General features: G+C 69.5%; 101 protein-coding genes and 1 tRNA gene (1 of these 102 running past the window's edge). 58 read left to right on the top strand and 44 right to left on the bottom strand.

Features of this window, described 5'->3' with window-relative positions; all coding sequences use genetic code 11:
- The 3 genes in view from ACQ7HM_RS08050 to ACQ7HM_RS08040 are tightly spaced (at most 7 nt apart) and all read right to left on the bottom strand, a layout consistent with a single transcriptional unit that may run on beyond the window.
- Positions 1–208 carry the beginning of a condensation domain-containing protein gene (locus ACQ7HM_RS08050; RefSeq protein ID WP_434215749.1) on the bottom strand. Its footprint begins 1,193 nt before the window's first position, so 208 of the gene's 1,401 nt are visible here — the first part of the coding sequence; it begins with the start codon at positions 206–208; its stop codon lies beyond the left edge, outside the window.
- On the bottom strand, positions 189–1,694 hold the full coding sequence (locus ACQ7HM_RS08045; protein WP_434215748.1) for a condensation domain-containing protein: 1,506 nt from the start codon (positions 1,692–1,694) through the stop codon (positions 189–191). The genes ACQ7HM_RS08050 and ACQ7HM_RS08045 overlap by 20 nt, the downstream gene beginning before the upstream one ends.
- A gap of 7 nt (positions 1,695–1,701) precedes the next feature.
- Positions 1,702–3,201: a condensation domain-containing protein gene (locus tag ACQ7HM_RS08040; RefSeq protein ID WP_434215747.1), complete on the bottom strand. Its 1,500-nt coding sequence runs from the start codon at positions 3,199–3,201 to the stop codon at positions 1,702–1,704.
- Positions 3,202–3,672: 471 nt separating this feature from the next.
- On the opposite strand from ACQ7HM_RS08040, the gene ACQ7HM_RS08035 reads away from it, so the two are divergent.
- On the top strand, positions 3,673–4,692 hold the full coding sequence (locus ACQ7HM_RS08035) for an ATP-binding cassette domain-containing protein (protein ID WP_434215746.1): 1,020 nt from the start codon (positions 3,673–3,675) through the stop codon (positions 4,690–4,692).
- On the top strand, positions 4,689–5,492 hold the full coding sequence (locus ACQ7HM_RS08030; RefSeq protein WP_434215745.1) for an ABC transporter permease: 804 nt from the start codon (positions 4,689–4,691) through the stop codon (positions 5,490–5,492). The genes ACQ7HM_RS08035 and ACQ7HM_RS08030 overlap by 4 nt, the downstream gene beginning before the upstream one ends.
- A 22-nt stretch (positions 5,493–5,514) precedes the next feature.
- Here the strand turns inward: ACQ7HM_RS08030 and ACQ7HM_RS08025 are convergent, their stop codons facing one another.
- The gene (locus ACQ7HM_RS08025; protein WP_434215744.1) at positions 5,515–6,378 is read right to left on the bottom strand and encodes a glycosyltransferase family 2 protein; all 864 of its coding nucleotides are present in this window, start codon (positions 6,376–6,378) and stop codon (positions 5,515–5,517) included.
- A gap of 138 nt (positions 6,379–6,516) precedes the next feature.
- On the bottom strand, positions 6,517–7,821 hold the full coding sequence (locus ACQ7HM_RS08020) for a glycosyltransferase (RefSeq protein ID WP_434215743.1): 1,305 nt from the start codon (positions 7,819–7,821) through the stop codon (positions 6,517–6,519).
- Between the two features lie 173 nt (positions 7,822–7,994).
- Here ACQ7HM_RS08020 and ACQ7HM_RS08015 point away from each other — a divergent pair, with 173 nt between their 5' ends.
- Complete coding sequence (locus ACQ7HM_RS08015) at positions 7,995–9,356, top strand: hypothetical protein (protein WP_434215742.1); 1,362 nt, start codon at positions 7,995–7,997, stop codon at positions 9,354–9,356.
- A gap of 43 nt (positions 9,357–9,399) precedes the next feature.
- The gene (locus tag ACQ7HM_RS08010; RefSeq protein WP_434215741.1) at positions 9,400–10,746 is read left to right on the top strand and encodes a hypothetical protein; all 1,347 of its coding nucleotides are present in this window, start codon (positions 9,400–9,402) and stop codon (positions 10,744–10,746) included.
- A 16-nt stretch (positions 10,747–10,762) separates the two neighbouring features.
- Here the strand turns inward: ACQ7HM_RS08010 and ACQ7HM_RS08005 are convergent, their stop codons facing one another.
- The 11 genes from ACQ7HM_RS08005 to ACQ7HM_RS07955 form a co-directional block, all read right to left on the bottom strand.
- Positions 10,763–12,118 (bottom strand): condensation domain-containing protein, encoded by a 1,356-nt coding sequence (locus tag ACQ7HM_RS08005; RefSeq protein ID WP_434215740.1) that lies wholly within the window; start codon positions 12,116–12,118, stop codon positions 10,763–10,765.
- Positions 12,115–13,545 (bottom strand): condensation domain-containing protein, encoded by a 1,431-nt coding sequence (locus ACQ7HM_RS08000; RefSeq protein WP_434215739.1) that lies wholly within the window; start codon positions 13,543–13,545, stop codon positions 12,115–12,117. Before ACQ7HM_RS08000 ends, ACQ7HM_RS08005 begins: the two co-directional genes overlap by 4 nt.
- Positions 13,542–15,050 carry a condensation domain-containing protein gene (locus tag ACQ7HM_RS07995; RefSeq protein WP_434215738.1) on the bottom strand — a complete coding sequence of 503 codons (1,509 nt, stop codon included), beginning with the start codon at positions 15,048–15,050 and terminating at the stop codon, positions 13,542–13,544. Before ACQ7HM_RS07995 ends, ACQ7HM_RS08000 begins: the two co-directional genes overlap by 4 nt.
- Positions 15,051–15,310: 260 nt before the next feature.
- Positions 15,311–16,288: an alpha/beta hydrolase gene (locus ACQ7HM_RS07990; RefSeq protein ID WP_434215737.1), complete on the bottom strand. Its 978-nt coding sequence runs from the start codon at positions 16,286–16,288 to the stop codon at positions 15,311–15,313.
- 161 nt (positions 16,289–16,449) lie between these two features.
- On the bottom strand, positions 16,450–17,748 hold the full coding sequence (locus tag ACQ7HM_RS07985; protein WP_434215736.1) for a glycosyltransferase: 1,299 nt from the start codon (positions 17,746–17,748) through the stop codon (positions 16,450–16,452).
- A complete protein-coding gene (locus ACQ7HM_RS07980) occupies positions 17,745–19,097 on the bottom strand; it encodes a hypothetical protein (protein WP_434215735.1) in 1,353 nt (450 codons plus the stop codon). Before ACQ7HM_RS07980 ends, ACQ7HM_RS07985 begins: the two co-directional genes overlap by 4 nt.
- Before the next feature lie 75 nt (positions 19,098–19,172).
- Positions 19,173–19,955, bottom strand: coding sequence for an ABC transporter permease (locus ACQ7HM_RS07975; protein WP_434216384.1), 783 nt, complete (start codon positions 19,953–19,955; stop codon positions 19,173–19,175).
- An 83-nt stretch (positions 19,956–20,038) separates the two neighbouring features.
- Positions 20,039–21,148: an ATP-binding cassette domain-containing protein gene (locus ACQ7HM_RS07970; RefSeq protein WP_434215734.1), complete on the bottom strand. Its 1,110-nt coding sequence runs from the start codon at positions 21,146–21,148 to the stop codon at positions 20,039–20,041.
- Positions 21,149–21,264: 116 nt separating this feature from the next.
- Positions 21,265–21,915, bottom strand: coding sequence for a nucleoside triphosphate pyrophosphatase (locus tag ACQ7HM_RS07965; protein WP_434216383.1), 651 nt, complete (start codon positions 21,913–21,915; stop codon positions 21,265–21,267).
- On the bottom strand, positions 21,912–22,196 hold the full coding sequence (locus ACQ7HM_RS07960; protein ID WP_434215733.1) for an acyl-CoA carboxylase subunit epsilon: 285 nt from the start codon (positions 22,194–22,196) through the stop codon (positions 21,912–21,914). The genes ACQ7HM_RS07965 and ACQ7HM_RS07960 overlap by 4 nt, the downstream gene beginning before the upstream one ends.
- On the bottom strand, positions 22,193–23,821 hold the full coding sequence (locus tag ACQ7HM_RS07955; protein WP_434215732.1) for an acyl-CoA carboxylase subunit beta: 1,629 nt from the start codon (positions 23,819–23,821) through the stop codon (positions 22,193–22,195). Before ACQ7HM_RS07955 ends, ACQ7HM_RS07960 begins: the two co-directional genes overlap by 4 nt.
- 111 nt (positions 23,822–23,932) lie before the next feature.
- Between ACQ7HM_RS07955 and ACQ7HM_RS07950 the strand changes: the two genes are divergently transcribed.
- Positions 23,933–24,766, top strand: coding sequence for a biotin--[acetyl-CoA-carboxylase] ligase (locus ACQ7HM_RS07950; protein ID WP_434215731.1), 834 nt, complete (start codon positions 23,933–23,935; stop codon positions 24,764–24,766).
- A 29-nt stretch (positions 24,767–24,795) separates the two neighbouring features.
- Here ACQ7HM_RS07950 and ACQ7HM_RS07945 read toward each other — a convergent pair whose 3' ends face one another.
- Entirely contained in the window at positions 24,796–25,464 is a 669-nt protein-coding gene (locus tag ACQ7HM_RS07945) for a DUF6069 family protein (RefSeq protein WP_434215730.1), read from the bottom strand.
- Positions 25,465–25,646: 182 nt separating this feature from the next.
- Here ACQ7HM_RS07945 and ACQ7HM_RS07940 point away from each other — a divergent pair, with 182 nt between their 5' ends.
- From ACQ7HM_RS07940 to ACQ7HM_RS07930, 3 genes are read left to right on the top strand one after another with little or no spacing between them, the layout of a single operon-like run.
- Positions 25,647–26,186 (top strand): PH domain-containing protein, encoded by a 540-nt coding sequence (locus ACQ7HM_RS07940; RefSeq protein ID WP_434215729.1) that lies wholly within the window; start codon positions 25,647–25,649, stop codon positions 26,184–26,186.
- A gap of 16 nt (positions 26,187–26,202) precedes the next feature.
- Complete coding sequence (locus ACQ7HM_RS07935) at positions 26,203–26,880, top strand: response regulator transcription factor (RefSeq protein ID WP_055791205.1); 678 nt, start codon at positions 26,203–26,205, stop codon at positions 26,878–26,880.
- A gap of 31 nt (positions 26,881–26,911) precedes the next feature.
- Positions 26,912–28,228: a sensor histidine kinase gene (locus ACQ7HM_RS07930; RefSeq protein ID WP_434215728.1), complete on the top strand. Its 1,317-nt coding sequence runs from the start codon at positions 26,912–26,914 to the stop codon at positions 28,226–28,228.
- 13 nt (positions 28,229–28,241) lie between these two features.
- On the opposite strand, the gene ACQ7HM_RS07925 is transcribed toward ACQ7HM_RS07930, so the two are convergent.
- Positions 28,242–28,808 carry a GtrA family protein gene (locus ACQ7HM_RS07925; RefSeq protein ID WP_434215727.1) on the bottom strand — a complete coding sequence of 189 codons (567 nt, stop codon included), beginning with the start codon at positions 28,806–28,808 and terminating at the stop codon, positions 28,242–28,244.
- A gap of 129 nt (positions 28,809–28,937) precedes the next feature.
- Between ACQ7HM_RS07925 and ACQ7HM_RS07920 the strand changes: the two genes are divergently transcribed.
- Together ACQ7HM_RS07920 and purE are read left to right on the top strand one after the other, a co-directional pair.
- The gene (locus tag ACQ7HM_RS07920) at positions 28,938–30,194 is read left to right on the top strand and encodes a 5-(carboxyamino)imidazole ribonucleotide synthase (protein WP_434215726.1); all 1,257 of its coding nucleotides are present in this window, start codon (positions 28,938–28,940) and stop codon (positions 30,192–30,194) included.
- Complete coding sequence (purE, locus tag ACQ7HM_RS07915) at positions 30,187–30,744, top strand: 5-(carboxyamino)imidazole ribonucleotide mutase (protein WP_434215725.1); 558 nt, start codon at positions 30,187–30,189, stop codon at positions 30,742–30,744. Before ACQ7HM_RS07920 ends, purE begins: the two co-directional genes overlap by 8 nt.
- A gap of 17 nt (positions 30,745–30,761) precedes the next feature.
- Here the strand turns inward: purE and ACQ7HM_RS07910 are convergent, their stop codons facing one another.
- On the bottom strand, positions 30,762–31,586 hold the full coding sequence (locus ACQ7HM_RS07910) for a dienelactone hydrolase family protein (protein WP_434215724.1): 825 nt from the start codon (positions 31,584–31,586) through the stop codon (positions 30,762–30,764).
- A gap of 145 nt (positions 31,587–31,731) precedes the next feature.
- Here ACQ7HM_RS07910 and ACQ7HM_RS07905 point away from each other — a divergent pair, with 145 nt between their 5' ends.
- The gene (locus ACQ7HM_RS07905; RefSeq protein WP_434215723.1) at positions 31,732–32,892 is read left to right on the top strand and encodes an acyl-CoA dehydrogenase; all 1,161 of its coding nucleotides are present in this window, start codon (positions 31,732–31,734) and stop codon (positions 32,890–32,892) included.
- Positions 32,893–32,943: 51 nt separating this feature from the next.
- Here ACQ7HM_RS07905 and ACQ7HM_RS07900 read toward each other — a convergent pair whose 3' ends face one another.
- Positions 32,944–33,675, bottom strand: coding sequence for a TIGR03089 family protein (locus tag ACQ7HM_RS07900; RefSeq protein ID WP_434215722.1), 732 nt, complete (start codon positions 33,673–33,675; stop codon positions 32,944–32,946).
- 44 nt (positions 33,676–33,719) lie between these two features.
- Positions 33,720–35,435, bottom strand: a complete 1,716-nt coding sequence (locus ACQ7HM_RS07895; RefSeq protein WP_434215721.1) for an LCP family protein — start codon at positions 35,433–35,435, stop codon at positions 33,720–33,722.
- A 229-nt stretch (positions 35,436–35,664) separates the two neighbouring features.
- Between ACQ7HM_RS07895 and rfbD the strand changes: the two genes are divergently transcribed.
- The 4 genes from rfbD to ACQ7HM_RS07875 are packed head-to-tail and all read left to right on the top strand — an operon-like array spanning position 35,665 to position 39,477.
- Complete coding sequence (gene rfbD / locus ACQ7HM_RS07890; RefSeq protein ID WP_434215720.1) at positions 35,665–36,588, top strand: dTDP-4-dehydrorhamnose reductase; 924 nt, start codon at positions 35,665–35,667, stop codon at positions 36,586–36,588.
- Positions 36,589–36,637: 49 nt separating this feature from the next.
- Positions 36,638–37,552 (top strand): glycosyltransferase family 2 protein, encoded by a 915-nt coding sequence (locus tag ACQ7HM_RS07885; RefSeq protein WP_434215719.1) that lies wholly within the window; start codon positions 36,638–36,640, stop codon positions 37,550–37,552.
- Positions 37,553–38,665, top strand: a complete 1,113-nt coding sequence (locus ACQ7HM_RS07880) for a sugar phosphate nucleotidyltransferase (RefSeq protein ID WP_434215718.1) — start codon at positions 37,553–37,555, stop codon at positions 38,663–38,665. It abuts the gene before it with no gap.
- The gene (locus ACQ7HM_RS07875; protein WP_434215717.1) at positions 38,665–39,477 is read left to right on the top strand and encodes an SGNH/GDSL hydrolase family protein; all 813 of its coding nucleotides are present in this window, start codon (positions 38,665–38,667) and stop codon (positions 39,475–39,477) included. Before ACQ7HM_RS07880 ends, ACQ7HM_RS07875 begins: the two co-directional genes overlap by 1 nt.
- Before the next feature lie 36 nt (positions 39,478–39,513).
- Here ACQ7HM_RS07875 and ACQ7HM_RS07870 read toward each other — a convergent pair whose 3' ends face one another.
- Positions 39,514–40,119: an O-methyltransferase gene (locus tag ACQ7HM_RS07870; protein ID WP_434216382.1), complete on the bottom strand. Its 606-nt coding sequence runs from the start codon at positions 40,117–40,119 to the stop codon at positions 39,514–39,516.
- 407 nt (positions 40,120–40,526) lie between these two features.
- On the opposite strand from ACQ7HM_RS07870, the gene sigE reads away from it, so the two are divergent.
- From sigE to tatB, 4 genes are all read left to right on the top strand, one after another.
- Positions 40,527–41,189 carry an RNA polymerase sigma factor SigE gene (gene sigE / locus ACQ7HM_RS07865; protein WP_434215716.1) on the top strand — a complete coding sequence of 221 codons (663 nt, stop codon included), beginning with the start codon at positions 40,527–40,529 and terminating at the stop codon, positions 41,187–41,189.
- A 177-nt stretch (positions 41,190–41,366) separates the two neighbouring features.
- On the top strand, positions 41,367–41,870 hold the full coding sequence (locus tag ACQ7HM_RS07860) for a hypothetical protein (RefSeq protein ID WP_434215715.1): 504 nt from the start codon (positions 41,367–41,369) through the stop codon (positions 41,868–41,870).
- A gap of 31 nt (positions 41,871–41,901) precedes the next feature.
- Complete coding sequence (locus tag ACQ7HM_RS07855) at positions 41,902–43,404, top strand: S1C family serine protease (RefSeq protein WP_434215714.1); 1,503 nt, start codon at positions 41,902–41,904, stop codon at positions 43,402–43,404.
- Between the two features lie 13 nt (positions 43,405–43,417).
- Positions 43,418–43,915, top strand: coding sequence for a Sec-independent protein translocase protein TatB (tatB, locus tag ACQ7HM_RS07850; RefSeq protein WP_434215713.1), 498 nt, complete (start codon positions 43,418–43,420; stop codon positions 43,913–43,915).
- Positions 43,916–43,937: 22 nt separating this feature from the next.
- Here tatB and ACQ7HM_RS07845 read toward each other — a convergent pair whose 3' ends face one another.
- The 4 genes from ACQ7HM_RS07845 to ACQ7HM_RS07830 all read right to left on the bottom strand — a co-directional run bounded on the left by ACQ7HM_RS07845 (position 43,938) and on the right by ACQ7HM_RS07830 (position 48,556).
- A complete protein-coding gene (locus tag ACQ7HM_RS07845; RefSeq protein WP_434215712.1) occupies positions 43,938–45,074 on the bottom strand; it encodes an Mrp/NBP35 family ATP-binding protein in 1,137 nt (378 codons plus the stop codon).
- 62 nt (positions 45,075–45,136) lie between these two features.
- The gene (locus ACQ7HM_RS07840; RefSeq protein WP_434215711.1) at positions 45,137–46,465 is read right to left on the bottom strand and encodes a lytic murein transglycosylase; all 1,329 of its coding nucleotides are present in this window, start codon (positions 46,463–46,465) and stop codon (positions 45,137–45,139) included.
- A gap of 232 nt (positions 46,466–46,697) precedes the next feature.
- Positions 46,698–47,240: a DUF1003 domain-containing protein gene (locus ACQ7HM_RS07835; protein ID WP_434215710.1), complete on the bottom strand. Its 543-nt coding sequence runs from the start codon at positions 47,238–47,240 to the stop codon at positions 46,698–46,700.
- Entirely contained in the window at positions 47,237–48,556 is a 1,320-nt protein-coding gene (locus ACQ7HM_RS07830) for a magnesium transporter MgtE N-terminal domain-containing protein (RefSeq protein WP_434215709.1), read from the bottom strand. The genes ACQ7HM_RS07835 and ACQ7HM_RS07830 overlap by 4 nt, the downstream gene beginning before the upstream one ends.
- A gap of 140 nt (positions 48,557–48,696) precedes the next feature.
- Between ACQ7HM_RS07830 and ACQ7HM_RS07825 the strand changes: the two genes are divergently transcribed.
- From ACQ7HM_RS07825 to ACQ7HM_RS07800, 6 genes are all read left to right on the top strand, one after another.
- Positions 48,697–49,707 carry an HpcH/HpaI aldolase/citrate lyase family protein gene (locus ACQ7HM_RS07825; protein ID WP_434215708.1) on the top strand — a complete coding sequence of 337 codons (1,011 nt, stop codon included), beginning with the start codon at positions 48,697–48,699 and terminating at the stop codon, positions 49,705–49,707.
- Positions 49,704–50,195, top strand: a complete 492-nt coding sequence (locus ACQ7HM_RS07820; RefSeq protein ID WP_434215707.1) for a general stress protein — start codon at positions 49,704–49,706, stop codon at positions 50,193–50,195. Before ACQ7HM_RS07825 ends, ACQ7HM_RS07820 begins: the two co-directional genes overlap by 4 nt.
- A gap of 188 nt (positions 50,196–50,383) precedes the next feature.
- Positions 50,384–51,844, top strand: a complete 1,461-nt coding sequence (locus ACQ7HM_RS07815; RefSeq protein WP_434216381.1) for an extracellular solute-binding protein — start codon at positions 50,384–50,386, stop codon at positions 51,842–51,844.
- Entirely contained in the window at positions 51,841–52,848 is a 1,008-nt protein-coding gene (locus tag ACQ7HM_RS07810) for a carbohydrate ABC transporter permease (RefSeq protein WP_434215706.1), read from the top strand. The genes ACQ7HM_RS07815 and ACQ7HM_RS07810 overlap by 4 nt, the downstream gene beginning before the upstream one ends.
- Positions 52,849–52,856: 8 nt before the next feature.
- On the top strand, positions 52,857–53,687 hold the full coding sequence (locus tag ACQ7HM_RS07805; RefSeq protein ID WP_434215705.1) for a carbohydrate ABC transporter permease: 831 nt from the start codon (positions 52,857–52,859) through the stop codon (positions 53,685–53,687).
- A gap of 2 nt (positions 53,688–53,689) precedes the next feature.
- Positions 53,690–54,865 (top strand): ABC transporter ATP-binding protein, encoded by a 1,176-nt coding sequence (locus tag ACQ7HM_RS07800; protein WP_434215704.1) that lies wholly within the window; start codon positions 53,690–53,692, stop codon positions 54,863–54,865.
- 73 nt (positions 54,866–54,938) lie between these two features.
- Here ACQ7HM_RS07800 and ACQ7HM_RS07795 read toward each other — a convergent pair whose 3' ends face one another.
- Together ACQ7HM_RS07795 and ACQ7HM_RS07790 are read right to left on the bottom strand one after the other, a co-directional pair.
- Positions 54,939–55,796 carry a chromosome partitioning protein ParB gene (locus tag ACQ7HM_RS07795; protein ID WP_434215703.1) on the bottom strand — a complete coding sequence of 286 codons (858 nt, stop codon included), beginning with the start codon at positions 55,794–55,796 and terminating at the stop codon, positions 54,939–54,941.
- Entirely contained in the window at positions 55,786–56,565 is a 780-nt protein-coding gene (locus tag ACQ7HM_RS07790; RefSeq protein ID WP_434215702.1) for a metallophosphoesterase family protein, read from the bottom strand. The genes ACQ7HM_RS07795 and ACQ7HM_RS07790 overlap by 11 nt, the downstream gene beginning before the upstream one ends.
- Positions 56,566–56,626: 61 nt before the next feature.
- On the opposite strand from ACQ7HM_RS07790, the gene ACQ7HM_RS07785 reads away from it, so the two are divergent.
- On the top strand, positions 56,627–57,226 hold the full coding sequence (locus tag ACQ7HM_RS07785; protein WP_434215701.1) for a suppressor of fused domain protein: 600 nt from the start codon (positions 56,627–56,629) through the stop codon (positions 57,224–57,226).
- 2 nt (positions 57,227–57,228) lie between these two features.
- Here ACQ7HM_RS07785 and ACQ7HM_RS07780 read toward each other — a convergent pair whose 3' ends face one another.
- Complete coding sequence (locus ACQ7HM_RS07780) at positions 57,229–58,296, bottom strand: magnesium and cobalt transport protein CorA (protein ID WP_434215700.1); 1,068 nt, start codon at positions 58,294–58,296, stop codon at positions 57,229–57,231.
- Between the two features lie 79 nt (positions 58,297–58,375).
- Between ACQ7HM_RS07780 and ACQ7HM_RS07775 the strand changes: the two genes are divergently transcribed.
- Entirely contained in the window at positions 58,376–59,347 is a 972-nt protein-coding gene (locus tag ACQ7HM_RS07775; protein ID WP_434215699.1) for a glycine betaine ABC transporter substrate-binding protein, read from the top strand.
- Between the two features lies 1 nt (position 59,348).
- Complete coding sequence (locus ACQ7HM_RS07770; protein ID WP_434215698.1) at positions 59,349–60,122, top strand: MBL fold metallo-hydrolase; 774 nt, start codon at positions 59,349–59,351, stop codon at positions 60,120–60,122.
- Here ACQ7HM_RS07770 and ACQ7HM_RS07765 read toward each other — a convergent pair.
- From ACQ7HM_RS07765 to ACQ7HM_RS07750, 4 genes are read right to left on the bottom strand one after another with little or no spacing between them, the layout of a single operon-like run.
- Positions 60,114–61,307 (bottom strand): hypothetical protein, encoded by a 1,194-nt coding sequence (locus tag ACQ7HM_RS07765; RefSeq protein WP_434215697.1) that lies wholly within the window; start codon positions 61,305–61,307, stop codon positions 60,114–60,116. The two genes, ACQ7HM_RS07770 and ACQ7HM_RS07765, sit on opposite strands and share 9 nt — an antisense overlap.
- Before the next feature lie 31 nt (positions 61,308–61,338).
- A complete protein-coding gene (locus ACQ7HM_RS07760; RefSeq protein ID WP_434215696.1) occupies positions 61,339–62,253 on the bottom strand; it encodes an alpha/beta hydrolase in 915 nt (304 codons plus the stop codon).
- Between the two features lie 5 nt (positions 62,254–62,258).
- Entirely contained in the window at positions 62,259–63,086 is an 828-nt protein-coding gene (locus ACQ7HM_RS07755; protein ID WP_434215695.1) for an SDR family NAD(P)-dependent oxidoreductase, read from the bottom strand.
- A 14-nt stretch (positions 63,087–63,100) separates the two neighbouring features.
- Positions 63,101–64,621, bottom strand: a complete 1,521-nt coding sequence (locus ACQ7HM_RS07750; RefSeq protein WP_434215694.1) for a flavin-containing monooxygenase — start codon at positions 64,619–64,621, stop codon at positions 63,101–63,103.
- Positions 64,622–64,691: 70 nt separating this feature from the next.
- On the opposite strand from ACQ7HM_RS07750, the gene ACQ7HM_RS07745 reads away from it, so the two are divergent.
- On the top strand, positions 64,692–65,291 hold the full coding sequence (locus ACQ7HM_RS07745; RefSeq protein WP_434215693.1) for a TetR/AcrR family transcriptional regulator: 600 nt from the start codon (positions 64,692–64,694) through the stop codon (positions 65,289–65,291).
- Between the two features lie 105 nt (positions 65,292–65,396).
- On the opposite strand, the gene ACQ7HM_RS07740 is transcribed toward ACQ7HM_RS07745, so the two are convergent.
- The 4 genes from ACQ7HM_RS07740 to ACQ7HM_RS07725 form a co-directional block, all read right to left on the bottom strand.
- Positions 65,397–69,263, bottom strand: a complete 3,867-nt coding sequence (locus ACQ7HM_RS07740; RefSeq protein WP_434216380.1) for a multifunctional oxoglutarate decarboxylase/oxoglutarate dehydrogenase thiamine pyrophosphate-binding subunit/dihydrolipoyllysine-residue succinyltransferase subunit — start codon at positions 69,261–69,263, stop codon at positions 65,397–65,399.
- Positions 69,264–69,553: 290 nt separating this feature from the next.
- Positions 69,554–73,426, bottom strand: a complete 3,873-nt coding sequence (locus ACQ7HM_RS07735) for an ABC transporter ATP-binding protein (RefSeq protein WP_434215692.1) — start codon at positions 73,424–73,426, stop codon at positions 69,554–69,556.
- A complete protein-coding gene (locus tag ACQ7HM_RS07730; protein ID WP_434215691.1) occupies positions 73,423–74,211 on the bottom strand; it encodes a hypothetical protein in 789 nt (262 codons plus the stop codon). Before ACQ7HM_RS07730 ends, ACQ7HM_RS07735 begins: the two co-directional genes overlap by 4 nt.
- Positions 74,208–75,281: a glutathione S-transferase family protein gene (locus ACQ7HM_RS07725; RefSeq protein ID WP_434215690.1), complete on the bottom strand. Its 1,074-nt coding sequence runs from the start codon at positions 75,279–75,281 to the stop codon at positions 74,208–74,210. Before ACQ7HM_RS07725 ends, ACQ7HM_RS07730 begins: the two co-directional genes overlap by 4 nt.
- A gap of 126 nt (positions 75,282–75,407) precedes the next feature.
- Here ACQ7HM_RS07725 and ACQ7HM_RS07720 point away from each other — a divergent pair, with 126 nt between their 5' ends.
- The 3 genes from ACQ7HM_RS07720 to ACQ7HM_RS07710 are packed head-to-tail and all read left to right on the top strand — an operon-like array spanning position 75,408 to position 78,388.
- Positions 75,408–76,106 carry a PadR family transcriptional regulator gene (locus ACQ7HM_RS07720; protein WP_434215689.1) on the top strand — a complete coding sequence of 233 codons (699 nt, stop codon included), beginning with the start codon at positions 75,408–75,410 and terminating at the stop codon, positions 76,104–76,106.
- Positions 76,103–77,656 (top strand): MFS transporter, encoded by a 1,554-nt coding sequence (locus ACQ7HM_RS07715; protein WP_434215688.1) that lies wholly within the window; start codon positions 76,103–76,105, stop codon positions 77,654–77,656. Before ACQ7HM_RS07720 ends, ACQ7HM_RS07715 begins: the two co-directional genes overlap by 4 nt.
- Positions 77,657–77,704: 48 nt before the next feature.
- Positions 77,705–78,388: a TetR/AcrR family transcriptional regulator gene (locus ACQ7HM_RS07710; protein ID WP_434215687.1), complete on the top strand. Its 684-nt coding sequence runs from the start codon at positions 77,705–77,707 to the stop codon at positions 78,386–78,388.
- On the opposite strand, the gene ACQ7HM_RS07705 is transcribed toward ACQ7HM_RS07710, so the two are convergent.
- Complete coding sequence (locus ACQ7HM_RS07705) at positions 78,375–79,991, bottom strand: molybdopterin-dependent oxidoreductase (RefSeq protein ID WP_434215686.1); 1,617 nt, start codon at positions 79,989–79,991, stop codon at positions 78,375–78,377. The two genes, ACQ7HM_RS07710 and ACQ7HM_RS07705, sit on opposite strands and share 14 nt — an antisense overlap.
- An 80-nt stretch (positions 79,992–80,071) precedes the next feature.
- Between ACQ7HM_RS07705 and ACQ7HM_RS07700 the strand changes: the two genes are divergently transcribed.
- The 4 genes from ACQ7HM_RS07700 (at position 80,072) to ACQ7HM_RS07685 (ending at position 85,732) form a co-directional block, all read left to right on the top strand.
- Entirely contained in the window at positions 80,072–81,259 is a 1,188-nt protein-coding gene (locus tag ACQ7HM_RS07700) for an exonuclease SbcCD subunit D (protein WP_434215685.1), read from the top strand.
- Positions 81,256–84,240: an AAA family ATPase gene (locus ACQ7HM_RS07695; RefSeq protein WP_434215684.1), complete on the top strand. Its 2,985-nt coding sequence runs from the start codon at positions 81,256–81,258 to the stop codon at positions 84,238–84,240. The genes ACQ7HM_RS07700 and ACQ7HM_RS07695 overlap by 4 nt, the downstream gene beginning before the upstream one ends.
- Positions 84,241–84,314: 74 nt before the next feature.
- A tRNA-Arg gene (locus tag ACQ7HM_RS07690) sits at positions 84,315–84,390 on the top strand.
- Positions 84,391–84,439: 49 nt separating this feature from the next.
- On the top strand, positions 84,440–85,732 hold the full coding sequence (locus tag ACQ7HM_RS07685; RefSeq protein ID WP_434215683.1) for a glycosyltransferase: 1,293 nt from the start codon (positions 84,440–84,442) through the stop codon (positions 85,730–85,732).
- A gap of 54 nt (positions 85,733–85,786) precedes the next feature.
- Here ACQ7HM_RS07685 and ACQ7HM_RS07680 read toward each other — a convergent pair whose 3' ends face one another.
- The 4 genes from ACQ7HM_RS07680 to ACQ7HM_RS07665 form a co-directional block, all read right to left on the bottom strand.
- Entirely contained in the window at positions 85,787–86,656 is an 870-nt protein-coding gene (locus ACQ7HM_RS07680; RefSeq protein ID WP_434215682.1) for a cyclopropane mycolic acid synthase family methyltransferase, read from the bottom strand.
- Between the two features lie 119 nt (positions 86,657–86,775).
- Positions 86,776–87,795 carry a fused (3R)-hydroxyacyl-ACP dehydratase subunits HadA/HadB gene (locus ACQ7HM_RS07675; protein WP_434215681.1) on the bottom strand — a complete coding sequence of 340 codons (1,020 nt, stop codon included), beginning with the start codon at positions 87,793–87,795 and terminating at the stop codon, positions 86,776–86,778.
- 118 nt (positions 87,796–87,913) lie between these two features.
- On the bottom strand, positions 87,914–88,681 hold the full coding sequence (locus ACQ7HM_RS07670; protein ID WP_434215680.1) for a DUF305 domain-containing protein: 768 nt from the start codon (positions 88,679–88,681) through the stop codon (positions 87,914–87,916).
- 4 nt (positions 88,682–88,685) lie between these two features.
- Positions 88,686–89,609 (bottom strand): DUF3105 domain-containing protein, encoded by a 924-nt coding sequence (locus ACQ7HM_RS07665; RefSeq protein WP_434215679.1) that lies wholly within the window; start codon positions 89,607–89,609, stop codon positions 88,686–88,688.
- A gap of 131 nt (positions 89,610–89,740) precedes the next feature.
- Here ACQ7HM_RS07665 and argS point away from each other — a divergent pair, with 131 nt between their 5' ends.
- The 6 genes from argS (at position 89,741) to rho (ending at position 98,624) form a co-directional block, all read left to right on the top strand.
- Positions 89,741–91,393 carry an arginine--tRNA ligase gene (gene argS, locus ACQ7HM_RS07660; protein WP_434215678.1) on the top strand — a complete coding sequence of 551 codons (1,653 nt, stop codon included), beginning with the start codon at positions 89,741–89,743 and terminating at the stop codon, positions 91,391–91,393.
- On the top strand, positions 91,390–92,811 hold the full coding sequence (gene lysA, locus ACQ7HM_RS07655) for a diaminopimelate decarboxylase (RefSeq protein ID WP_434215677.1): 1,422 nt from the start codon (positions 91,390–91,392) through the stop codon (positions 92,809–92,811). The genes argS and lysA overlap by 4 nt, the downstream gene beginning before the upstream one ends.
- Positions 92,808–94,118 carry a homoserine dehydrogenase gene (locus ACQ7HM_RS07650; protein ID WP_434215676.1) on the top strand — a complete coding sequence of 437 codons (1,311 nt, stop codon included), beginning with the start codon at positions 92,808–92,810 and terminating at the stop codon, positions 94,116–94,118. The genes lysA and ACQ7HM_RS07650 overlap by 4 nt, the downstream gene beginning before the upstream one ends.
- Positions 94,111–95,217, top strand: a complete 1,107-nt coding sequence (thrC, locus tag ACQ7HM_RS07645; RefSeq protein WP_434215675.1) for a threonine synthase — start codon at positions 94,111–94,113, stop codon at positions 95,215–95,217. Before ACQ7HM_RS07650 ends, thrC begins: the two co-directional genes overlap by 8 nt.
- Before the next feature lie 8 nt (positions 95,218–95,225).
- Positions 95,226–96,149 carry a homoserine kinase gene (gene thrB / locus ACQ7HM_RS07640; protein ID WP_434215674.1) on the top strand — a complete coding sequence of 308 codons (924 nt, stop codon included), beginning with the start codon at positions 95,226–95,228 and terminating at the stop codon, positions 96,147–96,149.
- 342 nt (positions 96,150–96,491) lie between these two features.
- Positions 96,492–98,624, top strand: a complete 2,133-nt coding sequence (gene rho / locus ACQ7HM_RS07635; RefSeq protein ID WP_434215673.1) for a transcription termination factor Rho — start codon at positions 96,492–96,494, stop codon at positions 98,622–98,624.
- 33 nt (positions 98,625–98,657) lie between these two features.
- On the opposite strand, the gene ACQ7HM_RS07630 is transcribed toward rho, so the two are convergent.
- Complete coding sequence (locus tag ACQ7HM_RS07630; protein WP_434215672.1) at positions 98,658–99,371, bottom strand: DUF3105 domain-containing protein; 714 nt, start codon at positions 99,369–99,371, stop codon at positions 98,658–98,660.
- Positions 99,372–99,645: 274 nt separating this feature from the next.
- Between ACQ7HM_RS07630 and rpmE the strand changes: the two genes are divergently transcribed.
- The 15 genes from rpmE to ACQ7HM_RS07555 all read left to right on the top strand — a co-directional run bounded on the left by rpmE (position 99,646) and on the right by ACQ7HM_RS07555 (position 112,995).
- Positions 99,646–99,894 (top strand): 50S ribosomal protein L31, encoded by a 249-nt coding sequence (rpmE, locus tag ACQ7HM_RS07625; protein ID WP_055791084.1) that lies wholly within the window; start codon positions 99,646–99,648, stop codon positions 99,892–99,894.
- A gap of 88 nt (positions 99,895–99,982) precedes the next feature.
- Positions 99,983–101,062: a peptide chain release factor 1 gene (prfA, locus tag ACQ7HM_RS07620; protein ID WP_434215671.1), complete on the top strand. Its 1,080-nt coding sequence runs from the start codon at positions 99,983–99,985 to the stop codon at positions 101,060–101,062.
- Positions 101,059–101,991, top strand: a complete 933-nt coding sequence (gene prmC, locus ACQ7HM_RS07615) for a peptide chain release factor N(5)-glutamine methyltransferase (RefSeq protein WP_434215670.1) — start codon at positions 101,059–101,061, stop codon at positions 101,989–101,991. Before prfA ends, prmC begins: the two co-directional genes overlap by 4 nt.
- A 4-nt stretch (positions 101,992–101,995) precedes the next feature.
- Complete coding sequence (locus ACQ7HM_RS07610; RefSeq protein ID WP_434215669.1) at positions 101,996–102,649, top strand: L-threonylcarbamoyladenylate synthase; 654 nt, start codon at positions 101,996–101,998, stop codon at positions 102,647–102,649.
- 134 nt (positions 102,650–102,783) lie between these two features.
- Positions 102,784–103,935: a glycosyltransferase family 4 protein gene (locus tag ACQ7HM_RS07605; RefSeq protein WP_434216379.1), complete on the top strand. Its 1,152-nt coding sequence runs from the start codon at positions 102,784–102,786 to the stop codon at positions 103,933–103,935.
- A 268-nt stretch (positions 103,936–104,203) separates the two neighbouring features.
- A complete protein-coding gene (locus tag ACQ7HM_RS07600; protein ID WP_434215668.1) occupies positions 104,204–104,620 on the top strand; it encodes an ATP synthase subunit I in 417 nt (138 codons plus the stop codon).
- The gene (gene atpB, locus ACQ7HM_RS07595) at positions 104,617–105,399 is read left to right on the top strand and encodes a F0F1 ATP synthase subunit A (protein WP_434215667.1); all 783 of its coding nucleotides are present in this window, start codon (positions 104,617–104,619) and stop codon (positions 105,397–105,399) included. The genes ACQ7HM_RS07600 and atpB overlap by 4 nt, the downstream gene beginning before the upstream one ends.
- 204 nt (positions 105,400–105,603) lie before the next feature.
- Positions 105,604–105,855 carry a F0F1 ATP synthase subunit C gene (locus ACQ7HM_RS07590; RefSeq protein WP_045822205.1) on the top strand — a complete coding sequence of 84 codons (252 nt, stop codon included), beginning with the start codon at positions 105,604–105,606 and terminating at the stop codon, positions 105,853–105,855.
- A 38-nt stretch (positions 105,856–105,893) separates the two neighbouring features.
- Positions 105,894–106,391, top strand: coding sequence for a F0F1 ATP synthase subunit B (locus ACQ7HM_RS07585; RefSeq protein WP_434215666.1), 498 nt, complete (start codon positions 105,894–105,896; stop codon positions 106,389–106,391).
- A 2-nt stretch (positions 106,392–106,393) separates the two neighbouring features.
- Positions 106,394–107,749 carry a F0F1 ATP synthase subunit B/delta gene (locus ACQ7HM_RS07580; protein WP_434215665.1) on the top strand — a complete coding sequence of 452 codons (1,356 nt, stop codon included), beginning with the start codon at positions 106,394–106,396 and terminating at the stop codon, positions 107,747–107,749.
- Positions 107,750–107,809: 60 nt separating this feature from the next.
- Positions 107,810–109,441, top strand: coding sequence for a F0F1 ATP synthase subunit alpha (gene atpA, locus ACQ7HM_RS07575; RefSeq protein WP_434215664.1), 1,632 nt, complete (start codon positions 107,810–107,812; stop codon positions 109,439–109,441).
- Between the two features lie 54 nt (positions 109,442–109,495).
- Positions 109,496–110,440 carry a F0F1 ATP synthase subunit gamma gene (locus ACQ7HM_RS07570; RefSeq protein ID WP_434215663.1) on the top strand — a complete coding sequence of 315 codons (945 nt, stop codon included), beginning with the start codon at positions 109,496–109,498 and terminating at the stop codon, positions 110,438–110,440.
- A gap of 88 nt (positions 110,441–110,528) precedes the next feature.
- Positions 110,529–111,980: a F0F1 ATP synthase subunit beta gene (gene atpD / locus ACQ7HM_RS07565; protein ID WP_434215662.1), complete on the top strand. Its 1,452-nt coding sequence runs from the start codon at positions 110,529–110,531 to the stop codon at positions 111,978–111,980.
- A gap of 9 nt (positions 111,981–111,989) precedes the next feature.
- Complete coding sequence (locus ACQ7HM_RS07560) at positions 111,990–112,376, top strand: F0F1 ATP synthase subunit epsilon (RefSeq protein WP_434215661.1); 387 nt, start codon at positions 111,990–111,992, stop codon at positions 112,374–112,376.
- Between the two features lie 187 nt (positions 112,377–112,563).
- Entirely contained in the window at positions 112,564–112,995 is a 432-nt protein-coding gene (locus tag ACQ7HM_RS07555) for a DUF2550 domain-containing protein (protein WP_434216378.1), read from the top strand.
- 4 nt (positions 112,996–112,999) lie between these two features.
- On the opposite strand, the gene ACQ7HM_RS07550 is transcribed toward ACQ7HM_RS07555, so the two are convergent.
- Complete coding sequence (locus ACQ7HM_RS07550; RefSeq protein ID WP_434215660.1) at positions 113,000–113,593, bottom strand: cob(I)yrinic acid a,c-diamide adenosyltransferase; 594 nt, start codon at positions 113,591–113,593, stop codon at positions 113,000–113,002.
- Positions 113,594–113,667: 74 nt separating this feature from the next.
- On the opposite strand from ACQ7HM_RS07550, the gene murA reads away from it, so the two are divergent.
- A complete protein-coding gene (gene murA / locus ACQ7HM_RS07545; RefSeq protein ID WP_434215659.1) occupies positions 113,668–114,927 on the top strand; it encodes a UDP-N-acetylglucosamine 1-carboxyvinyltransferase in 1,260 nt (419 codons plus the stop codon).
- Positions 114,928–115,343 lie beyond the last annotated feature (416 nt).

The raw sequence follows: 115,343 nt of genomic DNA, 5'->3' as shown, positions 1-115,343 counted from the left end.
TGAGGTCGACGGGTCCGTCGACGTCGAACGAGGCCGCGAGCCACGTGCTGTCCCCGGCCGGATCGGCTGCCGCCGCGGCGAGGTGGTGGGCCTGGTTGAACGACGGGGGGATCGCCGACGCCACGGCGGTGCTCGCGGTCGTGTCGAGTGACCACTGCACGAGGGTGCCCGGTGCCGGTGCGAACCGGTCAATCGTGGTGACGCGCAAGCGATGACCTCGTCGCGGGTGTGGGATCGTCGTCCGTGGCGGAGGCGATCACGTGGTCACCGGTCGCGACGATGTCGGCGAAGATCTCCCGGATCCGGCGGTGGTGGGCGCCGAGCACCGCTGCGGCGCGCGGTGTGTCGGGGATCTGCGTCCCCAGGTACAGGCTGCGATCGTCACGGTTGAACCACAGGGAGGCGTTCGCGGTCCGCCCTTCGCCGGTCGACTGCATCCCGCGGTCGTAGGCCGGCGTCCCGGCCATCGGGAAGCGGCGGAAGTCGATGTACGACAACAGCTGTGGCGTGACCAGGACCCGTTCGGGTGGAGCCCCGGCGGCGAGCAGCGCGCCGATCACCGTCGGTACCGGTACCTCGGAACACGCGGCGCCCCGTTCGCAGGCGGCCGCAGCGGTGCCGACGAGTTCGGTGAACGTGTGCGCGGTGTCGATCCCGAAGGCGACGGGCGCGAACCGGCAGAACCATCCCTGGGTCAGCGTCACGTCGGCGAGTGTGCGATCGGCGAGAGCGGTGATCGTGAAGTAGTCGGTGGCCCCGGCGAGTTCGCGATCGACCATGGCGAGCACCGCGGTGATGCCACCGATCATCCGTGCGCCGCGGGCGCGACAGATACGTTCGAACTCCGCCGCGCCGGCCGCGTCGAGGACATCGAACTTCACCGGTCGGACCGGCGCGCTCTGCCCGTCGGGCAGGCCCAGGTCGAGGGGGAACCTCGGCATGCCACCCCCGGTGGCGGCAGCGGCCGAGCACCATGCCTGCACCTCCGGTGACTCGGGCGTGAATCGCGCGGCACGCTCGCGTTCGGCGACGGCGTAGGCCAGGGCCGAACCGGTCGGGGCGGATGTGAACGGACCGACGTCGGTCCCGTCTCGTTCGGAGTAGTACAGATCGGCGACCTCCGCGAGCGCCATGGCCTGCGACACGCCGTCGCTCAGAGCGTGGTCACACCCGAGGAACAGCGTGAAACCGTGCGGGCGCACGACGACCCCCGCGGCGAATCCGGGCCACCGCAGGGCGCTCGCCTCGTTCGCGAATCGGGCGGTGACGTGATCGCGGAAGCGGTTCGCCTCCCCTGCGCCGGTCAGGTATCCGTAGTCGTCGACCTCGCCCACGCGTTCGATGCGGAAGCCGACGTCGACCGCGTCGACGAGGTGGCGGGTGACCATGCCGTCGGACACGTCGAACCAGCACCGCAACCCGTCGTGGCGGGTCGTGAAGCGCTGCACCGCGCGGACCAGCGCATCACCGTCGAAGTCTCCGTCGACCTCGGTGGTGGCCGTGAGGTACGCGGCATGCCGGTCCCCCCGATCGGCGGCGGCGCGTGTTCCGCGCAGATGGTTCTCCTGCAGGAACGACGCCGGCGCAGGGTGAGGCGGAGCGGCGGCCGCGGACGCGGCCGACTCCTCGGTGGCGCGCACCTCCATCAGCGTCCCGCGGCCGGGGTTCCAGTGACCCAGCATGTCGATCATCATCGGGTCGTCACCCCGCGGCCGAGACGTCGATGGCGCGCAGGGTGTCGCGGCGGGATCCCGCACCTGCGGGCAGCGCCAGCACGGCGTTGAGGCGGTGTAGGTAGGCGTGCACGCTGTCGGTCGCGACGCGGTTGCCGGGGAACCGTGCCGACACGGAGATGCCCTTGGGGGAGCGGACGATCCAGAGGTACACCTCGTCGTCGGAGTCGGCGGCGCCACGCAGCGTGCGGGCCCCCCAACGCGACCAGTGCGTCGACTCCGGGACGTACCGCGCGTCGATGTAGGACACGACGAACCGGGGGTCGGCGTCGATGCCGGCGATCTCGGCCACCCGGGGGAACGGGAACTGCGCCATCGACTTCCGGCCGGCGATGGCGGCCCCGGCCGCGGCGAGGCACTCCTCGAGTGTCTGCGCGCCGGCGAGGTCGATCTCGATCGGGACCACACCGACGAACCAGCCGATCGACGACGCGTACCGGGTGTCGGTGCGCGTGTGCATCGGCATCGCGAATCGGAGCGTCTCCTCACCCGACAGGGATCGTGCGGCGACGGCGAGCGCCGCCATCACCGCGGTCTGCATCGAGTGTCCGGACGCCCGCGCCCACCGGTTGATGTCGTCGGCCTGCTCGGCCGACAGCACCCACGACGACATCCCACTCTGGTTGGCGCGCCGGGACAGTGAGCGCGGCGACGCCGAGTCGTCGGCGACCGGCAGCGGGAACGCCGGGAACCGGCCGCCCTCCCGCGACAGGAACTCCTCCCACGTCCGCACGGCGTCGTGTCGACCGTGCAGGTCCGCGCCCCGTCGACGGTCCTGCTCGCTGAAGTCGACGTGACTGCCGACCTCGCCGGGCTGCGTCGGCGTCCCCGCCAGTTCGGCGGCGTAGAGCCGCTGGATCTCACCGATCGCCAGCAGCATCGAGTAGGCGTCCATCACCGAGTGGTCGGCACCGAAGACGAGAAGGAACTCCTCGCTGCCGATCTCGGGCGGATCGTCGAGAACGCCGGGGTCCGCGCGGGTGATCGTCGCGAGCACGCAGTGGGGCCAATGCAGCGGCGACAGTGTCTCGAACCGTTCCAGCAGGTGGTGGTGGACCGCGGTGCCGCTCGACAGGGTGCCGACGACATCGCCGACCACCTCGACGTCGAGGTCGGTCCCGCGCCGTTGCAGCAGTGTGCGGTCCGCGGCGTCACATCGATCCACCGTGGTGCGGAACACCTCGTGCGTGCGCATCCAGGTCGTCAGTGCCCGCCCGAGCGCGGTCCGGTCGTGACGGTGGGGGACCACGAACACCGCGCCGAGCCACGACCCGGGGTGGCTGTCGACGTCGCCGCGCGCGCTCCGGGCGACGCTGCCGCGGGTGCAGTACTCCTCGTGCAGATAGCTCAGCGGCCTCGGGTCGTCGCACCAGGTGACGCCGTCGACGTCATGGTCGACCAGTCGAGGGATCCACTCGGTCACCTCGCCTGCGGGGAGGGGATAATCGGCCAGCTCGGTGAATTCCACTGTCACCTTTCGCTATTCGTGATCGTGACTCAGCACGTATCGGATCCGACACATTCGCGCGTCGTCGGGCGAAGGGGCCCCGAACTGTCCGGCGATCGGACCCGGGGAGGTCGATGGGGCAAGTGTAGGGCGGTCCGATGGAGATTGTTCACTCGAGTAACCAGTGTGCTTGCTCACTGGTCGGTGCGGTGATGACGGGCGCCACGTCATGCCGCGTCGTCCGTACCAAAGGTGCAGCACCACAGCGGTATTTGCGATATCTGATCTGCGGTACGCACGTACCACATATGACCGTGATGTTACGTGGCCATGAAATCGATTCGATCACTCCGGTTTTGAGGTGCGACGAGGTCGACGCGGGCGGGTTCGCCGAGCTCTTCGGGAGCGTCGTCCTGGATAGACTCCAGCCCACACGCCACCGATCGTCGGACGAACACCCGGGCTCGTCGGCGACGACAGGGAGGAGGGGCCGTGCACGATCTCGATCTCGCAGCCATCGAAACGAGCGGACTGGGAAAGCGTTTCGGCGGCAAGACGGCCGTCGCCGGTGTCGATCTCACGGTGCCGCGCGGATCGGTGTACGCAGTGCTCGGTCCCAACGGTGCGGGCAAGACGACGCTGGTCCGGATGCTCGCCACGCTACTGCGCCCCGACATGGGCTCGGCACGGGTGTTCGGTCACGACGTGGTCGCCCACGCGACCGAGGTGCGCTCGTTGATCGGTCTCACCGGCCAATACGCCTCGGTGGACGAGGATCTCACCGCCATGGAGAACCTGATGATCTTCGGCCGACTCCTCGGTCGCAGCCGTGCCGATGCGAGGGCGCGGGCGTGTGCACTGCTCGAGGCGTTCGCGTTGACCGAATCCGCCTCGGCCACCGTCACGACCTTCTCCGGCGGCATGCGGCGTCGACTCGACCTCGCCGCCAGCCTGGTGTCGCAACCTCCGCTGATCTTCCTCGATGAACCGACCACCGGGCTCGATCCCCGCACCCGCGTCCAGATGTGGGAGACCGTCCGGGCGCTCGTCGACGACGGGGCCACCGTTCTGCTGACCACCCAGTACCTCGAGGAGGCCGATCAGCTGGCCGATCGGATCGCGGTCGTCGACCGCGGGATGATGGTCGCCGAGGGGACCGCCGACGAATTGAAATCCTCGGTCGGATCGGCGAGCCTCCTGCTGACCATCACCGACCCCGCCGACCACGCGGTGGCGGCCGGCGTCATCGGCAGGCACACGTCGACGATCGTGACGACGACCGCCGTCCCGGGTGGTCGGGGGGCGGGGAATCGGTCCACGTCACTGTCGGTTCCCATCGACGACACCGCTCTGGTCGGCACGATCCTCGTGGCGTTGAGCGCCGCGGGGGTCGAGGTCGCCGAGATGTCGGTTGCCCGGCCCAGTCTCGACGATGTGTTCTTCGCTCTCACCGCACGCCCGGGACACCCCGTCTCGTCGGGCTCGGTCGACACCGCGGAGGATGCGGCATGACCGTCGACACCACCTCCATGGCCGTCCCGGTCGCCGTGCGGGTGACCCTCGTCGACGCGGTGTCGCAGTCGTTGACGATGGCGGCGCGGGGGCTGCTGCGCATCAAACACAACCCACAGCTGCTGTTCGACGTCATCATCCTGCCGATCGTCTTCACCGTCATGTTCTCGTCGATCTTCGGTGGGGCCATCGCCGGCGACGTCGTCGGATACCTCCCGATCCTCATCCCGGGCGTGCTGGTGCAGGTCGTGCTCGCCGCGTCGGTGACCACCGGGGTGCAGCTCCGTGAGGACATGGACAAGGGTGTGTTCGACCGGTTCACCTCGCTGCCGATCGCGCGCATCGCACCGCTGGCGGGATCGTTGATCTCGGACATGGTGCGCTACGTGGTCGGGACGACCATCACGATCATCGTCGGACTCGTCATGGGCTACCGGCCCGCGAGCGTGGTGGGCACGCTCGGCGCGTGCCTGCTGGTCGTCATCGTGGCCTTCGCCCTGAGCTGGTTGTTCGCGCTCATGGGCGTGCTCATGGACAAGGCGTCGACCGTGCAGGGGGTGTCGATGCTGATCCTGATGCCGTTGACCTTCATGTCGAACGCCCTGGTGCCGGTGACGACCATGCCCGGGTGGATGCAGGCCTTCGCCCACGTCAACCCCGTCTCGCACCTGGTGTCCGCGGTGCGGCAGATGACCGACGGCCACTACGGCGCGGAGATCCTGTGGTCGCTGCTCGGTGCGGCTTCTGTGCTGGCGATCGTCGCCCCGCTCACCCTGCGCGTCTACATGCGACGCACCTGACGCCGGGACCCCCGGGCCCGGGTCAGGGAGCGACCCGGTCGGTCCTGCGCCGCAGCAGGTTCCGTGCCGAGAAGCCGCGTGTCTCCGGGTCCCAACTGCGGATGAGGAGAAGACGCGCGAGGTGCACGACGGTGACCCACGGGATGTAGAGGAGCCACGCTCCCACCCCGAGTGCGTACCGGCGGTGCAGGAACAGGGTGCGCGGCAGAAAGCTCATGTAGCGGACGAAGGAGACCGGTCCGGTCTCCATCCGTCGCGGCGACACCCCCACACCGAGGTGCGGCAGGAAGGCGTTGCGGCCGCCCATCTCACCGACACAGAGACCCGTGTCCACGTCCTCGAAGATGTCGCGACGCATGCTCACCGCGTCGCGGATCGCACGCCACGTCGAGCGGCGCAACACCATGTTGGAGCCGTAGAGCACCATGACCGGTCGGACGTCGGCTGCCGACGCGTCGGGTCGAGACGTGAAGGGCACGAACGACAGTCGCTTCTTCACACCCGCCATGGCGTCGCCGTAGGGGAGGCCGTAGGCCTCACCGCGCCCACACAGCGCGGCCCACTCGTGGTCGGTGTCGGCTCCGAGGAAGTCGAGGATGTCGCGCGCCCAGGTCGGCCCGACCATGGTGTCGGAGTCGATACGGGCGATCGCGTCGCCGGTGGCGGCGTCGAGTCCGGTGTTGCGGGCGAACACCAGGCCCTGCCGGGTCTCGGTGATCATCCGCACCTGCGGGAACCGGTCGACGTACGTGGCGACGATGTCGGCGGTCTTGTCGCGGGAGTTGTTGTCCACGACGATGATCTCGGCGATCCGGTCGATCTGGGCGACGAGACGGTCGAGGCAGTCGGCGATGACGTCCTCCTCGTCGAACGTCGGGATGACCACCGACAGAGCGAGCCCCGATGGATGCCTTGCCTCCGACACGTCGTGTCCCCCCATGGTCGACGAGAGATACTGTCGGATAACGACACTAGGGGATCGGACGAAGGACGGCCGGATGAGTGAGGGCCATCGTGTCGACCGTCACCGGTGCTGTGCGATCGTCGATTCCACCACGTCGGCCGCTCGGTCGGCGGCGGCATCGGGGGGAACGAGTCGACGCCGCAGCGCCTCCGCGGCGGAGCGCATCGGTGCGGTGTCCACACGGGCGATCGCCGCCGCGAGGGTGTCTGCGGTGACGTGCGCCTGCGCGAAGGCGGAACCCACCCCGAGGCGTGTCACCGCCCGTCCCCACAGCGGTTGATCGGCACCGAGCCAGCACACGACCGTCGGGCGCCCCGATCGCAGCGATGCCGCGGTCGACCCCGCACCCCCGTGATGGATGGCGACCGCGCACCGGGGGAGCACCGTCGAATGGTCGACCGTGCGCACCGTCCTGATCCGGTCGCCGGCGTCGACGAGACGGTGCCGCACAGCGGGATCGAGGGATTCCGGGCGCAGGAAATCGCTCCACCCGGTGGCCACGAGCACCCGCCGGCCGAGAGTGCCGTCGACGACGGCGGTGGCGAGACGGTGGGGATCGATCGCGCTCATGCTGCCGAACCCGATGTAGACCGGGGCGGGTCCGGCATCGAGCCAGTCGTCGAGGTCGCCGGTGTCGTGTGCGTCGCCGATCGCCGCGCGGGTGGCGGTGTCGAGATCGAGGAACCCGACCAGCGGTCGTCGTGCGCCCCATTCGCGTCCCAGGTCGGCGAACACCGCCGGATCATAGGCCTGGATCTCGGGGACCCCCTGCGCCGCGATACGTCGGGCGGTGGGGCCGTGGGCCATCGGCAACCCCCGTTCGGCGCGCAGACGGTTCTCCCCGCGCCGGCCCGCGAACCACAGCGCCTGCTCGATCATCCACCACGAGGCACGGGTGGATCGCGGGCCGAGTCGACGCCCCCACGGCGCCACGAGCGCCACCGATCGGTTCGGGCGCATGGGACACAGGTGGATCGGGACGTACGGCACATCGAGCGACTCCGCGACGGTCAGCACCCGCTCCTGCCCGACGCTGCCGCCGACGATCGCGTCCGCACCGGTGGCCAGCTCGACCAGGTCGGCCTGGGCGGCGAGCCCACCCTGGAGCGCGAGCTCGGCGAGCGCCCGGCCACGGTGCACGGGGTTGCGCGACCTGTTGTGCGACACCACGAGATCGGAGGCCAACAGCTCGCCGGTGTCGGGACCACACGCCCGCGCGTCGAGGCCCGACCGTGCGGCGAAGTCCACGAGGTTCGGTGGCACCGCGAGCACGACCGTGTGGCCGCGGTCGGCCAGTGTCCTCCCCAGCGCGATTCCCGGCTGCACGTCGCCTCGACTGCCGTGGAACGCGAGGGCAAGGCGCATGACCGACCTCCCGCCGACCCGGCTCTCGGATCCCCGTGTCCGACGGTAATCACAGAATCCGCGCGGGGCAGGGCGAGCGATGGGCCGTCCCGTCCCCTGCGGACGGGACCCGACGGCACTACCGTTCGCAGGCGACACGGGCCGCTCGGGGGAGTGGGCCGGAAAGGGTGGGCGTGAGACGTCTTCACGGGCAGGACTTCACGTACTGGTTCATGCACCGGGCGTTCGGGTGGTCGGTGGTGTTGCAGCTGGTCTGGACGTTCCCCCGGGCGATACCCCTCGATGACCTGAACGCCGTGAACGCGGCGTTGGGTGCCGGTCCGCTCAACCGGCGTGTGACCCGAGCCTCGGTGGTGACCGCCCGTCCGCGGTGGGGTCACGCACCTGCAGTACCCGACGTGATCTGTGACACCCACCCAGTCGCGACCGCCTCCGTGGAGGCCTGGGCCGCAGAGGAACTCGACACCGTCCCCCTCGATCCCGAGCACGGTGCAACCTATCGGCTGCGGGCCGTGCCCACCGAGGACGGCGGCTGTGTGGTGTCGCTGACCGCCCTGCATCTCGTCACCGACGGCAAAGGGCTCGTGACCGCGGCGGCCGAGGCTTTGGCCGGCCGCGCCACCCCCGACACCCTCGGCGTCGATCCGGGGAGGTCGGCGCGGACCCTGGTCGCCGACGCCGCTGACGCGGTCCACACGATCGTCTCCGCCGGGACCGGGATGCTCGCAGCAGCAGGCACACTCACACACAGAGCGATCGCAGGGCGATCCGGGGCGGGCGGATCCCCACCGGTTGCGGGATCGGAGGGTCGGCGCCGGCCGCGGACACCGATCCGGGACCGGTCACCGCGAGCGCACACGACCTGGGCGATCGTGTCGGTCTCGGCATCCGAGTTCGCGGCCGCCGCAGACCGCCACGGCGGAACGGTCAACTCGCTGTTCATCGCCGTGATCGCCGGTGCGCTCCGATCCGCCTCGCCCACCGCGCCCGGCGACCACCTCAAGGTGGGTGTCCCGGTCGACCAGCGAGGCGCCGACGACGACCGCGCGAACGCCACCGCCGGGGTGTCGGTGCTGGTGCCGGACTCCCTGCGTGCGGGAACCGATCTCGGACCTCTCCGACAGGACTGCAAACGCGCGTACTCCGCTCTGACCGCAGGCGAGCGGGCGATGATCGTGCACCTGCAGCCTGCTCTGCGTCTGCTGCCCCTGTCGCTGGTGGTGGCCGCGGTGACATCCGGCGACGGCATGCCCGACGTGATGACCTCGAACATCGGGTCGTATCCCGACGATGTCGCCACCCTCGCCGGAGTACGCGCCACGGGCATGGCGTTTCGCGGCGACGCGATCGGCGTCGACCCCGGCGAGCCCCACCGCTTCGGCGACGGGTTGCAGGCCTGGCTGCTGCAGACCGGGGACACGGTGACCGTCTCCGTGGCGGCCTTCGACGAGACGGCCTTCGCCGATGGCGACGCACTCCGGTCGGGGCTGGCCGCCGAACTCGACGGATGGGGTGTCGTACATCGCATCTGGTGAGCTCGCCCTGCAGTGGTACGCACGAGCAACTACCGTGATGCCGATGGATCGAGTCACCGGCAACGACGAGTCGTATCTGTTGGCAGAACAGCTCTTCGGGCTCTCGGCCCCCATCCAGTTCTGCTGGGTGCTCCCTCGTGACCCGGGGTCGCGGGCGTTGGCCGAACTGCACGCCGAGTTGTCCCGGGGGGCGTTGTCGCGCAGAGTGGTTCGAGCCCGCGTCCCGTTCGCCCGCGCACGATGGGTGCGCAGTGAACGACCGGCCGACGTGGTCGTGTCGGCCGATCCCGTCGCCGACGCCGACGTGGCCGGCTGGTTCGACGCACGTGTGCGATCCGTGCGCCTCGACCCGGTGGGCGGTCGCGGATGGGAGCTCGAGGCGGTCGCCCTGCGATCGGGACGCATGGCGGTCTCACTGCTGGTGTCGCACATGGTGTCCGACGGGCAGGGGGTGTACCGGGCTCTCGACGCTGCTGTCAGCGCCACGTCGCGCACCACGCTCGCATCCGAGTCGGCCGCCCGCGGCGTCGGTGGTCTGCGGGCCGACGCCGTCGACGCCGTGATCCAGATCGCCTCCGCGGCACGATCACTCGGGCTGCTACTCGCGTCGACGCCGCGCGCCGTGCTCGACTCACGGCGCTCGCCGGCACGGCCACGGACCCCGGCGCCGGTCGACGGCACCCCCGCGAGATCGGACACCGTGCCCGAGCCCACACTGGCCTTCTACGACCTCGATCGTACCGAATGGCGTGCCCGCGCAGCTGAACTGGGTGGTACGGCCAACAGCCTGTTCACCGGGATGATCAGTGGCCTGGCGCACCGCGCCGGTGTCGCCGCCGACACCGGCGACATGCGGGTGTGCATGGCGGTGAGCACGCGCGAGGGTGACGAGGACCTGCGTGCCAATGCCTCGGGCGGGGTGTGGATCACGATCCCGACACCGACGACCCCGGCCACCGGCCTGTCCTCGATCCGTGCGGCGAGTAAACAGGCGTTCGCCGACTACGCGGCCACGGGCGACCGGCAGGCCGCCGACAACCTGCAGCCCGTGGTCCGGCTGCTCCCACGACGACTCATCGCGGCGATGATGCGCTCGATTCCCGGACCCGACACCACCGTCTCCAACCTGGGTGCCGTGCCGGAATCGGCCCTGCGCATCGGCGACGTCACCGCCGAGTCGTTCTCGATCCGGGCGCTGATGCAGGGGCAGACACCGGAGATGCGTCGCGCGACCGGCCCGGCGCTCGCGGCGTGGGCGGTGGAGTACGGATCGACGGTCACCATCGCGTTCTTCGGGATCAGCCCCGACCATTTCGGCGACCCCGACGCACTCCACGACGACATCCGTGCCGAACTGGATTCGTGGGACCTCGCCTGGTCAGCGTGGTGACGCCGACGCCGTGGGATCAGCGCGCGGTCACCGGTACCCGTGTACCCACCGTGGCCAACCGATCGGTGACCACGGCGATCATGTCGTCGACGAGTCCCTTGACCACTGTTGCGGCGGTGCCGGTGTCGGGGTAGCGGGTACGCAGGTGCACGCCGTTCTCGTCGCGCCAGAACCACGCCTGCAGGGTGTCGGCGCGGCCGTCGCTGGAGACGTGGTGCACGTTGTGGTGCGCGAGGCGGTCGAACCGCCGGTAGTCCATGTACGACACCATGAACACGTCGTGGCGCGGTTTGATCATCCGGCTGCCGAACGTGCCGTAGACCGTCGTGAGATCGACCTCGGCGAGGGGAAGTGCCTCCGAGAGTGCCGCGGTGGCGGCGGTCATGGCGGCGTCGATGTCGCCGGTCGCGTCGAGGACCATCGGTGCGTTCGCCACGAACCACCCCACCGACCGCGACCAGAGGTCACTGCGCCGGGTGTGGACGGGGAGGACGAGGGGCACGCGATCCGGTCCGCCGAGGTCGCGGGTCGCCACGGCGAGCGCAGCGAGCAGCGCGGGATAGAAACGGATGGACTGTGACGCGCACAACGCCGAGAAGCGGTGGGCCTGCTCGGCGGTCAGCACCGTGTCCACGTGGATGCGTGCCGGCGCGAACTGTCCCGGCGCCACCCCGAGGTCGACGGGGAACTCCGGCACCGTCCACCCGGTGGAGGCGAGGAACTCGCCCCACTTGTCGACGAGCGTCCCGTCCCCCGTGCTCTGGCGGGCCGACTCGGCAGCGGCCTGATGGTCGAGGAAGCTCCCCGCCGATCGCAGCGCTTCCCCCTCGTAGCCGGACAGGACGTCCTCGGCGATCACCGCGAGGGAGTGCGCATCGACGTAGCAGTGGTCGAAGGCGCAGATCACCGTCGTGGTGGTGGGGCCCTCGACCGCGGCCAGCACATGCGAACCGGGGGTCAGCGCACTGCACCCGTCGACGATCGCCTCGCTCAGCGCCGCACGGTTGTCGCCGGCGTCGCCGTCGCGGACGGTCTCGACGTCGGAGACCGAGAGACTCCCCGCGGGATGCAGGAACCGACGGATGGAGTCCGATCCTGCGGTGTCGAACGCGAAGTGGGCGCGCAACACCTCGTGGTGGTTGACCACGGCCGCGAACGCCGAGCGGAGCCGTGCGAGATCCAGCGTCGCCGAATCGATGTCGAAGGTGATGGCGAGCCACCCGAGGCCGCCGTCGCGGACCGCGTCGAGGTGGAAGCGTTCGTTCTCCGACGGGCCCGTCGGGTGCGGGACCGGCGCGGAGTCCGTCGACACGGTCCAGCGGTGCAGGGCCCCGCCGGCGATGTCGAGGTTGTCGAACGTGGTGAGCCTCACCGATCACCCACCGCAGCGCTCACGGGGATGCCCGCTGCGGGTGCCGCCCCGGCCGCGTAGTCCACGAGGAACGCGATGGCGCGGTCGTGGAACGCCTCGACCGAGGCGACCGAGACGGGATTGTCCGGGATGTGGGTCAACAGGTGGATCCCCTCGTCGTTGCGATTGACCCAGAGGTTCGCGTTACGGGTGCGTCCCGAACCCGGCATCACCTTCCCGGCGGCGATCTCCGGGCAGTCGGCGTCGGCGAGCCGACGGAAATCGAGGTACGACACCATCTGCGGGCTCGTGGCGTCCGGCACGAAATCACCGGTGGCTGCGAGCACGCCGAGGACGGCGTGGGCGGGTACGGGGACCAGTGCGCGATTGGCGCGCAACGCATTCGACGCGGCGACCACGAGTGTGTCGGCGTCGGGTTCGGCTCCGTCGACGGCGACGGGGGCGAAGTTGCAGAGCCACCCCTGCGTACCGGGGTAGGCCGGATCGCGGGTCGACAGGACGGTGGAGGTGAAGAAGTCCGATTCGCCGGTCACCTCGTACTCGCCCCGCGCCAGGGCCGCGAACATCGACCCGGCCAGCGAACCGCCGGCGGCGCGGGCCCGTCGTTCGCAGGCCTCGGTCTGCTCGGCGGTGAGCATCGCGCGGGTCACCTCGGTCGACGGCGCCGAATCGGGACCGGTGAGTCCGAGATCGAGCCTGCACCGCGGGACCGTGCGGCCGTGATCGCGCAGCACCGTGCGCCACAGGTCGACCGCGGGATCCTCGGGCGTCACCTGCGACGCCCGGCGGTACTCGTCGACGATCTCGGTGAGGTGGCTTCCCGCCGCCGGCAGGTCGGGAGCGACGCCCTGCCGGTGTGCGCGGTAGCGCGTGAAGATCTCCGACAGCGCCTGGATGGAAGCCGATCCGTCGGTGTGCGAGTGATCGGAGATCGTATAGAACGCGAACGACGCCCCGGCGTCGACCGCCCCGAAGATCACGCCGGGCACCCGGTCGTAGGTCGCCTCGCCGTCGATGCGGACGAGAAGACGGTCGATCAGTGCGGTGTGGCTCTCGCCCCCGTCGGCGGGGGTCGTGACCATCGCGATGTCCTCGGGAGCCGCGACGTGACGGGTCATCTCGCCGGCGTCGGAGACGTCGAAGAAGCTGCGCACCTCGTCGTGGGCGCGGACGTAGTCGGTGATCGCCGCGGCCATGGCTTCGGCGTCGAGGGGCTCGTCGATACGGGTCGTGGTCCCCACCGTGGCGCGGTGGGGGAGGCCGGTGGCCCGTTTGGCCTTCGCGGCCGCGAGATGGTCACGCTGCAGGAACGACGGCCCGACGGCGTCGATGCGGGCGTGCGAGCGAGCCGTCGCCTCGTCGGCGACGAGCCACTCCACGTGCCGGCCCGGGGCCGGTGCCCACCCGTGCAGGGTGCCCGCCCTCACGACGTGCTGCCTCGTGACTGCACGTCGACCGACGACAGGGAGGGCGCGTCGTAGGTGGTGTCGGAGTTCTCGACGACCTCGAGCAGCACGTCGGTGAAGGTGCGCAGGAAGCGGTGCACGTCGTTCGCACCGGGGTGTCCGCTGGGGAATCGGGTGGAGAGGTTGGTGCCGGTCGCGAACCGGTTGATCCAGAAGTAGACCTCGTCGGACTGGGCGCACGCACTACGCAGGACGCGCGCGTCGATGGCCTCCCACTGATCGGCACCCTCGGCGGCACGCAGGTCGATGTAGGAGACGACGAGCTGCGGCGGGGTCTGGTGACCGACGAGGTCGGCGATGGGGTGGAACGGCACGGTGCCGAGGTCCTTGTACTCGCGGGCGCACTCGGCCACCGGGCCGATCGCCTCGGAGAACGTGTCCACGGCACCGGGCTTGAGGTGCACGGGGATGAGGCCGACGAACCATCCCGCCGCCTCGCCCCACTGGAGCTCGGTGCGGGTGTGCACGGGACTGATGAAACGCAGTTCACCCGAACCCGAGAGGCGGTGGGTGGTGATCGACAGGGCCGTGTAGATGCCCGCCTGCATGTTGGCGCCGAGCGCCTTGCACGTCGCATGGAAACGCTGGGTCTGCTCGGCGTCGAGCAGCCAGGTCGACAGGCTTCCCTGAAAGGTCGAGGGCACGCTGCCGACGTGGGGGATGGGGTCGGTGTGGCCTGCCTCGGTCTCCGGCGCCGGCAACGGGCGGGGGAACGCCGGCATCGGGTCGGGCTGCGACGGCGTGTGCGACCGCAGGAAGTCGGCCCAGCGCGTGACCTCGACCGTCTCGGCATCGAGGCGCGCGCCGCTGGCGCGTTCGGCGTGGCTGAAGTCGAGGTAGCTGCCGAACGTCGCCAAGGAGTCGTCATGACCCAGCAGCGCCGACTCGTAGAGCTTGGTCAGCTCCTTGATCGCGAACACCTGGGTGTAGGCGTCCATCACGGTGTGGTCGGCGCCGAAGACGACGAGGAAGGAGTCCGAGGTGTCGTCGGGCTCGACGGTGAGGACACGGCAATGCGGCCACTGCAGCGGGGTGATGGTGGTGTTGAACAGTTCGTTGATGCGCTCGTAGACCGCGCTGCTGCTCGAGCTGTGCTCGTCGCGGGCGACGTCGATCGAGACCGACTCGGCGGCGATGATCCGTCGGCCGAACTCGTCCTCGATGCCGGTCTCGGCGGACACCGGCTGCGGCACCACGGTCGACCGGAACGCCTCGTGGCGTGCGAACCACCGGGTGAGGGTGGTGGCCAGGGCGTCGGCGTCGAGGCGGTGGGCGATCCGGAAGGCGGTGCCGATCCACTGGCTGTACCAGTCGTCGCCGACCTCGAGGGCGCGGCGGGCGTGCTCGAGATGGGCGTAGGAGAGGCGGCGCTCGTCGTCGGTCCAGTCGCTCTCGACCGCCGAGGGGGTCCACTCGGTCACGGTCCCCGCGGGGAGCGGGTAATCGGCGAGTTCGGTGTATTCCATCGGAGATCTCCTCACTGTCCATGCTCGTGTCGATCTGGGCACATCGTCGATCTCGAACACGAAACGGTCGTGTCGACGCGCTTCGCCCTGTGGTCGGACCCCCGGCACACTACCGAGAGACTAACGCGAGCATCGTCGATATTTAATGCTCGGATCCCACGTCGTCGTGGGATTCACAGACGCTTCCGGACATATCCCCCGCTCCGATGCGGGGAATATGTCCGGCGTGCGACGGGGCGTTACAGGAATGTCGCCTTCTGTTATCCCGTGACGCCCATGCCGCGCGAAAGAATGGGCCAACTGCGCTTCATCTGCACCTGCCAATACGGCCAGGAATGGGTGCCGTGTCCTTCGAAATCGAAGGTCGCCGGGATCCGCCGTGCGGCAAGGGTGTCGGCGAGGCGATGGGTGCAGAAGTTGGCTCCGGCCTCGATGCCGCCACCGATGATGTAGCGGTCGGTCGGGTTGTCGTTGCCGGGGTACTTCGGGTCGTCGAACGGACCCGGGAGTCCGCTGCCCGACGACACGTAGACGGTGGAGCCGCGCAGGCCGTCGGCCCGCAGGAGGACATCGTGGGCGGCCCAGGCCGGATCGTTCGGCGGGCCCCACATGTTGTTCGCGTCGCCACCGAAGGCCGCGACGACGCCACGCGGGATGCCCTGCGAGAGAAGGTCGGCGGTGGAGTAGCAGCCGCTGTAGGAACCGACGGAACGGAAGAAACCGGGCTTGCGCGCAGCGAGCATGAGGGCCGAACCCGCACCCATTGACAGACCCGCGATCCCGTGAATCCCGTTGCCGTTGAACCGCGCATCGATCAGCGGCGGCATCTCCTTGGTGAGGAACGTCTCCCACCGGTAGCGCCCGAGCTTCGGATCGTCACGCTGCCAGTCGGTGTAGAAGCTGCCGTTGCCTGCGAGGGGGAACGCGACGGTGACGTTCTTGTCGCGGAAGAAGTCCTTCGCGTCGGTCTTACGGAACCACATGCTGTTGTTCGGGTCCTCTTCACCCAGGCCGCTCAGCATGGTCAGGACCGGTCGCGAGCCGCGTTCGACGGCGGGTACGAGCACCTGCACCTTGATCGTCTTCGCCATCGACGCCGAGTAGATGTAGGCGGCGAACTGATTGGGCCCCTCCGACTCCACCTTTTCGAGAGTGGAGACCGCGGGTGCCGCCGAGGCGACCGCACTCAGCGATGTACCGAAGAACAAGGCAACCAGTGCGACACTGAGAAATGTCACAAACCTTCGCGAACGACGCGGCAAGCCGGTGTCCGTAGACGAAGATGTGCGCGCCGCGCGAGAGCTTTCAGAAGGCATGGATTTCCTTTACGTGAGTCAGGCCACAGTGTCTCATAGCCAAGCGAAACGATCGACACGAGTATGGAATTCGCCGACAGACATCACAGTGCGGACTCCATCGTCTCGACTGCGGTATGCGCTGCGGTTGCGGGGTCGATCATCGCACCCGCGAACTGCGAGCACCTATTCGCGACATCTCCGTCGAGAATTGTCGACAGTGCGGAGGACAGGACCGACGGATCGGTGAGCCTGCTGACCGGGCAGGTCGCGCCGAGTCCGGAATCAACGATCGCTCGACCCCACATCGGCTGATCTGCGCTGAAGGCGGCGACGAGGGTCGGCAGTCCCGCGCGCAGGCTCGCGCCGGTCGTCCCCGCGCCGCCGTGGTGGACCGCCGCGGCGCACCGGGGCAGGACCGACGCGTGATCGGTCGAACCGACCACCCGCACCTGCTCGTCGGCGGACGCCGCATCCGACGCCTCCGACCGCGTCAGCGCCTCCAGGTTCGGACCGGCGCCGACGAGTACCCGCTGTCCGCGGTCACGCAGGGCGGCGACGACCGCACCGACGACCGCCGCCGCGTCGGTCAACGGCATGCTGCCGAACCCGACGTAGACCGGCGGTGGCCCGGCGTCGAGCCAGGCGTCGGTGGCGGCGTCGTCGACACCGGGTCGCGCATCGTCGGATGCGGTGGTGAGGAATCCCGTCATCGGCCGGTGGGCACCCCACTCGTCGGCCAGTCGGGGGAACAGACCCGGTTCGTAGGCCTGGATCTCGGGGGTGCCGGCGTCGGCGAGGCGATCGGCGAGGGGTCCGCTCGCCGGCGACATCCCGAGGCGCTGCCGTAGCGCGGCATCGGAACTCTTGGCCGACAGGTGCCAGTAGGCGAGTTCCACCCCGCGCCACACGGCCACGCTCAGTCGCGGAACCGCGGCGAGGTGGGCGAGCGGCCCCAGGGGGACGGGCACGCTGCGACTCGGACGGATGGGGCAGTAGTGCAGGGGGACGTAGCGCGCCCCGCGATACTCGGCGATCGTCGCCGCGCGCTCCTGGCCCATCAACCCGGTGACCACCAGATCGGCGCCCTCACTGATCTCCAGGAAGCGGTCGTCCATGGCGGTCGCGCCGAACTCGGTCACCTCGCGCAGGGCCCGCGAGCGGGTCCGGGGGTTGCGCGACTTCAGGTCGCGCTGCACCAGCGGCGATGCCAGGAGGTCGGCGGTGTCGGGGGCGAAGACGGTCGCCGCGACGCCGTGCTCGGTCGCGAAGTCCACCAGGTTCTGCGGGACCCCGACCGCGACTTCGTGCCCGCGTTCGGTGAGCGCCGTGGCCACGGCCAGTCCGGGCTGCACGTCTCCGCGACTCCCGTTGAGCGCGAACGCCACCCGCACCGGACTCACCAGTCCTCGGGTTCGAGCGACCAGCGCGCGAACTCCGCGTGCACGATCTCCGGGAGGGTGGTGCGTCCGAGGCCGTCGGGATCGAGGCCGATGACCGACAGGGTGGTGATCCCGCAGGCCTCGTTGGTCCAGGCGGCCAGCCCGCCGCGCAACGATCGCAGCTTCTCGGCGGTCACGGCCTGGGTGGTGGAGCGGGTGACGACGCCGTTGGCGCGGTCGGGGTCGCCGAGACCGGCGAACTGGCCGTCGAGCGTCCCGAGGTTCGACGCCAGCGCCAGCGGGGTCGTCGCCCCGCCGCTCAGCGCCGCGACCGTACGGTCGGACAGCGCCTGCATCGCGGGCTGGAGCCGCACGAAGGTGCTCGGTCGGCCGGTGCCCACCGCGTAGACCTCCTTGGCCAGGGTGCGGATCACGCCGAGGTCCTTGTCGAGCGCCGCCGATGCGGGGATGTCGAGCGACAGGCCGGTGGTGGCGTTCGCACGGTCGTCGTCGGGGGTACGCAGCGACATCGGGATGGAGATGCGGACGGTGTCCTCGGCGCCCACCCGACCGCTGGCCACGATGATGCCGAGCACGATGGCGACGAACAGGGCGTTGCTGGATCCACCGGCCTCGGCGGCCACGGCGCGCCAGGCCTCGGTGGGGACACTGGTGATGCACAGCGGTGCCAGCGCGCCGTCGTTCTCGGCGGCGGTGGGATCGACGTCGACCGTCCGGCTGGTCTTCGCGGTGACCGCCGCGGGGGTCGCGGTCTCCGACGGATCGCGCCGGACGCGTCGGGTCACGAGGTCGGTGGCCAGTGCGGCGAGGTTGCCGGTGATCGCCGCGGCCTGGCCGGTCGCGTCGCGTGCCTGTTCCAACACCGACGGCGAGCGCGCGTCGAAGCGGCCCACGTCGTCCCCGCTCAGCGCGTCGAGGATCGCGCGGACGATCAGGGCGCCGTCCCCGGCGGCGTGGGCGACGCACAGCGTGACGATCGCGCCGCCCTGCTCCAGTGGTGCCGACCGGAGCTCCCACACCGGGCCGTTCGTCAGGTCGAACCGGGTCGATGCCGCCGCGTCGATCCACGCGGTCACGCCGCCCGTGGGCACCGGGGTGTCGTCGACGACCCGCCCGCCCGATCGGGTCGGCTCGGCGACCCAGTGGTCGCGGACCAGCGGCAGGGAGCTGCGGCGGAGCAGACGTCCGATGCGCCCGACCGCGAGGCGTTCGGCGAGCCGGTCGAGTTCGGCGTCGGACGGCAGCGAGTGCAGTCGCCACACGGCCTGGTTGACCACGGGCACCCCGAGGGCGCGATCCATGCGGATGAACAGGTCGTCGTCGACGGTCGTGCGCAACACAGAGGGCATCGTCGCGTCCACCTCTCTCACGGCTGGGACGTCTGCCGCCCGGTGGGGCGGACGAGACGAGTGGGAGCCTAGCGATCAGAGTTTGCGCAGATAAATCCGGACGGTCAACGGCGCGAGTACGGCGATGAGCACGAATGATCCGAGGACCGAGTACGCGAGGTGGGAATCGACCCGTCCCTCGCCGGCGAGCAGGCGGACCGCCGACACCAGTTGCGACACCGGGTTGATGTCGGCGATGGTGCGCATCCAGGCCGGCATGGTCTGCGTCGGCACGAATGCGTTGGACATGAAGCCCAGCACGGTGAGGATGAGCGCCGAGAAGCTCTGTACCGCCGAGATCTTCGACAGCATGACCCCCATGAGCGCGAACACCCAGCTCAGGGCGAACGCGGAGAACACCACCAGCAGCACCGACACCACCACGCCCGGGATGCTGCCCGGGCGATACCCCATGGCCAGGCCCACGCCGACGGTGATGAACCCGGCGATGAGGTAGCGCAACAGCGCGGCCACGAGCAGACCCGACAGCGGCGCGAGGCGGGAGATGGGCAGCGACACGAACCGGTCCATCAGGCCCTTGTCCATGTCCTGTCGCAGCTGGATGCCGACGACCACCGTGGAACTCACTGCGACATTGACCAGCACCCCGGGCACGAGCAGCGGGAGGTAGGACGCCACGCTGCCGGCGACGACGCCGCCGAAGATCGTCCCGAGCAGCACCGTGAGGATGATCGGGACGACGATGACGTCGACGAGCAGCTGCGGCGAGTGCTTGAACTTCAGCAACCCGCGACGCGCCAGGGTGAGGGTGTCGAGGACGGCCTTGCCGAACCCGACCCGCTCGGTGACCGTGGCCATCGGGATCGTGGTGAAGCGGTTCTCGAGGTCGTCGGTGCTGTCGAGGCGACCGACTCCGTCGATGCGGTCGAACGCGTCGGTGCTCATGTGGGCCGCCGTTCGGAGGTGAGGGCCAAGAAGACGTCGTCGAGTGACGGCGCGTGCACCCCGAACTCGTCGACGGTGATGCGGGAGTCCGACAGGGCGGCGATCACCTGGGCCGCGCGTGCCGAGTCGGGCACGGGAACGGTGAGTTCGCCGGTGCGCCGGTCGACGTCGACGGCGTGGCCCAGCAGCCCCTCGATCGTGGTCGCGGCGGTCGACCCGTGGCCGGGATCGGAGAGTCGGATCGACAGCGTGAAGGTGCCCACCTGCTTCTTGAGCGTCTCCGGCGTACCGCGCCCGACCACCCGACCGTGGTCGATCACGACGAGCTGGTCGGCGAGCGCGTCGGCCTCGTCGAGGTACTGGGTCGTCAACACCACCGTGGTGCCCGCGGCGACGACGTCACGCACGATCTCCCACAGTTGGGTGCGCGTGCGGGGGTCGAGGCCGGTGGTCGGTTCGTCCAGGAACAGCAGGGCCGGGCGGCGGATCATGCTGGCGGCCAGATCGAGTCGCCTGCGCATACCGCCGGAGAACTGCGCGATGGGGCGCTTCGCGGAGTCGGTGAGCCCGAACTGTTCGACCAGTTCCGTCGCGCGACGGCGGGCCTGGGAGCCCTTCAGGCCGACCAGCCGACCGTAGATGTCGAGGTTCTCCAGCGCGGTGAGGTCGTTGTCGACCGAGGCGTACTGGCCGGTGAGGGAGATGACCGAACGGACCGCCGTCGAATCGGTGACGACATCGCGTCCCAGCACGCTGATGTGGCCGGCGTCGGGACGCAGCAGCGTCGCCATCATCCGCACGATCGTCGTCTTGCCCGCGCCGTTCGGTCCGAGAAGCCCGCAGACCGTGCCGGCGGGGACCGAGAAGTCGACCTCGTCGACGACGCGGCGATCACCGAACACCTTGGTCAGTCCGACGACGTCGACGGCGGGAGGACCGTTCGTCGCGGCGTCGGAGGTCGGCTGCTGGATCGGTGCCCGCCGTGTCGGGTGGGGGTGTGCGGGCACGACGGGTGTCGGGTCGGGTTCGCGACGTGCGTGACGCCCGACGCGCGCGGCGGTTCCCGGTGGGTGCTGCCCACCGGTCCACGCTGGCCCGTACGGCATCGACATGTCAGACCTCCCCGGACGTCGTCCCCCTGACGTCATCGCCCGTCAGGATACGGGGAGGCCACCCGGCGGATGCGGCGGAGCGGGTCGGAACCGGTCGATCGTGACCGGGGTCATGCCCGCGCCCACAGGTCGGCGACCGAGACGCCGACGTCGGCGAGCAGGCGACGCACGAGCGGTAGACCGATCCCGATGACCGACGAGGGGTCGCCGTCGATGCCGTCGATGAGCCAGCCGCCGAGACCGTCGAGGGTGAACCCACCGGCGACCTCGAGCGGTTCGCCCGAGGCGACGTAGGCGTCGACGGTGGCGTCGTCGGCGTCGGAGAAATGCACGACCGTCGACGACGACTCGCGGGCGCGGGCGCGCACCGTGCCGTCGGTGACCCGCAGGACGCAGTGGCCGGTCATCAGCTCGGCCGACCGTCCCCGGACCGCACGCCAATGCGCGCGAGCGGCGTCGACGGTGTGGGGCTTGCCGCTGAGGCGACCGTCGAGGAGCAGCATCGAGTCGCAACCGATGATCACCGCGTCCGACGGGGCGTCGGAGGATCCGGCGACCATGTGCGCCACCGCGTCGGCCTTCGCCTCGGCGAGGCGCGTCACCACCGTCGCCGGCTCCGCATCAGAACCCGACGCGGCCACGACGGCGTCCTCGTCGACGTGGGAGACCACGACCCGCGGATCGAGACCCGCCGCGCGCAGGACCCGCAGGCGTGCGGGCGACGCCGACCCGAGGACGACGACCGGTGGCCGCGGGCTCAGTAGCCGAAGGTGAGGTTGGGGAACGCGTTCGGTGACAGCGGCCACGCGGGACGCAGCCGATCGGTCGGCGTCCCCCACAGGTCGCGGGCCGCAGGAGGCCCGCTGTCGTCGCCCCCACCGGCACCGGCCAGCACGGCGACGAGCACCGCGACATCGGTGTCGGACGGGTTGCCACCGACGATGCGCAGCAGCGGCTGCGTCGCGGCGTCGGTGGTCTCGGCCACGGCGTCCCCTTCGTTCGCGGCGCTCGCAGCGGCACCGGTTTCGTTCGCGGCGCTCACAGGGGAATGTTCCCGTGCTTCTTGGGCGGCATCGACACCATCTTGCGCTCGAGGAGCTTGAGGGCGGTGGCGATCTGTCCGCGGGTGTGCGACGGGGGGATCACCGCGTCGACGTAGCCACGCTCGGCGGCGACATACGGGTTCACCAGGGTGTCCTCGTACTCCTGCTGGAGTTGCAGGCGCAACGCGTCGACGTCCTCGCCGTTGGCCGCGGCCTCCTTGAGGCGTCCGCGGTAGACGAACCCGACCGCACCCGAGGCGCCCATGACCGCGATCTGGGCGGTCGGCCACGCCAGGTTCACGTCGGCACCCATGTGCTTGGAACCCATGACGTCGTACGCGCCGCCGTACGCCTTGCGGGTGATGACGGTGATCTTGCCGACGGTCGCCTCGCCGTACGCGTAGAGCAGCTTCGCGCCGCGACGGATGATGCCGTTGTATTCCTGCTCGGTGCCCGGCAGGAAGCCCGGGACGTCGACGAGGGTGATGATCGGGATGTTGAAGCAGTCGCAGGTGCGCACGAACCGGGCCGCCTTCTCCGAGGCGTTGATGTCGAGGCAGCCGGCGAACTGGGTCGGCTGGTTGGCGACGATGCCGACGCTGCGCCCGTCGACCCGACCGAACCCGACGATCACGTTCGCGGCGTAGCCCGCCTGCACCTCGAGGAACTCGTCGTCGTCGAGGATCCGGCGGATCACCTCGTGCATGTCGTAGGGCTGGTTGGGCGAATCGGGGATGAGGGTGTCGAGTTCGAGGTCCTCGTCGGTGAGGGTGTCCTCGATCGATCCGGCCGCGGGCTGGTCGACGGGCAGGCGCGGGGCCTCGCCGCGGTTGTTGCTCGGCAGGTACCCGAGCAGTTCGCGGACGTAGTCGAGGGCGTCCTCCTCGTCGGAGGCGACGTAGTGCGCGGTACCCGACTTCGCCATGTGCGTGTGGGCGCCGCCGAGGTCCTCCATCGTGACGTCCTCGCCGGTGACGGTCTTGATGACGTCGGGTCCGGTGATGAACATCTGGCTGGTCTTGTCGACCATCACGACGAAGTCGGTGAGGGCGGGGGAGTAGACGTGTCCACCCGCCGCGGCACCGAGGATCAGTGAGATCTGGGGGATGACGCCCGACGCGCGGACGTTGCGGTGGAAGATCTCGCCGTAGAGGCCGAGGGACACCACGCCCTCCTGGATACGGGCGCCGGCGCCGTCGTTGATGCCGATGAGGGGGCGACCGGTCTTCACCGCGAGGTCCATCACCTTGACGATCTTCTCGCCGTAGACCTCGCCGAGGCTGCCGCCGAACACCGTCGAGTCCTGGCTGAAGACACAGACCTCGCGACCGTCGATGGTGCCGTAGCCGGTCACCACACCGTCACCGAGCGGACGGCGCGAGGCCAGCCCGAAATTGGTGCTCCGGTGCCGGGCCAGCGCGTCGAGTTCGACGAACGACCCCTCGTCGAGAAGATGGGTGATGCGCTCGCGCGCGGTGAGCTTGCCCTTCTCGTGGACCTTCTCGATCGCGGCCGGACCCACCGGTTCGGCGGCCTCGGCGAGGCGTCCACGCAGGTCGGCGAGCTTTCCCGCGGTGGTGTGGATGTCGGGCGCGCTGTCGGCGTCGCGCGAGGCAGTCGTCATGGCAACGATGCTAACGAGCGCACGCTCGGTCGTGCGGACCGACCCAACCTGAGTGTGTCTCATGTTTGGGCGCCAACGCCGTCGCGCGGGTGACGCGCCTAGGGTGTTCGCATGTCTGCGGCGCCCGGTGATCCCGTCCCGTTCGACCCCGTGCGGGTCGATGTCGTCCGCGCGGTCGCGGGACCCTCGTGGGGTCCGGTCGAGGTGGCGGGCTCCACCGGGTCGACCAACGCCGACCTGGTGGCACGGTGCGCCGAGCGGGACTGTGTCGGCGCGGTGCTCGTCGCCGAGGAACAGTTCGACGGGCGGGGCCGGCAGGGACGCCGGTGGGAGTCGGTACCGGGTACCCACCTCGCGATGTCGATGGTCGTCGACGCCCGGGACGCGGCCGCGGCCGGCGCGCTGGGCTGGATCCCCCTGCTCACCGGGGTGGCGGTGGTGTCGGCGATCGCTGAGGTCACCGGGGTCACCTCGACGGTGAAGTGGCCCAACGACGTCCTCGTCGACGGATTGAAGGTGTCGGGTGTCCTCGCCGAACTCGCGCACGGACCGCAGAGTGCGGGTGGGGGGCGGTCGGTGGTCGTCGGGATCGGCGTCAACACCGGTCTGTCGGCCGAAGCGTTGCCCGTGCCGACGGCGACATCGTTGAACCTCGTCACAGGGACGCCGGTGGACCGGTCACGACTTGCGGGGGCGATCCTGGCGTCGATGGCCCGTGAGCTGTCCCGGTGGCCCCACGACCTCGGCGCCCTCGCCGAGGACTATCGCCGGGTGTGCGGGACGCTGGGGACGCGGGTGCGGGTCGATCTGCCGCAGGCGCAGGTGCTGACTGGCACCGCGACCGACGTCGATGAGACCGGGCGGATCGTGATCACCCCGGAGTCCGGTGGCCCCGTCGTGGCCGTCAACGCCGGCGACGTGACCCACCTGCGCCCGCTGGCCTGATCACCGCCGGTCTGACCGACGTGGCCTGATCAGCGGTAGCTCTCCACGCTCTTCGAACCCATCGCGGAGATGAGGAACAGGATCGGCAGCCCGATCACGAGGTGCATGATCGCTGTCCCGATACCGGTCGTCCACTCCTGCGACAGCAGCAGGGGCAGCAGGACGGCGGCGGCGATCAGCAGTCCCACGATCCAGCTGAAGAACTGATCCGGCGAGGGCGTGGTCAGCTGGAGCACGTACCAGAGCGCACCGGCGAGCAGCGCGCACAGCGCGCCGACGACGGCGAACCAGTACTCGTCCTGCGAGACCGGGTTCCAGACCCCGAACTTGCCGGTCTCGGTGATCCGCTGGCTGATGACCCGGATGATCCAGGCGATCAACCACGCCGCGAGGGCGGTGACGACTGCCGTCGCCAACACACCGCCGATGAACAGCCCGGTGTTGATCTGCGGCCCGCGTCGTGGCGGCTTCGGGGCGCGGGCCCGTTTCACCTCGCCGGCGTACGGATCGGCGTAGCGGTCCCGTGCGTACGGGTCGTTCCCGTAGGAGTCGCGCCCATAGCTGTCGGCGCCGTAGGAGTCGCCACCGTAGGAGCTGCCACGGTAGGAATCGGCCCGATAGGGATCGTTGTCGGCCTGGCCGTATGCGCGGGTCCGCGCATCGTCGGGCTCGTTCGGGTACTGGGGTCTCGCGTTCATACGGCGCCTCCCGCTCGGGTCGGTTCCCGTCGCCGTGACCGGCGTTCGGTCGGCGAGCGTTCGTGGCCCGAGTGTAGCGAGTCACCACCTGCCGACACGGCCACACGAGGCCCGTGATGTCCGATCTCCGGCTAGCCTCATCATCGCCGCACCCGCGCGGACACCTGGCGAAAGGCGCACCGATGGGGTACCCGGAGAACATCCTCGCCGACGGCGAGCACGTCGTGTTGCACCGTCATCCGCACTGGAAGTGCCTGATCGTGCCGACCCTGATCTTCCTGGTGGTCACCGCGCTCGCCGGCGTCGCCGCGGGCTACACCTCGAGTGATCTCACCGGGTCGACACGGTCGGTGCTGTGGATCGTGATCGCCGTCGTGTGGGCGGTGGTGGTCGTCTGGTTCTTCCTGCGACCGGTGATCTCCTGGCGCACCACACACTTCGTCCTCACCGACCGGCGTGTCACCTTCCGCAACGGCATCCTCACGCGTTCGGGTATCGACATCCCGCTGCAGCGCATCAACTCCGTCGAGTTCCGGCACGGGGTGATCGACCGGATGCTGCGCACCGGGACGTTGATCATCGAGTCGGCCTCGGAGGATCCGCTGTCGTTCGACGACATCCCGCAGGTCGAGAAGGTCCACTCGCTGCTCTACCACGAGGTCTTCGACCCCGAGTCGGGCGAGCGGCCCCCCGGCGGGTTCGACGGCGGTCGACGCCGCTGATCCGTACCGTGTTCTCGTGACCGACGTATTGCTGGCCGAAGACGACGAGGCCATCGCCGGGCCCCTGGCCCGCGCACTCACCCGCGAGGGGTACGGGTGCGAGATCGTGACGACCGGACCCGACGCCCTCGAACGCGCCCGCGACAACCGCTTCGAGCTGCTGGTCCTCGACCTCGGGCTCCCCGAGATGGACGGTCTCGAGGTCTGTCGTCGCGTGCGGGCCGCGCGGCCGCAACTCGCGGTGTTGATGCTCACCGCCCGCACCGACGAGGTCGACTTCGTGGTGGGGCTCGACGCGGGAGCCGACGACTACGTGGGCAAACCGTTCCGACTCGCCGAACTGCTGGCCCGCGTTCGCGCTCTGCTGCGTCGCAAGCAGGGTGTCGATCTGGTGCTCGAGGCGGGCGACATCCAACTCGACGCCCGTGGTCGGCGGGTGTTGGTCGGCGGCAAGGACGCGACGCTGGCCAACCGTGAGTTCGACCTCCTGCGGTTCCTGATGGAACGGGGTGGCGAGGTGGTCAGCCGCGAGGAGATCCTCACCGAGGTGTGGGGTTCGGCGGATCTGCGGTCGTCGAAGACCCTGGACATGCACGTGTCGTGGCTGCGGCGCAAGATCGGGGACGATCAGGCCGGTCGCACCAAGCGGATCGTCACCGTGCGCGGTGTCGGCTTCCGATTCGATCCCGACTAGATCCCCATCCCCGACCGAGAAGAGGCGCGTCGTGCGCAGACGGATCCTGCTGTCGATGATCGCGATGGTGATGGGCATCGGGTTCCTGCTGGGGCTGCCGCTGATGTTCACCGCCTGGTGGTGGGTCGACGATCTCGCGCACCAGGATCTCGACCAGCGCCTCAAGCGGGTGTCGGGTGAGCTGATCGACCAGGAGTCCGACGGCGGGCCGGATGCGGTGGCACTCGACACCGCCCCCTTCCGCCTCCTGCTGCCCGCGGGCGGTCGTCTCGAACTCGAGTACCCCGCGGCACCCGGCGAGAGCGACCGCACCGCGATCGGCGACACCCTCACCGGTGCGACGGTCAGCGAGTCGGTGAGTCTCGGCGACGCCGGTGCGATCACGATGGAGATCCCGCTGTCCCAGGTGCGCGGCAACCAGTGGACCGCGGTCGGTGTCGTCGCGCTGGTCCTCACAGCCTCGGTCGCCGCGGGCACCGTCGTCGCCGCGGTCACCGCCAAACGTCTCGCCGATCCCCTCGAGGAGCTCGCCGAACGCGCCTCGAGCATGGCGCAGGGTGACTTCCACTCGGCGTGGAAATCCCACGGCATCGTCGAACTCGACCGGGTGTCCAGCGCGCTGGAGGTCGCCAACCGCGAGATCGCGCTCCGCCTCGAACGCGAGGGCGAGATCGTCGGCGAGGTCTCCCATCAGCTGCGCAGCCGCCTCACCGCGATCCAGCTGCGGCTCGACGAGTTGTCCCTGCACCCCGACCCCGACGTCGTCGACGAGGCCGAGGCGGCGCACGAACAGGTCGAGCGACTCAACCGTGAGCTCGACGAACTCATCGCGGTGTCGCGTGACTCCGCGGTGTTGCCGACCGGGCCGATCGACGTCCACGGCACCGTCGATCCATTGGTCCGGGACTTCACCGAGTCGTTCCACCAGGCCGGCCGTGAGCTGGAGGTGACGTACTCGGGGGAGAGCACCGCGTGGGCGACACCCAGCCGGCTGCGCGAGGCGGTCTCGGTGCTCATCGACAACTCGCTGCGCCACGGCGGTGGGATGTGTCGGGTGGAGGTGGTCGAACTCGTCGGAGCGGGGATGCTGCGGGTGGCCGTCGGTGACGAGGGGAGCGGGGTCCCCGACGACCGGGTGCAGATGATCTTCCGTCGCGGCTACTCCGCGGCCGGGTCGAGCGGTGTCGGGCTGTCGCTGGCGCGGGCCCTGGTCGAGGCCGACGGCGGACGACTGGAGCTGACCACCCGTCGACCGGCGACGTTCAGCATCGTGGTGCCCACGGGCGAGGGAGGGCCACTCACCGGGCCGCGTGACCGTGCGGCGGTGGCGGTGCGGGAACCGCGCTGAGCCGAGCTGGGCGTCAGCGACGTCCGAGGGCGTCGGGATCGGCGTCGCCGATCGTGACCTGCCCGGTGGCCATTGCCTCGATCTCGGCGTCCTCGTTGCCCTGGGTCTCGGGGAAGGCGAACTTCCGCAGCGCCCAGAAACGGAACACCATCTGCAGGACGTTGCCGATGATGTAGCCGAGGATGAAGTCGATGACGACGAGCGCGGCGACGCTCGCGTGGTTGCGCACGTCGAAGAGGTTGTTGGCGATGAACAGGGGAGCGGCCTGCAGGACCACGCCCATGCCGCTGATGACGAAGAACAGCAACGCCTCGTGGTGGGTTTCGCGACCGCCGCGGTTCTTGAAGGCCCATTCGCGGTTGAGGACATAGCTCAGCACCGTCGCGAGCGTGCCCGAGATGACCTTGGCGATCACGGGCTTCTGCTCGAGGATCGTGAGGCTCAGCGAGTAGAAGATCGCCATGTCGAAGACCATCGTGGTGCCACCGACCATCGCGAACTTGATCAGTTCGTGGTGGCGGAGCGCCAGTCGCCGGATCGGCGCCGGGGTACGGGCGAGGAGCCCGTCGATAGTCGACACAAGATGCGAGTCTACGAAACGATCGGCGAAACATTGTCATCGTGGCGGTGAACTGCGCGGTCGGCGGGTGACCCGCCCGGCAGTGGTGCGTGGTCACCGAGCCCATCGGGCGTGACACCATGGTCAGCCGTGAGCCAAGAGTCGACGGGTCAGGACACGGCGCCGCGCGCCGTCGCGAACGGGTCGGGCGCGTTGCCGACGGTGGCGATGATCGGCGGGGGTCAACTCGCACGGATGACGCACCAGGCCGCCATCGCGCTGGGACAGCGGCTGCGGGTGCTGGCGGCTTCGGCCGACGAACCAGCGGCGCTCGTCACCCCCGACGTCGTGCTCGGTTCGCACGACGACCTCGAGGACCTGCGACGGGTCGCCGCGGGCGCGGTGGCCGTCACCTTCGACCACGAGGGTGTGCCGACCGACCTCCTGCACGCGCTGGTCGCCGAGGGCGTGAACGTGCTCCCGCCGCCGGGGGCGCTCGTCCACGCGCAGGACAAGTCGGTGATGCGTCGTCGCCTGTCGGAGATGGGGCTGCCGGTTCCCGACTTCGTCGACCTCGACGGCCCGGACGCCGAGTCGGCGCTGCGCGACTTCTGCGCCCGCCACGACGGACGTGTCGTGCTCAAGGCGATCCGCGGCGGGTACGACGGCCGTGGCGTGTGGATGCCCGACGTCGTCTCCGAGGCCGTCGAGGTGCTGACCCGATGTGTCGCCGACGGCACGCCGCTGTTGGCCGAGGCGCGGGTCGCGATGCGCCGCGAGCTGTCGGCGATGGTGGCTCGTTCGCCGTTCGGTCAGGGCGCGGTGTGGCCTGTCGTGGAGACCGTGCAGCGCAACGGGCAGTGTGCGGTCGTGATCGCCCCCGCGCCGGAGCTCTCCGACGATCTCGCCACGCAGGCGCAGAACATCGCGCTGCGACTGGCCGACGAACTCGGCGTCGTCGGGGTGATGGCGGTCGAGTTGTTCGAGACCCACGACGGCACGCTGTCGATCAACGAGCTCGCGATGCGTCCCCACAACAGCGGTCACTGGTCGATGGACGGGGCGGTCACCGGTCAGTTCGAGCAGCATCTGCGCGCGGTCCTCGACTACCCGCTGGGCGACACCCGCGCCCGTGCCGACGTCACCGTGATGGCCAACATCCTGGGCGGGGCGTCGACGCCGGCGATGTCGATGGACGAACGTCTCCACCACCTGATGGCCCGGATGCCCGACGCCCGCGTGCACCTGTACGCGAAAGGCGAACGGCCCGAACGCAAGATCGGCCATGTCAACATCGTCGGTGCACCCGGTGACGATGTCGCAGGGGTGCGCGAGCGCGCCGAGCGCGCGGCACACTGGATGTCGACCGCGGTGTGGAGTGACGGATGGGATGAACACGATGGATGACTCGACCCGGCCCGAGGCGACCGCACCCGATCCGCCCGGCACGAGTCCGTCGGGCCCGCGTGTGGGACTCATCATGGGCAGCGACTCCGACTGGCCGACGATGGAGGCCGCCGCCGAGGCGCTCGCGGAGTTCGAGGTGCCGTTCGAGGTGGGTGTCGTCTCCGCGCATCGCACCCCGCAGCGCATGATCGACTACGCCGCCGGAGCGGCCGAACGGGGCATCTCGGTGATCATCGCCGGGGCCGGTGGCGCCGCGCACCTGCCCGGGATGGTGGCCTCGGCCACCCCGCTGCCGGTCATCGGCGTCCCCGTGCCGCTGAAGTATCTCGACGGCATGGACTCGCTGCTGTCGATCGTGCAGATGCCCGCCGGTGTCCCGGTCGCGACCGTCTCTATCGGCGGGGCCCGGAACGCAGGCCTGCTGGCGGTGCGGATCATCGCCGCCGCCGACCCCGTCCTGCGGGCCCGGATGGAGGCGTTCCAGCGCGGCCTCGAGCAGATGGTGCTGGAGAAGGACGCGGCGTTGCGGCGCACCCTCATCGGCGACTGAACACCGGGCGCGGCCCGCTATCCGGTGGGTAGCAGCCGCCGTCGGAAGAGGTCGAGCACCTCGTCGAGAGCCTGACGCGTGGGTTCACCCGGCGCGTCGACGAGGTGCTCGGTGAGCACCGAGTGCGGTGGGGCGAACGAGTCGGGGTTCGCCGCGTCGTCGGGGATCTCGATGGCGGTGAACGCGTCGCCGAGCTGTTCGGCGAGCCACCGGAAACGTGCCGGTGGGCACGCGCGATCACCGGCGAAGCGCAACCCCAGGACGCCGAGATCGCCGGTGGCGCACCGGTTCTTGACCGTCTCGAGGTCGGCGGGCGAGATGTCGATGTTGTGGGTGCGGCCGCGGCCGATGCCGAACGGCAACGACGGCTGCGACAGGACCGGTGCGATCAACCGGTCGTCGGCGGCCATGGCGAGCGCGAACCCACCGGTGAAACACATGCCGACCGCGCCGATGCCCGGTCCACCGCACCGCTCGTGTTCGGCCGCGCCCAGGGCGCGCAACCACCGGACCACCGGCGACGACTTGCCCGTCGCGAGCACCGTGAACTCGCGGCTGATGCAGGCCGGGACGATGGCGCGGGCGATCGTCGCCGCCGCGCCGAGCGCGGGGATGCGTGCGTCGAGGGGGTCTTTGCCGTCCACGCCGAACAGGTGCGGCATCACCGCGGTCAGCCCGACGTCGGCCACCGTGCGCGCGAATCCCGCCACCGCGGGGGTGATGCCCGGCATCTCCGAGATGACGATCACCGCGGGCCCCGATCCGAGGCGGTACACCGGTGCGGTGCGTCCGTCGGCCGAGAACTCGATGCGCTCGAAGTCGGCGAGGGAGTCATTCGTCACGGGGTCCTCCTGGGGCTGTGTGCATCGCGACAGCGTCGCAGAGTGCGCGCCGCCACACCAGCATCGCGCCGGTTACCGCCCGGTAACTCCTACCCGGTCGAGGGTTAGCATGGGAGGTGACACATCACATTTGAGGAGACGCGACATGTCCGGCAACCCAGATTTCGACCTCTTCGCACTGCCGGAGGAGCACGACGCGCTACGCGAGGCCATCCGCGCGTTGTCGGAGAAGGAGATCGAGCCGCACGCGGCCGATGTCGACGAGAACTCCCGCTTCCCGCAGGAGGCCCTGGACGCGCTGAACGCATCGGGCTTCAACGCGATCCACGTCCCCGAGGAGTTCGAGGGGCAGGGCGGTGACTCGGTTGCCGCCTGCATCGTGATCGAGGAGGTCGCCCGCGTCGACGCCTCGGCCTCGCTCATCCCCGCGGTCAACAAACTCGGCACCATGGGGCTGATCCTGAGCGGATCCGACGAGCTCAAGAAGCAGGTGCTCCCCGACATCGCCTCGGGTGGACTGCTCGCCTCCTACGGTCTGTCCGAGCGCGAGGCCGGCTCCGACGCGGCGTCCATGCGGACCCGCGCGAAGAAGACCTCCGAGGGCTGGGTCCTCAACGGCGGCAAGGCGTGGATCACCAACGGCGGCAAGTCGACCTGGTACACCGTCATGGCCGTGACCGATCCCGAGCAGGGGTCCAACGGCATCTCGGCGTTCATGGTGCACAAGGACGACCCGGGTTTCTCGACCGGCGGCTACGAGCGCAAGCTCGGCATCAAGGGCTCGCCCACCGCCGAGCTCTACTTCGAGAACTGTGAGATCCCCGCCGATCGCCTCATCGGCGAGGAGGGGACCGGCTTCAAGACCGCCCTGCAGACCCTCGACCACACCCGACCCACGATCGGCGCGCAGGCGGTCGGCATCGCCCAGGGTGCGCTCGACAAGACCATCGAGTACGTCAAGGAGCGCAAGCAGTTCGGCAAGACGATCTCGCAGTTCCAGGGCGTCGAGTTCATGATCGCCGACATGGCGATGAAGGTGGAGGCCGCGCGGCTGATGGTCTACACCTCCGCGGCGCGAGCCGAACGCGGCGAGCCGAACCTCGGGTTCATCTCCTCGGCGTCGAAGTGCTTCGCCTCCGATGTCGCGATGTCGGTCACGACCGATGCCGTGCAGCTGTTCGGCGGCGCCGGCTACACCCGTGACTTCCCGGTCGAGCGGATGATGCGCGACGCGAAGATCACGCAGATCTACGAGGGCACCAACCAGATCCAGCGGGTCGTGATGTCGCGCGCGCTGCTGCGCTGACATCGGGGTCCCCTCGGGACATGCACCACCACGACGGACCGGGCGGCCGTCTCACGACAGTGAGACGGTCGCCTTCTCCGTGTCGGCACGTCCCGCCATGACGGCGGCGTCGGCGTGGGAGACGTGGACCAGACTCGCCCCGGCGACCGGCGCCGCGAGCACGCCGCGGATGAGTCCGTCGACGCCGTCCCAGCGGCAGGTCGACAGCACACGCGCGCCGGCGGTGATGCCGTCGGCGGTGGCCCGGTCGGCCGCGGCGCCGACGACCTCGGCGACGGTGCGGCCGTCCAGGGCGGCGGGCCCGCCCACGATCGGCGCGAACTGGTCACCGTGCACCCGGACGCCCGACCCGAAGTCGGTGACGCCGATCGGCAGGTCGCCGACGGGGAGCGCGAACGGGTCGAGTGGGGCGACGACGACCTCGTCGATCCCCGCGTGCGCGTCGAGGCGGTCGCGTGTGCAGAACGCGACCGACGCCGACGGATCCGCGCCCAGCACCACCTCGGCGCCGGCCCACCAGGCGCCGAGCAGGATGGTGAAGGTCTGCCAGTGCTCGGGCAGGTCGACGGCGACGTGGTCGCCGGGGGCCACGCCGATCTCGTCGCGGAGGAAATTGGCCGTCTTCGCCGCCCAGTTCATCGCGGTCAGCGTCGAGAGCTCCGTGCGTTCATCGGATGCGTCGTCGTAGAACGTGAACAGCGGGCTCGCGGGGTCGGTGGCCAGCGCCGGTCCGAGGACGGCGTCGGTGACGGTGGCGACCTCGCGGACGGGATGAGAGCTCATGGTGGTGATCCTCCCCCGGTGCGTCGGTCGAGGGTTTCGGTGGGTCAGTTGACGCAGGCCGGACCCGACCCCGATGCCGTGATCGGCGGGGTTGTGGTCGATGTCGAGGTCACCCCCGCCGGTGTCGCGGCGGTGTCGGAGCTGCCCGGTTGCGCGCCGGTGTCGGTGATCGACCCCGGTCCGGTGTAGGCGTCGGTGAGCATCAGCGTGAGGTGGCCCGCGGGGATCGAGGGATCGACCTGGACCGGGAGGCCGCCCATCTGGCGGGCGAGGTCGGTGGCGGCGGCGTTGCGTTCCGACGTCCTCACCGCGCTGGTGGCGTCCGGGCTCGACGCGTTGCCGGTTGTGCCGCGCAGGAACCCGCGACTCGTGGCGATGTTGGAGACGTTGGTGGCGAGTCCGTCGACCGAGCCGGCGTTGACGACGTCGACGGTGTAGTCGGCGCGGTCGAGGCGCCCGGGGGCGGGCTTCGTCAGCAGTGCGCTGGTGAAGCGCTGCACCGCAACGGGATTCACGGTGACGACGGACTGCTGTCCGTCCTCGCTCCACCCCTGCTCGTCGGTCACCGGGATGGTCGCGAACTTCACCTTGCCGCCGGTGAGGTCCTTGAGCTGCTCGACGAACTTGAGGATGTCCCAGTTGTCGTCGATCACGATCGACCGCGACACCGCCTGCTCGAGGTCGGAGAGCTTGCCGGGGTTGGTCAGCGTGCCCGCCGAGAGCACCTTCTGGGCCAGCGACGCCATGAATACCTGCTGCCGCACGATGCGGTCGAGGTCTCCTCGGGGCAGGTCGTGGCGTTGCCGGACGAAGCTCAGGGCCTGCGCGCCGTCGAGGACCTGCTTGCCCGCGCGGAACCGAGCCCCCGACAGCGGCTCGTCCACCGGGTTCTTCAGGCAGACGTCCACCCCGCCGACGGCGTCGGTGAGCAGGACGAACCCGACCAGCCCGACCTCGGCGTAGTGGTCGACCTGTACCCCGGTGAGCTTGGCGACGGTGTCGATGAGGGCCTTGCGGCCGGCGGCGGTCGATTCGGTCTGGGCCTGCTCGGGGGAGGTGCCCGACTCGACGAGCGCCTCGCGGCGGGCCTCCTTCGTCGCCCCGTAGGCGGCGTTGATCTTGCTCATCCCGATCCCGGGCACGTCGACGTAGGAGTCGCGGGGGATCGAGATGGCCGTCGCCGACGACCCGTCGTTCGGGATGCGGATCAACAGGATGGTGTCGGTGTTGGTGGCGACCTCGTCGCCTGCGTGCAGTTTGGCCTGTTCGGCCGGTGAGAGCGGGTTGCCCTGGGCGTCGGTCCGCGAGTCGGTGCCCACCATGAGGATGTCGACGGCGCCGTCCTTGCCCGAGCCCAACGACAGGCCGCCGAGACGGGTGACGTTGTCCTCGAGGCTGGTGATGCCGTTCCAGGCGTAGCCGGTGAGGACCAGGACGGCGACCGACGCCAGCGCGATGACCAGCCGTCCGGCGAACGGTCCGCGGCGCATCGTGGCGGCGTCCGGTGTGGGCGCGACCGGCGTGCGGTCTGCGCGCCCGGATGTCGTCGTCGGTCGCGCGGCGGAGCGTGTCGGGGCAGCGGTGGTCGAGGCGCGTGGGGTCGAGGGACGCGAGGTGGCGGTGCGGGGGGCGGAGTCCCGCGGGGCCGAGGTGCGGTCAGCCGTGGTCCGCGACGCCGCCGGTCGCGCGCGACGATCGGCGGGTCCACCGCGCCGAGGGGCGGCACGACGACCACGGGGGTCGTCGGGTGGCTGCTGCACGTGGACCTCTCGAAGTCGCGACGGATGGGGCGGGTGGGACTGGTGGTTCCCCGCAGGGTCCGACCTCACGGTAGCCGCCGACGACCGGCGAACCGGGGAGCGCAACGCCGCGCCTTCGGTGTCGCTCGGACGGGTCGGGGCCGACCGCGTCGACGGGTGGCGTCGGCGACCGGCCGATACGCTCGGTCGCGACAAGACAGGCGCGGCGACGAGGGGACGAGGCCGACCAGTGATCACCGACACACGCGAACGCACGGACGGTCGACGCGGTCGGCTCGTCGTGATCGGCGCAGGCGGTCAGGTCGGACGGCTGCTGGCCGCCGGGCCCGCCGCGGTGGCGATGGGCCGCGACGACATCGACATCGGCGACGCCGGCCGGGTCGAGCGGGCCCTCGTCGACCTCACCTCCGACGACATCGTCGTCAACTGCGCGGCGCACACGGCGGTCGACGCGGCCGAGACCGACGTCGAGGCGGCCCGCCTGGGCAACGAGATCGGTCCGGCGAACCTGGCGCGGGCGACCGCGCGGGCCGGCGCGCGACTGATCCACCTCTCCACCGACTACGTGTTCCCGAGCAGCAGAGATGACGGAGACCCGGCGCCGCTCGAACCCGACGACCTCGATCCCGAGGCGCAGCCGGCATCGGTCTACGGCAGCACCAAGCTGGCCGGGGAACGCGCCGTCGCCGAGATCGACCCGCGCGCGACCGTCGTGCGCACCGCATGGGTGTACACCGGTGCCCTCGGCGGCACCGATTTCGTCGCCACGATGCGGCGTCTCGAAGCCGAGCGCGACACGGTGTCGGTGGTCGACGACCAGATCGGATCACCCACCTACGCCGTCGATCTCGCGGCCGGACTCCTCGCGCTCGCCGACCGTCCCGACCTCACCGGCACGACCCTGCACGCGACGAACGCCGGGAGCTGCTCGTGGTTCGACCTGGCCCGCGCGGTGTTCGTGGGGGTGGGCGCCGATCCCGAGCGCGTGACGCCCACGACGACCGCGGCGTTCCCCCGCCCTGCACCCCGGCCGGCCTACTCGGTGCTGTCGGGTCGGTCGTGGGCGGCCGCCGGCCTGCCACCGCTGCGCGACTGGCGCGCAGGGCTCACCGCGGCGCTGGCCGCCGACGGGGTGACCGGGCCCGGCGTGTGAGAAAGCCGCCCCGGACGATCGGCCACCGACGGTTGGTTACCCTTGCCCCGTGACTGACCTGGCCGTGGTGACCGTGACCTATTCGTCGGGGGACCATCTCGCCGCCTTTCTCCGCAGCCTGCGCACCGCGACGACCGTCGACCACCGCGTGATCATCGCCGACAACGGCTCGACCGACGGCGCCCCCGAGGCCGCCGAACGCGACTTCGACAACGTCACCCTTGTCGACACCGGCGCCAACATCGGTTACGGCGGAGCCGCGAACCGCGCGGTGGCCGAGGTCGACCCCGCCGTCGAGTTCGTGGTCGTGGCCAACCCCGACGTCGAGTGGACGCCCGGATCGATCGACGAGATGCTCGCCGTCGCCCGCCGCCGCCCGCGCGCGGGATCGGTCGGCCCGCTGATCCGCGAACCCGACGGCACCGTCTATCCCTCGGCCCGCCACGTCCCCGACCTGGTGTCGGGTACGGGCCACGCCGTCCTGGGCAAGGTGTGGAAGTCCAACCCATGGACCACCGCCTACCGCCAGCAGGACGCCGACATCGCCGAGCGGACCGTCGGGTGGCTGTCGGGATCGTGCCTGCTGCTGCGCCGCGCGGCGTTCGACTCCATCGACGGGTTCGACTCCCGCTACTTCATGTACATGGAGGACGTCGACCTGGGCGACCGTCTGGCCCGCGCCGGGTGGCTCAACGTCTACGCGCCGAGCGCCGAGGTGATCCACCGCAAGGGCCACGTCGCCGGTGAACACCCCGAACTCATGCTGCCCGCCCACCACCAGAGCGCCTACCGCTTCCAGGCCGATCGTCACCCCGGTGCCCGCTGGGCGCCGTTGCGTGCGGGGCTCGGAGCGGGTCTGTGGGTCCGGTCGAAGGTGGCGGTGGCGTCGGCCCGCCGAGCCGCGAGAAACCGGACGGACTCGCCTACTGTGAACGCAGTCCAACCACCCACGATGGAGGCTTGAGTGGCACCGACCGATGGCGACATCACCCACACCGGTACGTCGGGGAGTGGTGTACAGGCAGTGATCCTGGTGGGCGGCAAGGGAACCCGTCTACGGCCGCTGACCCTGTCGGCACCCAAGCCGATGCTGCCCACCGCCGGCATGCCGTTCCTCACCCACCTGCTGTCGCGGATCGGCGCGGCGGGCATCACCGACGTCGTGCTCGGCACCTCGTTCAAGGCCGAGGTCTTCGAGGAGCACTTCGGTGACGGCTCGAAGCTCGGCATGCATCTGTCGTATGTGACCGAGACCGAACCCCTGGGCACGGGCGGGGCCATCCGCAACGTGCTCCCCGAACTCACCGCGGACACCATTCTCGTGTTCAACGGAGACGTGTTGGGCGGCACCGATGTCGGTGCGGTCCTCGACACCCATCACTCCTCGGGTGCCGACGTCACGATCCACCTGGTGCGTGTCGGCGATCCGCGGGCGTTCGGATGCGTCCCCACCGACGACGACGGTCGCGTGACGGCGTTCCTGGAGAAGACCCAGGATCCGCCGACCGATCAGATCAACGCGGGGTGCTACGTCTTCAAACGGTCGGTGATCGAGGAGATCGACACCGGCCGACCGGTGTCGGTGGAGCGGGAGGTGTTCCCCAATCTGCTGGCGCACGGCAGGCACGTGCACGCCCACGTCGACACCGGTTACTGGCGCGACATGGGGACCCCGGAGGACTTCGTCCAGGGCTCGGCCGACCTGGTGCGCGGGATCGCGCCGTCGCCGGCATTGGCGGGGCCGCGCGGTGAGTCGCTGGTGCACGAGGGTGCCGGTGTCGCACCGGGAGCGGTCCTCGTCGGCGGGACGGTCGTCGGTCGTGGGGCCGAGATCGGTGCCCGTGCCCGACTCGACGGTGCCGTGGTCTTCGACGGCGCCGTGATCGAGGCGGGAGCGGTGGTGGAGCGCAGCATCATCGGCTTCGGCGCCCGGATCGGCCCGCGGGCGCTGGTGCGCGACGGGGTCATCGGCGACGGCGCCGACATCGGTGCGCGATGTGAGTTGCTACGCGGCGCGCGGGTGTGGCCGGGGGTCACGATCCCCGACGGCGGGGTGCGGTTCTCCACCGACGTGTGATGACGCGACCGATGATCGACCCGAACCGCTCCATCGCGCGATTCGTCGCCGTGGGGGATTCGTTCCCCGAGGGTGTGGGTGACGACGAACCGTTGTGCCCCAACGGGGTCCGTGGCTGGGCGGATCGGACGGCGGAGGTGCTCGCTCGGCGTGCCGCTCAGCGCGGCGACGCACCGTTGCGGTACGCGAATCTCGCGATCCGCGGGAAGCTGCTCGGCCCGGTGGTGGCCGATCAGCTCGACCCGGCACTGCGCATGGCGCCCGATCTGGTGGCGATCTGCGCGGGCGTCAACGATCTGCTGCGCCCGTCGGTCGACATCGACGACCTCATGGCGCGCTACGACTCCGCGATCGGTGCGTTCGTCGACACCGGGGCCCTCGTGTTCACCTTCACGGCCTTCGACACCGCGGCCCGACCGCTGTTCGCCGCGCTCCGTGGACGTTTCGCCATCTACAACGAACTGCTCCGCGAGATCGCCGACCGCCGTGGGGTGCACCTGGTCGACTTCTGGCGGATGCGCGAGTTCGCCGACCGCCGGATGTGGGAGTTCGACCGGATGCACCTGTCGCCGGCCGGCCACCATCAGATGGCGATCTGCGTTCTCGAATCTCTGGGCATCGCCCACGATCTCGTCCCCGTCGCCTTCGGTCCCGTGGAGGAGATCTCGGCTGGGCAACGGCGGAAGGGCAACCGTCAGTGGGCGGCTCAGGCGGCCGCGCCGTGGATCGGGCGGCGTCTGCGTGGCCGGTCCCGGGGGGACGGCATGTCGCCGAAATACCCCGAACTCACCGAACTGGCGCCCACGCCCTGACAGGAACGGCCCGGCGGCCCGGGGTGGACGGGTCGGTCACACCTCGTCGGTGGGTGCGGTCCGCGCGGCGGCGAGCAGGCCGCGGCCGAGCGGGATGACCACCGGCAGCAGGCCGTCGTCCTCGGAGATCATCAGCGCCGCGGCGCGGGCGGCCGAGGTCTCGGGATCGATCTGTCCCGGATCGGCGATCCGACCGTCGGCGGTGGCGTCGTGCACCAGCAGCACGCCACCGGGGCGCAGGAGTCGTAGTCCCTCGGTGACATAGCGCGGTTGGTCGATGACGGCGCCGTCGACGAACACGACGTCGTAGGACGCGTCGGCGAGGCGTGGCAGCACGTCGGCGGCGCGGCCGTTGATCAGTCGTGTCCGTGATGCGGCGACGCCCGCGGCGGTGAAGGCCACCTTGGCCGCCCGCTGGTGTTCGGAGTCGGGGTCGATGGTGGTGAGGACCCCGTCGGCGCGCATCCCGGCGAGCAACCACAGACCGCTGACGCCGGCGCCGGTACCGATCTCGACCACGTTGCGCGCATCGGTCAGCCGCGTCAGGAGGCACAGCGTCGCGCCGACGGCGGGGGACACGGCGGCGGCACCGAGTTCGTGCGCGCGTTCGCGGGCCGCGAGGAGGGTGTCGTCCTCGGCGATCGCCGACTCCGCGTAATCGCGGAGCGATTCGTGACCGGGGTCGCGGAGCGATTCGTGACCGGGGTCGCGGGTCTGCGGGTCGGTCGGCTGGTCGCCGGGGGTGTCGGGCACGGTGACAGGTTAACCGCCGCCGGTCGCCCGGTCGGCGAGGTCGGGGTCCGCCGCGCGTGGCGGCGGTCGGTCCTTCGGTGCGCCGATGGGCCTCGTCATGACTCTCAGGCAACGCTCAGGCCACTCATACGGCTCGCACACCCCGATGTACCAGAGTCATGGACAACGACACAGCGATCGTCATCGCGGGCCACCGCGGACCCCGTCGGCTCGGGAACATCCCGGACCACGACGAGGTTCTCCTCACCGAGATGACACCCCGCGCGTCGACCCCGAGAGGAAGTGGAGCCGCGCACATGACCGAAACTCCCCGATCCGCCGACACCGCGGATCACACGCCGACCACGATCGAGGCCGCCGCGCCCACCGATCCCGCCGTGGGGGAGCGTTCGGGCACCGCCCGGTTCGACGAGACCGGTGACGGGTCGCTCATGCCGTCCTGGGACGAGTTGGTCCGCGAGCACGCCGATCGCGTCTACCGCCTCGCCTACCGGTTGTCGGGCAACCAGCACGACGCCGAGGACCTGACACAGGAGACGTTCATCCGCGTCTTCCGCTCGCTGTCGAACTACCGGCCCGGCACGTTCGAGGGCTGGTTGCACCGCATCACCACCAACCTGTTCCTCGACATGGTCCGCCGTCGCGCGAAGATCCGGATGGAGGCGCTGCCCGAGGACTACGAGCGTGTCCCGGGCTCCGCGCCCGACCCGGGCCGCGCCTACGACGACGCGAACCTCGACCCCGATCTGCAGCAGGCTCTCGATGCGCTGGCGCCGGAGTTCCGCGCCGCGGTCGTCCTGTGTGACATCGAGGGTCTGTCGTACGAGGAGATCGCGACCACGCTCGGCGTGAAGCTGGGTACGGTCCGCAGCCGCATCCACCGTGGTCGGCAGGCCATCCGCGACCACCTCGCCGCCAACGGTCACACCAGCAGCCGATCGGTCACCACCTCCATCTGACCGCGGGGGTCGGTGGGTGGCGTCTTCCGATGGGAACCCGCGAGGGGTGGTGATCGTTGTCCCCTCGGTGCCGGACACACGACACCACCGAGAGCTTTCGCTATCGTGGGGCACGCCCGCGGCTCGTCGCTCTCGGGTTCGACCGTGAGAGACCGCCGACTCGAAGGGGTGATGACCGTGGACCGGCTACGAGGTCCGTTCGGCCCGAATCCTGGGGACGCCGATCCGCGCGACGCCGATGCACGCGACCGCCGGACGCCTCGCCGCCCGGCGTCGTCGTCGTTGTCGCCGAACACCGACTACCGCGCGCCCGGTTCGGCCGGAGGGCGGTCGTTCGCCCCCACCGATCATCTCGCCACCGAGGCCGTCGCGGCCTACGTCGACGGCGAGCTGCGGATGAACGCCCACCTGCGCGCGGCACGGCACATCGCCGCCTGCGCCGACTGCGCCGCCGAGGTCGACGCCCAGGCCGCGGCACGGACCGCGCTCCGCGGTTGCTCCGACATCACCATGCCCCTGGGCCTTCTGGGCGCCCTGACCGACATCCCGAGCCGGGAGATCGATCTGCGCAGCGCTCTCGAGCGCGCGCGCGACACCGACCGCCGCGCCCCGGACCGCGGGGGTCCGCTCTCGGCCCCGGGCTTCCCGGTGCACCGTCCGAGCCGTTGGCGCCATCGGTGATCCCGGCCTCGGCGGCCGTGGGCGTGACGCGATGACCCCGGCTCCCCCCGGCGACTCGTCGGATGTGCCACCGTCGGTGAACACGTCGAAGGCCGATCCGGGCGCGGGTCCGCGTCAGGGCCGGCACTCCCCGGTCTCACCCCAGACCGCTGCGGTGTTCGGTCGTCCCGCCGGTGTCGACGGTTCGTTCGCCGCCCCGGAACACCAGCGCGCGCGAGCCGTGCAGCCCGTCGTCGGCGCGCCTGATCCCGTTCTGCGCGAGGCGTTCTCGCGTCCGCCGGGCGCCGATGAGGCGGTGCAACGTGATCCGGACTCCCGCTACGGCGAGTCCGCCGAGCCCGACGCGACCCCCGATCCCTGGCGCGATCCGTCGAGCGTGGCGGGTCTCGACGCCCCGGCGCTGGCGACCGCTCCCGCACCGGCGCCGGTGCTGCCCGGCGCGAAGCTCGGCGTCCGTGAACTGCTCTTCGACCGCATCGTCAGCTGGCGGGCGCTGGCGATCCTCGCCGTCGTCGCCCTCGCCGTCGGCGTGGTGGGCGGTCTGTTCGGTCGCCTCACCGCCGAGGTCGTGCCGCCGCTGCACTCGAGCACCGTGTCGCTGGGCAACGGTGACAAGGCCCCCCGTGCCGCCGGCGGACGCGTCGCGCAGGTCGCGCAGGCGGTCGAGAAGGCCGTCGTCGCGATCAACGTCCGCACCGCGAACTCGATCGGCACCGGATCCGGGGTCGTCCTCGACAAGTCCGGCTACATCGTCACCAACAACCATGTCATCTCCCAGGCCGCCACCGAGCGCGCGTCGCTGGAGGTGACGTTCTTCGACCGGCAGCGGGTTCCCGCCCGCATCGTCGGTCGCGACATCCGCACCGACCTCGCGGTGATCAAGGTCGACGGCGTCGACAATCTCACCGTCGCGTCCCTGGGGAACTCCGCCGATCTCGAGATCGGCCAGGAGGTCATCGCGTTCGGGTCCCCGCTGGGTCTCGACCGGACCGTAACGAGCGGGATCGTCAGCGCGACGAACCGCGCGGTCCCACTCCGCCCGGACGACACCTCCGACACCGACGCGGTGATCGACGGCATCCAGACCGACGCGGCGATCAACCCCGGCAACTCCGGTGGACCGCTGGTCGACGACAACGCACGGGTGGTCGGGATCAACACCGCAGGCCTCGTGCCGGGTGGCGGCTCCATCGGCCTCGGCTTCGCGATCCCGATCGACGAGGCCCGTTCGGTGGCGCAGGCCCTCATCCGCGACGGCAAGGTCACCCACGCCCAGATCGGTGTCAGTGCGAGTTCGGTGCGCAACGACAAGGTGCTCGGCGCCCGTATCGGCAACATCGTGGGCGGGTCACCGGCGGCGCGCGCGGGCCTGCGGGAGGGCGACGTCGTCACCGAGTTCGACAACCGGCCCATCGACGGTGCCGACGAACTCACCGTCGCCGTTCGCACCTCGACCATCGGCAGGTCGGTGCCGTTCACCTACTGGCGTGACGGCCGCACCTTCACCGCGTCGATCACGCCCGCGGCGGACTGAGTAGCCTGCAACTGTGTTCAGCAGCATCGGATGGGGCGAGCTCCTGGTACTCCTGGTGGCCGGTCTGGTCATCCTCGGACCCGAGCGGTTGCCCGGTGCCGTCACCTGGACGATGAAGTCACTGCGTCAGGTCCGCGAGTACGCGGCGGGGGCGACCAACCAGCTGAAGGACGATCTCGGCCCGGATTTCGAGGATTTCCGTAAGCCGCTGGCCGACCTCAACGAGCTGCGGGGCATGACGCCGCGATCGCTGATCACCAAACACCTGCTCGACGGTGACGACTCGTTCTTCTCCGGCAACTTCGACGACGACACGCGTATCAAGCCGGTGTCGGCGCCGATGCCCGAGATCAACCCGACGCCTGCACCCGCCCTGACGACCGATGGGCCCGGACCGTCGCTCACCAAGAAGACCTCGCCGGACCTGACGAAGCCGACGGCGCCCGGGGCCCGAACGGCGTCGACGGATCAGCCCACGAAGCGCTCGGTCGTCGACTGGGACGCCACGTAGCGGTCGACGACCCAGGGGACGGTCAGGCGTTGCGCGCGGTGTCGATACCCAACGACATCCCCGCCAGACCCCGGCGGCGGACGGCGAGACGTTGCGCGACCTCGCGCAGCGCGGCGCCCGCCGGGGATGTCGGATCCGACAGCACGAGCGGCACACCGCTGTCGCCACCCTCGCGCAGCGCGGTCTCCAACGGGATCGAGCCCAGCAGGGCGACCTCGGATCCGACCGCACGGGTGAGTCGTTCGGCCACCAACGCGCCGCCACCGGAACCGAACGGCTCGATGCGGCTGCCGTCGGGCAGTTCCATCCACGACATGTTCTCGACCACGCCGGCGATCTTCTGGCGGGTCTGCAGGGCGATCGCACCGGCGCGCTCGGCGACCTCGGCGGCGGCCTGCTGCGGGGTGGTGACGACCAGGATCTCCGCACCGGGGATGAGCTGGGCGATGGAGATGGCGATGTCGCCGGTGCCCGGCGGCAGGTCGAGGAGCAGCACGTCGAGGTCGCCCCAGTAGACGTCGGCGAGGAACTGCTGCAGGGCGCGGTGCAGCATGGGTCCGCGCCACACGACCGGGGTGTTGCCGCTGGTGAACTGCGCGATGGAGATGAACTTCACGCCATGCGCCATGGGCGGCATGATCATCTTCTCGACCTGCGTGGGCTTGGCGTCGCTACCCATCATGCGGGGCACCGAGTGTCCGTAGATGTCGGCGTCGAGGACCCCCACGGTGAGCCCTCGTTCGGCGAGCGCGGCCGCGAGGTTGACGGTCACGCTGGACTTGCCGACGCCGCCCTTGCCCGATGCCACGGCGTACACGCGTGTCAGCGACCCGGGTTGGGCGAACGGGATGACCGGTTCGGCGCGGTCGCCGCGCAACGACTTGCGGAGCTCGGTGCGCTGCGCGTCGTCCATCACGTCGAGTTCCACCCGCACCGCGCCGACGCCGGGGACGTCGGAGGCGGCGGTCGTGACCCGTTCGGTGATCTCGGTGCGCAGGGGGCAGCCCGACGTCGTGAGGTAGATGCCGATGTCGACGCTGCCGTCGGCGGCCACGGTCACCGATTTGAGCATGCCGAGGTCGGTGATCGGTTTGCCGATCTCGGGGTCGGTCACCCCGGCCAGGGCGGTACGGATCGCGGATTCGGTGTCGCTGTTCATCGCCGTTCAGCGTATCCGGCTCCCACGGTCGGCTTCCCGCCGCCGGTGGGCGAGCGGCGGTTCTACGGCTCGAGGGCCAACGACGGTGTGGGACGCAGGGTGAGCGAACGGATCACGCACGGTCCGGCGGGCGGCGCCGCGGCGGTCAGGGCGCCGGTGAGCTCGCCGGCGAGCCCGATCGGACCGCACCGCGTGCCGAGTGCGTCGACACCCACCCCGGCGACCTCGATGCTCGTCGGGCCGGTCGGTGTGATCGTCCAGGGGAGCGCCGCGGTCCGGGCGATCCCGCACAGCGGGTTCGCCCCGCTCAGCACGGCCTTGCCAACCGTCGCCGAGGTGCCGTCGGGTGCAACCGTGACCGTGAGATCGACGGTGCACGACACCGGTCCGGCGGGAGAGGTCACGGCGATCGTGGCCGGCACCACGAAGGCGGCCTTGGTCGCTCGCAGACGTGCCGACGGTGCCGGGGTGGACCCGGGTGCGCCGGGGGTCCCCGAGGCGGTGGGTGCGCCGGGCACGCCCGACGGTGGCACCGCGCCGGGCGCACGGGGGGCGCCGGGGGTCGGTGCAGCGCTCGTCGCCGGGCGCTTGACCTCGAGGACCGATGCGGTGGGCACCGCGCCCGTCGCGTAGGCGAGTGCCCAGGTCAGCACGTTCGAGACGTAGTCGAGGGAGTTGTTGTAGCGGAGGACCGCGGCGACACGGTGCTGCGGAGCCATGATGTCGCTGACCCCGGCGCACAGGTAGCGGCCCGCCGAGTAGGTGGCGTCGAAGATGTTGTTCGGGTCGGCGCGGCCGTCGCCGTTGCCGTCGGAACCCCAGGCCGCCCAGGTACTGGGGATGAACTGCATCGGTCCCATGGCGCGATCGTGGACGGGGTCACCGTCGATGGATCCGCGGTCGGTGTCGGTGATGACCGCGTTGCCCGCGAGACTGCCGTCGAGGACCGGACCGGCGATGGGGTTGATCGTGGTGCCCGAGGCGTCGACCGATCCGTCGCCGGCGTGCCCGGACTCGATGCGGCCGATGCCGGCGAGGAGGAACCACGGCAGCTTGCACGCGGAGTTCTCGGCGCCGACGCGGTCCGCCGCGAGCTTGTAGGCGCGCAGCATGATGCCCGGGATGCCGAGAGGACCCGACGGCAGTGCGGGGGCCAACGTGCGCACACCTGCTGTGACGATGCCCGCCCCCGCCGCGGCCGCAGGTGCGGCGGGCGGGGCGAAGCCCAGGGCGCGGGGGCCGGTGTCGACGATCGCCGCGGCCGGCGTCACCTCTGCGGCGGCCAGTGCCGACGCCGGTTGACGTTGCGCGCTGGAAGTCGCGGCCCCGAGGACGAACACGCCGACCAACAGTGTGGCGACACCCATCGGCACGTAGCGGCCGGCGTTCATCGTGGTTCGCTGCGCACCTGCGTCTCGAGCAGGCCGGCGGTCACGTTGTCGGGCCAGGGCCGCGTCGACGACAGCTCGGGACTGCACAGGGGCACCGCTTTCTCACACACGAGTTCGCCGACGGGACAGTCGACTTCGACGGTGACGTATCGATCGTGCTCGGTCGGTACCGTCCCCCGGACCGGGCTGTGATCCACGATACATATGGGACGAGCGTGCGGGAGGCGAACGGTCAGGTGCGTGGTCCGCGACGGTTCTCGGTGTCGGCCGTCTCGGTGGTACCCGGGTCGCGAAGTGCCGTGCGCAGTTCGGTCAGCAGGTCGTCGAGTTCGCGGCGCAGGTAGTCGCGGGTGACGGTGTCGCCGACGGCGAGGCGCACCGCGGCGAGCTCGCGGGCGAGGAACTCGGTGTCGGCCTTGGTCTGCTCGGCGCGCATCCGGTCCTCCTCCAGCGCCACCCGGTCGCGGTTCTCCTGCCGGTTCTGGGCCAGCAGGATCAGCGGTGCGGCGTAGGCGGCCTGCGTCGAGAAGGCCAGGTTGAGCAGGATGAACGGGTAGGGATCCCACTGGATGCTCAGCGCCACCATGTTCAGCGCGATCCACACGATCACCACGACGGTCTGGATCGCGAGGTAACGACCCGTGCCGAGGAAGCGGGCCAGTCGCTCGCTGTACACACCGACGATGTCGGCGTCGAGGTGGAACGGCAGGCGACGGCGGCCCTTCGTCGGGGTGTCGAGGCGGCGTCCGCCCCGGGCCGCGGAATCGGGGCTCACGACAGGCCTCCCCGCACCCTCGGGCGACCGGCGACGACGGTGTCGTCGTCATAGTTCTCGTTCTCTCGCCAGTCCTCGGGGAGGAGGTGGTCGAGGAGGTCGTCGACGGTGACCGCGCCGAGGAGGTGCCCCTCGGCGTCGACAACGGGTCCGCACACGAGGTTGTAGGTCGCGAAGTAGCGGGTGACCGCCTCGAGCGAGTCCTCCGGACCCAGTCGCGCGAGATCGGTGTCGAGGATGCCGCCGACGAGGTCGGCGGGCGGTTCGCGGAGCAGTGCCTGCAGGTGCACGCAGCCGAGGTACTTGCCCGTCGGTGTGGCCGTCGGCGGGCGGACGACGAACGTCAGGCTCGCCGACGCCGGGGTCAGGTCGGGGTTGCGGGCGCGGGCGAGGGCCTCGGCGATGGTGGTGCTCGCGGTGACGATGAGCGGCTCCGGTGTCATCAGGCCGCCTGCGGTGTCGGGGGAGTGCGACAGCAGCCGTCGCACCGGCGCCGACTCCTCGGGGTCCATCAGCTGCAGCAGGGCCTCGGCCTCGGTGTCGGGCAGTTCGCCGAGGAGGTCGGCGGCGTCGTCGGGATCCATGGCCTCGAGGACGTCGGCGGCGCGGTCGACCTCCATCCGGCCGATAAGCTCGGTCTGGTCGTCGACCGGGAGCTCCTGGATGACGTCGGCGAGTCGCTCGTCGTCGAGGGCGCCGGCGATCTCCTGGCGACGCTTGGACGGCAGCTCGCGCAGCGCATTGGCGACGTCGGCGGCGCGCATGCCCTCGAACTGCGAGAGTGCCTGTGTCACACCCTGTCCGGGCTGTTCGAGACTGCTGTGGGTGAGGCCGCGTACCGCCGACCAGCCCACGACGTGGGTCTCGCCGCGTCGACCGAGGCGGGAGCGGGTGCCCCGCAGTGCGACACGCGAGATGACCCAGTCGCGGGTGCGATTGCGTTCGATGCCCAGGTCGACCACGTGCATGTCGGCGCCGGCGAGTTCGGGGAGGTCGGGGTCGACGACCGTGACACGACTGTCGAGGATCTGCCCGATCGCCAGCGACTCCCCGGGGCGCAGGTTGAGACGACGCATGCTGATGGTCCCCGTGTTGAGGTTCACCGACGTCGGTTCGATGCTCGTGACCCGCAACATGGGTACGAAGATGCGTCGTCGGGTGCTCAGTTCGACGGCCAGACCGAGTGCTCGCGGCGGCGCCGAATCGAAGCGCAGCGACAGCACGAGGTCGCGTACGCGACCTATCGACTCGCCGTCGGGGCCGAGGACCGCGAGGCCCGCGAGCCTGGCCACGAACACCTTGCTCACTGCTGCCATGGCTGACAGGGTAGTGCGAGCCCTCGGCTGGTCGGCGTGGTGTGTCGATGAAGACACCCGTGCGGGCCGTGATGCCGGAATGCCGACCGCGATGCCGGAATCGAAGGACCATGGCGTCGTCGACGTGACGGGAGGACGCGATGGAGCGGGATGCTCCGCGGGCGGTGTTGCGCCGGTCGATCCTGGCCGTGCCGGGCAGCTCCGCGGCCATGCTCACCAAGGCACGCGCGCTGCCGGCCGACGAGGTCTTCTGTGATCTCGAGGACGCCGTGGCCCCAGAGGCGAAGGTCGCCGCACGGGCCGCGGTCGTCGACGCACTCACGGCCACCGACTGGCGGTCCCCGCGACGGGCGGTACGGGTCAACGCGTGGTCGACGCCGTGGACCCACGCCGACGTCATCGATGTCGTCGCCGGTGCGGGCGCACACCTGCACTCCGTCGTGCTGCCCAAGGTCGGTCGGGGGGCCGAGGTGATCGCGCTCGACCTCCTGCTGACGCAACTCGAGAGAATTCACGACCTGCCCGTCGGTGCCATCGGCATCCAGGCGCAGATCGAGGACGCCGGAGCACTGCGCCGGATCGACGAGATCGCCTCGGCCAGTGCGCGTCTCGAAGCGCTGGTGCTGGGCCCGGCGGACATGTCGGCCAGTCTGGGCATGCGCACCCTCACCACCGGTGAGCAGCCGCAGGGCTACACGCTCGGCGACGCGCACCATCACGTGCTGATGAGTGTGCTCGTCGCGGCCCGCGCGCACGGGCTCGCGGCCGTCGACGGACCGTATCTCGCCTTCGATGCGCCGGATCGACTGCGCGCCATCGCCCTTGCCGCCGCGGCCCTCGGGTACGACGGCAAATGGGTCATCCATCCGTCGCAGATCGACGTCGTCAACGATGTCTTCACGCCGCGTCAGGCCGATTACGACGCGGCCGAGGATCTGCTCGACGCGTACGCCACGGCCACGTCGACGGCGGGCGGAGCCCGCGGCGCGGTACGTCACCGCGGTGAGATGATCGACGAGGCGAGTGCGGCCATGGCGTCGGCACTCGCGCGGACCGGACGCGCCGCGGGCCTCACCCGGACGCCGACGGACGACGATCGCACCACCGAGAACGACACCGTACAGATCGCGAAGACGAAGGGCACGACATGACCAACCCGATCCGACCCGGTGGACGCGAGGCCCCGGGGCTGCCCACGCCGCCGTCGGGCTGGCCCATCGGCTCGTACCGCACCTACGCCGAGGCGCAGAAGGCCGTCGACTACCTCTCCGACGCCGAGTTCCCGGTGCAGGACGTGACCATCGTCGGTGTCGATCTGATGCAGGTCGAGCGCGTCCTCGGGCGACTCACCTGGGGCAAGGTCATCGGCGGCGGTGTCGCCTCGGGCGCGTGGCTCGGACTCTTCTTCGGGCTCCTGCTCAGCCTGGTCGTCACCGGTGCGATCGTGGTGCCCATCGCCTTCGGCATCATCGGCGGCATCGTCTTCGGCGTCATCTCCACGTCCATCCCGTACGCCGCCACCCGCGGCACGCGCGACTTCGCCTCCACCATGCAGTTGGTGGCGGGTCGTTATGACGTGATCTGCGATCCCAAGAGTGCGCCCCAGGCGCGCGACCTGTTGGCCCGTACCACCATCTGACGTCCGGATGTGCCCGTTCGGGCATCTCCGGGACCGCGCGGGCTCGATTCCGACACGAGTTGGCACGTTCATGCCGAATGTGTTGCGAGTCACGAATTGCCACCTATAACGTATTGCCTCAGGCATTCGAAGGTGCACGCCGTAGGTGACGCGTGCGCTCCGGTCGCAAGGAGGCGTACGTGGCGGGCATGAGACACACCAGCGGGAGCGGAAGGCGGGCGAAGTTCGCCGTCGCCGCCCTCGCGGCCGCGGCGGTCGTGCTGCCGGCGGTGAGCGCGTGCGGATCCGGGTACACACCACGGACCCTGAACGCATACGCACCGGCCGACGGCGCCTCGTTCATCGACCAGGTCGGCAAGAAGTGCAGCGCGGCATCGGGCGGCGAGTACAACATCGTCACCCACGCGCTGCCGAAGGCCGCCGACGACCAGCGCCTGCAGCTCGCGCGTCGACTCGCGGGCAACGACGCCGGGCTCGACCTCATGGGCATGGACGTCGTGTGGACCGCCGAGTTCGCCGACGCCGGATGGCTCGAACCCGTTCCGCAGGACCTGGTCTCCGACATCAGTTCTCAGTCGCTCCCCGGTCCGCTCGAGACCGCGGAGTGGAAGACCAAGTCCGACAACGCCAAACGGCTCTACGCGATCCCGACGTGGACCAACACGCAGCTGCTGTGGTTCCGTCCCGACATCCTCAAGCAGTACCTCGGGTCGACGAAGGCGCCCTCGACGTGGGACGAGGTGCTCGCGGCCAACGAGAAGATCCGGACGGCGTGGAAGGGACCAGGCGCGGCCCCCAGCTACATCGAGGTGCAGGGCGCGCAGTACGAGGGACTCATGGTGTGGTTCAACACCCTTCTCACCAGCGCGGGCGGTTCGGTGGTCGACGCCAACGACCCGACCAAGATCACCCTCAACGACACCCCCGCGCACCGCGCCGCGACCGAGAAGGCGCTGGAGATCATGCGGTCGGTCGCCCGCGCCCCCGGCGCAGACCCGTCGCTGAGCAACAACAAGGAGAACGAGGGACGCCTGGCCATGGAAAACGGCCTGTCGACCTTCCAGATCAACTACCCCTTCGTGTTCCCGAGCATGCGGTCCAACGCCGCCTCCGGCGACGTCGCCTTCTTCCCGGAGATGAAGAAGTACGCCAACCTCTTTGCCGACGCCGACAACCCGCCGAAGGACTCCGAACTCGGACCGGTGAACCAGCTGGTCCGAACCCGGTTCGACTTCGCGCGGTACCCCGGCGTCAACGCGGGCAGCCCGGCCAAGGTGACCGTGGGCGGGGTGAACCTCGCCGTCGCGAGCACCTCGAAGCAGAAGTCGTTGGCGTTCAAGGCGGCTGCGTGTCTCACGAACTCCGACGCGCAGAAGGTCTACTCGATCAGCGGTGGTACCCCGCCGACGATCTCGTCGATCTACGACGATCCCGATTTCAAGCAGACCTATCCGATGGGTGACGACATCAAGGCTCAGCTCGAGGCCAACTCGTCCTCGAACCGGCCGGCATCGCCGGTCTACCAGGCGATCTCGACGCTGCTCGTCGCCAAGCTGAGCCCTCCCGGTGGACTCGATCCTAAGAGCGGTGTGGATGTGCTGGCCGACCAGGTCCGCAAGGCAATCGACGGTAAGGGACTGATTCCATGACAGCGGCGGATGGGGGCCTCTCGGCGCCCCGGGGACGTCACGCGCGCGGCGAGACCGACCGGCCCGCGCCCACGACCGTGGCGCGCACCGAGACCGGCGGCGCGCCACCCACGGCGAAGAACGTCAGCGACGGCAAGAAGGCCGACCGTCGCCTCGGACTGCTGCTGATCGCGCCGGCCGCGATCGTGATGCTCGTCGTCACCGGTTACCCGATCGTCTACTCGGTGTACCTGAGCCTGTTCAAGGCCAGCCTCTCGGCGCCGGGCAAGAGCGAGTTCGTCTGGTTCACCAACTACGTGACCGCGCTCAGCGACAATTACTGGTGGACGGCGTTCGGGGTCACCCTGGGGATCACCGTGGTGTCGGTCGCGATCGAGTTCGTGCTGGGTCTGGCCATCGCACTCGTCATGCACCGCACCATCTTCGGCAAGGGACTCGTCCGCACCGTCGTGCTCATCCCGTACGGCATCGTGACCGTCGCGGCCGCCTTCTCGTGGTACTACGCGTGGACACCGGAGACGGGGTACCTGGCCAACCTGCTGCCCACCGGCAGCGCTCCGCTCACCGAGCAGATCCCCTCACTGGCGATCATCGTCCTGGCCGAGGTGTGGAAGACGACGCCGTTCATGGCGCTGCTGTTGCTGGCCGGCCTCGCCCTCGTCCCCGACGATCTGCTCAAGGCGGCCCAGGTCGACGGCGCGGGAGCATGGACGCGACTGATCCGGATCACGATCCCGTTGATGAAGCCGGCCATCCTGGTCGCGCTGCTGTTCCGCACGCTCGACGCCTTTCGCATCTTCGACAACATCTACGTGCTCACCAAAGGGGCGAACCAGACCGGATCGGTGTCGATCCTCGGATATGACAACCTGTTCCGCGCGTTCAACCTCGGCGTGGGATCGGCGATCAGCGTCCTGATATTCCTCACGGTCGCGATCATCGCGGCTCTGTTCATCAAGGGGTTCGGTGCATCCGCACCCGGATCCGACACCGAGGGGCGGTAGCGCCGAACATGAACCAGACTGCTGGACGCAAAGTCGGCTGGTCCGTCATCAACCTGCTGGTCGTCCTCTACGCGCTGATCCCCGTCCTCTGGATCGTCAGCCTGTCGTTCAAGACCACGGGATCGGTGACCGACGGCAGCCTCATCCCGAAGAAGTGGACGTTCGACAACTACAAGGGCATCTTCGACACCAGCACCTTCACCAGCGCGTTGATCAACTCGATCGGCATCGGGTTGATCACCACGGTGATCGCGGTGTTGTTGGGCACGGTGGCCGCGTATGCGGTGGCACGCCTGGACTTCCCGGGCAAGAAGCTGTTCATCGGCGCCGCACTGCTCATCGCGATGTTCCCGCAGATCTCGCTGGTGACACCGCTGTTCAACATCGAGCGCAAGGTCGGCCTGTTCGACACCTGGCCCGGTCTGATCCTGCCGTACATCACCTTCGCCCTGCCGCTGGCGATCTACACGCTGTCGGCGTTCTTCCGCGAGATCCCGTGGGAGCTCGAGAAGGCGGCCAAGATGGATGGCGCCACGCCCGCCCAGGCGTTCCGTAAGGTGATCGCGCCGCTGGCCGCACCGGGCATCGTCACCGCGGCGATCCTCGTGTTCATCTTCGCGTGGAACGACCTGCTCCTGGCCATCTCGTTGACATCGACCGAGAACTCCATCACCGCGCCCGTGGCGATCGCCAACTTCACGGGGGATTCGCAGTTCGCCGAGCCCACCGGCTCCATCGCGGCCGCTGCCGTGGTGATCACCATTCCGATCATCGTCTTCGTACTGTTCTTCCAACGTCGTATCGTCGCCGGCCTGACCTCCGGCGCTGTGAAGGGATAACCATGGCCGACATCGTTCTGGACAAGGTGAGCAAGCGCTACCCCGACGGCTCGCTGGCGGTCAGTGAGGTGAACATCGAGATCGCCGACGGCGAGTTCATCATCCTGGTGGGACCCTCGGGCTGCGGTAAGTCGACGACGCTGAACATGATCGCGGGCCTCGAGGACATCTCCTCGGGAGAGCTGCGCATCGGGGGTTCGCGCGTCAACGAGAAGGCGCCGAAGGACCGCGACATCGCCATGGTGTTCCAGAGCTACGCGCTCTACCCCCACATGTCGGTGCGCGACAACATCGCGTTCCCGCTGACCCTGGCGAAGCTGTCGAAGTCGGAGATCGCGTCTAAGGTCGACGAGGCCGCGAAGATCCTCGACCTCGGTCAGTACATGGACCGCAAGCCCGCGAACCTCTCCGGCGGGCAGCGGCAGCGTGTCGCCATGGGTCGCGCGATCGTGCGGAACCCCAAGGCGTTCCTCATGGACGAGCCGCTGTCGAACCTCGACGCGAAGCTGCGTGTGCAGATGCGCACCGAGATCTCGCGTCTGCAGCAGCGCCTCGGCACCACCACCGTCTACGTGACCCACGATCAGACCGAGGCCATGACCCTCGGCGACCGTGTCGTCGTGCTGCGCGGCGGCCATGTGCAGCAGATCGGCTCGCCGCAGGAGCTCTACGCCAACCCCGCGAACCTGTTCGTGGCCGGTTTCATCGGATCGCCGGCGATGAACTTCATCCCCGGCACCCTCGGCGCCAACGCGGTGCAGACGGCGTTGGGCGACATCGTGGTCCCCGAGCACCAGCGCGCGGTGTCGGCGGCGCGCTCGGTCGGCAGCAACGGCGAGGTCCTCGTCGGCATCCGCCCCGAGCACTTCGAGGACGCCCGTCTGCTCGACCCGACGGCACGCAGTGCCGGTGGTACGTTCAGCGCCCACGTCGAGGTGCTGGAGTCGATGGGTTCGGACAAGTTCGCGTACTTCACCGTCGACGGTCAGCGGGCGTCGAGCGATGCCCTCGCCGAGCTCGCCGCCGATTCCGGGGCGGACTTCGGGTCGAACCAGTTGATCGCGCGGCTCTCGCCGGAGTCGTCGATCACCAAGGGCACGCAGGCCGAACTGTTCTACGACGCCTCCAAGGTGGCGCTGTTCGACCAGTCGAGCGGGCACAACCTGCTGCTGCAGTAGACATCTGCGCGAACCACCGCACCGCCGCCGTCGACGATCTCGTCGTCGGCGGCGGTGGCGTTTCTCAGGGGTGTCAGCTCAGCTTGCGTGGGGCGAGGTCGCGCAGCTCGTCGATGATCGACTCGTCCCAGATGTGTTTGCGCACCAGGCGATAGCGCTCGCAGGCCAGCCACATGTACAGCTCGGCGTCGCTGGTGACGCGCGGCAGCACCTCCGCGCGACGCGCCATGCGGACCACCGGCAGGAACTCCTCACCGAACCACCGCCGGGCCACCTCGCCGCGGCCGAGGAACTCGCCCACCTCCTGACTCAGGCGGAAGCCCCAGGCCTCGACGTTCTCGGCCAACTCGGCGTAGTCGAACGGATCGGCCACCGTGATCGCCTCGGCCTGCTTGCCCTGCAACGGCACCCGCGCGAGGAACAGTCGCCGGTGATCCTTGAGCAGCAGGTCCGACGGTGCACTGATCCCGTCGGGGGAGATGCGGGTGTGGATCTCGGTGACGTAGGCGTCCATGGTCTTGAGGTGTCGCGCGATCGCGATCGACACACGGTGGTGCCCGTCGACCACGAAGTGCATCGATCCGACCCGGTAGAGCACGATGGGTGGCACCGCCTCGCCGCGCCGCTGCGCCGCGGCCAGACGCTGCCACCGCGCCCGGACGCGGGCCGAGGTGGGGCGGAAGTATCGGTCGAAATCCCGTGTGCGGTCGACGCTGCCGACGATGGACGACACCTCGACGACGACGAGACCCAGCGCGGTCTCACCGGTGCGGCCGAGGGCCGCGACGACCTCGTCGAACGGCAGGATCGTGTTGACGTCGGCCGGCGCCCGGGTGAACCACGCCGACAGGCGCGCCAGCTCCGCCTGCCGCCGGAGTCGACTGAAGTCGTTCTCGGCGTCGGCGTCGGGGAATCCGGTGTCACGAGCCATGTCGTCGCCTCCGCACGGTGATGCCGGTACCCCCGGCCTCGATGTCGAACACGGTGTAGCCCACCGTGTTCAACGACAGTGTCGATGCACAAGGGGTCGATGCCGCCGAGGTCGTCGGACGCCGCGCGGTGTCGCCGCGGTCGAGCGGTATCCGTCGGTCCTGCGGTGCCTGCCCGTAGGGGTGGATGTGTCCGTGGATCAGGGCCTGTGGCCGCAGCGACTGGACCAGATCGACCAGGCAACGGAAGCCGATGTGCGGACCGTCGTCCCCGTCGCCGTAGCCCCGGGCGGGACTGTGGGTCAACAGGATGTCCACCTGTGGGTCGGACTGCGGGCGGGCACCGACCCGTCGCGTCCGCACCGCGATACGGTGGCGCCATCGCAGGAGGTCCGCACGCCGACGTTGCGCGCCCTCCCGGTACTGGTTCGGGCCGTCGTTGTAGCGGATCGAGCCCCCGAGGCCGGCGATGCGCAGCCCGGCCACGGTCACGACGCGTCCGTCGGCGTTGACCGCGCCCGCCGGTCCGGGGTCGACGGCCGGCAGCCCGGCCCGCGTCCACCCCGAACGACCGCGATGGAACCCGGCGAGGTCCCGGTCGTGGTTGCCGGGCACGAACACGCACGGCGCACCGCTGCGTGTCGACAACGTCTCGAGGTAGTCGAAGGGGAGATCGCCCGCGCCGAGGATCAGATCGGGGGCGAGCTGCTCGACGAGGCCGTGGGTGAGTCCGTCGACCACCTCGTCGGCCACCGCCAGCACCCGCACCATGCGACGAGGCTACCGCGCGCGATGGGTGCCATCGGGGTGCGATGGTGTTGACTCGTAGCCGATGAGCACCTCCGTCACCGACCGGGTCACCGACCATCTCCGCGCGGCACTGCCCGGCGATCCCCAGCGCGCCTCGGTCACGTTCCTGGGCGTCGAGGCCGTCGATGTCCTGCGGTTCACCGACCCCGACAGTTCCGCCGCGGGAGATGTCGTCTTCGCCTCGGTCGGGTGTTCGCGGCACCCGATGGCCGACCCCACCGACCTCGGTGCCGACCCCGTGCGCGGCCCCCGCGCCGAGATCGTCGTCCGCATGCACGCCGGTGATCCGCTGGTGAACCTGCACCGCAGTGTGGCGCTGCTCGCCGCGACCCCCTCGGTGGAGGGCGTCGTCCTGCTCGCCGACGCACTGATCGACCTCGGCGAACCGCTGTGGTCGGGGTCGGCGTGCACCGCGGTGGTGCTCGCGGCCGACGAGATCGCCGACTGTCCTCTCGACGACCCGATGTCGCCGGTCACGTTCCTCCGGGCCGTGCCGATCACGGCGAACGAGGCCGCGTGGGTGCGGCTGCGGGGCGTCGAGGAGTTGCGTCGCGCCTGGGACGAGGCGGGGATCGACGTCGCCGACGTGCGCCGCGTCTCGGCCACACCCGGTCGGGCCTGAGTCTAGAGCCAGTCGTTGCGGCGGAAGGTGCGCCAGAGCCCGATGCACGCCGTGGCCAGCAGCGCCAGAACCAGGAAATAGCCGTACCGCCAGTGCAGTTCGGGGATGTTGTCGAAGTTCATCCCGTAGATGCCCGCCACCATCGTCGGCACCGACGCGATGGCCACCCAGGACGTGATCTTGCGCATGTCGGTGTTCTGCTGGATCGCGACCTTCGCCGACGCGGCCTCCAGCAGCGAGGTCAGGACCTCGTCGAAGGTGGAGATCTGTTCGGACACGGTCGTGTGGTGGTCGGCCACGTCGCGCATGTACCGCCGGACCTCCTTGGGGCACAGGTCGTTGTCCGAGGAGGTGAGGCGCTGCAGCGGGGTCGCGAGCGGCGCCACCGCCCGGCGTAACTCGGTCATCTCCCGCTTGAGGAGGTACACCGAGTCGATGTCGATCGATCCGCGCGGGGAGAAGATGCTCTCCTCGATGGCGTCGACGTCGTTCTCGACGGCGGCCGTCACGTCGAGGTAGGTGTCGACGACGTGGTCGGCGATGGCGTGCATCACCGCATACGGCCCGAGGGCGAGTCGGTCGGGTCGCTTCTCCAGATGGGACCGCACGCCGGCGAGGTGGGTGAAATCGCCGTGGCGCACGGTGATCACGAAGTTCCTGCCCACGAAGATCATGATCTCGCCGGTCTCGACCACCTCCTTGGCGGAGGTGAGCGAGTCGTGTTCGACGTATTTGACGGTGCGCAACACGATGAACTGCGTGTCGTCGTAGCGCTCGAGTTTGGGCCGCTGGTGGGCGTGGACGGCGTCCTCGACCATCAGTTCGTGCAGTCCGAAGGTGTCGGCCACACCCGCCATCTGCTGATCGTCGGGGGCGTGGAGACCGACCCACACGAATCCCTGACCGGTCGCGGTGACCTCGGCGAGCGCCTCGCTGTAGGAACGTCGTCCGGATTTGCGTTCTCCGTCGACGTAGACCGCGCAGTCGACGACGGCACGCGCGGGCGGGATGGGTACGCGGGGGCGCGGCGCACCACCGCCGGAGGGACGCAGTGACGGCAACGACGGCATGGTGCTACCTCCTCGGCATCGGGTGTGACGGCCTCGCGGCATCATCGTACGGGTGGCCGTCTCGACTAGCGTGGACGCCGTGATCGTCCTCCGAGCCCCTGCCGTGCCGTCTCGCAGGCGGGCCCGCATCACATCGGTGATGGTGTCGCTTCTCGCGGTGTCCGCCGTCGTCGTGGGGTGTTCGACGTCGGTGTCGGTCTCCGATCGCACGCTCGTCGTCGGCTCCGGCCCGGGTACGGCTCCGGCGATCGCCGCCGACATCTACGCCGAGGTGCTGCGGCACGAGGGGGCGACCGTGCGCTCGAGCCTGGTGACGGGCTCCTACCGGCAGCTGCTCGACGGCCTCGACCGCGGGACGGTCGATCTGTTCGGTGCGTTCGGCGGATCGCTGCTGTCGGCACTCGCGCCCGGCTCGACCGCGACCTCCACCGACGCGGTCTACGACGACCTCAACCGTGCTCTGCCGCAGGGTGTCTCGGTCGGCGATCCGACGACCGTGGTGGATCAGTTGCAGGTGGTGGTCGCCGCGCGGACGGCGTCGACGGCCGGGGTCGATGAGTTGTCGGAGTGTTCGCGACTGCCCGCCGGGCTCCCGGTGGTGAGCGACCGCACCCCCGACGAGGGCACGCTGGCCGCGCTGGCGACGGTGGGGTGTCGGTTCGGGCCGTTCCGCCGGGTCGCCGACGTGGCCGCGGTGACCGCCGAGGTGACCTCGGGTCGCGCGGTGGGTCTGGTGTCGACCCTGTCGACCGCGGGCAACGACGCCGCGTTGACCGTCCTCGCCGACAAGAAGCAGGTGTCGGCCGACGCCCGTGCCGCCCCCACCGCCGCGGGTACACCCGACGCGGCGGACCAACCGGCGATCCGGGCGCAGAACCTCGTCCCGGTGTTCGCCACCGCAGCACTCGACCGCGACCTCATCAAGGCCGTCAACAAGGTCGCCGGCGAACTCACCACCGCCGACCTCGCCACGATGGCAGAGAAGGTCTCGACCGGGACGGCGACGGCCTCCTCGGTGGTCTCCGACTGGCTGTCCGAACACAACCTCTGACGTGGCGAACGGGCCGACGGTGGGCGTGACGTGGTGGGGGCACTCGACGGTCACGGTCGTCGACTCGGGGGTGCGCGTGCTGACCGATCCGGTCCTCACCGCCGGTGTCGCCCATCTTCGCCGCCGACGTGGCCCGATCCCGGCCGCGGCGGCCCGCGACGCCGACGTCGTGGTGGTCTCGCATCTGCACTCGGATCATCTGCACGTCCGTTCCCTGGCGATGCTCGATCCCGCCACACCCGTCGTCGTCCCGCGGGGGACGCGTGCCGCGGTACCGGGAATGATCCGGCTGCGCGGCCGCGACATCCGCGAGGTGGGCGTCGGTGACGTGATCGAGATCGGTGGGGTCGAGATCCGGGCGGTCCCCGCACGCCACGACGGTCGGCGCCATCCGTTGGCACGGCACGCGCTCGAGCCGCTCGGCTTCGTCGTGACCGGTTCGGCGCGAACCTATTTCGCGGGCGACACCGATCTGTTCCCCGGTATGGCCGAGGCGGTCGGTGACTGTGATCTCGCCCTGCTGCCGGTCGGGGGATGGGGGCCGGGGCTCGGAGAGGGACACATGGACGCCGACCGGGCCGCCGTCGCGGCCGGGGTGTTGCGCGCGCGCCACGCCGTGCCCGTCCACTTCGGCACCTTCTGGCCGATCGGGCTGTCCGGCGTCGCGCCGCAGGAGTTCCTCCCGCCGGGTGCACGATTCGCCGCCGCCGCGACCTCCGCCGCGCCCGACACGACGACGCACGAACTGGTCCCCGGACAGTCGCTGTCAGTCTGAGCGGCCGCCGACGCCCGCCATCGTCCGCCGGGTGCGCTCCAGCAACCGACGCCGCAGCACCCAGATCGGGAAGGGCTTGCCGCTGCGCAGTTTCCGCAGCATCCGATACCGGTCGTAGAGCGTGACGATCAGCGAGATGAGCAGCAGGAAGAACAACGACGGCAGCGGCGCCACACTCGACCCACCCGGTGTCGGCAGGAGCACGAGGGCGACGACCACGCCGGCATTGATCGCCGAGACGGCGATGAACTGCGAGACGGTGGACGTCCACTCGGTACCGCGACCGGCAATCCAGTGGCTCACCACGGAATTCGCGACGACGAGGATGATCACCGTCACCACGATCTGGGTGTTCGTCGCGCGCACCCCGGGCACGATGCGCGAGAACACCAGCAGCAGCATCGACACCAGCACGATCTTCTCGATCAGTGGTCCGCGGAGGAACGCGCTCTGCGAGGCACGCACGTTCGCGGGCACGCGCGCGACGTTGCCGCCGCGGGTACGTGCCGACACGACGAACCCGAAGGGCCAATCACCCTCGGGCAGGCGGGACATCCCTGCCCGGAGCGCGACCGCGAGTGCGACGAGAACCGCCGCGGCCACGATCACGACCCACCAGCGATGGGCGACAGCGGTGCCCCACCCGTCGGCGAGGCCGACGCCGAACACCTTCGTCTTCACCTCGTCGGTGACGTCGAGCTCGGCGATGTGCAGCCACCATTCCTGCGGCAGTTTGACGACGATCCAGATGCCGGCGGCCAGCGCGATCAACGCCCGGCGACGCAGACGCGTGGGCGCCCAGCGACACCGGATCACCTCGTAGGCGATGAAGAAGTACTCGAAGGTGTTGGGGAACACCAGGAGCAGCCATCGGGAGTCGCTGAACTCGAACGCGACCACGCCGACGAGGCGGTAATAGAAGAGGAACCGCGCGATGCCGAAGGCGAAGGGATCCGACCAGTTCTGCAGCGTCGACAGGTAGGCGATGGCGAGGTAGTAGACGTCGAGCGCCTTGTCGTACTGCTGATAGCCGGCGATGTCGAGGCCGGGGACCTGTTGGAAGATCGTCTGATCGACCGCGTCGAGAACCAGCGCCGCAATGATCGCGGGGACCGGGAAACGCGGGATGAGCAGCGGTACCAACAACCGTCCGGCGATGACGAGGAGGACGACGGCTGTACCCACGGCCGTCACCCTATCCCGGGTGCGTCGCAGGTCAGGCGTCGAGCCGAGCGCGCAGGAACGTGCCCAGATGGTCGACCGCATCGGCGGCCTCGACGAGCATCCCCGCCTGCTGATGTCCGACGTGCCACAGGCGGTCGAACTCGAGGAGATCGACCTCGACGCCGGATGCCCGCAGCTTCTCGGCGAACCGGATCACCTGCGCGTACAGCGCCTCTCGGCGACCGATGTGGATGACTGTCGGCGGCAGACCGGTGAGATCGCCGTGCAGCGGTGCGTATCCCGGGTCGGTGGGGTCGCCGCCGCCGAGGTAGGCGTCGGCGCAGAACCGCGACCACCCACGGTTGACGACGGAATCGGTCGACCACGTCTCGTGGGTGTCGTCGCCGGGGTCGACCCACGGCGAGATGAGTCCGAGTGCCGCAGGGGTGATCCCGTGGTCGTCGAGGAGCCGGCGGGCGGTCGCCACCGACAGCCCGCCACCGGCCGAGTCGCCGGAGATCGCCAGGCGGTTCGGCGACCAGCCGTGGTTGTCGACGAGATCGCGGTAGGCCGCGACCGCGTCGACGACCGCGGCCGGGTACGGATCCTCCGGCGCGAGCCGGTAGTCGACGAGGTGGATCGCGGCGCCGGTCACGGCGGCGAGATGCGCGCCGAGGTGGCGGTGGGAGTGTGGCGAGCCCAACGTGTACCCACCACCGTGCAGGAACAGCACGGCGGTGTCGGTCTCGGTGGCGCCGACGGTCACCCGCTCGGTGGGCCGTCCGCCGACGGTGAGTGTCCGCACGACGGTGTCGCGGGGGAGGGGTTCCACGTCGAGCGCGCGGTCGGCCAGTGTGCGCTGTGTCGACAACGGGAGCCGGGGATGCAGCATGGCCCGGTACATGATCCGGGTCAGCGGTTCCACGACACCGATGGGCAGTTTCGGCCCGGCGGGACGGTACGGCATCGCGGTCAGCGCGGCTTGAGGGTCGCGCCGGCCGCACGTGCGACCACCGGCATGTACTTCGGGCCGAGGACGCGTACGAGCTTGTCGAGGAACTTCGCGTCGGCACCGACGAGGATGCGGGCCTTGTTCTTCTCGGCACCCGCGATGATGATCGACGCCGCCTTGGCCGCGGTCATGCGCGCGAGCTTCTTGTCGAACAGTTCCGCGAACTGCGCGATGTCGCTGCCCTCGTTGACCGTCGCGTTGCGGGCGATGGCGGTCTTGATGCCACCGGGGTGCACGCACGACACCGACACCGGGTATCCCGAGAGCCGCATCTCCTGCACGAGCGACTCCGTGAACCCGCGCACCGCGAACTTCGCTGCGTTGTAGGCGCTCTGACCGGGGATGGACAGCAGGCCGAACAGCGACGACGTGTTCACGATGTGGCCGTCACCGGAGGCGATGAGGTGCGGGAGGAACGCCTTGGTGCCGTTGACGACGCCCCAGTAGTCGACGTCCATGATCCGCTCGAAGGTCTTGAACTCGGTCAGCTCGACCTCACCGTGGTGGGCGATACCCGCGTTGTTGAAGATGGCGTTGACCTTGCCGAAGTGCGCGAGGACGGTGTCGGCGTACTCGAGCATCGCCTCACGCTCGGCGACGTTGAGCAGCTGCGAGTGCACCTGGGCGCCCTTCGCCTCCAGTATCCGCGCGGTCTCCTCGAGACCGGTGGGGTTCATGTCCGAGATCGCCAGCCGCGCACCCTTGTCGGCGAGCTGGAGGGCCAGTTCGCGTCCCATGCCCGATGCCGCACCGGTCACGACCACGACTTTGCCTGCGAAGTTCTTCATGTTGGTGCTGCCTCTCAGGAGTTGGCCGACGCAGGGCTGCGGTCGGACGTGCCCGCTGTGTCCGCTCGGCTGGTGTCGTAGGCGGCGATGTCGAAGTTCTTGGTCGCCTTGCGGAAATTGAACGTGAACCCGGGCCAGAGTGTGGTGATGTTACCGAACTCGTCCTTGTACCAGCTCGCGCAACCGCCGTTCTCCCACACGCTCGTCGACAGCGTCGTCTGGAGGTTCTTGTTGTAGACCTTCTGGTCGGCGGCGCGGACCTCGGTGCGCGCGATCGCATTGCGCTCGGTCGTCTTGAGGAAGTCGATCAGATAGTTGAGCTGCGACTCGATCATGAACACCATCGAGGTGTGGCCGAGACCCGTGGCCGGGCCGACCATCAGGAACATGTTGGGGAACCCGTGCACCATCGCGCCCTTGTAGGCACTCATGCCGCCGCGCGCCCACACCTGCGCGAGGCTCTCGCCGTCCTTGCCGATGATGTGCTCGAAACCGGGGGAGTCGGTGACGTGGAAGCCGGTGGCGACGACGATGGCGTCGACATCGCGCACGGTGCCGTCCTTGGTGACGATCCCGGTCGGGGTCACGTGGTCGATGCCGTCGGTGACGACGTCGACGTTGTCCTGCCCCAGGGCGGGGTAGTAGGTGTTCGAGAGCAGGATGCGCTTGCAGCCCACCTTGAACTTCGGGGTCACCTTTGCGCGCTTGACCGGATCGGCGATGCCGCGGCGGATGTTGGCCTTGCCCGCGGCGTGCGCGGGGCGCAGGACGTCGGGGCGATGGGTGAGCCCGTACGACACCAGCTCGTGTGCCAGGTAGATGCCGGTGCGCGAGAGGCGCTGTGCGCCCGGGATGGTGCGGAACAGCCAGTGCTCGAATCGCGTGTACTCGCGGTCGGCGCGGGGCAGGACCCACGGCGCGGTGCGCTGGTAGACGTCCATGTGGCCGATCTTCGGCGCGAGCTCGGGGATGATCTGGATCGCCGAGGCGCCGGTGCCGATCACCGCGACACGCTTGCCGCGCAGGTCGGTCTCGTGGTTCCACCGTGCGGAGTGGAAGATCTCGCCGGCGAAGTCGCCGATGCCCGCGACGTCGGGCAGCCGCGGCTCGCACAGGGGGCCGATCGCGCCGATGAGGATCTCCGCGCGGACGGTGATGTCGCCGTGTTCGGGATGGCTGGTCTCGACGAACCAGCGGTTGGCCTTCTCGTCCCACCGTGCGTCGGTCACCTCGGTGCCGAAGCGGGTGCGCCGGGCCAGGTCGTACTTGCTCGCGACGCGGTTGATGTAGGCGTGGATCTCGGGCTGCTTGGAGAACGACCGCGACCAGTCGGGGTTGAGCTCGAAGGAGTACGAGTAGAGGTGCGACGGGACGTCACATGCGGCACCGGGGTAGGTGTTGTCGCGCCAGGTGCCGCCGAAATCCGATCCGCGGTCGAGGACGACGAAATCCTCGAATCCGTTCTGGTGCAGCTTGATCGCTGCTCCCATGCCGGAGAAGCCCGCACCGATGATTGCGATCTTGACATCGTTCATAGGAACGATCGTACACCCTATTGACGACGGGTCAATAGCTTATTGACCCATGTTCAGTACACTGATCCCCATGACGCAGGCCAAGCGCACGCGGATGAGCCCGGAAGCCCGTCGGGAACAGCTCATCGAGCACGGGATGTCCATGCTGTCCGACAGGCCGCTCGATCAACTCACCATCGACGCGATCGCCGAGTCGGTCGGTGTGTCGCGGGCCTTGCTGTTCCACTACTTCGAATCGAAGCACGATTTCCACGTCGCCATCGCCCGCGAGCAGAGCCGTCGGATGCTCGAGTGCACCGAGCCGGATCTGTCGCTCGAGGATCCCATCGAGATCCTGCGAGCGTCGATGTCGGAGTTCGTCGACTTCGTCTCGGCCAACCGCCACGTCTACCTGACCCTGCTGCGCGGCGCGGTCGGTGCCGACCCCGCGATGCAGGAGGTGTTCACCGACACCCGCCGCGTCATGGCCCAGCGCGTGCTGGATCGGGCGGGTTCCCTCGACATCACCCCGACGCCGATGATCCGTATCGCCGTCGACGGGTGGATGGCGTTCGTGGAGGAGGTCATCGTGGCCTGGTTGACCGACGACGACGGCATCCGACGCGAGGCTCTGCTCGACCTGATCACCGCCTCGCTGCCGCTGCTGGCCGCAGCGGCAGCGAGTGAGTGATCCTCACCGGCGCGGGCTACGCATCACCCGAAGGCCGATGCGGAGCGCCGGAGGCGATCACGCAACACCCGAAGGCCGATGCGGAGCGCCGGAGGCGATCACGCATCACCCGAAAGCTCTGTCGATGATCTCCTGCTGTTCGACGGCGTGGACCTTGCTCGAGCCCGACGACGGCGCCGACATCGCGCGGCGTGACACCCGCTTGAGCGCGCCGAAGTACTCCGGCAGCACCTCGGGGAGATGCAGTCCGAAGAACGGCCACGGACCCTGGTTCGCCGGTTCCTCCTGTACCCAGAAGAACTCCTGCACGCCGGGGTACTGCTCGAGGACCTGACCGAGCCGCCGGTGCGGGATCGGGTAGAGCTGCTCGATGCGCACGATCGCGATGTCGTCGCGACCGTCTTTCTCCTTGCGGGCGGCGAGCTCGTAGTAGAGCTTGCCGCTCACCATCAGCACACGGGTGACCTTGTCGCGCACCTTCTGATCGGTGATCGACGGATCGTCGATGACCGACTTGAACTTGCCCTCGGTGAAGTCCTCGACGGGGCTGACCGCGGCCTTGTTGCGCAGCATCGACTTCGGGGTGAAGACCACGAGCGGACGGCTGATGCCGTCGAGCACGTGACGACGCAGCAGGTGGAAGTAGCTGGCCGGTGTCGACGGCAGCGCGACGGTCATCGAACCCTCGGCGCACAGCTGCAGGAACCGCTCGATACGTCCCGAGGTGTGGTCGGGACCCTGGCCCTCGTGACCGTGCGGGAGCAGCAGCACCACGTCGGAGAGCTGTCCCCACTTGGCCTCGCCGGAGGAGATGAACTCGTCGATGATCGACTGGGCGCCGTTGACGAAGTCGCCGAACTGCGCCTCCCACAGCACCAGCGAGTCGGGGTCGCCGACGGAGTAGCCGTACTCGAAGCCGACGACGGCGAACTCGCTCAGCGCCGAGTCGTAGGCGTTGAAGCGACCGCCGGCGTTGTCGCCCTCGGTCTGCACCAGCTGGTTGAGGGGGGTGTACTCCTCGCCGGTCTTGCGGTCGATGATCACCGAGTGCCGCTGCGAGAACGTGCCGCGGCGGGAGTCCTGCCCGGACAGTCGGACCCGGCGTCCCTCCTCGACGAGCGAGCCGAAGGCGAGCAGCTCGGCGAACGCCCAGTCGATGTGGCCCTCGCGGGACATCTCCTGGCGGCGCGTGAGCACGGGCTTGACGCGCTGGTGCACCGAGAAGCCCTCGGGCACGTTGCCGAACGCGTCGCCGATCGCCTCGACGGTCGCGCGGTCGATGCCGGTCATCAGCTTGGTGGGCAGGGTCTGGTCGGACTCGACCGACGGGCTGGGTGCCGCCTGGTACTTCTCGAGTTCCTTGACCTCGTTGAAGACGCGCTCGAGTTGTCCCTGGTAGTCGCGCAGGGCGTCCTCGGCCTCCTTGGTGGAGATGTCGCCGCGGCCGATCAGCGCCTCGGTGTAGCTCTTGCGGACGCCGCGCTTGGTGTCGATGACGTCGTACATGGCCGGCTGCGTCATCGAGGGGTCGTCGCCCTCGTTGTGTCCGCGACGGCGGTAGCAGACGAGGTCGATCACGACGTCCTTGTGGAACTCCTGGCGGTAGTCCACGGCGAGCTTCGCCGCCCACACGCACGCCTCGGGGTCGTCGCCGTTGACGTGGAAGATCGGCGCGCCGATCATCTTGGCCACGTCGGTGCAGTACTCCGACGACCGCGAGTGCTCGGGCGCGGTGGTGAAGCCGACCTGGTTGTTGACGACGATGTGCACGGTGCCACCGGTCTGGTACCCCGGCAGCATCGCGAGGTTGAGCGTCTCGGCGACCACGCCCTGCCCGGCGAACGCGGCGTCACCGTGGAGCATCAGCGGGAGCACCGAGAACACGCCGTCGCCGCGGTCGAGCAGATCCTGCTTGGCGCGCACGAGGCCCTCGAGGACCGGGTCGACCGCCTCGAGGTGCGACGGGTTGGCGGTGAGCGAGACGTTGATCTCGTTCTCGCCGAACATCTGGTAGTACTTGCCCTCCGCGCCGAGGTGGTACTTCACGTCGCCCGAGCCGTGTGCCTGCGACGGGTTCAGGTTGCCCTCGAACTCGGAGAAGATCTTCGAGTAGGGCTTGCCGACGATGTTGGCCAGCACGTTGAGTCGGCCGCGGTGGGGCATGCCGACGACGACCTCGTCGAGTCCGTGCTCGGCGCTCTGGTCGATCACGCCGTCCATCATCGGGATGACGGTCTCGGCGCCCTCGAGCGAGAAGCGCTTCTGCCCGACGTACTTGGTCTGCAGGAACGTCTCGAACGCCTCGGCGGCGTTGAGCTTGCTCAGGATGTACTTCTGTTCGCCCACAGGCGGTTTGGAGTGTTTGATCTCCACCCGCTCCTGCAGCCACTGCTGCTGCTCGGGCTCGAGGATGTGGGTGTACTCCACCCCGACATGGCGGCAGTAGGCGTCGCGCAGCACCGACAGGATGTCGCGGAGCTTCATCGTGTCCTGGCCGTGGAAGCCGCCGACCTTGAAATCGCGGTCGAGGTCCCACAGCGTCAGGTCGTAGGTCAGCACGTTGAGATCGGGGTGTGCCGCGCGGGCGTCGGAGTCGATCATCAGCGGATCGATGTCGGCCATGAGATGGCCACGGTTGCGGTACGCGGCGATGAGCTCTAGCACGCGCGCGTTCTTGTCGACCGACGGCGACGCGATGTCCTTGCGCCAGCGGATCGGCTCGTACGGGATGTGGAACGCGGTGAAGATCTCGTCGAAGAACGCGTCGTCGAGGAGCAGGTTGTGGATGGTGCGCAGGAAATCGCCCGACTCGGCGCCCTGGATGATGCGGTGGTCGTAGGTCGAGGTCAGGGTCATCAGCTTGCCGACGCCCATCTCGGCGATCCGCTCGTCGCTCGCACCCTGGAACTCGGCCGGGTACTCCATCGCACCGGCACCGATGATGGCGCCCTGACCCTTCATCAGTCGCGGCACCGAGTGCACGGTGCCGATGGTGCCGGGGTTGGTGAGCGAGATGGTGACGCCGGCGAAGTCGTCGGCGGTGAGCTTGCCGTCGCGCGCGCGGCGCACGATGTCCTCGTACGCGGCGTGGAACTCACCGAACTTCATCGTCTCGGTGTTCTTGATGGCGGCGACGACGAGCGACCGGCTGCCGTCCTTGCCGGGCAGGTCGATGGCCAGGCCGAGGTTGATGTGGGCGGGGGAGACCGCGTTGGGCTTGCCGTCGACCTCGGCGAAATGCCGGTTCATGTTCGGGAACGACTTGACCGCCTGCACGATCGCGTAGCCGAGGATGTGGGTGAACGAGATCTTGCCGCCGCGGGTGCGTGCGAGGTGGTTGTTGACCACGACGCGGTTGTCGATCATCAGCTTCGCGGGGATCGCGCGGACGCTCGTCGCGGTCGGGATCTCCAGCGACAGCGCCATGTTCTTGGCCACCGCGGCCGCGGCACCGCGCAACACCTTGGCGGTGTCCTCGGCGGGGGTCGACGCGGAATCGGTGGTCTTCCCGGCCGGCGCCGAGGCCTTCTTCGCCGAGCCGTTCGTGCTCGCGGCCTTGCCGTTCGCGGAGCTCTTGTCGCTCGAACCGGTGCCCTTGTTGGGGTTGGGCGCCTTCGCCACGGCCTTGTCGACCGGGACGGTCTTGGTGACCGGTGCGGTGCGGGTGGGCGGTGGTGTGGCGTCGCTGCCCGCCGAGCTGTCGCGGCTCTCGATCGCCTGACCCGATGCGGCCTTCGTCGCGGGGGCCTCGCTCACCCCGTTGGATGCGCGGGTCGACGACGCCTCCATCGCCGAGGACGACCGGGCGCCCGCCGAGGCCTTCGACGCGCCGTTCCCGTTGCCGGAGTGCGACTTCGAACCCGAACCGTTCGCTGCTGCCGCGCCACCGGACGCCTTCGGGGTGTAGGTCTCGAGGAAGTCGTGCCAGCTCCGGTCCACCGAGTCGGGGTCGGCGCGGAAGCGCTCGTACATCTCCTCGACCAACCACTCGTTCTGTCCGAAGTCTGAAACCGAACTACTGCTCACGGCAGAATCTCGCCTCTATTCCCTGATCGTCTGTTCGTCGTCGTGCACCGCGGTCGTCTCGGCGTGAGGTGGGGAGCGAACCCGTCGAACGCGTACGGCCCCGTGGAACAACGCCTGCCCCGTCGAGGTTAGTCCCCGCTCACCTGCGTCGCATAAGGACTCCACGGACGCCTTCGGTCATCCCTCGGCGAGGTGGGGCCGGGATTGTCGGCGACGGTTCACCGCCGGCGCCGACGTCATCGTCGGCCGTGCGGTACGGGTTCGGCCGAGGCCATCCCGTTGTCCCACAACTCGCGGTACTTCCCGTCCAACGCCAACAGCTCGTCGTGAGTTCCGAGCTCGATCACCGCGCCGGAGGACACCACGGCGATCCGATCGGCGCGGGCGGCGGTCGCGAGGCGGTGGGCGACGATGACCGACGTCCGGGCACGGGTGAGCCTGCGGCTGGCGTCGAGGACCTGCGCCTCGGTGGCCTGGTCGAGCGTGGCGGTCGCCTCGTCGAGCAGCAACAGGTCGGGGTCGACCAACTCGGCGCGGGCGAGGGCGATGAGCTGGCGCTGGCCTGCCGAGAGTCCCTGTCCGCGTTCGCCGACACGGTGCAGCATCCCGCCGCGCTGGCGGGCGATCATCTGTGTCGCGCCGACCGCGGTCGCCGCGGCGACGACCTCGGCGCGCGAGGCGCCGGGTCGGCCGTAGGCGATGTTCGATGCGATGGTGCCGGTGAACAGGTGCGGTTCCTGCGGTACCACCCCGAGCCGGGCGCGGTAGGCGGCGAGGGGATGGGTGCGGATGTCGGTGCCGTCCATGCGCACCGAACCGGTCGTCGGATCGTAGAAACGGGCGAGCAGTTTCACGATCGTCGACTTGCCCGCACCGGTCTCGCCGACCAGGGCCAGCGACGTACCCGCGGGGATGTCCAACGACACCCGTCCGAGTGCGTCCGACGATGCGCCCGCGTAGCGGAACCCGACGGCGTCGAGTTCGGCGTGTCCGTCGAAACGCAGGGTCGGGACGTCGACCCGCTCGGGAGTGCGATGGTCGGTGGCCTTCTCGGGCGTGACCACGCTGCTCGGTGTCCGGAGCAGATCGCCGATCCGACGCAGTCCGACCACGGCCTGCTGGTATCCGTCGAACACCTGCGAGAGCTGCTGGACCGGCGCGAACAACATCCCCAGGTACAGGACGAACGCGACGAGCGTGCCCGGCCCGGCGCTGCCGTCGAGCACCTGGCGTGCGCCGATCGCGACGACACCGGCGGTCGCCAGATCCGACATCAGGCTGATGAACGGGAAGTACAGCGAGATCGCCCGCTGCGACACCATCCGCGCGGCGACGTAGTCGCCGGCCCGCCCGGCGAAGCGCTCGTCGGCACGGTCCGCGTTGCGGTAGAGCAGGGTGGTGCGCAGCCCCGACACGTTCTCCTGGAAGTCCGCGTTGACCACGCTGACCAGCTCACGCGAACGGGTGTACGCGCGTGACGACACCCTCTGGAACACGACGGTCGCGATGATCAGTGGCGGGAAGACGATGAGCATGACCGCGCCCAGGGTGGGGTCGGTGAGCACGAGCGCCACCGCCACCCCGACGATCGTCAGGACCGAGATGACCGCCGTCGACAGTCCGGTCTGCAGAAACGACGACAGGGCGTCGATGTCGGTCGTCATCCGCGTCATGATGCGGCCGGAGAGCTCGCGCTCGTAGTAGTCGAGCCCGAGGCGTTGCAGGTGGGCGTAACTGCGGACCCGCAACGTGAACAGGATCCGCTCGCCGGCGCGCGTGCTCGCGATTGTCACCACCGAGAGCGCGATCCACCCGATCGCGACGAGCCCGAGTCCGGCCGCCGAGGCGACCCAGAGATTGTCGAGGTGATCGACGGTCGAGGCGTTCACGCCGACCCGCGCCAACGAGGGGAACGCGAGTCCGACGAGGGTGTCGATCGCGATCGCCCCGATCGCGACGGCCAGCAGCAGACGCACCGGCTTGAGCAGTCCGCGCAACGAGAACGACGGATCGTGGCGACGGGCCCGGTCGACGTCGACCTCGGGATCCTCGTCGGCCGGCGGCAACGCGTCGACCGCGCGCAGCAGTGCGGGCGTCGCCGGCATGGATCCCAGCGCACCCGACACACCGCCGCCCCCGCGTCGGCCCACCCGGGGGGTGGTCACGCGGGGTGCGCCGAGTCCCGCCTGATGTGCGGCCGGGTCGAGGGTGTCGTGATTTGGGGGGCCGTCGGGATCGGCGGGCCACAGCGCGTGGGCGTCGACCGGGCGATCGGTGTCGGCGGCCGGTGGGACATCGGTGCCGGTGTGGGGGTCGAGCGGTGCGGCGGGTGACATCAGGGCGCGGAAGAGGGGGCACCGATCGTCGAGTTCGGTCGGCGTGCCCGCATCGATCACGCGGCCCTCGTCGAGGACGACGACGCGATCGGCGACGGTGAGCGTCGACGGGCGGTGGGCGACGAGGACCAGCGTGCGATCACCGGTCGCGCGCAGGGAGTCGAGAATCGCCGCCTCGGTGGTGGCGTCGACGGCCGAGGTGGCGTCGTCGAGCACCAGCAGCGGGGGATCGGCGAAGAAGGCCCGTGCCAGCGCGATCCGCTGGCGCTGCCCGCCCGAGAGGGTGAGCCCCCGTTCGCCGACGACGGTGTCGTAGCCGGCGGGCAGCGCGGAGATGAAGTCGTGTGCCGCCGCGCGCCGGGCCGCGGCCTCGATGCGGTGTCGGATCGATCCGCCCCGGCCGTCGGTGTCGTCGTGTGCGGGGTCTGAGCCGGGTCCGAGGCCGATGTTGGCGGCGATGGTGTCGGAGTACAGGAAGGGTTCGTCGAACACGACCCCGACGTGTTCGCGTGCGCTGTCGGGGGCGAGGTCGACGAGCGGGTAGCGGGTGCGTCCCCCTCCGGTTTCACCGCCGACGGCCGACACCGTGAGGTCGAGATCGCCGGAGTCGGGTCGATAGATTCCGCCGATCAGTGCGGCCAGCGTGGACTTGCCGCTGCCCGGCGGGCCCACGATCGCGACGCACTCACCCGCGGCGACGTCGAGATCGACGCCGGAGAACAGCGGGGTCCCGTCGGGGAAGGTGAACCGCAGGTCGTACGCGTGGAGGCCCACCGGACCGGGGGACAGGCGCCCGGTGTTCTCCAGGGCGGGGTCGGTCGGGTGGTCGATCACGTCGTAGACGCGTTCGACGGCGGCGCGCGCGAGCTGCGCGGAGACGATGAGGTTCGTGAGCAGACGGGCGAGCCCGGTCATCGTGGTGATGTAGGTGGCGAACGCCAGGAACGTGCCGACGGTGATGTCGCCGCGGGCGGTGAGGTAGCCGCCGAGGGCGATGACGGCGACCAAAGCGACCTGGGGGATCGCGTTCATCGTCGGGGTGAACCGGGAGTTGATGCGGGCGGCACGCATCCGTTGGGCGAACAGCCGACGTCCGTGGCCGACGAGCTCATCGACCGAGCGGTCCTCCTGGCCGAAGCCCTTCACCACGCGCACCCCGGTGACGGTCTCCTCGACGTGCTGGGCGACGTCGGCGGCGGACTGCTGGGCGGACCAGGTCGCGGCGAACAGGGCCTTACGGGTGCGGAACGCCACCACGGCGATGGCTGGGATCACCAGCAGGGCGACGACGGTGAGCAGTGGCGACAGGTAGGCCATGATGGCGAAGGCCAGCACCACCTGCAGCAGTGCGCCGAGCGAGAGCGGCACCATCGCCAGCAGACCCTGGACGAGCTGCAGATCGGAGATCGAGCGCGACACCACCTGGCCGGTGACGATCTGATCCTGTGCCGTGCCGTCGAGCCGCAGCAGGGTCCGCAGCAGTGACAGCCGAAGCGTGTTCTGCACGTTGAGCGACAGCCGTCCGGCGGTCAGTCGCCGCAGGTAGGCCGAACCGAACCGCACGACGCCGGCGATCGCGAGCATCACCGCGAGGGTGTCGATGGAGAAGCGATGTGACGCCGTGCGCGTCGCGGTGTCGATGGCGGCCTTGGCGATCAGCGGGACACCGAGATCGATGGCGACGCCGATGACGGTGACCGTGAGGGTCACGGTCACCAGCGTGCGGTTGCGCAGACATTCGCGCGCGAGTCGCGCGATCCAGCCCGAGCTCACCGAGAGCCGGTGTTCGCGGGGCCCTTCTCCTCGGGTCCCGGCAGGGTCGCGATCGGCTCGACGACGCTGCCCTCGATCGTCCAGCCGGACGGCGGTGGTCCGAACGCCTCGCGGGCGTTGGCGATGATCCGCTTGCCGAGGGCGCGGTTGCCCGCACCGCCGATCGCGGCCCCGACACCTGCGGGCAACATCTTGCCGATCATCAACGGCGCCCGACGCGCGGCGTACTTCTTCACGATGCGCTTCATCAGGGCCTTGTTGAGGTTGCTCAGCGCCGGCGTCGGGATGGCGCCGCCGGCCATGGTCTTGAGCGGGTTGCGCTTACCGCCCAACGCTTTCCCCAGGGCCAGGACCCCCTCCTCGCCGAGGACCACGGCGAGGACCAGGGTCTTACGTCGTTCGGCGTGATCGATGGGGATGCCGTGCACCTCGGCGACGGCCAACGCCAGCAGGGCCGACGCCTCGACGAAGAAGGCCGACTCACCGCCGATCGCCGCGATCGACGCGAGGGTGCCGACACCGGGTACCGCGGCCGTGGCGCCGGCGGCACCACCCGATGACATCACCGTGGTGAGGTAACGCTTCTCGAGCCGCTCGATGGTCTGCGCGGGGGTGTCGGCGGGGTGCGACGACCGCATGCGACGCACGTAGGCCGCGACCGCCGGGGACTGCAGGCGCTGGGCCCGGTCGATGATCGAGACGATCGTGCCCGAGCTGCCCTCCTGCTTGGCCACCGCCGCGGGCACGGCGTCCCCGTCGCCTGTGGAGGACCGGTTCCAGATCATTGCTCTTCCGAGGGGATCGGGGCGGCATCGCGCGGCGAGACCTGCTCGGCCGCCGGCGGCGGGGGAGGCGGGGTGCCGTCGCCGAACGGACGTCCGCCGAGCTCCTCGCGGTGATGCGGGGTGTTCCAGCCACTCAGATCCGGTCCCTGCGGGACGATCCCGGTCGGGTTGATGTCGCTGTGGACGATGTAATAGTGCTGCTTGATCTGGGTGAAATCGGTGGTGTCACCGAATCCCGGGGTCTGGTAGAGGTCGCGGGCGTAGGCCCAGAGCACCGGCATCTCCGACAGCTTCGACCGGTTGCACTTGAAGTGCCCGTGGTAGACGGGATCGAAGCGGGCCAGGGTGGTGAACAGACGGACGTCGGCCTCGGTGATGGTGTCGCCCACGAGGTATCGCTGTCGCGACAGGCGCTCGCTGATCGTGTCGAGGTGGGTGAACAGGCGGGCGTAGGCGCGTTCGTAGGACTGCTGGCTACCGGCGAACCCGCACCGGTAGACGCCGTTGTTGATCTCGGTGAACACGCCGTGGTTCACCTCGTCGATCTCGGCCCGCAGGTGCTCGGGGTAGAGCGCGGGGGCGCCGTCGCGGTGGTGTTCGGTCCACTCGGTCGAGAAGTCGATCGTGATCTGCGGGAAGTTGTTCGTCACGACCTGTCCGGTGGGGACGTCGACCATCGCCGGGACGGTGATGCCCTTCTCGTAGTCGGGGAAGCGGGCGAGGTAGGCGTCCTTGATCCGTGGGATCTGCAGCACCGGGTCGACGCCGCCGGGATCGAGGTCGAAGGTCCAGCTGTCGGCGTCGTGGGTGGGCCCGCACAGGCCCATCGAGATCACGTCCTCGAGGCCGAGGAGACGACGCACGATGATCGTCCGGTTGGCCCAGGGGCACGCCCGTGCCACGACCAGTCGGTAGCGGCCCGGCTCGACCGGGTACCCGTCGGACCCGTCGCGGGTGATGCGGGTCTCGATGTAGTTGGTGTCGCGGACGAAGTCCGAACCCGGCTCGACGTACTTGCCGGGGGTGGTCCACGTGCTGTTGCCGCTGGTGTCTGACTCCTGTGTGCTCATCGTTCCCCAGGTTAGCGGCTCGCGGTGACACGTCGGCGGATCGACGGACACGGTTGCCACCCGATGATCGATGTGCGAATATTCCACGCGGAACATATGGGCTCGACGACGGCGTGAGGAGGCTCGATGACGACCGACCACGTGGTACCGGCTCCCGCGGTCGAGGTGACGACGGCCGCGGTCGAACGCGCCATGACCCCGCTCGCCGTGCTGGTCCTCGGCCTGGCCGCCGAACGCCCGATGCACCCCTACGAGATGCTCCAGACCCTGCTCGCGCGCAAGGAGGACCGCTTCGCCAACATCAGGCCGGGGTCGCTGTATCACACCGTCGACCGGCTGGTCGACCGGGAACTGTTGTGCGTCAGTGACATCGAGCGCTCGGGGAATCGGCCCGAACGCACCGTGTACGCGATCACCGACCGCGGGCGGGGTGCGCTGAGCCACCGACTGACCGTCCTGCTGCAGACGCCGTCGGCGGAATACCCCGAGCTGTACCTGGGGCTCGCCGAGGCGCATGAACTCCCTCGGTCCACCGTGATCGAGTCGCTGGCGGTACGGATCGACGCCCTCACCGCCGAGCGGGCCATGTTCACCACGGCCGCCGACCAGGCGAGCGGCCGCGGGGTCTCGGAGATCTATCTGCTCGACATCGGTTGCCGCTGCGCCACTCTCACCGCGCAGATCGAGTGGCTGACCGATCTGCACTCCCGACTCGTCGACGGGACGCTCACCTGGGACGCCCGCGGCGGCTGCCGCGCCGGCGACCCACCCCTGACGTCCGACGACTTCACCGCGAACCCCACCACCCCGAAAGTGACACGATGACCCAGGCACACCCCACCCCGGCGAAGTTCGTGCCGGTGACCGACAAACCCTGGGCCGCGCTCGGCGCGCTGTGCATCGGGTTCTTCATGATCCTCGTCGACATGACGATCGTCGCCGTCGCGCAGCCGAAGATCCAGGAGGGTCTCGACACCGACTTCAACGGCGTCATCTGGGTGACCAGCGCCTACCTCCTCACCTATGCGGTGCCGCTGCTCATCACCGGTCGTCTCGGCGACCGCTTCGGTCCCAAGCTCATGTACCAGGCCGGCCTCGTGGTCTTCACGATCGCCAGCGTGTGGTGCGGACTGTCGGGATCGATCGGTGAGTTGATCGCGGCGAGGGCCCTGCAGGGACTCGGCGCCGCGCTCATCACGCCGCAGACCATGTCGCTCATCACCCGCATGTTCCCCGCCGAACGGCGCGGCGCCGCAATGGGGTTGTGGGGCACCGTCGCCGGTGTCGCGACCCTCGTCGGCCCCCTGCTCGGCGGTGTGCTCGTCGACGGTCTCGGCTGGGAGTGGATCTTCTTCGTCAACGTCCCCGTCGGCGTCGTCGGACTGGTGCTGGCCTGGTGGCTGGTGCCGACCGTCGAGACCACCGGACGTCAGTTCGACCTGATCGGTGTCGCACTGAGCGCCGCCGGTCTCACCGCACTCGTCTTCGCCATCCAGGACGGCGAGAAGTACGACTGGGCCGCGTGGATCTGGGTGCTGGCCGCGGCCGGTGTGGCCATCATGGGCGTCTTCGTGTGGTGGCAGTCGAAGATCCGCACGCAGCCGCTGGTGCCGCTGTCGCTGTTCCGCGACCGCAACTTCTCGCTGTCGAACATCGGCATCGCCACGATGGGCTTCGCCACCTCCGGCCTGTTCGTGCCCATGATGTTCTTCCTGCAGCTCGTCGGCGGCATGACCCCGACCCGGTCGGCGCTCATGCTGGTGCCGATGGCCCTGATCACCGGCGTGCTCGCGCCCGTCGTCGGTCGCCTCGTCGACACCGTGCACCCGCGCTACATCATCGGGACGTCCCTGGCGCTCAACGCCGTCGCGATCGGCAGCCTCGGCGTCCTCGCCCGACCGGACACACCGGTGTGGGTCCTGCTGCTGCCGATCGCGCTGATGGGTCTGGCCAGCGCAGGCATCTGGGCGCCGTTGGCCGCCACCGCCAACCGCAACCTGCCGATGGCGCAGGCCGGCGCCGGTGCCGGCGTCTACAACACCATGCGGGTGGTCGGTTCGGTGCTCGGCAGCGCCGCGGTCGGCGCGCTGCTACAGACACGGCTGGCCGCCGAGCTCCCCGGCGCGCAGGTCGCCTCGGCCGGGGCCACCGACCGCGTCCCCGAGATCGCCCGCGAGGGTTTCGCGACGGCGATGGGCCAGTCGATGTACCTGCCGGCCGCGGTGCTGGGGCTCGGCGTGATCGCCGCGCTCTTCCTGGCCCGCCCCCGGCACATGTCGGCCCCGTCGGTACCGGCGGCCGCGCCGACGACATCTGCGGCCACCGGTGGCCCCGCGCCCATCGCGACACCGACGTCGGCGGTCACGCAGAGCTGAGCACCGTTGCGGTTGACGGTGCCTGAGCAGGTCGGATGTACTGGGCCGATGTTGTCCCGTCTGTCCATCGATCAGCGCCGTGTCCAGCTGATCGACTGCGCTCTCGACCTCGCGCAGCGCACCGGGATGTCGTCGGTGACGGTCCGCGCCGTGGCCGAGGAGGCGGGCGTGTCCCTGGGGATCGTCCACTACTGCTTCGACAGCAAGGACGCGCTGATGGCCGCGATGATCGAACGGGCCGTCGGCGACCACCTGCAGGCGTTCCTGCGGGTGGAGAGCCTCGACGACCTGGGAGCCGACGTCGCACCGGCCGGTGTTCCCGGACCCATCGGTGCCGAGGAACTACGGGCGCTCCTGACCGGGGCCCTCACCTCGGTGCTCGAGGTGGTCCACGAGGTCCCCGAGCGCTGGCTGGTGCTCATCGAGTCGACGGTCGTGTCGTTGCGGGCGCCGTCGACATCGGGTGCCTACTCCACCGCGGCACGACAGAACGATCTCGCCGAGGAGTACGGGTTGCGCTACCTGACCGCGATCGGGGCGCGCACCGCGATGACATGGGACGGGGCCGAGCGGTCGGTCGTGCGGGCCGCACTGCAGCTGATCTACGGGATGATCCAGTGGTGGCTGGTCGATCGCGACGACGCCCAGGCACGGACATCGATTGCGCTGCTGTGCGAGTGGATCACCGCGCGTGCCACCCCCGTCGTGCCGGGGGCGCTCAGCGCACGGTGACCGAGATCGAGTGCAGGCCGGTGGCCCCGTCGGGGTCGGGGCGTGACTCGACCGCTGACTGCTGCCTGCCCTCACCGTCGATCGCCCGCACGGTCAGCACGTGATCGCCGGGCGTGGCGTCCCATTCCCAACTCCACAGCCGCCACGTGTCGACCAGATCGGGTGCGCGCAACGTCGCGGTACGCCACGCGCCGTCGTCGACACGTACCTGCACCGCGTTGATGCCGCGCGGCTGCGCCCACGCCACGCCGCCGACCATGACGCGGCCGGCACGCACCTCGGCGAGGTTGCGGGGCACGTCGATCCGCGAGCTGGTCTTGATGGGTCCCTTCTCCGACCACCCGCGCGTCGACCAGTACGCCTTCGCCCGGTCGAACCGGGTGACCTCCAGCGAGGTGACCCACTTGGTCGCCGAGACGTAGCCGTAGAGACCCGGCACCACCAGTCGCGCCGGATATCCGTGTTCGACGGGGAGCGGGGACCCGTTCATCGCCACCGCGAGGATCGAGTCGCGATCGTCGGTGAACGCCTCGATCGGGGTACCGGCGGTGAAACCGTCGGAACTGCGGGAGAGCACCATGTCGGCGTCGGGCGACGGGCCGGCACGGGCCAGCAGGTCCCGTACGCGGTACCCCGTCCACGTCGCATTGCCGATGAGGGTGCCGCCGACCTCGTTCGACACGCAGGTGAGCGTGACCATCTTCTCGATGGCCGGCATGCGTCGCAGCTGGGCCATGTCGATCTCGAACTCGCGGTCGACCATGCCGTGGACACGCAGAGACCATGCGCCGCTGGTGATCTGGGGCGGCGACAGCGCGGTGTCGATACGGTAGAAATCGCTGTTCGACGTGATGAACGAGGGGAGTCCGTCGCCACCGTCGGCGGCGGTGTCGACCGAGTTCGTCGCGCCGGGCACCACGAAACCGGCGCGATCGCGACCGACGTCGTTGAGTCGGTGATCGAGGGCGACGCCGCCCACCCCGGCGATGACGGCCCCCGCGCCGGCGGTGCCGGCCGCGACGAGGAATGCACGACGGTCGGTCGTGGAGACCTCGGGGGTGACGCCCGGTTCGTCGGTCGTGTCCGGGATGGCCTCGGTGACCGGATCGAGGCGGCGGGCCATCCACTGCAGGAACACGATGCCGGCGACGACACCGACGACGGTCGGGACGAACCAGTCGACGCCACCGCCGGGGCGGGTGACCGCGGCGGCGACCCCGAGGACGCCGAACGCGGCGAACATCGCCGACCCCCAGGAACGCGCCCGACGTTCGATGACGCCGGCGATCACCGCCAGGACGGCGACGATGATCCCGATGCCGACCAGCAGTGCGACCTTGTCGCCCGTGCCGAAGGTGCTGATCGCGAACTCGCGAACGGCCTTCGGGGTCAGATCGATGACCGCGGCCCCGACCGCGTAGAGCGGTGAGGCCGCCCTGTCGAACAATGCCGCGACCAGCTGGCCGACACCGATCGTCACCGCCGCCGCGACGACACCGTTGAGGGCGCGCAGGGCGATCACCGTGCGGTCGGGCCCCGGGCGGCGGGTGCCCCTGTCATTCGTGTTCGAGTCGGCGTCGAGACGGTCGGGTGTGGTGGTCACCCGCTCCAGTATCCACGCGGTCGGCGGGCACGCCTGCGTGGTTCCCGAGACCTGTCGGTGCCCGCACCTACGGTGGGACCATGCGCATCCTGCACACCTCCGACTGGCACATCGGTCGGACCTTCCACGGCGTCGAGCTCCTCGACGATCAACGCCGTGCGTTGGCGGATCTCGCGCGACTCGTCACCGAGGAGGGCGTCGACGTGGTCGTCGTGGCGGGTGACGTCTACGACCGGTCGGTGCCCGGATCCGACGCCGTCGAGGTCTACGACGGCGCGCTCCAGGCGATGGCCGCCGCCGGCGCCACCCTCGTCGTCACCTCCGGCAACCACGACTCACCGACCCGCCTCGGGGCGGGGTCGTCGTTCGCCGCGGCGGGTGGCCTACACCTGCGGACCACCGTCGACGCCATCGCCGAGCCGGTGGTGCTGACCGACGCCCACGGCGAGGTCGCGATCTACGGCATCCCCTACCTCGAGCCCGACACCGTGCGTGACCGACTCGATGTCCCGCAGGCGCGCAGCCATTCCGAGGTGCTCGCCGCGGCGATGGATCGCGTGCGGGGCCATCTCGCCGCGCATCCTCGTCGCTCCGTGGTGCTGGCCCACGCGTTCGTGGTGGGTGCGGTCGCCACGGGCTCGGAGCGGTCGATCGCGGTCGGCGGCGTCGAGACGGTCCCGGTCGACACCTTCGACGGCGTCGACTACGTCGCGCTGGGTCACCTGCACTCCCCGCAGGCGGTGCGGGAGACCGTGCGGTACAGCGGTTCACCGCTGCCGTACTCCTTCGGTGAGCGCAGTCACACCAAGGCGGTGACGATCATCGATCTCGACGCGGACGGGGTGACCGACATCCGCACCGTCGAGCTCGTGCCGGTACGCGGACTGAGTTCGTTGCGCGGCACCCTCGACGAGCTCCTGCACTCCCCGGCACACGAGACCGCGGTCGAGCACTACGTCGAGGCGTCCCTGACCGACGAGGTCCGGCCCGTGGATGCGTTGCGGCGCCTACGAACCCGCTTCCCGCGCGTGGTCCACGTGGAGTGGGATCGCCCCCACGCCGCCGACGGCATCGACTACCGGAGCCGGGTGGTGAACCGGTCCGACACCGAGATCGTGCGGTCGTTCGTCGCCGATGTGCGCAGCGCGCCGACACCGGGGGAGACCGCCCTGCTCGACCTCGCGGTCCGCGCCGTGGTCGGGGAACCCGAGTCCGACCACCCGGTCGAACTCACACTGTTCGAGCTCGATACCGGTCTCACCGCATGAGGCTGCACTCCCTGCAGATGAGTGCCTTCGGTCCGTTCGCCGAGGAGGCCGTCGTCGACTTCGACGCCCTCGGGTGCGACGGGTTGTTCCTGCTCCACGGTCAGACCGGGGCGGGCAAGACCACCGTCCTCGATGCCGTCGCGTTCGCCCTGTTCGGACGCGTGCCGGGTGCACGGGACACCGATCGTCGTCTGGTGTCGGACCACGCAACCGCCGGCGACATCCCCCGCGTCGTGCTCGAGGCGACCATCGGAGGCCGTCGCATGCGGGTGGCCCGGTCGCCCGAGCACCGTCGCCGCAAGAAGCGGGGCGACGGGTTCACGACCGTTCCGGCGGCGGGCACCCTCGTGTGGCTCGACGGTTCCGGGCCGGGGCTCAGTCGCCTGAGCGACATCGGGGAGGTGATCTCCCGCATCCTCGGCATGAGTGCCGAGCAGTTCTTCCAGGTGGTACTGCTGCCCCAGGGCGACTTCGCCCGTTTCCTGCGCGCCGCCACCGACGACCGGGAGACGTTGCTCGAGAAGCTCTTCGAGACCGACCGCTTCAACGACCTCGAGGGGTGGCTGCGGGACAGGGCGCGGGCGACCCGCGTCGAACGTGGTGAACGCGAGCAGACCGTCGACCGGATCGCGGCGCAGATCGCCGGCCTCGTCGGCGACGACCACCCGACCGAGGGCGATCCCGACTGGGCGCAGACCCATCTCGACACCGCCGGCGTCGAGGCGACCGAGGCCGCAGCCGAACTGCACCGGGCACGGGCGTCGGCACAGGCCGCCGACGCCGCACTCGCCGTCGCCACCCGCACCCATGACCTGCAGGAGCGGGCCGCGCTCGCACGTACCCGCCTCGCCGCCCTCGACAGCGGTCACGACCTGCTCGAGTCCGCGCGCCACGCCCTCGACGCGGCGCGACGCGCCGAGCCGATCCGCCCCCTGATCGACGACCGTGACCGCGCCGCCGAGCGAGACGTGCGGGCGCAGGCGACGCTCGCCGACGCCACCCGGTCCGTCCCCGATGACCCCGAGGGGGCGTCCCTCCTCGCCCGGCTCTCCTGGCCCCCTGCAGATTCCGACACCGCGACCATCGACGCCCACATCGACCGATGGTCGGCCGAGTCGGGCCGGCTGGCCCCCGTCGCCGAACGCGCGGGTCGGCGGCCGCAGATCGTCTCCACCATCGACGCCCTGGAGGCCGAGTCGGCGGCCGCCGCTGCCGCCCTCGAGGAGATGGACCGCGAGTCGGTGTCGCTGCCGGCCGCACGTCTCGCGGCGCAGGAGGCGGTCGATGCCGCCCGGACCATGCGGACCCGGCTCCCCGGTCTGCAGGATCAGCTGACCACCGCCCGCGCCATACACACTGCGGCGCAGCGGCTCCCCGCACTCGAGGAGAAGGTGACCCGTGACCGTGCGGCCGCCGCCGCGGCGCGCGAACGGCATCTCGCCACCCGGGAGCGGCAGCTGACGCTGCAGCAACGCCGGATCGACGGGATGGCGGCCGAACTCGCCGGGCATCTGCGCGCGGGGGAACACTGCGCGGTGTGCGGGGCGACCGAACACCCGGCCCCCGCCGCCGCGACCGGTGACCCGGTGTCGGAGGGCGAACAGATCGACGCCGACTACGCGGAGAAGCAGGCCGCCGACCGTCGGGCGGCCGCGGTCGACCGGCTCGCGGCGGCCGAACGGGAGTGCGCGGTCGCGGCCGAGGCGTCCCGCGGGATGTCGGTCGACGCCGCTGCGGGCGAGGTCTCGCGTCTCGTCGCCGAGCTCGACACCGTCGCCGCGGCCGCGTCACACCTCGCCGCACGCGTCGCCGCCGTCGACGAGATCGCCTCCCGCATCGACGATCTCGGATCGCGCACACTCGCGACACGCGAAACGCAGGCCGCACTTCGTGAACGCATCGCCGCCCTGCGTGCCGACCTCGCCGACCTCGACGCCGAGGTGTCGGCGGCCACCGGCGGGACCGGGACGGTGCACGAGCGTCGCGCCCGTCTCGCGGCACTGTGTCGAGCGTCGACGGTGCTGCGGGACGCCCGTGTCGCCGCCCAGAACGCCGACGCCCGAACCCGCGAGATCGACCGGAGGATCGAGGCGGTCGCCGCCCGGGCCGGATTCGCCGATGTCGCGCAGGCCGGTGCGGCCCTGGCCGACCCGATGACCATCGCGTCCTGGGACGACCAGATCGGCCAGGCGTCCGCTATCCGCGCGCACGCGGTGGCGACCCTCGACGACCCGGAGGTGGCCGCGGCCGCCGCCGCGGCACCCACCGACCTCGCCGAGCGCGCGCGGCACCGCGACGCCACCGCGGCGGCTCTCGACGCGGCCACCCAACGACATTCACGGGCCGCTGACCGCTTCGCCCGACTCCAGGATCTCGCGGCGGGATACTGGTCGGCGCTGTCGGTGCTGGCACCGGTGCTCGAGCGCGACCAGGAGGTGTCGGGGCTGGCCGATCTGGTCGCGGGCCGGGGACAGAACTCCCGGCAGATGTCGCTGCGCTCCTACGTGCTCGCGGCCCGACTCGAGGAGGTGTTGGTCGCGGCGTCAACCCGTCTGCGCGAGATGTCCTCGGGCCGCTACGAATTCGCCCACACCGATGCGGCGGCGTCACGTGGTCGACGCAGCGGACTCGGGATCGAGGTGCGCGACGAGTACACCGGCGCGGTGCGCCCGGCCACGACTCTGTCGGGCGGGGAGACGTTCTTCGCGTCGCTCGCGCTGGCGCTGGGCCTGGCCGATGTCGTGTCGGCCGAGTCCGGCGGTCGTGTCCTCGACACCATGTTCATCGACGAGGGTTTCGGCACCCTCGACCCCGAGGCCCTCGACCTGGTCATGCGGGTCCTCGACGACCTCCGTTCCGGTGGCCGGGTCGTCGGTGTCGTGAGTCACGTCGACGAGATGAAGGCGCGGATCCCCGCCCAGCTCCACGTGATCCGGGCGGAGGCGGGTTCACGTCTGGCCATGGTGGGTGCCGTGGTCTGACCGGTCGCCGGACGTCCCCACCACCGACTTTGGGGGCGGGGATGCCGGTGCGATAGTCTTTCCTGGCCCATCGAGCCCCCGTAGCTCAGGGGATAGAGCGTCCGCCTCCGGAGCGGAAGGCCGCAGGTTCGAATCCTGCCGGGGGCACCATCACACTTCTCGTCCTGCGGTCATATCGCGGCGAATCTAGGCTCGTTTCATGAAATTGCTGCTGTCCTTCTACGGCAGCCGGGGCGATGTGCAGCCGGGCCTGTGCCTCGGGCTCGAGCTCCTCCGCCGCGGTCACGACGTCGAGCTGGCGTTGCCGCCCAACTACGTCGCCCTTGCCCGGGAGATGGGCCTGTCGGCCCACCCTGTGGGGTTCGACAGCGAGTCGTACTGGCAGTCCGACCGTGCCCGCCGCATCCTGTCCACCGGCAACCCGCTCACGAAACTCCGTCTGGCGCAGGCACAGGTGCGTGAGGGATTCGCGCGCTTCGACGCCGATCTCGCGTCACTCGTGCTCGACCTCGCGGGCACGACGAGGCTCGACGGCCTCGTCAGCGGCCCACTGGGCCAGGACCGCGTCGCCGACCTCGCCGAGCGCCTCGATGTCCCGACGGCCACGGTGCGACTGTGCGCGATGTCGGAGAACGGCGCGATCTGTGCCGTCCCCACGCGCCACCGGCTGCCGCCGATGGTCAACCGTGCGTCGTGGCGCGTGATCGACACCCTCACGTGGACGTTCTCGAGGTCGTCACAGAACCGGTTCCGCGCCTCGTTGGGCCTCCCGGAAGCGACCGAGTCCATGCCCGCGCGGCTGCGCCGGTCGAACACACTGCAGATCCAGGCGTACGACCCCGCTCTGTTCCCCGGTCTCGCCGCCGAATGGGACGACCGCAAACCCGTCGTCGGGTTCTTCGACCTCCCCGCCGACCGGCGGCCCGCCGGGGATTCGTCGTCGGACGCCGGCGGTCTCGACGACTGGCTCGACGGGGGTGAGCCGCCGGTGCTCATCGCCTTCGGGAGCGCGCCGGTCGCCGACACCGATGCGGTGCACCGGGCCGTCGCCGAGGCGACTCGCGCCACGGGGGTCCGTGCGCTGGTGGGGGTCGGGGATCGGCCCGGCGGCGTCGACCCCGACCATCCGCACGTCTTCGTCGCCGGCCGACTCGACCATCCCACGGTGCTTCCCCGTCTCGCCGCGGCCGTGCACCACGGAGGAGCGGGAACGACCGCGGCCACACTGCGGGCCGGTCTGCCCACGATGGTGTGCGCGGCCGGCGCCGATCAGGCCCACTGGGGCGCGCAGGTCACCCGACTGGGTGTCGGGACGGCCACGCGTCTGTCGGTCCTCGACGCCGACCGACTGGCGGCGGGGCTCCGGGTGCTGGCCGACCCGGCCACGGTGATGCGGGCGCGCGAACTCGGAGCACGCCTCATCGCACCGGACGCCGCGGTCGACGATGCCGCGAAACGCATCGAGTCGGCGTTCACCCGCGTAGCGGTGTGAGACGCCGACTCGATGGTCGTGTGCGTTCGTCGGGCGGCGGTCACCGCCGGGTGATCAGCCCTTGACGCAGGTGAACTGCATGACGTCGATCATGTCCTTGCGGAACGACGCGGCGCAGCCGCTCAAGTACTTCACGTAGGTGTTGTAGTTGGCCCGCCCACACAGGGCGATGGCCTCGTCGCGGTGCTCGCCGAGGGCCTTGCTCCACGCGTCGAGGGTGCGCGCGTAGTGCAGCTGCAGCGGCTGGACCTTCTCCACGGTGAAGCCCGCGGCGCTCGCGCCGTCGGTGACCTGCTTGGGCAGCGGGAGCTGTCCGCCGGGGAAGATCTCGGTCGCGATGAAACGCAGGAACGCGAAATCGTCCTTGCTGATCTTGTTGCCGGTCTCGTGGTGGTGCGAGAGTCCGTAGGCGGTGATGGTGTGGAGCAGCATCTTGCCGTCGGCGGGCAGCGCGTTGTACGCGAAGTTGAAGAACTGCTCGTAGCGCTCGAAGCGGAAGTGCTCGAAGGCGCCGATGCTGACGATGCGGTCGACCTTGCCGTCGAACTCCTCCCAGCCCTGCAGGCGGATGTCGCCCGAGAGGCCGGTCTCGGCGGCCTTGGCCTCGACGAGCTTCTTGACGTGGCCGTACTGGTTCTTGCTCAGGGTCAGGCCGATCACGTTGACGCCGTACTTCTCCATCGCGCGCAGCGCGGTGGCGCCCCAGCCGCAGCCGACGTCGAGGAGGGTCATGCCGGGCTCGAGGCCGAGCTTGCCCAGCGACAGGTCGATCTTCGCGAGCTGTGCCTCGTTGAGCGTCATGTCCTCACGCTCGAAGTATGCGCAGCTGTAGGTGCGCGACTCGTCGAGGAAGAGGGCGAAGAAATCGTCGCTCAGGTCGTAGTGGGCCTGAACGTCCTCGAAGAACGGTGTTTCGGTGGTCACAGGTGAACCTCTTTCGTGTGCTCGCACCAGCGAGGAGCCAGTGGTCGTGTGGTGCCCACGCTCCGGTGTGGGCTCGATCGGTGATTGCGCGCCGGCGGGTGAGGACACCGGCGCCGCGGTCATCTCAGCGCCACCGTGGCGGTTGCGCGACCGAAGATCCGCTTGCCCCGGAAGGTCGCTCCGAGCGCGATGGTAGCCGTCCTCGCCTGTTCGTCCAGCGATTTGACCCGTCCAGTGTATTCGACCTCGGCGGGAGCATCCTCGGCGACGTAGGCGATTCCGGTGAACCGCACACGATAATCGCGAACGGCTGTCGGATCTCCCACCCAACCGGTCACGAACGACGACCCGATGCCCATCGTCAGCATCCCGTGCGCGGCGCAGGTGTCGAGTCCGACGATGCCCGCCGCCCGCTCGCTCCAGTGGATCGGGTTCCAGTCGGCGGAGATCCCGGCGTAGTTGACGAGGTCGCCTCGGCGCAGGGTCACCGTCCTCGACGGCAGGACGTCGCCGACGGAGACGTCGGAGAAGCGCGGCACGGCCGCGTCGAGGTCGTGGTCCCACGTACCGATCGCCGGGGTCGGTACGCCGTCGATCTCGTGCCACCCGGTCGTCGTGGGCGGCGAGAAATCGCCCATCATCACATCCGACAGTGCGGCGGCCAGTGCGGGTTCGGCGTGTGCGCCACGCCGACCCGCCGCGGTCGTCAGGAGCGACGCGACCAGCTCGCCGCTGTCGTTGATCAGCAGACCCTCGACGATGATCGTGTCGCCGCCGGCCTTCTGGCGGATCGGGGTGAGTCCCATGGTCAGAGACAGACGGTCCCCGGCGTGCATGGGGCGGTGGTAGGTGAACACCTGATCGGTCTGGACGAATGCGCTGGTGTCGTACTCGAGGAGCACGTTGTCGAGCAGCCAGTTCAGACCACTGCCCGCGAGTCGGGCGGTGAAGGTCAGGGGCGCGACCAGCCCGCTGTGTCCGCGCTCGGCGGCCGCCTTCTCGTGCCAGTGGACGATGTGGCCGTCCTTCATCGAGCGGGCGAACTCCCGGATCTCCTCGCGACCGATCTGATAGTGGTCGTCGGGGCGGTAGTACTGCGTCCAGTCACGATCTTCGGAGCTGACGTCCTCGGGCTTCACGATCTCCTCGGTGGTTGGCGATCAACTGTGATGGGGCGAAGAATCGCCGATCATCGTCGCACACGAGTGCGCGACGCGACGATCTGCGCGACGCGTGCCCGGGTGGGGTCGCCGGTCGTCAGTTCATCGACAGGGGCGCGACACCGCGTTCGGACAGCATGGCCGTCATCGTCTGCGCCTCGTTCTCCTGCGTGTTGATCATCTGCTGCGCGAGCGTGCGCTCGTAGTCCTGCGAGACGTGCTCGGGATCGGCCGCGTACTCCATCATCGGCAGACCGCCCTGGTGGTGACGCAACATCAGCTGCAGGAAGTAGGCGTCGAGCGCGGTCCCGCTCATCGCCCGCAGCCGGGTCATCTCGCTCGCGGTGGCCATCCCGGGCATGAGTGGCGTCGTCGTCCCGTTGCCCGCGGTCATCGACATCGCACCGGACATCGACCCCGACATCGAGCCGTCCGACATCGAGTGGTGATCGCTCATCCAGTCCATCGCGGTCGACGGGTTGTCGAGCGGATAGCCCCACCGGGTCAGCCACGACTGCATCTGACCGATCTGGTTGGTCTGCTGGGTGAGGATGTCGTAGGCCAGCGACCGCACCTGGGGGTCGGAACCCTTGCTCAGTGCGATGGTGGCCATCTCCACGCCCTGCGAGTGGTGCGTCGACATGTCCTGGGCGAACCCGACGGCCGCGGAGTCGGAGGCCGGAGTGGCGTCGGAACCGGTGCTCGAGTCCACGGTGCGGCCCACCAGCAGGCCGACACCCACGCCGATCAACAGCAGCGCCACCCCGCCGAGGGCGAGCAGCGCCGGTAGTTGTCTGCGCAGCGACGAACGGCGGTCGTGTCCGGTGTCGGTGTCGTCGGGGACGACGGTCGTGTCGGTGCTCATGGACTCAGCCCGCCGGTGTCGAGGTCGGGGCGGGGACGGTGGCTCCGCCGGCCGCGCCGGACTCGTCGGTCGCCTGCTGCGTTCCCGCACCGTTCATCGGGACCGCGTTCGCGGGGACGGGCCCGGAGTCGGCGGGCGGGGGGTTGCTCGGGTCGAACGCACCGGGGATGGCGGCACATTCGGCGCCGACCTCGGGATACGACGACTGCTGCGGCTGACCGGGGTAGACGTTGGTCTGCGAGTTGCGGCGCAGCGCGGTGATGAAGTGGTCCACCCGTGGGTCGCCGGCGGACTGCAGCTTGAGCTGGTGGCCCCACGACTGCAGCGAGATCGGGGTGCTCAGACCGGGGTAGGGCGACATCAGGGTGTACGGCCGACCCTCGACCTTGCTCTTGAGGACGTCGATGTCGCCGGACTTCACCGTCTGTGGGTTGTAGGTGATCCAGATCGAGCCGTGCTCGAGTGCGTGGACCGCGTTCTCGGTGCGCAGCGGGTTCGGGTAGACGATCCCGGTGCAGGTGGCCCACACGGCGTCGTGCGGTCCGCCGAACGGCGGCGACTGGTCGTACGCGACACGCTGGGTGGGGGAGACGTGCTGACCCGCGGGGTAGAAGATCTTCACCACGCCGGGGATGTCGTCGGAGGGGTCGGGGTTCGAGGCCGAGGGGACGAACTTCTGGGTCTCCTCGCGGTCGATGTACTTCGGTGCCAGGTACGCGGCGAGGCCGCCGACGATGGCGACGACGACGACGACCGCGGCGATCGTCATCCACGGGATGGGGCGGCGTCCGCCCGCCTTGACCACGGGGACGGTGCCCGGCTTGGTCTTCTTCTTCTTCTGGGAGGACGGCGTGCGGGGGACCGGCGGAGCCGACGGGGTGTTCGTCGAGCTCGTATTCGGTGCCGGCCGGGGGCTCTCGGTCGCCATCACTGCCTTTCGGTTCGAGGATGCGCGGCACAGTCTACTGGCCACCGCGGCAGGGCCGGTCGATCGCGAACGCGGCGGGCGTCCGACCGCGATTGTCCCCACGCTGTGACAGGCCAATAGGATGGTGCCTCGTGACTCCCACCGATCTGTCCACCGTGTTGCGTGATGCCACCACCACGGTGCTCACCCGACGCGGGCTCGACACCTCGGTGGTCCCCGAGACGGTGGTCGTCGAGCGGCCCCGCAACCCCGACCACGGCGACTACGCCACCAACATCGCCCTGCAGATCGGCAAGCGGGTGGCCACGGCGCCGCGCGATCTCGCGGGCTGGTTGGTCGAGGAACTCCGTGCGCAGCCGAGCATCGCCTCGGCCGAGATCGCGGGCCCGGGATTCGTCAACCTCCGGCTCGCGGCGGCCACCCAGAACGCCACGGTGGCAGCGGTGCTCTCGGCGGCGGGGGACTACGGCCGGGGCAGCGACCTGCAGGGCACCTCCATCAACCTCGAGTTCGTCTCGGCGAACCCGACCGGGCCGATCCATCTCGGTGGCACCCGGTGGGCGGCGGTCGGCGACGCACTGGGCCGTGTTCTCGCCGCGCAGGGTGCGGCGGTGACGCGCGAGTACTACTTCAACGACCACGGCACCCAGATCGACCGGTTCGCACGGTCGCTGCAGGCGGCCGCGGTGGGCGAGGCGACTCCCGAGGACGGATACGCCGGCGCCTACATCGGCGAGATCGCCGCCGACGTCGTCGCCGCGAATCCCGGTGTGCTCGAACGCCCCGAGGCCGACCGACTCGAGGTGTTCCGGTCGACCGGCGTCGAGCTCATGTTCGACCACATCAAGCGCAGTCTCGACGACTTCGGCACGCACTTCGAGGTGTTCACCCACGAGAACTCGATGTTCACGTCCGGGAGCGTCGACGAGTGCATCGCTGAGTTGAAGGCCAACGGCAATCTCTACGAGAACGACGGCGCGTGGTGGTTGCGCTCCACCGAGTTCGGCGACGACAAGGATCGGGTCGTCATCAAGCGTGACGGCGAGGCGGCCTACATCGCCGGGGACATCGCCTACTTCCGCGACAAGCGCCGCCGCGGCTTCGACCTGTGCATCTACATGCTCGGCGCCGACCATCACGGATACGTCAAGCGCCTCAAGGCCGCCGCAGGAGCACTCGGTGACGATCCGGCCACCGTCGAGGTGCTCATCGGTCAGATGGTGAACCTGGTGCGTGACGGCGTACCGGTGCGGATGAGCAAGCGCGCGGGCACGGTCATCACCCTCGACGACCTCGTCGACGCCGTGGGGGTCGACGGCGCCCGGTACTCGTTGATCCGGTCGTCGGTCGACGTCAATCTCGACATCGATCTCGACCTGCTCACCACGCAGTCGAACGAGAACCCGGTCTACTACGTGCAATACGCGCACGCACGCCTCTCGGCGATCGCGCGCAACGCCACCGACCTCGGCATCACCGCATCCGATGCGCATCTGGAGTTGCTGGCCGAACCCGCCGAGGGCGAACTGATCCGTACCCTGGGCGACTTCCCCGGCGTGGTGGCCACGGCGGCGCAGCTGCGTGAGCCCCACCGGATCTGCCGATACCTCGAGAGTCTGGCCGCGTCCTACCACCGGTTCTACGACCGGTGTCGGGTGCTGCCCCAGGGAGACGAGGAGCCCGGTGACATCCACGCCGCCCGTCTGGCCCTGTGCTCGGCCACCCGCCAGGTGATCGCCAACGGGCTCGACCTCGTCGGCGTCAGCGCGCCGGAGCGGATGTGATGGCCCACCCCGCAGGTCCCCGCCACGCCGAGGACGCACCCCGTACACATCCGTCCGAACGCCCGGCGTCTGCCGACGAGCTCGTCGAGCTGCCCGCCTCGGTGTGGCCGCGCAACGCCGCCCGCGGCGGCGACGGTGTCGTGACCCTGGCCGGAGTCGGCGTCGAGCAGCTCGCCGCCGACCACGGGACGCCGCTGTTCGTGATCGACGAGGCCGACTTCCGGTCGCGGTGTGCCGACATGCTGGCCGCCTTCGGTGCGACCGGTCGGGTGCACTACGCGTCGAAGGCGTTCCTGTGCACCGAGATCGCGCGGTGGGTCGAGCAGGAGGGGCTCTCGCTCGACGTCTGCTCCGGCGGCGAACTCACCGTCGCGTTGCGCGCCGGCTTCCCCGCCCACCGGATCGCGTTGCACGGCAACAACAAATCTCCCGAGGAACTGCGCCAGGCCGTCGAGGCCGGAGTCGGGCACATCGTGGTCGACTCCGCGATCGAGATCGAACGCCTCGACGCCGCCGCCGGTGCGGCGGGGGTGATCGCCGATGTCCTGATCCGCGTGACGGTCGGTGTCGAGGCCCACACCCACGAGTTCATCTCCACCGCCCACGAGGACCAGAAGTTCGGCTTCTCGCTCAGCGGTGGGGTGGCGATGGACGCGGTGCGCAGGGTCTTCGCCGCCGACAACCTGCGGCTGGTGGGACTGCACAGCCACATCGGTTCGCAGATCTTCGATCTCGACGGTTTCGAACTCGCCGCCCACCGGGTGCTGGGCCTGCTCAGCGACGTCGTCGCGGAGTTCGGCGTCGACAAGACGACCCAGCTGTCGGTGCTCGATCTCGGTGGGGGACTGGGTATCTCCTACATTCCCAGCGACGATCCGCCACCGGTCGACGAGGTCGCCGCGACGCTTGTCGACATCGTGACCCGACAGTCGGCCCGGCTCGGCCTGCCCACCCCGATCCTCGCCGTCGAACCCGGGCGCGCGATCGCCGGCCCCGGCACGGTCACCCTGTACCGCGTCGGCACGGTGAAGGACGTCGCGATCGGCGGTGGCGCACACCGGCGCTACGTCTCGGTCGACGGCGGGATGAGCGACAACATCCGCACCTCGCTGTACCAGGCCGAGTACGACGTCCGCCTGGTGTCGCGGGCGTCGCAGGCCACCGCGGTCGTGAGTCGTGTCGTCGGGAAGCACTGCGAGAGCGGTGACATCGTCGTCAAGGACTGCTGGCTGCCCGACGACGTGGCGCCCGGTGACCTCCTCGCCGTCGCGGCGACCGGTGCGTACTGCTACACGATGTCGAGTCGGTACAACATGGCGACGCGTCCGGCCGTGGTGGCCGTACGCGACGGTGTGTCGCGGCCGGTGCTGCGGCGGGAGACCGTCGCGGATCTGTTGAGTCTGGAGGTGACCGAATGACCGAACACTCGCGCCGACCCATCGGGGTCGCGGTGCTGGGTATGGGCAACGTGGGGGCCGAGGTGGTCCGCATCCTGTTGCAGAACTCCGAGGACCTGCAGGCCCGCGTGGGTGCGCCGATCGAGATCCGCGGCGTTGCCGTGCGAGACCTGGGCAAGGCGCGCGCGTGCGCGACGTCGCTGCTGACCGACGACCCCGCCGCACTGGTGGTGCGTCCCGACGTCGACATCGTCGTCGAGCTCATCGGCGGCATCGACATCCCCCGCTCGCTCATCGCGAGCGCGCTCGAGCACGGCAAATCAGTCGTCACCGCCAACAAGGCCCTGCTGGCCGACTACACCGGAGAGCTCGCGACGCTGGCCGCCGACGCAAAGGTCGACCTGTACTTCGAGGCGTCGGTCGCCGGTGCCATCCCGGTGATCCGACCGCTGATGCAGTCCCTGGCCGGCGACACGGTGCAGCGCGTGGCCGGGATCGTCAACGGCACCACCAACTTCATCCTCTCCGCCATGGACGCCGACGGCGACGACTACGAGTCGGTGCTGGCCGAGGCGGGGCGCCTCGGGTACGCCGAGGCCGACCCCACCGCCGACGTCGAGGGATACGACGCGGCGGCGAAGGCGGCGATCCTCGCGTCCATCGCGTTCCACAGCCGCGTGACCGCGAGCGACGTGCACCGCGAGGGCATCTCGTCGATCACCGCGGCCGACCTGGCGTCGGCGGCGACGTTGGATTGCACGGTCAAACTGCTCTCGATCTGCGAACGGATCGTCGATTCCGCGGGGCGGCAACGGATCTCGGCGAGGGTGTATCCGGCGCTCGTGCCGCTGACCCACCCGTTGGCGGGCGTGAACGGCGCGTTCAACGCGGTCGTCGTCGAGGCCGAGAACGCCGGTCGGCTCATGTTCTACGGCCAGGGCGCCGGCGGTGCCCCCACCGCGTCGGCGGTCATGGGGGATCTGGTGATGGCCGCCCGCAACAAGGTCCACGGTGGCCGCGGTCCGCTCGAGTCGACCTACGCGTCGCTCCCGATCGCACCGATGGGCGATGTGAACACCCGCTACTACGTCTCGATGAAGGTGGCCGACCGGCCTGGTGTGTTGGCGACCGTGGCGGGGGAGTTCTCCGCGCGCAACGTCAGCATCGCGACCGTGCGCCAGGAAGGCGCCGAGGAGAACGCGCGTCTCATCGTCGTCACACACCGCGCGCCGGACTCGGCGCTGTCGGAGACGGTCGACGCACTCAAGGATCTCGATTCCGTGCTGAGCGTGTCCAGCGTCCTGCGCCTGGAGGGAACAGATGACTGACAACAGAATTCACGGCGGGGGGAGCGGGGACCAGGCCGTCCACCGCGCCTGGCCGGGTCTCATCGAGGCCTACCGGCATCGGCTTCCCGTGGAACCCGACGGGAAGGTGGTCACCCTGCTCGAGGGTGGCACCCCGCTGATCAGCGCGCCGCACCTGTCGGAGCTGACCGGATGCGAGGTGTACCTCAAGGTCGAGGGCGCCAACCCGACCGGGTCGTTCAAGGACCGCGGTATGACGATGGCGGTCAGCAACGCGGTCAACCAGGGCAAGACCGCCGTGTTGTGCGCCTCGACCGGCAACACCTCTGCCTCGGCCGCGGCGTACGCCACCAGGGCGGGTATCACCTGTGCCGTGCTCATCCCCACCGGCAAGATCGCGATGGGCAAGCTGGCCCAGGCGGTCATGCACGGCGCCAAGATCATCCAGGTCAAGGGAAACTTCGACGACTGCCTCGAGCTGGCGCGCAAGGCCACCGCGGAGTTCTCCGAGATCGAGCTCGTCAACTCGGTGAACCCGGCGCGGATCGAGGGCCAGAAGACCGCGGCGTTCGAGATCGTCGACGTCCTCGGTCGCGCGCCCGACGTCCACGCTCTGCCGGTCGGCAACGCGGGCAACATCACCGCCTATTGGAAGGGCTACGCCGAGTACCACGCCGACGGTGTGTCCTCCTCGCGCCCCCGCATGCTCGGTGTGCAGGCCGCCGGCGCGGCCCCGCTGGTCAGCGGACACCCGGTCAAGAACCCCGAGACCGTCGCCACCGCCATCCGCATCGGTTCGCCGGCGAGCTGGCAGCAGGCGGTCGACGCGAAGGACTCCTCCGGCGGACAGTTCCTCGCCGCCACCGACGAGAAGCTGCTCGAGGCCTATCGTCTCGTGGCCGGCCGCGAGGGCGTGTTCGTCGAGCCGGCGTCGGCGGCCGGCGTCGCCGGGATGCTCGCCGCCCGCGCCGACGGCTGGATCTCGGCCGGCGAGACCGTGGTGTGCACCGTGACCGGCAACGGACTGAAGGACCCCGACACCGCACTGGCCGGGATGCCCGAGGTCCAGGCCATCGATGTCGACCCCGCAGCCGTCGCCCGCGCTCTCGATCTGAGCTGACCGTCGCGATGAATCAGCCTCTGCCGCTTGGTATCTCGTGTTCGGTGCGGGTTCCGGCGTCGTCGGCCAACCTCGGGGCGGGATTCGATTGCCTGGGTCTCGCGCTCGACATCTATGACGATCTGACCGTCACCACCATCGCGTCGGGTGTGCGGGTCAGCGTCGACGGAGAGGGCGACGGTGCCGTCCCGCTCGACGACACCCACCTGGTGGTCCGCGCGCTCCTGCGTGGGCTGGACGCCGGCGGGGTCGGCTCGACCGGACTCGAGATCGTCTGCCGCAACGCCATCCCGCACGCGCGAGGGCTGGGGTCCTCGGCGGCCGCGGTCGTCTCGGGCCTCGCGGCCGCATCGGGCCTCATGGCGAAAAGCGGACTGCGGCAACCGTTCTCGTCCGATGAACTGATCCAACTGGCCAGCGAGTTCGAGGGCCACCCGGACAACGCCGCGGCGAGCGTCCTCGGTTCGGCGGTGGTGTCGTGGACCGAGTTCGTCGACGGCGTGGCGCGCTATCACGCCCGTCCCCTCGCGGTGCATCCCGCGATCGCGGTCACCGCGTTCATCCCGTCGACCGAGTCGTCGACGTCGCTGACCCGCGGACTGCTCCCCGACGCCGTCCCGCGCGCCGACGCGGTGTTCAACGTCAGCCGCAGTGCCCTGGCCGTCGTGGCCCTCACCAGCGATCCCGGGTGCCTGCACGCGGCGACCGCAGACCGCCTCCACCAGCACTATCGGGCGCCGGTGCTCCCCGACACGACCCACGTCGTCGACGAACTGCGCGGACGTGGCGTCGCGGCGTTCGTCTCCGGCGCCGGGCCCTCGGTCCTCGCGTTGCACGATCAGCCGCTTCCCGCGGCCGCCGTCGAACACGCCGCGCGGGTGGGCTTCGCGGCACGGTCGCTGCGGGTCGCCGGTCCCGTCGACGTGCGCTGAATCGACATCACGTCGTCGCTGTCCACGGCGACGCGCCGGCGGGCCCGGTATTGCCCGATGCAGGGTTCGTGGTTAGCATGAAGAGGTCTCGCTGCGGACGTCTGTCCACATTGCGCCTCTTCACCGATACCCCTGCACATGGTGTCTGCCCGACCACCGGGCGCGCCGGCACACTCTCGGGATCTCGATCGACGACGGCGCATCTGCAGACGCCGACACGGCGGCAGACCCACCACACTTGACCCCGTCCTTCTCGACGGGCACGAGATCCGCGCCGCCACGGCGGGGATGATCGCCACCCCGGCGCAGGCTGAAGACCTGCGGGGGAACGAAAGGAAATCCGTGACCGATACGGACCTCATCTCGACACCTCCGGCAGACGCGTCGGCGACCGCCGCACCCGCCAAGACCACGGCCGCCCGCTCCGGCGGGCTGAGCTCGATGGTCCTCACCGAGCTGCGCCAACTGGCCGGTGAGCTGGGCATCAAGGGCACCTCGGGCATGCGCAAGGGAGACCTCGTCGCGGCCATCGCCGACCGCCAGGGTGGCGATTCCTCACGCGCGTCCCGTGAGCGGCCCGCCGCGGCCAAGACCACCGCGACGGCCGCGCCGACGACCGCCGACCGACCGACCGACGCGGACGCGTCGGACGGGGCGGCGAAGATCGACGGTGCACCGCGAGGGTCCGACACCACGAACGATCCCGGCGAGAAGAACGGCCGGACGCGGGACACCGCGCCCCGACGCGACGCCGCGAAGGAAGACGGCGCCAAAGAGAACGGGGCCAAGGAGGACGGGACATCGACCGATCGCGCTTCCGACGGCGACGCGGCGACCAACGACACCGCAGGCGATCGCACCCGTCGTCGCAACCGCGACGGCTCCGGGCGCGACGGAGGCGACCGTGAGACCGCCAACCGGGAGACCGGCGGCGATCGCCAGGCCACCGACCGCGGCGAGCAGGACGGTTCCGGTCGCAACCGCGAGGGCGGACGCAACGCCAATCGCGCGGACGGGGGCAACCGGTCGGGCGGTGCCAACGGTAACCGCACCGAGAACAACCGGGGCGACAACGGCAGCGGCAACCGTTCCGGGGACAATCGGGGCGAGAACAACCGTTCCGACAACAACCGGGGCGACAACACCAATCGCGACGGCAGCCAGAACCGTGACGGCAACCGCAACAACGGCCCACGCGACGACGATGACGACGGCACCGGTCGGGGCCGGCGGGGTCGCCGTTTCCGTGAGCGTCGTCGCGGACGTGACCGCGACGGCCAGGGGGGCGGCGGTAACGAGCGCGAACCGCAGGTCAACGACGACGACGTGTTGCAGCCGGTCGCGGGCATCCTCGACGTCCTCGACAATTACGCCTTCGTGCGGACCTCCGGATACCTCGCCGGGCCCAACGACGTCTACGTGTCGATGAACCTGGTGCGCAAGAACGGCCTGCGGCGCGGCGACGCGCTCACCGGCGCGGTGAAGCTGCCGCGCGACGGCGAACAGCAGAGCAACCAGCGCCAGAAGTTCAACCCGCTGGTGCGGTTGGACTCGGTGAACGGTGCCGACGTGGAGTCGGCACGCAACCGCCCCGAGTTCGGCAAGCTCACCCCGCTCTACCCGAACGAGCGTCTGCGGCTCGAGACGCGCCCCGAGCAGCTCGACACGCGCGTCATCGACCTGATCATGCCGATCGGCAAGGGCCAGCGCGCGCTCATCGTCTCCCCGCCCAAGGCGGGCAAGACGACGATCATGCAGGACATCGCCAACGCGATCTCGATCAACAACCCCGAGTGCTACCTCATGGTCGTCCTGGTCGACGAACGGCCCGAAGAGGTCACCGACATGCAGCGCTCGGTGAAGGGCGAGGTCATCGCCTCGACGTTCGACCGGCCGCCGTCGGACCACACCTCGGTCTCCGAGCTCGCCATCGAGCGGGCCAAGCGGTTGGTGGAGAACGGCAAGGACGTCGTCGTCCTCCTCGACTCGATCACCCGCCTCGGGCGCGCCTACAACAACGCGTCGCCGGCGTCGGGCCGCATCCTGTCCGGTGGTGTCGACTCCACCGCGCTGTACCCGCCGAAGCGTTTCCTCGGCGCGGCCCGCAACATCGAGAACGGCGGATCACTCACCATCATCGCCTCGGCGCTGGTGGAGACCGGGTCGACCGGTGACACGGTCATCTACGAGGAGTTCAAGGGCACCGGCAACGCCGAGCTCAAGCTCGACCGCAAGATCGCTGAGCGCCGTGTGTTCCCCGCGGTGGACGTGAACCCGTCGAACACCCGCAAGGACGAGCTGCTGATGTCGCGGGAGGAGTTCGCCATCGTGCACAAGCTGCGGCGCGTCCTGTCCGGGCTCGATTCCCAGCAGGCGATCGACCTGCTGATCTCGCAGCTCAAGAAGACGACCACCAACATCGAGTTCCTGATGCAGGTGCAGAAGAACACCCCGAACGCCCCCGGCCAGGAGTGATCGCACGCCGCTGATCGGCGCATCGGCGACGCCTCAGGCGTCGGGGACGGCGTCGGCCGGCAGCGGCGTGGTGTCGAACCGCGGCGGATCGGCGACGTCGTACACGCCGGTGGCCGCGCACGTCCCGCCGACCTCCGGGTGCCCGGCGTAGCGACGGTCCTCGGGATACACCCCGAGTTGGCTGTTCTGCCGTGTCGCGGTGATGAATTCGTCGATCCGGGGGTCGTCGGCGCGGTCGACCTTCAGCTGGTGACCCCATGACTGGATCGAGATCGGCCGGTCCAGCGTCGGGTACGGCGACATGAGCGTGTGGTCGCGTCCCTGCACCCGGGCCGCCAACGCCGCGACTCCCGCCGCGTCGACCCGGGCCGGGTCGTAGGTCACCCACACCGCGCCGTGTTCCATGGAGTGCACGGCGTTCTCGCTGCGGATGGCGATGGGGTAGACGATCCCGGTGCAGGTGGCCCACACCGCGTCGTGACGGCCGCCGATGGGTGGCGAGAACTGGTACCGGACGCGTTTGCCCGGACCCACGTGGCCGCCCACGTAGAACTTCTTCACCACGCCGGGGATACGCGTCGCCGGATCGGGGTCGTCGGCGGTGGGCACGAAACCCGTCGCCGACGCGGGGGAGTCGTCGGTGATGCCGGGCCGGGTCAGCGCGAACGCGCCGACGCCGATCACCACCGCGACCACGAGGGTGCCGATCACCACGCCCAGCACGCGTCCGCGTCGTCGCTGCGTCATCGAACTCCCCTCGGTCGCCGGCAGTCGCCCACCGTCGGCCACCACAGTAGTGCGGTCCGCGACCTCGGGAATTATCCCAGGTGAGCGCTGGTTACAGCCCATGTCGGGTGCGATCGACACCCTGCGGCACCGATTCGGTCCGCGGGCGTCGTTCTGGCATACTCGTCACGGTTGTGCGCCACCCCGGTGCACATCATCACAGTCCGGTTCCGGTTCACACCGCCTCCCGCACACACGGAGATCGGTGACCCGGCGACCATGAAAGGGACACCAGATGAAGCAGGGCATCCACCCCCAGTACGTCGAGACCAATGTGGTCTGCGGCTGCGGGAACACCTTCCAGACCCGGAGCACCAAGGAGAGCGGCCAGATCACGGTCGAGGTCTGCTCCCAGTGCCACCCGTTCTACACGGGCAAGCAGAAGATCCTCGACACCGGCGGCCGCGTGGCCCGGTTCGAGAAGCGCTACGGCAAGCGCAGCCCCAAGGGCGCCGCGGCCACCGAGGCCGACGCCTCGAAGTAGTCCGCTCGTCGACGCCCGTCCCGTGCACTCGCACGGGGCGGGCGTCTTCGCTGTCTGGAACCCCTCATCGCCAGAACGGAGTGGAATCGTGACCGAGAAGCCCGCGGGTACCGCGATCGACGACGTGCTCGCCGAGTACTCGGGGCTCGAGTCGCAGATGTCGGACCCGACGTTGCACGACGACCCGGCGACCGCGCGGCGGGTCGGCAAACGCTTCGCCGAACTCGCCCCGGTGATGACCACCCACACCCGGTTGAACATCGCGCGCGACGATCTCGAGGCCGCGCGGGAACTGGCCGCCGACGATCCCTCCTTCGCCGCGGAGATCCCCGAACTGGAGGCGACCGTCGCTCGACTCGATGCGGCGCTGACCGACCTGCTCGCCCCCCGCGACCCCCACGACGGCGACGACATGGTGCTGGAGATCAAGTCCGGCGAGGGCGGTGAGGAGTCGGCGTTGTTCGCTGCCGATCTCGCTCGGATGTACCTCAAATACTGTGAACGACACGGCTTCGCCGCACAGATGCTCGGCGTCACCGAGTCCGATCTCGGCGGCTACAAGGACGCGACCCTGTCGATCAAGGCCCGCGCGGGTTCGACCGAGGGCGTGTGGGGTCGGATGAAGTTCGAGGGCGGCGTCCACCGCGTGCAGCGTGTGCCGGTCACCGAGAGTCAGGGACGGATACACACCTCCGCTGCAGGCGTTCTCGCCTATCCCGAGCCCGACGCCGTCGAGCAGGTCGCGATCGACGAGACCGACCTCCGCATCGACGTCTACCGCAGCTCGGGCAAGGGCGGACAGGGCGTGAACACGACCGACTCGGCCGTGCGCATCACCCACCTGCCGACCAACATCGTCGTCACCTGCCAGAACGAGCGTTCGCAGCTGCAGAACAAGGCCCGCGCGATGCAGGTGCTCGCGGCGCGGTTGCAGGCCCTCGCCGAGGAGGAGGCCGACGCCGAGGCCGCCGAGGGACGCGCCGCGCAGATCCGGACGGTGGACCGCTCCGAACGGATCCGCACCTACAACTTCCCCGAGAACCGGATCACCGATCACCGCATCGGCTACAAATCCCACAATCTCGACGCCGTGCTCGACGGCGATCTCGACGCATTGCTCGACGCCCTGACCGCTGCCGACAGGCAGGCGCGCCTCGAGGCGCAGTGACCGCCTCGGATCCGGCGGACGTGCGCGCGACGCTGCGCGCCGCGACCGACCTCCTGCGCGCCGCGGGTGTCCCGTCACCGCGGGTCGACGCCGAACTCCTGGCGGCGCATGTTCTGGGAGTCGACCGGGGGAGACTGTTCCTCCTCGACACCATCGGGTCCGACCAGCGCGACGATCTCGACACCGCGGTGGCGCGCCGTGCCGCGCGAGAGCCCCTGCAGCACATCATCGGTCGTGCGGCGTTCGGACCTGTCGAGCTCGCCGTCGGCCCCGGGGTCTTCGTCCCGCGACCGGAGACCGAATCACTTCTGGAGTGGGCGGTCGACGAGTGCGCCCGCCGGCCCCCCGCCCCCGCGGTCGTGGACCTGTGTGCCGGGAGTGGCGCGCTGGCCATCGCGGTCGCGACCTCGGTTCCCGACGCGTCGGTCACCGCCGTCGAGAACGACCCCGCGGCGTGGACGTGGTTGCAGCGCAACGCCGATGCCGCGCCGGAGGCGGTGCGGCAGCGGATGACGACCCGTTTCGCCGACGTCGTCGATCCCGACGCCGTCGGCGACCTGCGCGCCGATGTCGTGGTGAGCAACCCGCCGTACGTCCCGCTCGGTGTCGCACTCGATCCGGAGGTCGCCGATCACGACCCCGCCGTCGCGCTCTTCGGCGGGGAGGACGGCATGTCGGTGATCGTGCCGATGGTCGGTGTGATCGCAGGCATCCTGCGCGCCGGGGGAGCGTGCGGCATCGAACACGACGACTCCACCTCCGACGCCGTCGTGTCGGTGTTACGCGCATCGGGGGCGTTCACCGACATCACCGCGCACGCCGATCTGTCGGGTCGTCCCCGGTTCGTGACCGCCCGGCGGATCAAAGCGACCCCGGGCCCGCCGACCGCGGGCGGCGCCGGTCGTGCCGCCGGCAGCGTGCAAGGATGACTGCGTGAGCACGGTGTTCGATTGCAATGATGACCATTCACGCAGCGCAGGGGTCCACGCGGCCGTCGGTGCGGTGCGGCAGGGTCGGCTCGTCGTCATGCCGACAGACACCCTCTACGGGTTGGGTTGCGACGCCTTCGATTCCGACGCCGTCACCGCCCTCCTCGCGACGAAGAACCGGGGCCGCGACATGCCGGTGCCGGTCCTCGTCGGCTCCTGGGACACCATCGACGGTCTCGTGCTGTCGGTCAGCACCCGCATGCGGGAGCTCGTGCGGGCCTTCTGGCCGGGCGGTTTGAGTCTCGTCGTCGAGCAGGCGCCGTCGCTGGCGTGGGATCTCGGTGACACCAGCGGGACGGTGATGGTGCGCATGCCGCTGCACCCCGTGGCGATCGAGGTGCTGCGCGAGGTCGGTCCGATGGCGGTGTCGAGTGCCAACCGGTCGGGGCAGCCGCCGGCCACCACCGCCGAGGAGGCGCGTGGCCAGCTCGGCGACGACGTCGCGGTGTACCTCGACGGCGGTCCCGCCGCCCACGCCACACCGTCGACGATCGTCGACCTGACCGGTTCGGCCCCGCGCATCCTGCGGACCGGGGCGGTCGCTGCCGAGGACATCGCCGAGGTGCTCGGCGTCGAGACGGCCGGTCTGCTCGACTGACGCGACGGGCGGCACGCGCGCGCCGGGCGCGTGCGGATGACCACATCACGGGCGCGCACCAGTACCGTTGAGCCGTGTTTCTCGCGGCTGCAGATGTGTCCACCGGCGGTGCCGGTGTACCTCTGCGTGAGTTGATGCTGGTCGGGCTCACCGCCGCCGTCATCACCTACCTCGCGACGGGATTCGTCCGCGTCGTGGCCACCCGCGTCGGCGCCGTCGCCGTCCCCCGTGTACGCGACGTCCACGCGATCCCGACACCCCGTCTCGGCGGGGTGGGCATGCTCCTCGGTGTACTCGCGGCGATCGTCCTCGCCCAGCAGCTCCCGGCCCTCACCCGCGGCTTCGCCTACACCGACGACATGAACGCGGTACTTGTGGCAGGGCTGGTCATCGTGGCGGTGGGCATCATCGACGACCGGTGGGGCCTCGATGCCCTGACGAAATTCGTCGGGCAGCTGACCGCCGCCGGCGTCCTGGTGCTGATGGGCGTGAGCTGGACGGTGGTCCCGATCCCGATCGGCGACACCGGGACCGTCGTGCTCGACCCGTTGCAGTCGGGCTTGCTGACGATCGCCATCACGGTCGCGACCATCAACGCGATCAACTTCGTCGACGGCCTCGACGGCCTCGCCGCCGGCCTGGCCTTCATCGCCGCGCTCGCCATTCTCATGTTCTCGCTCGGTCTGCTGCGCGACCAAGGGGGAGACGTCAGCTACTACCCGCCTGCGCTGATCTCGGTCAGCCTGGCCGGTGCGTGCCTCGGGTTCCTCCCGCACAACTTCCAGCCCGCGCGGATCTTCATGGGCGACTCCGGATCCATGCTCATCGGGCTCATGCTCGCCACGGCGTCCACGAGCGCCTCGGGTCGCATCGCGGTCAACGCCTACGGCCCGGCCGATCTGTTCTCGCTGCTCTCGCCGCTGATCCTCGTGGCCGCGGTCATGTTCATCCCGATGCTCGACATGCTCCTGGCCGTCATCCGACGCACCCGGGCGGGCGTCGGCTTCTACACGCCCGACAAGATGCACCTACACCATCGCCTGCTGGAACTCGGGCATTCGCAGCGACGGGTGGTGCTCGTCATCTATCTGTGGGTCGCGGTGCTCGCGTTCAGCGTGGCCGCCAGCACGGTGTTCCCGGTGACCGTCGTCGCTCCCGCTCTGGCCGCCGGGCTGGTCCTGGCGATGATCGCCACCATCGTCCCGCGGTTGCGCCGGCGCGCGGTGGATCGCCGTGTCGAACACCCCGCGACACCCGTACCGGACGTGGTGAACCGGACATATTAGACCGTGTAGTACTATGGCGCGTAGTAGGACAGTCGACCGCAATCGGGGACGGCGTCACCGAGCCCCACCCCACGTCACACCCCCGACATCAGGTTGATATGGTCACAGCAACCGGTGAGCTTACGTCCGCTTTACTCTTCGCGGAACGCACGCTCGATGGACAGTGCTCTGGCAACGGGCAGTGGACGACCGACCGTGAGGCCACCCGCCCGCATGACCGCGGCGCTCGACGACGAGCACCGCGCGCTCCCGACCCGAGGAGAGGCAGATGACGATGTCAGCCCCCGAGTCGACACAGTTCTATCCCGAGATCCCGCTCAGTCTGGCGCGCCCGGCGATCATCGCCGGCGTCGCGGCCACGGTGGTCCTCGTCATCAGCGCGGTGGTCGGACACGTGTTCTTCGGCGTCTGGTTCGCCGTCGGCATGGTGCTCTCCCTCCTCAACGCCAAGATGGTCCAGGCGTCGGTCGGTGCCGCCACCGCCGACGACGAGAACCCGCGTAAGAAGCCCGTCGTGCTCAACACGGCGGTGCGTCTCGGCATCATCACCGTCGCCGCACTCGCGGTGGCGTTCATCTTCCGGCCCGAGGGACTCGGCGTGATGTTCGGGCTGGCGCTGTGTCAGGTGATCGTGGTCCTCTCCACGGTGATCCCCGTCATGAAAGGACTCCGCAAGCAGTCATGACCTCCGTATCCACATGGGCCGCAGAGGCCGAATCCGGGGCCGAGTCCGACTCCAAGATCGAGGTCGGACATCACATCGTCCGTGACTTCTTCGGGATGTCGTTCAACATCGACACCATCATCGGCACCGCCGTCGCCGCGATCATCCTGATCGGCCTGGCGTTCATCCTGCGGGCGAAGGTCACCTCGCGTGGCGTCCCCAACGGTGTGCAGCTGTTCTTCGAGGCCGTCACCAACCAGATGCGCGGGCAGGTGGAGAGCTCCATCGGCATGCGCGTGGCGCCGTTCGTGCTCCCGCTCGCGGTCGGTTTGTTCACCTTCATCCTGATCTCCAACTGGTTGTCGGTGATCCCGTCGCAGTACGGCAACTCCGAGGGTGTCGCCGGTGAGTGGCTCAAGCCCCCGGCGTCGGACATCAACTACGTCTACGCCCTCGCCCTGACCGTGTTCGTCTGGTACCACGCCGCGGGATTCCGCAAGCGCGGTCCGCTCGGATACCCGGCAAAGCTGGTGCGCGGCCACGTGATCGGGCTCGCACCGATCAACATCATCGAGGAGATCGCGAAGCCCGTGTCGCTGTCGCTGCGACTCTTCGGCAACATCTTCGCCGGTGGCATCATGGTCTCGCTGATCACGCTGTTCCCGCCGTACATCATGTGGGCGCCGAACTCGATCTGGAAGCTGTTCGACCTCTTCGTCGGACTCATCCAGGCGTTCATCTTCGCCCTGCTGACCATCCTCTACTTCAGTCAGTCGATGGAGTCCGAGGACGCGCACTAGCCCCACCGCGCACCAGATCTCCGTTCGGCACCCGCCGGACCGGACCGGACCGCCGAGAGGCCGGCCTCGATCACGAGGCCGGACCCCACGGCCACGAAATGGAAACGGTCGACACCACGTCGATCGCCAGACCTGGCTGATGACCGCATCGGCCGGCACCAGAACTGGCATCGTGAGTGCCAGTACAGCGAAAGGGAAAGTCACATGGATCCAACGATTGGAATGGGCGCACTGATCGGCGGCGGCCTGATCCTCGGCGGCGGTGCCATCGGCGCCGGCATCGGCGACGGCCTGGCCGGTGCTCAGCTGATCGCGGGAATCGCCCGTCAGCCGGAGGCCCAGAGCCGCCTGTTCACGCCCTTCTTCATCACCGTCGGCCTCGTCGAGGCCGCGTACTTCATCAACCTGGCATTCATGGCGTTGTTCGTCTTCGCCACGCCGATCTCGGCTTCCTGACCACGGGGCCCGGGTAGACACGGAATCAGGTAGACACCATGGCGCTCGCCGCACAGAACTTCCTCATACCGAACGGCACGTTCTTCGTCGTGCTGATCATCTTCCTCATCGTGCTGGCCGTGATCGGCAAGTTCGTCGTCCCGCCGATCAAGGCGGTGCTCGAGGAGCGGGAGGAGACGGTCACACAGACCGGGCACGACAACCGGACTGCCACCGAGGAGTTCGAGAACGCCGAAGCGGAGTACCGCGAGGCGATGAAGTCGGCTCGCGGCGAGGCCACCGGTATCCGTGACGAGGCCCGGGCCAAGGGTCGCGAGACACTCGAGCAGATGCGCACACGCGCCACCGCCGAGTCCGACGGGGTGCTCGCCGAGGCGACCACCCAGCTGCGGGCGCAGGGCGAGCAGGCCGCCACCGCGGCCCGCGAGGACGTCGGCCGCCTCTCGTCGGAGCTCGCGAGCCGGGTCCTCGGGTTCGAGGTCTCCGCCGACGCCGCGGCCTTCGACAAGTCGACGACCAGCGGGACGGTGAGCTGACCATGGGAATCTTCATCGGACAGCTCGTCGGATTCGTCGTCATCGTGTTCGTGCTGGTGCGTTACATCGCGCCGCCGGTACGGGCGGCTATGAAGAAGCAGCAGGACACCATCGCCACCCAGCTCTCCGAGAGCGAGGAGGCGAAGAAGCGTCTGGTCGAGGCGAAGGAAGCCCACGCGAACGCGGTGGAAGAGGCTCGCGCCTCGGCCAGCCAGATCCGCGAGGAGGCCCGCGGCGACGCCCAGGCCATCGCCGAGGAGATGGCCGCGCAGGCCGACGCCGAGGTCAAGCGGATCACCGAACACGGCAAGACACAGGTCGCGCTCAACCGGGCCAGCCTGGTCCGGCAGCTGCGCGGCGATCTGGGTCTGGCCTCGGTCGAACTCGCAGGGCAGATCGTCCGCCGGCACCTCGGCGACGTCTCCGCGCAACAGGAGTCGATCGATCGCGTGATCTCCGAGCTCGAGGACATGGCCGGTTCGAACGACGGCGCCGCGTCCTCACGCATCTCCGCACCCTCGGATCTGGTCGGACTCCACTCGATGCGGGCGGCGAGCCGTGATTCGGTCCGCGCACTCAGCGAGGAGTTCGACAACCGCACCGGGTCACTCGACGCCGACGGCCTCACCCGTCTCGCTGGGGAACTCGCCGACGTCGTCGACCTGTTGGGCCGCGAGCCGGTCCTGCGCAAGCATCTCGCCGAGCCGTCGGACGACACCGAGTCGAAAACCGCACTCTCCGACCGCATCTTCGCCACCTCGGGTGAGGACACGCAGGCGCTGCTGCGCAGCGCGGTGACCGGCCGCTGGTCGGCGACGAGCGACTTCACCTTCGCGATCGAGCGTCTGGCGCGGTATGCGCTGCTCATCGTGGCCGAGAAGGCGAACTCGATCGACGACGTCGAGGACGAGCTGTTCCGCTTCGGCCGACTGCTGGTGGCCGAGCCCAAGCTGAGCGCGCTGCTGTCCGATGTCAACGCACCCATCGAGGGACGTCTGGGACTGCTCGACACCGTGTTGGCCGGCAAGGCGAACGACACCACGGCCGCCCTCATCACGCAGACGGTGCGCCTGCTCCGTGGTCAGTCGGCCGCGTCGGCGGTGTCGGACCTGGCCGAGTTGGCCGCCGCGCGGCGGGGTGAGTCGGTGGCGCACGTCGTCGCGGCCACCGAGCTGTCCGACGACCAGCGCGACAAGCTGACCACCGTCCTCGGCCGGATCTACGACCGCGAGATCTCCACCCAGGTGGAGGTCGACCCCGACCTGCTCGGTGGACTGCGGATCGCCATCGGCGACGAGGTCATCGACGCCGACATCGCAACCCGTCTGGCCCGTGCGGCCGACGAGCTGCCCACGTAGTCGCCGACCGGCGACCCACCCACCACAGATCACACCCCTACGCAAGGAAGACGAAAACCCATGGCGGAGTTGACGATCTCATCTGACGAGATCAAGGGCGCTATCGAGCAGTACGTCTCGTCGTTCACAGCAGAGGCATCCCGCGAGGAGGTCGGCATCGTGACCGACACCTCCGACGGCATCGCGCACGTCAGTGGCCTGCCCGGCGCGATGGCCAACGAGCTCCTCGAGTTCCCCGGCGGCGTCCTCGGCGTCGCGCTGAACCTCGACGAGGACGAGATCGGCGTGGTCATCCTCGGTGACTACGAGTCGATCGAGGAAGGCCAGCAGGTCTCGCGCACCGGCGACGTGCTCTCGGTCCCGGTCGGCGACAAGTTCCTCGGCCGCGTGGTGAACCCGCTCGGCCAGCCCATCGACGGCCAGGGCGAGATCGAGTCCGCCGAGGACCGCGTGCTCGAACTCCAGGCGGCCAGCGTGCTCGAGCGCCAGCCGGTCGAGGAGTCCCTCGCGACGGGCATCACGGCCATCGACGCCATGACCGCCATCGGCCGCGGTCAGCGTCAGCTCATCATCGGCGACCGCAAGACCGGCAAGACCGCGGTCTGCATCGACGCGATCCTCAACCAGAAGGCGAACTGGGAGACCGGCGACCCCGCCAAGCAGGTGCGCTGCATCTACGTCGCCATCGGTCAGAAGGGCTCCACGATCGCCGGCGTCAAGAAGGCGCTCGAGGACGCCGGGTCGCTGGAGTACACGACCATCGTCGCCGCTCCCGCCTCGGACTCGGCCGGCTTCAAGTGGCTCGCGCCCTACACCGGCTCGGCAATCGGCCAGCACTGGATGTACGAGGGCAAGCATGTCCTCATCGTGTTCGACGACCTCACCAAGCAGGCCGAGGCCTACCGCGCCATCTCGCTGCTGCTGCGTCGCCCGCCGGGCCGCGAGGCCTACCCCGGCGACGTCTTCTACCTCCACTCGCGTCTGCTCGAACGGTGCGCCAAGCTGTCCGACGAGCTCGGCGGCGGTTCGATGACCGGTCTGCCGATCATCGAGACCAAGGCCAACGACGTCTCGGCGTTCATCCCGACCAACGTCATCTCGATCACCGACGGTCAGGTCTTCCTCGAGTCCGACCTGTTCAACAAGGGCGTGCGCCCGGCCATCAACGTCGGCACCTCGGTGTCGCGTGTCGGTGGCGCCGCGCAGACCAAGGGCCTCAAGAAGGTCAGTGGTTCGCTGCGTCTGGAGCTCGCGCAGTTCCGTGAGCTGGAGGCCTTCTCGGCCTTCGCCTCCGACCTCGACGACGCGTCGAAGGCGCAGCTCGAGCGCGGTGCCCGCTGGGTCGAGCTGCTCAAGCAGAACCAGTACAGCCCGGTGTCGGTCGAAGACCAGATCATCACGATCTACCTCGCCGGCGAGGGTCACTTCGACTCGGTGCCCGTCGACGACGTGAAGCGCTTCGAGGGCGAGCTGGTCAGCCATCTGCACCACGCCGCGTCGGGTGTCTACGAGTCGATCGCCGGCGGCAAGGCCCTGGCCGACGACCAGGCCGAGGCGCTGGTCACCGAGGTCAACAAGTTCAAGCAGGGCTACCTGACGAGCGACGGTTCGCGTGTGGTGAACGAGGAGGAGTCCGGCTCGCTGGATCCCGACGAGGTCACCAACGAAGAGATCAAGCTCAAGAAGAAGTAGACCGGTGACCAACCATGTCCGTACGACCAATCCGAAAGGGGTGTGAGGCAGCCGATGGCAAGCATCCGTGAACTGCGCTCACGCATCAGGTCGGTGCAGTCGACGCGCAAGATCACCAAGGCGCAGGAGCTGATCGCGACGTCGCGGATCACCAAGGCCCAGGCCAGGGTGACCGCGTCGAAGCCCTACGCCGAGGAGATGACGACGGTCCTGACCGAGCTCGCGAGCAAGTCGAGCACGCTGGACCATCCGTTGCTCGTCGAGCGTCCCGAGCCCAAGCGGGCCGCCGTGCTGGTGGTCACCAGCGACAGCGGCCAGTGTGGTGGCTACAACTCCAACGTGCTGCGCGAGACCCGTGAGCTGCTCTCCCTGCTGCGCGACGAGGGCAAAGAGCCGATCATCTTCGTGATGGGACGGAAGGGGCTGCTGTACTTCACCTTCCGCGACATCGAGGTGGCCGGTTCGTGGACGGGCTTCAGTCAGCAGCCGCGGTACTCCGACGCCAAGACGGCCACCGACCGGCTGGTCGACCTGTTCGTCGCCGGCTCGGGTGAACAGGTTGAGGCCGACGGCGACGAGGATCTGCCGTCGACCGAGGGTGTCGACGAACTGCACATCGTCTACACGCGTTTCGCGTCGATGCTGAGTCAGGTGCCCGAGGTCCGTCGCATGGCGCCGTTGGTGGTGTCGAGCGACGACGAGGGTGACTCCGGCGACGACGGCGACGAGAACCCCGATCGCAACTACTCGTTCGAGCCGGGCGCGGAGACACTGCTCTCGGCCCTGCTGCCGAAGTACATCGCGACGCGTGTCTACGCGGCGTTGCTGGAGGCCGCGGCCTCGGAGTCGGCTGCGCGGCGGACCGCCATGAAGGCGGCGACCGACAACGCCGACGAGCTGATCACCGATCTGTCGCGGCAGGCCAACCAGCTCCGCCAGGCACAGATCACCCAGGAGATCAGCGAGATCGTCGGCGGAGCCAGCGCACTCGCGAAATGACGCAACGGCCCGCGCGCGAGCATCGCTCGTCGGGGCCACGACCACACGACAACGACGTAACGGCCCCCGAAGCCAGGAAGTGACCACCATGAGCACAGCAACAACCGAAGCCCCCAGCGGCTCCTCGGCGACCGAGTCGGCGGGGCGTGTAGTCCGCGTCATCGGCCCCGTCGTCGACGTGGAGTTCCCGCGCGGGTCGGTTCCGGAACTGTTCAACGCCCTCCACGCGAAGATCGCACTGAAGTCCGTCGCCAAGACGCTGACCCTCGAGGTCGCGCAGCACCTCGGTGACAACCTCGTGCGCACCGTCTCGATGCAGCCCACCGACGGCCTGACCCGCGGGACCGAGGTGAGCGACACCGGTCGTTCGATCTCGGTCCCCGTCGGCGACGTCGTCAAGGGTCACGTCTTCAACGCCCTCGGCGACTGCCTCGACGCCCCCGGCACCGGCCAGGACGGCGAGCTGTGGAGCATCCACCGCAAGCCGCCGGCGTTCGACCAGCTCGAGGGCAAGACCGAGATCCTCGAGACCGGCATCAAGGTCATCGACCTGCTCACCCCGTACGTCAAGGGCGGCAAGATCGGTCTGTTCGGTGGTGCCGGTGTCGGCAAGACCGTTCTGATCCAGGAGATGATCACCCGTATCGCCCGCGAGTTCTCCGGTACCTCGGTGTTCGCCGGCGTCGGTGAGCGCACCCGTGAGGGCACCGACCTCCACCTCGAGATGGAGGAGATGGGCGTCCTGCAGGACACCGCGTTGGTGTTCGGTCAGATGGACGAGCCGCCGGGCACGCGTATGCGCGTCGCGCTGTCGGCCCTCACCATGGCCGAGTACTTCCGCGACGAGAAGCACCAGGACGTGTTGCTCTTCATCGACAACATCTTCCGCTTCACGCAGGCCGGTTCCGAGGTCTCCACGCTGCTCGGTCGTATGCCGTCCGCGGTCGGTTACCAGCCGACCCTGGCCGACGAGATGGGTGAGCTCCAGGAGCGCATCACCTCGACGCGAGGCAACTCGATCACCTCGCTGCAGGCGATCTACGTCCCCGCCGACGACTACACCGACCCGGCGCCCGCGACGACGTTCGCGCACCTCGACGCCACCACCGAGCTGTCGCGACCCATCTCGCAGCTCGGTATCTACCCGGCCGTCGACCCGCTGACCTCGACCTCGCGCATCCTCGAGGCCTCGATCGTCGGCGACGAGCACTTCCGTGTCGCCAACGAGGTCAAGCGGATCCTGCAGAAGTACAAGGAACTGCAGGACATCATCGCCATCCTCGGTATGGACGAGCTCTCCGAGGAGGACAAGGTGACGGTGCAGCGCGCCCGTCGTCTGCAGAAGTTCCTCGGCCAGAACTTCATCGTCGCCGAGAAGTTCACCGGTCAAAAGGGTTCGGTCGTGCCCCTGTCGGACACCATCGAGGCGTTCGACCGGGTCTGCAAGGGCGAGTTCGACCATCTGCCCGAGCAGGCGTTCAACAGCTGCGGTGGTCTCGACGACGTGGAGGCCGCGGCCCAGAAGATCTCGGGGAAGTGATCGACGCCCATGGCTGACACAGGCTTTCCGGTCGAGGTCGTCTCCGTCGAGGAACGGTTGTACTCGGGCGAGGCCACCTTCGTGATCGCCCAGACCACCGAGGGCGAACTCGGCATCCTCAACCATCACGAGCCGCTCCTGGGACAGCTGATCCCCGGCGGGTTCGTGATGATCGAGCAGTCCGACGGCAAACGTCGCGTCGCAGCGGTGCAGGGGGGTTTCCTCTCGGTCACCGGCGAGACGGTCACCGTGCTCGCGGAGTCGGCGGAGTGGGCTCGTGACATCGACGTGGACGCCGCGCGCCAGGACCTCGAGTCCTCGGAGGAGGGCACCGAGGAGCACGAGCGTGCGCTGTCTCGGATCCGAGCGGTGGAACAGTTGAACCAGGAGAAGTGATCTCCACCTCGCCAGGTGCCCACGGCGTCATCGCCGTGGCATCCTGGGGAGGTCAGCGCCGATACGGTGCCGATCCCCGCAAACACTTCGTGTTTGCGGGGATCGCTGTATCCGGCGCACCACGCACCGGCGAGGACACGACGCCCCGCCCACGGTGGGGTTCGGACAGGAGGCGGCGATGAACACGATGACGGTCGTGGTGATCGTCGCGGTCGCGCTCGCCGTCCTCGTCGCCGTGATGGCCGTGGTCGTGGGATCGCGGGTGAATCGATTGCGCAACAGCGGAACCGCGGTGCTGCTGCGCGCCCTCCCCGCCGGTCCCGACCAGGGATGGCGGCACGGCATCGTGCGCTACGACGACAACACCATGTACTTCTACCGCCTGAGCAGTCTGCGCACCGGACCGAGCGAGATCATCGCGCGCCAATCGATCGAGACCCGGGGCCGGCGGCGCCCCGAGGGCACCGAGATCGACGTGATCGACGCGATGACGATCGTCGAGATCGGTGCGGACGGCGCCGATTACGAACTCGCCATGGCCCCGGGGGCCGTCACCGCATTCCAGTCGTGGGTCGAATCGCGGCCGTCGGTGCGGTCGCAGCGTCGCCGTTCGGCCTGATCGATCAGTCCGTGCGCGTCGGACGCTGACGTTCCCCACCCGGGGTCCACAGCACGTCGCCGTCGGTGTTGACCGCGCGCGACAGGATGAACAGCAGGTCCGACAGGCGGTTGAGGTATCGCGCCGGCAGCGCCGACATGTCGTCGGGGTGCGCCGCCATCGCCGCCCATGCCGATCGCTCTGCACGGCGTACCACCGTCCGCGCCTGGTGGAGGAGTGCGCTCAGTGCGGTGCCGCCGGGGAGGATGAACGAGTCCAGCGGCGGCTGTCCGTCGGCGAACTCGTCGCACCACATTTCGAGCGCATCGACATAGGACTGCTGCACACGCAGCGGCGGGTACTCCGGATCGGCGACGACGGGGGTCGCGAGGTCCGCGCCGGCGTCGAAGAGATCGTTCTGGATGGTGAGAAGGACCGCCCGGACATGGTCGTCGGGTGCACCGAGTGCGACCGCGGTCCCGATCGCAGCGTTGGCCTCGTCGCAGTCGGCGTAGGCGACGACGCGCGTATCGGTCTTGCTGACGCGGGAGAAGTCGCTGAGACCGGTCGTGCCGTCATCGCCGGTGCGCGTGTAGATCTTGGTCAGGTGAACGGCCATGGAGGTCAACCTACCGTCTGCGCCGGTGGCGCTCCCGGGGTCGACCGTGGGTGGGGGGTCGATAGGCTCAGGGGGTGAATGATCGCTTTCTCGTCACCGGAGGTGCCCGCCTACAGGGTGAGGTGTCGGTGGTGGGAGCCAAGAACAGTGTCCTGAAGCTGATGGCCGCTGCCTTGCTCGCCGAGGGGCGGACGACCATCACCAACTGCCCGTTGATCGCCGACGTCCCGTTGATGGCGGACGTCCTGCGCGGACTGGGTGCGACGGTGGTTCTCGACGGCGAGGTGGTCCACATCGACACGCCCGCTCAGCCCAGTTTCCACGCCGATTTCGACGCCGTGAAACAGTTCCGGGCTTCGGTCTGTGTCCTGGGCCCACTGCTCGCCCGGTGTCATCGTGCGGTGGTGGCGCTGCCGGGCGGTGACGCCATCGGCTCGCGACCGCTCGATATGCATCAGGCGGGCCTGCGTGCGCTCGGCGCGCACAGCACCATCGAGCACGGCTGTGTCGTGGCCGAGGCCGACCGGCTCAAAGGGGCGGCCGTCGCGCTCGAGTTCCCCTCGGTCGGTGCCACCGAGAACATCCTCATGGCGGCGGTGCTGGCCGACGGCGTGACGACCATCGACAACGCTGCGCGGGAACCCGAGATCGTCGACCTCTGCGAGATGTTGACCCAGATGGGTGCCGACATCGCGGGGGCCGGCACCTCCACCCTCACGGTTCGGGGCGTCGCGACGCTGACACCGACCACACACTCGGTGGTGGGGGACCGGATCGTCGCCGCCACCTGGGGGGTCGCCGCGGCCATGACGCGGGGGGACATCACCGTCACCGGTGTGAACCCTGCGCATCTGCAACTCGTCCTGCACAAACTCGGGGACGCCGGCGCGCAGGTCGACCGGTTCGACAACGGGTTCCGTGTGCGTCAGCACGATCGACCGACCGCGGTGAACTTCTCGACGCTCCCGTTCCCGGGGTTCCCGACCGACCTGCAACCGATGGCGATCGGCCTCGCAGCGGTCGCCGACGGGATGTCGGTGATCACCGAGAACGTCTTCGAGGCCCGGTTCCGCTTCGTGGAGGAGATGATCCGTCTCGGCGCCGACGCGCGAACCGATGGTCACCACGCGGTGATCCGGGGGATCGAGCAGCTGTCGAGCGCTCCGGTGTGGTGCTCCGACATCCGGGCCGGCGCCGGACTGGTGTTGGCGGGGCTGGTCGCCGACGGCGTCACCGAGGTCCACGACGTCTTCCACATCGACCGGGGGTACCCGGAGTTCATCGACAAGCTGCGTGGTCTGGGCGCCGAGATCGAGCGGGTCACGGGCTCCTGAGCACCATTCGTGTGGCGTGGGTCTCAGTTTGGCTGTCCAACAGTCGAATTCGACCGAAAACGGCGCGGTCGTACCAGGAACGCACCAGGTCACGCGGGGTGCGACACGCCCCGCACCACACGATTTGACGCCGCAGCCGCCATCCGCGTAACTTCTTCCAAGTCAGCGCGCCACGGCGCCGCCCCGGAGAGAGATCACCGGGTAGAAGGAAACCGGGCTTCAGCGCAGACCATTACAGTTCACCGAACACCGCGTCAGCGGCGATCGTGACTGCGGTGGGCAGAGTCCAGATGGCCTCCCGAAGACCGGGTTGGCGTCACCGAGAACCTCTGCTAGGCTGGAAAAGTTGCCCCGGAGACGGAGCGACAACATCTGAACAAGTCCACGAACGGACGGCCTCGACGAGGTCCTGACGA

This window comes from Williamsia sp. MIQD14 (assembly GCF_051025635.1).
Lineage (GTDB): Bacteria > Actinomycetota > Actinomycetes > Mycobacteriales > Mycobacteriaceae > Williamsia_A.
The sequence above is the reverse complement of the archived record's forward strand: the minus strand, read 5'-3'. Positions and strand labels throughout refer to the sequence as shown.

What these genes read in the sequence shown, in the direction of transcription:
- ACQ7HM_RS08045 (WP_434215748.1), bottom strand. Translation starts at nt 1,694, where the DNA reads ATGATGATCGACATGCTGGGTCACTGGAACCCCGGCCGCGGGACGCTG.
- ACQ7HM_RS08030 (WP_434215745.1), top strand. Translation starts at nt 4,689, where the DNA reads ATGACCGTCGACACCACCTCCATGGCCGTCCCGGTCGCCGTGCGGGTG.
- ACQ7HM_RS08020 (WP_434215743.1), bottom strand. Translation starts at nt 7,821, where the DNA reads ATGCGCCTTGCCCTCGCGTTCCACGGCAGTCGAGGCGACGTGCAGCCG.
- ACQ7HM_RS08010 (WP_434215741.1), top strand. Translation starts at nt 9,400, where the DNA reads ATGGATCGAGTCACCGGCAACGACGAGTCGTATCTGTTGGCAGAACAG.
- ACQ7HM_RS07995 (WP_434215738.1), bottom strand. Translation starts at nt 15,050, where the DNA reads ATGGAATACACCGAACTCGCCGATTACCCGCTCCCCGCGGGGACCGTG.
- ACQ7HM_RS07980 (WP_434215735.1), bottom strand. Translation starts at nt 19,097, where the DNA reads ATGCCCTCTGTGTTGCGCACGACCGTCGACGACGACCTGTTCATCCGC.
- ACQ7HM_RS07975 (WP_434216384.1), bottom strand. Translation starts at nt 19,955, where the DNA reads ATGGCCACGGTCACCGAGCGGGTCGGGTTCGGCAAGGCCGTCCTCGAC.
- ACQ7HM_RS07970 (WP_434215734.1), bottom strand. Translation starts at nt 21,148, where the DNA reads ATGCCGTACGGGCCAGCGTGGACCGGTGGGCAGCACCCACCGGGAACC.
- ACQ7HM_RS07955 (WP_434215732.1), bottom strand. Translation starts at nt 23,821, where the DNA reads ATGACGACTGCCTCGCGCGACGCCGACAGCGCGCCCGACATCCACACC.
- ACQ7HM_RS07950 (WP_434215731.1), top strand. Translation starts at nt 23,933, where the DNA reads ATGTCTGCGGCGCCCGGTGATCCCGTCCCGTTCGACCCCGTGCGGGTC.
- ACQ7HM_RS07945 (WP_434215730.1), bottom strand. Translation starts at nt 25,464, where the DNA reads ATGAACGCGAGACCCCAGTACCCGAACGAGCCCGACGATGCGCGGACC.
- ACQ7HM_RS07940 (WP_434215729.1), top strand. Translation starts at nt 25,647, where the DNA reads ATGGGGTACCCGGAGAACATCCTCGCCGACGGCGAGCACGTCGTGTTG.
- purE (WP_434215725.1), top strand. Translation starts at nt 30,187, where the DNA reads ATGGATGACTCGACCCGGCCCGAGGCGACCGCACCCGATCCGCCCGGC.
- ACQ7HM_RS07905 (WP_434215723.1), top strand. Translation starts at nt 31,732, where the DNA reads ATGTCCGGCAACCCAGATTTCGACCTCTTCGCACTGCCGGAGGAGCAC.
- ACQ7HM_RS07900 (WP_434215722.1), bottom strand. Translation starts at nt 33,675, where the DNA reads ATGAGCTCTCATCCCGTCCGCGAGGTCGCCACCGTCACCGACGCCGTC.
- ACQ7HM_RS07875 (WP_434215717.1), top strand. Translation starts at nt 38,665, where the DNA reads ATGACGCGACCGATGATCGACCCGAACCGCTCCATCGCGCGATTCGTC.
- sigE (WP_434215716.1), top strand. Translation starts at nt 40,527, where the DNA reads ATGACCGAAACTCCCCGATCCGCCGACACCGCGGATCACACGCCGACC.
- ACQ7HM_RS07855 (WP_434215714.1), top strand. Translation starts at nt 41,902, where the DNA reads ATGACCCCGGCTCCCCCCGGCGACTCGTCGGATGTGCCACCGTCGGTG.
- ACQ7HM_RS07845 (WP_434215712.1), bottom strand. Translation starts at nt 45,074, where the DNA reads ATGAACAGCGACACCGAATCCGCGATCCGTACCGCCCTGGCCGGGGTG.
- ACQ7HM_RS07840 (WP_434215711.1), bottom strand. Translation starts at nt 46,465, where the DNA reads ATGAACGCCGGCCGCTACGTGCCGATGGGTGTCGCCACACTGTTGGTC.
- ACQ7HM_RS07830 (WP_434215709.1), bottom strand. Translation starts at nt 48,556, where the DNA reads ATGGCAGCAGTGAGCAAGGTGTTCGTGGCCAGGCTCGCGGGCCTCGCG.
- ACQ7HM_RS07825 (WP_434215708.1), top strand. Translation starts at nt 48,697, where the DNA reads ATGGAGCGGGATGCTCCGCGGGCGGTGTTGCGCCGGTCGATCCTGGCC.
- ACQ7HM_RS07820 (WP_434215707.1), top strand. Translation starts at nt 49,704, where the DNA reads ATGACCAACCCGATCCGACCCGGTGGACGCGAGGCCCCGGGGCTGCCC.
- ACQ7HM_RS07815 (WP_434216381.1), top strand. Translation starts at nt 50,384, where the DNA reads ATGAGACACACCAGCGGGAGCGGAAGGCGGGCGAAGTTCGCCGTCGCC.
- ACQ7HM_RS07810 (WP_434215706.1), top strand. Translation starts at nt 51,841, where the DNA reads ATGACAGCGGCGGATGGGGGCCTCTCGGCGCCCCGGGGACGTCACGCG.
- ACQ7HM_RS07805 (WP_434215705.1), top strand. Translation starts at nt 52,857, where the DNA reads ATGAACCAGACTGCTGGACGCAAAGTCGGCTGGTCCGTCATCAACCTG.
- ACQ7HM_RS07800 (WP_434215704.1), top strand. Translation starts at nt 53,690, where the DNA reads ATGGCCGACATCGTTCTGGACAAGGTGAGCAAGCGCTACCCCGACGGC.
- ACQ7HM_RS07795 (WP_434215703.1), bottom strand. Translation starts at nt 55,796, where the DNA reads ATGGCTCGTGACACCGGATTCCCCGACGCCGACGCCGAGAACGACTTC.
- ACQ7HM_RS07790 (WP_434215702.1), bottom strand. Translation starts at nt 56,565, where the DNA reads ATGGTGCGGGTGCTGGCGGTGGCCGACGAGGTGGTCGACGGACTCACC.
- ACQ7HM_RS07785 (WP_434215701.1), top strand. Translation starts at nt 56,627, where the DNA reads ATGAGCACCTCCGTCACCGACCGGGTCACCGACCATCTCCGCGCGGCA.
- ACQ7HM_RS07780 (WP_434215700.1), bottom strand. Translation starts at nt 58,296, where the DNA reads ATGCCGTCGTTGCCGTCACTGCGTCCCTCCGGCGGTGGTGCGCCGCGC.
- ACQ7HM_RS07760 (WP_434215696.1), bottom strand. Translation starts at nt 62,253, where the DNA reads ATGCCGTACCGTCCCGCCGGGCCGAAACTGCCCATCGGTGTCGTGGAA.
- ACQ7HM_RS07755 (WP_434215695.1), bottom strand. Translation starts at nt 63,086, where the DNA reads ATGAAGAACTTCGCAGGCAAAGTCGTGGTCGTGACCGGTGCGGCATCG.
- ACQ7HM_RS07750 (WP_434215694.1), bottom strand. Translation starts at nt 64,621, where the DNA reads ATGAACGATGTCAAGATCGCAATCATCGGTGCGGGCTTCTCCGGCATG.
- ACQ7HM_RS07745 (WP_434215693.1), top strand. Translation starts at nt 64,692, where the DNA reads ATGACGCAGGCCAAGCGCACGCGGATGAGCCCGGAAGCCCGTCGGGAA.
- ACQ7HM_RS07740 (WP_434216380.1), bottom strand. Translation starts at nt 69,263, where the DNA reads ATGTACGAGCGCTTCCGCGCCGACCCCGACTCGGTGGACCGGAGCTGG.
- ACQ7HM_RS07730 (WP_434215691.1), bottom strand. Translation starts at nt 74,211, where the DNA reads ATGATCTGGAACCGGTCCTCCACAGGCGACGGGGACGCCGTGCCCGCG.
- ACQ7HM_RS07725 (WP_434215690.1), bottom strand. Translation starts at nt 75,281, where the DNA reads ATGAGCACACAGGAGTCAGACACCAGCGGCAACAGCACGTGGACCACC.
- ACQ7HM_RS07720 (WP_434215689.1), top strand. Translation starts at nt 75,408, where the DNA reads ATGACGACCGACCACGTGGTACCGGCTCCCGCGGTCGAGGTGACGACG.
- ACQ7HM_RS07715 (WP_434215688.1), top strand. Translation starts at nt 76,103, where the DNA reads ATGACCCAGGCACACCCCACCCCGGCGAAGTTCGTGCCGGTGACCGAC.
- ACQ7HM_RS07710 (WP_434215687.1), top strand. Translation starts at nt 77,705, where the DNA reads ATGTTGTCCCGTCTGTCCATCGATCAGCGCCGTGTCCAGCTGATCGAC.
- ACQ7HM_RS07700 (WP_434215685.1), top strand. Translation starts at nt 80,072, where the DNA reads ATGCGCATCCTGCACACCTCCGACTGGCACATCGGTCGGACCTTCCAC.
- ACQ7HM_RS07695 (WP_434215684.1), top strand. Translation starts at nt 81,256, where the DNA reads ATGAGGCTGCACTCCCTGCAGATGAGTGCCTTCGGTCCGTTCGCCGAG.
- ACQ7HM_RS07685 (WP_434215683.1), top strand. Translation starts at nt 84,440, where the DNA reads ATGAAATTGCTGCTGTCCTTCTACGGCAGCCGGGGCGATGTGCAGCCG.
- ACQ7HM_RS07670 (WP_434215680.1), bottom strand. Translation starts at nt 88,681, where the DNA reads ATGAGCACCGACACGACCGTCGTCCCCGACGACACCGACACCGGACAC.
- ACQ7HM_RS07665 (WP_434215679.1), bottom strand. Translation starts at nt 89,609, where the DNA reads ATGGCGACCGAGAGCCCCCGGCCGGCACCGAATACGAGCTCGACGAAC.
- ACQ7HM_RS07650 (WP_434215676.1), top strand. Translation starts at nt 92,808, where the DNA reads ATGACCGAACACTCGCGCCGACCCATCGGGGTCGCGGTGCTGGGTATG.
- thrC (WP_434215675.1), top strand. Translation starts at nt 94,111, where the DNA reads ATGACTGACAACAGAATTCACGGCGGGGGGAGCGGGGACCAGGCCGTC.
- thrB (WP_434215674.1), top strand. Translation starts at nt 95,226, where the DNA reads ATGAATCAGCCTCTGCCGCTTGGTATCTCGTGTTCGGTGCGGGTTCCG.
- ACQ7HM_RS07630 (WP_434215672.1), bottom strand. Translation starts at nt 99,371, where the DNA reads ATGACGCAGCGACGACGCGGACGCGTGCTGGGCGTGGTGATCGGCACC.
- rpmE (WP_055791084.1), top strand. Translation starts at nt 99,646, where the DNA reads ATGAAGCAGGGCATCCACCCCCAGTACGTCGAGACCAATGTGGTCTGC.
- ACQ7HM_RS07605 (WP_434216379.1), top strand. Translation starts at nt 102,784, where the DNA reads ATGCTGGTCGGGCTCACCGCCGCCGTCATCACCTACCTCGCGACGGGA.
- ACQ7HM_RS07600 (WP_434215668.1), top strand. Translation starts at nt 104,204, where the DNA reads ATGACGATGTCAGCCCCCGAGTCGACACAGTTCTATCCCGAGATCCCG.
- atpB (WP_434215667.1), top strand. Translation starts at nt 104,617, where the DNA reads ATGACCTCCGTATCCACATGGGCCGCAGAGGCCGAATCCGGGGCCGAG.
- ACQ7HM_RS07590 (WP_045822205.1), top strand. Translation starts at nt 105,604, where the DNA reads ATGGATCCAACGATTGGAATGGGCGCACTGATCGGCGGCGGCCTGATC.
- ACQ7HM_RS07585 (WP_434215666.1), top strand. Translation starts at nt 105,894, where the DNA reads ATGGCGCTCGCCGCACAGAACTTCCTCATACCGAACGGCACGTTCTTC.
- ACQ7HM_RS07580 (WP_434215665.1), top strand. Translation starts at nt 106,394, where the DNA reads ATGGGAATCTTCATCGGACAGCTCGTCGGATTCGTCGTCATCGTGTTC.
- atpA (WP_434215664.1), top strand. Translation starts at nt 107,810, where the DNA reads ATGGCGGAGTTGACGATCTCATCTGACGAGATCAAGGGCGCTATCGAG.
- ACQ7HM_RS07570 (WP_434215663.1), top strand. Translation starts at nt 109,496, where the DNA reads ATGGCAAGCATCCGTGAACTGCGCTCACGCATCAGGTCGGTGCAGTCG.
- atpD (WP_434215662.1), top strand. Translation starts at nt 110,529, where the DNA reads ATGAGCACAGCAACAACCGAAGCCCCCAGCGGCTCCTCGGCGACCGAG.
- ACQ7HM_RS07560 (WP_434215661.1), top strand. Translation starts at nt 111,990, where the DNA reads ATGGCTGACACAGGCTTTCCGGTCGAGGTCGTCTCCGTCGAGGAACGG.
- ACQ7HM_RS07555 (WP_434216378.1), top strand. Translation starts at nt 112,564, where the DNA reads ATGACGGTCGTGGTGATCGTCGCGGTCGCGCTCGCCGTCCTCGTCGCC.
- ACQ7HM_RS07550 (WP_434215660.1), bottom strand. Translation starts at nt 113,593, where the DNA reads ATGGCCGTTCACCTGACCAAGATCTACACGCGCACCGGCGATGACGGC.